Below are 115343 nucleotides of genomic sequence, written 5' to 3'. Positions count from 1 at the left end.
GATAATGTCGCAGAATTCGCACTGGAAGGGACACCCACGAGAAAACTGCACCGACATCATATCGTAGGCATCTAATTCCAGTAAATCAAAGCGGGGGATGGGTGTACTGGTGACATCTGGTTTTTCTGCGGTGCGGAAAGTCCCAGAGGTTTCACCCCGTTGCACGGCTTCCACAAACATGGGTAAAGTGATTTCCCCTTCATCCAAGATGAGAAAATCTGCACCCACATTCTGCACATCGCTGGGTGTAGAAGTGGGGTATGGGCCACCCACGGCGACTAACTTACCACGCCGTTTTGCTTCCTGGATTTGCTCTAGTAAATCTTGCTTTTGGACAATCATTGCTGAGAAGATAACGATATCAGCCCAAGCCCATTCTGCTTCTGTGACTGGACGAATATTGCGATCCACCAGCTTATATTCCCATTCTTGGGGTAGAATCGCCGCTACTGTTGCTAAGCCCAACGGTGGTAACAACACCTTGCGATCGACTAAAGCCAGAATTTTCTCGTATGACCAAAAGGTTTTTGGAAATACTGGATACACTAGTAGAATACGCATCTCGTATCAATCCTCACGCTGCGATTGTAATCCCACGCTAACAAAAATAATTACTTATTGACTTTTTGTTAAATTGGCTTTAGTTTACCGTTAATTTGATTTTCTTGGCAATTATTCAGACAATACACTACGTATTTGTTTTGATCTCATTGTTCCATAAATAAGTAAAAATTCAAGTAGAAAGTACTTGATTAAAGTCTGTTTATGTGCATTAAGAATAATAGTAATCAGCTACACTGGGTAGTGAGGCTATCAATCACTCATATCCTCAAGCACTATTTTTTATTATTTTTGTTGGCGTAGCCTGCGCTCATCCAGACAAAACTGAGTAAAAATTAAAGCTCTAAGCTTTCTTGGGCTGAATGCCAAAACCTAGCAATACTAATTTGTTTTTTATCTTCTTCTACTCGATAAATAATGCGATAGGGCTTAAGAATAAGCTGACGAATATTAGAATCATCAAATTCAGATACTTTTTGTCCTTTGAAGGGAAATTAACTTAATTCCTGAGATTTTTGGATAAGTTTTTTTCATAGTGTTCTTGCGGCTTCAGGATTAGTTAAAGCTATGTACCTAACGATAGTTTCTAAATCTCCTACAGCTTTGAGAGAAAGAATTATTTGGTAGTCCATGCTTCAATCATCTGCTCTATAGATTCAATTGAAACTCCTTTTCCCTGATCAATTTCAGATAAACCCTCTTTCACAGCAGCAATAAACTCAATTTCCCGAAGAATCTCGCGTAGACTTAAATTAGAGGGTAATCGCTTCACCAGTTCAATAACTGTGTCTCTGTCGCTCATAGCAATTATGGCTTAATCGGGGCAAATATAATTTTAACTCACTTGCCGAGAAACTCCGTAAAAGTGACAACACGATTCCCCTGTGAGAAATTCGGGAAATCATAATTGCGAATTACGAATTGTGAATTAATATTACTTCTTATTTTTTCAGAACTTGGTTTTATTACTCTCCACATCGCTAATTTGTAAAACATCGCTCACGGTTGCACAGTAATTTGGTAAGCCAAAACTATCAGGATTAACTACAGTATCGTATGTGAAATGTCGGTAGTTCATGCAGAATCTATCCCAAGCAGCCATTTGAATGCGAAATACGGCAATAATTAAATTTGCTAAGGATAAAGATAGGGGAATGCGGAAGTAAATTTTTTTGCCTAAATAACTACAAACTTCTTCTATAGCTTCGTCAGCAGTTAACTGCTTTTGTCCTAAAACTAATCTGCGGGGTGCGCCTGGTTGAGGAGGGTTAGCGATTAAATGTGTGACTACGCTAGCAATATCTTGTCCATGGATGAAGTGAAAACTACCATCGGCGCTCAAAAAGCGGATTAGGTTAACATACTTGGTAATCTCTGGAATCCCAGATGTGGCATGAGAGTATGGTTTTTTCGCATCACCACCTAAAACTAAAGTAGGGAAAACGGTAGTAATTTTGGGGGCAATACTTAATTCTGATATCTTTTGTAAGCATTCATATTTAGAACGGATATAATCTGTACCAATTTCCCCTGCTGCTTTGAGTTGTTGATTGTGTCTATCTAATACGCTAGCTGTGGAAAAATAAATGACTTGTTGACAACGCTGTGGATCTAATTTGTTTAGTAATTCAATAGTTTTAGATACATTAATCTCAAAGGTTTGCTCACCACCCCAAGCCGTTGCTGTGAGTACAGCTATATCAATTGTGGGTAGTAAATCAGCTAGTTGATGAATATATTGCATATCACCCTGCAATACATTGATACCAGGACGAGCTTGAGTATCAACTTGTAATTTGCTGGGATTTCTTACCAATAAATATAGTTCGTGATTAGTGTCTTTAATTAAGGCTTCGCTGATATAGTGACCGATACAGCCACTTGCACCTGTTACTAAAATGCGTTTTGGAGTCATGAGTAATGGACTAACGACAAAAATTTTGCTCTCTGTGTCTCCGTGTCTTTGTGGTAAAAATAATTTATTTAACCACAGAGGCACAAAGAACACAGAGTTAAGAAGTTAAATACCATTGCCTAAACAACTGCATGAAGTTGCTTGGCTGTTTCAAAGAAGAAAGCGACGTTTTCTTCTGGGGTGTCTGGTAATACACCATGTCCCAGGTTGAGGATATGACCCCAGTTGCCTGCTTTGCGGACTGTATCAATGATGCGATCGCTGATAAACTGTTTAGAACCAAACAGTACGCCTGGATCAAGATTCCCTTGTACCTTCATCTGTTTACCCAGTCTTTCCCGCGCTTCAGCCATATCTACTGTCCAATCGACAGTGACGATATCCGCGCCCGATTTACCCATGCGTTCTAATACGCCTGCGCTACCACTGACGAGCAGAATTAGCGGTGTGTCAGGGTGAGTTTGTTTGATTTGCTCAAACACTCGTCGCTGATAGGGTAGAGCAAAGGTGTCATAATCTTGGGGACTGAGTTGTCCTGCCCAAGAGTCAAACATTTGTACTACTTGCGCGCCGGAGTCGATTTGGTAACGGGCATAGACAGCGATCGCATCTGCTAATTTAGTTAGCAGTTGATGGAGCATTGTCGCGTCGGAGAATGCCATATTTTTAATGATGGAGTAGGTTTTGGAACCTTTACCTTCCACCGCATAAGCTGCGAGAGTCCAGGGCGCACCAACAAAGCCTAATACCGTTGAATTGTTACCTACTTCTTGGCGTAATGCCTGCAATATGGTTTTAATAAACGGTAAAGCTGCTTCTGGTTCTAAGGGATGTAGCTCGTCAACTTGTGCTTGAGTGCGAATGGGAGCATGAATGATGGGGCCTTTACCTTCCGCAATGTCCATGTCAATTCCCAAGCCTGGCAAGGGGGTGACAATATCGGAGAATAAAATTACTCCATCTGGCTGGAAAGCTTTCCAAGGTTGGAGAGAAACCTCAATCGCCACTTCGGGAATTTCCGAGCGATCGCGGAATGAGGGATACTTGTCCCTTAAATCTCGATATGCTTTCATATATCGTCCCGCTTGTCGCATCATCCACACAGGGGGACGATCGACAATTTCACCACGAGCCGCCCGCAAAAGGTGAGGAACCGTTGAGGAGACACCCATTTAACACTTCTTCCTAAGTCACTTTTTTATGTCAATGTTTAGCTTATCATTCTGGGATTACGCTTTATCAACAAGAGGCTAGAGGCTAGAGGCTAGCAGCTAGTATTTTTTACTATTAGGAATCTGGTTGGATGTGGGAAAAAATGACTTATTCTGAAAACTTAATTATCACGTGGACATTTTCCCCAATCTCCTGACTAGAGGCTACTATTTTTGACTATGTATTGTTTCTAGACAGCGACTCACGAGAAAAATCTCCTAAAAAAACCAGGAAAACTCTTTTCTCTAGCCTCCTTTATTTGCTTTACTCAACTTTATATGTCAATGAATCCCAGTAGCTCATCTCCTGTTACATCCGCTAATAGTCATCTCCAGTTAAACAAGTTATTGATACCCCGTTCTCAGCGTCGCCTCTTCTTTCTCCAGTTTACTTTTATGACTGTCTTGGGTTGGGTGGTAGGTGGCATAGCCAGCATTGCTTTAGAGAAGATTATCTGGGAAAGCCTACCACCTACTTTTATTGAAGAGCCACAAATCTGGGTTTTTTGGGCGAGATTGCTGAGTAATATTGTGTTTGCCGTAGTTTTTGCGGCTGATCAAGCTTTAGTCGTCCGGCGCTATTTTTCTGGTTGGTTATGGCTATTTGCCACTAGCTTTGGTTGGTTAATTGCCAATGGTGTAGCTACTGCTTGGATTAACTATATTTCATCTATTGCAACTTCTCTTAATGAAAGTTTAACTTCTGAAATCACTCTGACTTTGGGATTTTTGTCAACACTTTCATACATTTTTTCCGGAATTTGGCTGGGTTTGTTTCAATGGTTAGTATTGCGACGCTACACAACCAAATCTTGGTGGTGGAATTTTTCCCCCTCTATTTCTTTCTTATTGATCAGTTTATTTGTGTGGTTACTGTCCTTAGGACAAAATTTACTACCACAAATGTATCGCACTCCAGTATTGTATTGGAGTCAACAAGTATTTACCGCTATGATACTCGGAGTGATTCCGGCAATTGGTTTATGTACGTTAAAAAGAAACTTCCGCCGTAAAACTGAAACTTCCAGTTAGAAACCAGAGGGTGAAAATGTCTTTTCCTAATATCTTTACACCAGCTTTCAAGATAAGTTGTTGCCGAAAAAACCACCATCAAAGATAAACATCTTTAGTGTCTAGACTCTATTTAACTATTTACTAGTTATTAAAATACATAGTTGTACATATAGAACTCCTATTTGATTTTTGTTAGCGTAGCCTGCACTTACGCATACTAAACTCAGTACACATTCATTTTCTAAAACCCTATTACCTATTACCTGTCACCTGTCACCTGTCACCTGTCACCTATTACCTATTACCTATTACCTGTCACCTGTCACCTGTCACCTATTACCTATTACCTGTTACCTATTACCCATATATTATGAATAAAAACAAGATTTCTATCAAAACAATCAAGCCTCCTATCGCTGAACAACAGCCACAAGTGTTAGAATTGCACGGCGATCGCCGGATAGATAATTACTTTTGGCTACGGGATCTAGAAAACCCAAAAGTCGTTGAATATCTAGAAGCAGAAAATAGATATACCACAGAGATGATGCAGCATACAGAAGCGCTGCAAATCAAGCTCTACGATGAGATGTTAGCTCGGATTCAAGAAACTGACTTATCAGTACCCTATCGCAAAGATCATTATTATTATTATTCTCGGACTGAAGCCGGAAAAGCTTATCGAATTTATTGCCGTAAATATGGCAGTTTAGATGCACCAGAAGAAGTGCTACTAGATGAAAATGAATTAGCAGATGGGGAAGATTTTTTTGATTTAGGGATACTTGCTATCAGTCCTAATCATCAAATACTAGCTTATTCCTATGATACCAGTGGCTCTGAACAATATACACTTTTTTTTCTAGATTTAAATACACATCAGTTATATCCAGAAAGTATTAGTGATACCTATTTTTCTTGTTGTTGGGCTAATGATAATCAAACATTATTTTATACAAAAATTGACGCAGCTAATCGTCCTTACCAACTCTTTAGACATACATTAGGAACATCACCAACAAAAGATGTTTTAATCTACCATGAACCTGATAATGCCTATGCCTTATATGTGGACAAAACCCGCAGTCAAGAATATATACTGATGACCTTAAGCAGTAGTATTACGACAGAAGTTCACTACTTAAATGCCAATCATCCCGATGATAAATTTCAGGTAATTTATCCCCGGCAATCAGGCATAGAATATGATGTTGAACATCATAGCGATTACTTTTATTTAGTCACCAATGAAGCAGCCACCAATTTTAAATTAGTCAAAACTCCAGTAGCTGCGCCATCTAAAGACAATTGGCAAACTATTATTCCCCATCGTGAAGATGTTTTGTTATCGGGAATCAGCTTATTCATCAATCATTTAGTAATTTATGAAAGAAAGAATGGGTTGCCAACCGCAACAGTGCAAAATTTATTGACTGGAGATAAAAACGATATCATTTTTCCTGAACCTACTTACCAATTTTCCGAGGGTAGTAACCCAGAATTTAATACTAGTATTTTACGATTTAACTATACTTCTTTAGTGACTCCACCGTCCGTTTTTGATTATGATATGGAGACTCACAAGCAAGAGTTACAAAAAGAGACACTAGTACTTGGCAACTACGACAAAAACCAATATGCAAGTGAATGGTTGCTGGTGACATCAGCCGATGGGGTACAAATTCCTATATCGATTGTTTACAAACAAGGTATAGAAAAAAATGGCAAAAATCCCTTATTACTCACAGGCTATGGTGCGTATAGTATGTCATACCCGGCATCTTTTTCATCATCACGACTAGCATTATTAGATCGGGGGATAGTTTTTGCGATCGCTCACATTCGCGGTGGTGAAGAAATGGGGCGAAAATGGTATGAAAATGGCAAATTTTTGCAGAAGAAAAATACCTTTACAGATTTTATCACCTGTGCTGAATATTTAATTAATCAAGGTTGGACAGCAAGCGATCGCCTCGCCATTACAGGCGGTAGTGCAGGTGGTTTGTTAATGGGAGCAGTCATTAATATGCGTCCCGATTTATTCCAAGTTGTAGTGGCTAATGTGCCATTTGTCGATGTCGTGACAACAATTTTAGACACCTCTCTACCTCTTTCAGAAATGGAATGGGAGGAATGGGGAAATCCCAATGATCAAGTCTATTACGACTACATGAAATCTTACTCACCCTATGATAATGTGACAGCAAAAGATTATCCCCACTTACTCATTACGGCTGGTTTAAATGATTCTCGTGTCAAATACTGGGAACCAGCTAAATGGACAGCCAAACTGCGAGAGTTGAAAACAGATGACAATATCCTTCTCTTGAAAACTAACATGGATGCTGGACATAGTGGTGCATCAGGACGTTACGAAAGCTTAAGAGAACTGGCTTTTGAATATGCTTTTATTTTAGATAGATTGTGTTTATAGTTGATGGGAATTGGGAATTTTAAAAAACACACTCTCAGACCAGACTTAATCCTCAATGCCAACAGAAAAACTACCAATCATTATTGCCCATAGAGGAGCTAGTGGTTATCGTCCAGAGCATACTTTAGCAGCTTATGAACTAGCCATTCAATTAGGGGCTGATTATATTGAACCAGATTTAGTATCTACCAAAGATTGTGTACTCATTGCCCGCCACGAAAACGAAATTTCAGGAACAACTGATGTAGCTGAACGAATAGAATTTGCCAATCGTCAAACAACTAAAATTATTGATGGTGAATCTATCACAGGTTGGTTTACAGAAGACTTTACTTTAGCTGAGGTAAAAACTCTCCGCGCTAAGGAAAGAATTCCGGTTATTCGTCCAGGAAACACACCTTATGATAGACTTTGGGAAATTCCGACTTTACAAGAAATAATTGATTTAGCTCAGGCAAAAAGCTCTTTGTTAGGACGGACTATAGGCATTTATCCCGAAACTAAACACCCTACATATTTTGAGGCGATCGCTTTGTCATTAACCGAACCTTTAGTAGCTATTTTAAATGCTAATGGGTACACTGATGAAACTGCGCCAGTTTTTATTCAATCTTTTGAGGTTAGTAATTTACAAAAGCTGAATAAATTAACCGATGTTTCTCTAGTACAGCTTATTAATAATTATGGTCAACCATATGATTTGACAACGAGTGCAGATTCTCGCACTTATGCTGATTTAATTACCACTGTAGGTTTATCACAAGTTGCTACTTATGCCAATGGTATTGGGGTACATAAAAATCTGATTATCCCCAGGGATAGTAACGGCAATTTGTTATCTCCCACCACGCTTGTTAATAATGCTCATAGTGCTGGTTTATTCGTTCATAGTTGGACATTTCGCAACGAAAATGTTTTTTTACCAGCGAACTTACAAGACAACCCAAAAGCAGAATATAAGAGATTTTATCAAACGGGTATTGATGGGGTATTTAGCGATAACTCTGATACAGCTTTTCAGGTACGCTGTAATTTTTAAAAATCGATATTACCACAGAGTCACGAAGTAGTAGGTTGGGTGGAGGCTTTGCGTAACCCAACATCATCTGAGGAACCCAATGTATATCTTAGTGTTGTGTGACGCTACCGCTACTCAACCTACAATTTTTTGGCAACATTTTATCTGTGCTGCACCAGTAAAAGTGGTAGTCTGGCAGTTGTCAAAATAATTGAGATAGCGCTTGAACTCACAGCTAATTATTGCTGCAATAGCCAGCCACTTTACACCATTTTATACAAAAAAGTACGGGCAAGCATACTTAGGTGACTGCTTGGAAATTATCAAACTGATCACAGATGATAGTATTAATTTAATCATTACCTCGCCTCCATTTGCTTTAACGCGCAAAAAAGAATACGGTAATGAAAGCGCAGAAAAATATATTGACTGGTTTTTACCCTTCGCGCATCAATTCAAAAGAGTTCTGGCTGAAGATGGCTCATTTGTTTTAGATTTAGGTGGTGCATATCTTCCTGGTCATCCTGTACGCAGCATCTACCAATACGAACTATTAGTCAGATTATGTAAGGAAGTTGGTTTTTTTCTAGCACAAGAATTTTATCACTACAATCCAGCGCGATTGCCCACACCGGCAGAATGGGTAACAATCAGACGCATACGGGTAAAAGATACAGTAAATGTGGTTTGGTGGTTATCAAAAACCCCAAACCCGAAAGCAGATAACCGAAAAGTATTAAAGCCATATAGCCAGAGTATGAAAAAGTTACTCAAAAATGGCTACAAGGCTAATATTCGTCCCAGTGGGCATGATATCTCGAATAAATTCCAAAAGGATAATCAGGGGGCTATTCCGCCAAATTTGTTAGAAATTGCCAATACTGAATCCAATAGCGCTTATTTACAGCGTTGCAAAGCAGCAAGAGTTAAACCCCATCCAGCCAGATTTCCCCAAGGATTTGCTGATTTTTTCATCAGATTTTTGACTGATGAGGGAGATATAGTATTAGATCCATTTGCAGGTTCTAATACTACTGGGTTTGTTGCGGAAACGTTGCAACGCCGATGGATATCTTGCGAAATCAAAGAGGATTATGTTTTGGGAAGTGAGTATAGATTTGGTGAATAGTCAATAGCCTACAGTGCATATATTTTATTTATTGGGTGTAGACTTTTGACGATGAATTCTATCAAACCAATTTATATGGGACTTACGCAGTCAACCAATAAACCCTTCTGAAGGTGGTCAATAGTCCATGGTCAATGGTCAAAATCAAGTTTTTTTGGACTATTGACTATTGACTATTGACAAAAAAGCCAGAAGATTTAGTGAGCTGCGTAAGTCCATTTATATTTCACCATTTACTTGCATTTGATGAACTTGATCTGCCAACTCTTGACGACTTTGATCATCAAGTTTATCTATTGCTAACATTCCCATTAAAATCACCTCTTTGAGTGTTAAACGTGTAGAATGTGCCTGTTTTTGCACAATCTCTTTAATTATTGGACTGACACCGATCGCTGTACTAGCTCTAGCCACAAAATTACAGGGAAACATCAATAACTTCGCATAAATTTTAGCATTTTCTACGAGATTCTTCTATATAAATAGAACTTAATTTATATGGGTAAAAATAAATAAATACAAGTTTAAATATAGAGTAATATATATAGTTAAGTAATAAATAACACATTGTTGCCCAGAAAATAGTACTAACTAGTAATAACCTTATTTATGTTCATTGCTACTCATTTAAGCGTTATCATCAACCCGAATATTCACTAACGGAACAAGATAAGCTTTAAAGAATTGGTGAATTATCGAACATAATCTCGTTAACCCGCTTTACAGAACTATATATTCTCAATAAGAATGATATTTTAACCACAGTAAATTTCCTGAATACAAGCAACCAGCACTGTCATAGGGAAAAGCAGTCATTAGAGGAGAGATGAAGCGATGAGGGAACCGTATCTGTTGGCAGCAGGTTTGTTAACAGGATTGGCACTACCAGCATCAGCGCTTCCACAGATGTCGATGATTCTGCCAGAAGAGTCTGAAGTTCAGTGGGATGCAAAACAAGGCTCACAGACAGTAACAGATGTCAAAAACATCAGTAGTACTGATATATCTTTACCAGAATTTAGCAATCAGCTATTCCATCATGGAGAGATTTTGCCAACAGTCAGCGAAAACAATGACCCTAGATTTTTTAATCTTTCCTTACCCGAATTCAGTAGCCAAACTTTGCCACCCTTGGAAGCATCCCAACCTAAAGCAGGAGAGAAAAATCTTACCAATCCCGAAGTTACACTACCACAATTTAACGAGCAAGAATTAACAACACCAATAGACTCTTTTTTGCCTCTCAATAGCCAACCTGGGAATTTGCCGTTAGTTTCTGGTAGTCAGCTTTACTATCAAAGATTAGCAGCACTGAAAACAGGACAAATTTATACTCGTACAGAAACCGAAAGCGCTCAATCATTGCCAGATTCAAGGAAAAAGCAGCAATTAACCTATGAAGACTGGAAAAGTTTGTTAGCGATGGAAGCAAAAGCGATCGCACAAGGGCAAGGTAAGAACCGTCTAAGTATCTTGGTTGGCGATTCCTTGAGTATGTGGTTTCCCAGAGGAAAACTGCCATCTGGTAAACTATGGCTCAATCAAGGCATATCTGGAGATACCACTAGTGGAGTTGCTAACAGATTAGCAGCATTTTCCCAAACTAGACCAGATGCAGTATACGTTATGGCGGGGATTAATGACTTGCGTAAGGGAGCCAGCGATGAAGTAATCTTACGCAATCACCGCCGCATCATCCGCAGCTTACGGCAGCATCACCCCAAAGCACAAATATTCCTTCAATCTATCTTACCCACAGATTTATCAACCATTCCTAATAGTCGTATTCGTCATCTCAATGTCAAGCTGGCTGAGATCGCTAAACAAGAAAAAGCCAATTACTTAGATATTTATACTTGGTTTACCGATGCTGATGGCAAACTACGTTCTGACTTAACCACAGATGGCTTACATTTGTCGGCTGATGGTTACGATGTGTGGCGATTTGCACTCCAGCAAGTAGAGTTCAAGCTAAATAGTCAATAGTCAATAGTCAATAGTCATTGGTCACTATTTTACTAATCTCTCACTCATAACTCAGCACGGGCTAAACGCCCCGCTTCCGCTAACAGCACTCAGCACTCCTTCACTCACTCCGCACTTTGTCATATATGGAAGTTACAGATCAAGATTTTACTGCTATCAGGTCTGTCATTGAACATCAATTGGCAGCCTTTCAACAAGATGATGCCCAAAGTGCTTTTACTTTAGCTAGTCCGGCAATTCAAGAACAATTCCAAAACCCAGAGAATTTCTTACGGATGGTGAGTATTAGCTATCCGGCTGTTTACCGTCCTCGCTCTGTATTTTTTGAGAAAATCACCACTATTCAAGATAACATTACTCAGCCAGTTTTACTCCTCGCTCCCGATGGTATTCCATTGAGGGCTTTATATTTTATGGAGAAACAAGCAGATGATACTTGGCGGATTAATGGTTGTATTCTTGTGTCTGTGGAAGCTGAGAGTTTTGGGAATTAGTAATTTGTGATTTCGCTACGCAGAATAATTAAACGGGAAGTGGGGAATTTGCTTGATTGAGGACTTGATTGAGTTTGCCACTGCGATAACCTTCTAAGTCGAGGGTGACGTAAATGAAGCCCAGTTCTTGAAATTTGCTCACTAGAGACTCTAAATCTGTTGTGAGGGCAAAATCTTTGATTTTTTCTGGTGGTAGTTCTATGCGGGCTGTATCGCCTTCAGAACGGACGCGCAAATTTTGCCAACCTAGTTTGCGGAGATAAATCTCGGCTCGGCCTACACGTTGTAATTTTGTAATGGTAATCTCTTCACCATAGGGAAAACGCGAACTTAAACAAGGTTGAGCTGGTTTTTCCCACCAGGGTAAGCCTAGCTGTTGAGAAAGTTGTCTGACTTCCAACTTAATTAAACCAACTTCTGCCAGAGGCGATCGCGCTCCTCTTTCTTTGGCGGCTTGAATCCCTGGGCGATAGTCATGCAAATCATCAGCATTCACCCCATCGACTACATAGGGATAGCCTAACTCTACAGCCAAGGGTTTGAGGGTGTCGTGTAATTCGCTTTTGCAAAAATAACAACGGTTGACGGGGTTTGAGGTGTAATTAGGATTGTCCATTTCGTGAGTGTGGACAATTTGATGAGGAATACCAATTGTGGCGGCTTGAATTTTTGCGTCTTCTAGTTCTTCTGGTAATAGGGAAGGGGAAACAGCTGTCACAGCCAAAGCGCGATCGCCTAATACATCATAGGCAATTTTCGCTACCAAGGTACTATCAACACCTCCAGAGTAGGCAATTAAAGCCTGTCCCATTTCCGTAAATATACTTTGTATTTGCTCAAGTTTTTTTACTAAAGTCATTTCCTCAATCCTGCCACTACCTGATAGGACTATTTTAGTCAATGGTCAATGGTCAATGGTCATTAGTCATTAGTCAATGGTCAATGGTCAATGGTCATTAGTCATTAGTCATTAGCAATTAATATTCTATTCTTGTCACCTTGTCACCTTGTCACCTTATCCCCTTGTCTCTTGTCCCCTTCCTTCTAGCCTCTAGTCCCTAACTTGACTGACTATACTTAGCTACCAAACTAGCTAACAGTGGTAAGTCGATTGGTTTAGAAATATATTCATTGACTCCAGCATTGAGACAGAGTTCGCGATCGCCTTTCATGGCCATTGCAGTTTGAGCAATAATGGGAATTTGCTGATATTGGGGTTGTTGTCGCAATTGCTGGACTAAATCTAAACCATTACCATCTGGGAGACAGACATCCATTAAGATGACGGCTGGCTGTTGTTGACTGAGGCTTGTCCACATTTCACTAGCTTTCTTTACCCAAGTTACTTGATACCCCAGCTTACCCAGATGAATTTGCATCATCTCACCATTAGCTAAGTCATCTTCGACTAATAAAACTAACCGTGAATCGCTGGGAGTAATCACCCCAGGAGATTTTGCTGCTTCATCTGCTTGTGCTTGTTCAATGATAAGTTCTTGATGGGATTTTATCGGCAAGATGATTGTAAATTGGGAACCTTGATCCACTTCTGATTTTACTTCTATGAAACCACCGTGAATTTCTGCTAGTCTGTCAGTTACCAATAACCCCAAACCAGTACCTTCATTTTGAGGGACTAAGGAGTTGGGTATTTGAAAATAGGGTTGAAAAAGTCGCGCTTGATGTTCTGGAGAAATCCCACTGCCAGTATCCCAGACTGTAAAGTGAATGAAGAGGTCTTGGTGTTTTACTTTTAAGCCTACAGTACCTGTGTTGGTAAATTTAAGAGCATTAAATAGCAAATTTAAGAGCATTTGCTTAAGTCGTAAAGGATCAGCTACCAAAGTGTTGACATGAGGATCTATTTCCAGCGATAGCTTTAAACCTTTATTGGCAGCTTTTTCTTTGACTAGTGTTAAAACATTGCGACATAATTCTGGAACATTCACTTTTTCCCACTGTACTTCTAATTGATTGGCTTCAATTTTTGAGAGATCCAAAATATCGTTGATCAGCGCCAGTAAGTGTTTACCACTAGATTGAATGATATTTAGATACTCGTGATGGCGTTCTCTGGTGGGATCGTAACCTTGCGCCAATAGCAGGTGAGTAAACCCAATAATTGAACTCAGTGGTGTACGGATTTCGTGACTAGTATTAGCGAGAAACTGATTTTTCAGTTGATTGGTACGCTCTAGTTCTTGGTTAGAGTTACTTAAATTTTGGGATTGTTGTTGTAAAGACTGGATATGTTTGAGTTGTGCTAAAGCTTTAACACACTCTTGAGCTGATCTGGCTATTAATTGACTGATGAGTTGAGTGTGTGATGGCGTAAGCTTCTCTTGATCAGGCTGGGGATGAGTTGCCAGCAGTAACCAGCCAATGAGATTGCTAGAATCATCTGTTAATCGCCAAGCTTGGGGCGGTTGTTGGGTTTCTAGTCGTTGTAAGTCTTTAATTTTGATGGGTTGTTGCAATTCCAAACGTAGCTTCTTGCCAATTTTAGGTGTCACTTCCAAAAGTGGAGGTTGAGAAGTTGGAGATAGAGGACGAGAAATATAGTAGACTTTAGCAGCTGCCGTTTGGGCTTGAAATAGAGCGATACCTACGGCACACTGCGTCAACCCTATCCTGCTATTGTCTAAAACCAGATCCAGTTCGTTAACTACAGTTTGGAAAATTTCTGCTTCTGGGTTACTTACCTGGGGAACATTACTAAAAGCTGTTAGTAGACAATCATTGAGGCGATCGTGTATCTGGTTCAAGCTGCGTTCTAGCCATAACTCAGCCCGGAGTTGCTGAAGTGTCGCCAAAAGAGTTGGCGTTGCATCTACCTGTGAGTTGTGTTCTGGTAAGCTTGAATACTGCTGCATGGTCAACTAGACCGATTAAAAAATTTGATTTTGCAAAAAATGCAACCAAGATTCTATGTATATTAGCTCACAATTCTTTTTTGTCGATGAATCATAACTTATAGTGTCGGTTGTCACTATTAAACCAGAAATTTTTATCATAAATCATGATTTTGCGGTGAATAGAGGAAAATTTTTGCACTGAAACTATGGATACACAAACAATTCAACTCATTGTGAACGGGATTGCTGTAGGGAGCATTATTGCTCTAGCAGCAGTGGGATTGACACTGACCTATGGGATTTTACGGTTATCTAATTTTGCCCACGGTGACTTTTTGACGTTAGGAGCTTACTTGACTTTATTGGTAAATTCATTTGGGGTAAATATTTGGCTATCAATGATTTTGGCGGTAGTGGGGACAGTAGCAGCGATGCTGCTCTCAGAAAAGTTGTTATGGTCGAGAATGCGCTCGATTCGCGCAAATTCCACCACATTAATTATTATCTCTATTGGACTGGCTTTATTTCTACGTAACGGAATTATTTTAATTTGGGGGGGCAAAAATCAAAACTACGATTTACCTGTGATTTCAGCTTTGGATATTTTTGGTGTCAAAGTCCCACAAAATCAATTGCTAGTTTTGGCTTTAGCTGTGTTGGCAATTGTAGCGTTACACTACCTTTTGCAAAACACCAAAGTTGGTAAGGCTATGCGAGCCGTAGCTGATGATTTAGATTTAGCCAAGGTTTCTGGTATTGATGTGGAGCGAGTTATTTTCTGGACTTGGCTAATTGCTGGCACACTCACTTCCTTAGGGGGCAGTATGTATGGGTTAATTACAGCTGTGCGTCCAAACATGGGTTGGTTTTTGATTTTGCCCCTATTCGCTTCTGTAATTTTAGGCGGAATTGGTAACCCTTATGGAGCGATCGCCGCAGCTTTTATCATTGGTATTGCTCAAGAAGTTAGTACACCCTTCTTAGGTTCCCAGTACAAACAAGGCGTAGCTCTATTAATCATGATTTTGGTGTTGCTCATTCGCCCTAAAGGTTTATTCAAAGGCACGATGTAAGCAACACCATTCCACTAGAGAGTGGGGAGTAATGAGTGCTGTAAAGCCCTTCTCTACGAGAGGCTACGCCAACGGGCAATGGCTGCGCTTAGAGCGCTAGCGGGGCGTTCAGCCCGTGCTGAGTTGTGAGTAAAGAGTTTTCTCTCTCCCAGATTCCCTATACCCCGCATCTCTCCCCACTCCCCTTTTTTGATGATTAGTCAATAATGTGGAAATAATAAGCCGCTACGAGGAAGTTAACGGCTAGTAGTAAAACTGCCCAACCTGTACGAAAAGTATAGGGTGGTTTAGCGCCAGTGTTAGCTACGGGTGGAATTTGCGCTTTAGCCATCAGTCGATCTCCTAATGTCATGACTTTTTCAGAAATACCAAATAGCGGACTCAATTACCCAAATTCTTTAAAAATATTTGTGAGAAGTGAGAATTAGGGGGACAAATCAATTCAAAACTCAAAACTTGTACTAAGTAAGCATAAAGGACTTACGCAGTATCACTAAATTTTCTGGCTTTTTGTCAATAGTCCATAGTGAGATAGTTGGCTCCCTTTGACTATGGACTATTCCCGCACTTCTCCCGAAATTTATAAAACCGAATTCCAGAGGCTGTAGGGGCGGGTTAACGAGATATTCGTGAATGATTCAAGCTTCCTTTGTGAACCCGCCCCTACCGTTTTGTGAGAAATGCAGGTATTGACCACCTTCTTTTATGGTTTATTGGTTGAGTGCGGAAGTCCCATAACATTTCAGCTTTTTCTGCTCGTGACCATGAGCAACTACACTCCCAAACACTTTAAAATGATCAAGTATATTGAAATATGTAACAAATATTTATGCCTCCTCGTTGGCCTCGCAGACCTGATCGCCGTGATCCTGAATTTCGCAAGTTAGATGACAGAATGAATTTTGCTGTCCATGTAGCTGTTGCAGCCACTATTAACTCCGGTTTATGGTTTTTCCACAACATCACACTAGCTAGTTGGGCGTGGCTACCATTGTTAACTGCCGGCTGGGTAATAGGATTGCTAGTACATCTGATTTATATTACAGCGATCGCTAATTACTCACCAACACCACCTAAATCCACCTGAAGATGGACGGCTTCAGCTAGGGCAATTGTAACCTGCGGTTATACATTCGCTCGGTTAATTAGGCGATAATGTTAATTAGCCAGAGAGCTTTCTCTCTTATTTTATATAAGGTGATTTTATGGCTAAGACTAACACTACAGAATTACTCGAAGCCCTAGCAGCCGAAATTGGCGAAAATGTGTATATAGATATTGCCAAATGGCATTTATATTTATCTAATGCCAAGCTGCATACTGTAGTTGCTGAACAGTTATATCCTCTAATTACTTCTAAATCAGTCAATGAAGAGGCAGTCATTAAAGTCCTAGAATCTATCCCCGTCAAAATTGGTGGTGGTAGAAGAGAACTACCTTTAATTGACTTACTTCCATTGCAATGTCAGGTAAATCTGGTTGATATTTTAGAGAAATACCAACGCGAAATCTAATTTTTGTCTTGACACTAGTCGCCTAATTTACCCTGGTTACACCTCTATTTTTAGGAGGTGAGATAAACGAATGCCTGTGAATTCTGCAAATGAATCCACTCTATATTTACGTAAGGATAATTATATGTTTTTACAAATCAAAAATAGTAGAGATTTAGTTAAAATTCTTGATATTCAAGAATTAATCGACCCTAACAATGATATTGTTCATGGACAAGACCAAGAAGGTCAAGAAGAACAAGAAACAGAGTCTTTTCAAAAAGAAAATCTAGAATTTCCTTCTGGCGAAAGTTTACCTCGTTGTTGGTTAGATGCTAATTACAGAAAAGTCAGTATGGCTCATTGACCTATCCCAGAGAATAGAAAACTAGCTTAACAGTTAATTGGTGTTGGTGCTTTGTAGAAATATTTGATGTCATCTTCACCTCAAAAATTGTCTCTTTAGCCTAACACCAATTCTTAGACAACAGGTATAATTAAACCCTCACAGGCTAGTGAAGTATTGGCAAAAATAGATTGAACCTTACTCTCAACCTGATCAAGAAAATCATCATGATCATCTGGGTGATGATGAGAGATAACTAACTTTTGAACATTGGCTTTCTCCGCCATTTCTACAGCCACTTGCCAAAGCAACTCAGCTGATTCATGGGCGTGGGATGTTGGGGGAATATAAGTTGCATTGGCAATCAGCAAGTCAACATCTTGAATCATCTGCAAAATTTGCTCTCTTTCCCCAGGTTCAGCATTCATATTTAAATCGGTGACATAGGCCACATTATAGTTTTGCCATGTCACCCTGTAGCCAATAGAGCGCTGTGTCTGATTAATCAGTGCTGTGGTAATTTTGACCTCATCTAGCCCCACTTCACTATTAGGTGTTAAATTACAAAATTGCAATTCCGATTGCATCACCTGTAGAGGGTAAGGAAAATGTGGTTGGAGCATCTGATCATAGAGACATTGTTTAATCGAAGCTCCATTAGAAGCTGCACCACCGTAAATATGAAAGCTGTTTTCAGCGATGAACGCTGGTGCAAAAAAGGGAAAACCTTGAATGCGATTCGATTGGGAATTGGTAAAAAATAAATGGGCTTCTAGGGGCTGTTGTAAATTTTGCCAAGCTTTACCCAAGATTCTTAAACCAGTACCACCATCAAAAATTAGGCGTTTACCAGCTACATACATCTCTACACAAGCTGTGTTGCCACCGTAGCGGCTAGTATGATTACTGGGAGTGGGAATTAAACCCCTAACTCCCCAAAATTGCACGAGAAAATCACCAGGAAGACTACTTAGGCTACTAGTAGACTTGTCGATTGGGTAGCTTTGAGAACTTGACAGCTCAAGATTTGTCATTTTCTTTGAATTTAGACTTTATTGAGCAGGTCATCGTAGCGCCGTACTTCTAAAAGTTGGTTTTTTTCGTTGACGATGACTACCGTCGGAGTGTAACTTTTTAACTCCTCTGGAGTAAACTGCCCGTAAGTCATTATAATCAAGCGATCGCCCATAATGCCTAGACGGGCGGCAGCCCCATTTAATTCAATAATGCCCGAATTCGCCGGAGCTGGAATCGCATAAGTAATGAAACGCTCCCCATTGGCATTATTCACTACTTGCACTTGCTCGTAAGGCAAGATACCAGCTTTATCCAACAGAATTTCATCGATGCTGATACTACCCACATAATTGATGTTTGCCCCCGTGAGGGTGCAATTATGAATTTTTGCCAATAGGAGGGTGCGTTGCATTTTAGTTAGAATCTCTCAGCAATGTTTGCAGTCGGCAACCAGCGAAATTTGGATGTTCTGTACTCATGACTTTTGTGGCAGGGAAGCACAGAAGAATAATGACTACTCAGCACTCCCCAACCAACTTTTACTTTTTCACTTTAGTACTAGCCATCACAAATTGCCCACTGTTATCGGTAAGCTTGAATGGATTTGTCTACTAAGGCTTTTACCTGATCAACATCTTGCCAACCGAGGATTTCCGTAACCTTTTTTTCTAAATTTTTGTAACTACGGAAAAATTCGGCTATTTCATCCAAGCGGTGTGGTGCTATGTCGTTCAGAGATTTTACATGAGCATAGCGTGGATCTTTAGCGGGTACTGCCAGAATTTTTTCATCGCGATCGCCACCGTCAATCATTTCTAAAAACCCAATTGGTCTAGCAGCTATCACACATCCAGGAAAGGTAGGCTCATCAATAATCACCATACCATCTAAAGGATCGCCGTCATCAGCCAGAGTGTTAGGTACAAAACCGTAATCGTAAGGATATTTGACGGAAGAATATAATACTCGATCTAAAGCAAAAGCTTCCAAGTCTTTGTCAAATTCGTATTTGTTTTGACTACCACCAGCAATTTCAATCAGAATGTTAATAACACCGGGCTTGGGTTGTGCTGGAATACGAGATAAGTCCACAAAAAACTCCTATCTTAGCAAAAGTGCATTGGGGACATACTCCCCGTGTAGAATTTTATGGCCAAGATGGACTTCTTCCCAAAGTATTTATTTGAATTAGTCAGTCGTCAGTATACATCTACGCAAAAGAACATACATACATAGGGCTTGCTGAAAAAGTCCTCTCGTGGGGGTAGGTAACAGGTAACAGGTAACAGTTTTTTCCCGATATTGGCATAAATTTTGCCGAGATGTCTAATGTCTAATAGGCGGTAATTAAAAAGCGTTGCGAGAAAATATCGCAACGCTGGTGAATAGTGTGTAAAAAATTGATTTTTCCCGAAGGGATTCACTCTCGCCTTAGTCTGGGTGACTAAAATATCCGGCAAAAACGCCTATGTAGGTTTTATTCACTGACTTACCCACAAATGCTAGATCAAAATCTACTCTCTCCATTTTTGCGGTTTTTGCTTGTCAAGTCTCATCCTCAACTATTGTCTAATCTTCACCTCGCGGTAGTTCGTAGGTCATGGGTTGCTGGTTATTTTGGACATTGGTTGAATAATGGGCAATAACAATCACTGGTAGCGTTAGAGTTACTAAGGCAATCAATGTTCCCACAATATCTGCCAAACGATGGGAGTACGTGTCGGAAGAACTGGCAGACTGGCTATCTGAATTCATACAAAGTTAAAGTCAATCACATCACTTGTAAATTTGCTCTCTAGTTGAGAGTCTCTGTTCTATTTTAGCTATGTTTCACTGCTAAGTGTGTAGCGCGAAAAAACATCAGCCAGTTTGGCATGGTTCATAATTGTAGTCTTATACCTGCTAGTCTTGATATAAAGTTGGTGAAAAACATTGCCAATTTGCTTAAGTGACTAATTTGTTACGATTCCTGGACATAATCTGTCATTATCGCGTTAAATTTTGGTTAAAAGACTAACATTGAAAATACCTTATTTTATCTTCCCAAATATTAATTACCAACTTTATGAATAGAATTTGGTTAAATTGTAACATCTCGAAATACTTTATGCAATAAGCTTCTAGCGATTTTAGATGTTAGAAAGACATAAAAAAATACGAAATTTCACTGAAGCAGATATGATGTCTTAATCCATTACTAAATAATGACCATACTGAATATGTAAGGAACTTTAACTAAATTTAGTTCACAAAAATTTTGGTCAACAGAGTTTCATCCCGAAAAATACAGATAAATCCACAAAATTTGTCAGTGAATATTCAGAGATGCACTAAAATTCAATTTTTTTCAACTATTGCTTGATGTCATATTCAATTTAGATAGTGTGTTTATAATTATGTCAATCTATATATAGGTATATTTAAAATAGATAGTTCAAAAACCGAATACTAATACCAATTCTCTAAAATCCCACAACAGATAAAGCCTGAAGTATATATAGCGGTTCTCGTTCATGTGAGGTACATCTGTAGGGGCAATACCCTGCGAAAGGCTTTCGGCTACATGAATTGCCTCTACACCTTGCGATATAATTTTGTACCGCATCTGAGTGAGAACCGCTATGACCAACTCTGAAAAATAAGCAATTGCTATTGTAGTAACTAAAAATGCTGTTACAACGACGTTAACTTAAAACGTCGTTGTTTTTTCGTTGTATATTGATATTGTAGTCGGCAAACTGATCACGACTTTCAATGAACAAAGTATTAGATGAAACCCTTTCTCTCAAAATAGCAGAAAGCATCAAAAGCAAAGCTCATAAACCTTTTGATAATGCTTACAAAGCTGCCTTAGCAACAAAAGGAGCAGTTTATGTCCAAGGATTTCTAGTTTCTACAGGTAAGCCATACAAACCTCAAGAACATGGTTGGATTGAAATTAGCGATGTCGCTGAGAACAATGCAGTTATCAGTATTGTAGACCCCACACTACCTCACTTACACAAAAAACCAGACCAATTGTGGTATTTTGCCGCACAATATTTGACTCTGAAGCAGCTAAAAGCAGTTATAGAAGAATCCCAAGAAGATTATCCAGAAGATGATCCATTACCTATCTATGGTGAAGCACCTTATGAGTATTACGGTGATGTCATGTTGGGAGGTAAAGAATATTTAGCAGCCTATCAAGCAGCAGAAATAAAATGTCAAGAAATTAAAGCTTTCACCGCCCAAAATAATTAAGGGACTTCCAACTAAAAAAATATACAATTACTTTGATGAGCAAGGGAGGCAGGGGTGTAAACAGTGAAAAGTGAAAAGTGAACAGTGAAAGTTTATTAACTGGTAACTGATAACTGTTAACTGGTAACTGATTTGGCAGGGGTGGAAAAATTCAATGATCATATTTGCTCTTATACCAATTTCCTTTAAATGCGAACAGTAGAGACGTTGCAATGCAACGTCTCTACATAATTTATGTGTATTATGATTAACGTGAAATGGTATTACCTATTGAATATTTTATTTTCTGGAAGTCCCTAAACCTTAATGCTGGTAGCAGAATGACGAATGAAGAATTAGTAAGATTTTCCATCACTACCAAAATATTCTCTATAGCCACAAATTTTATCGTCACGCACATCAAAAGAAACGGCTACCCGATTTTTATAAGGTTGTCCCAATAAAAATCCTTCATCTCGAAACTCAAAAACTACGGTTGTTTCATTGCTAGTAATTCGGTCTAAGGAAGCTAACTTCAGTCCCGGATTAAAAGATGCAGATACATATTGAAAAAACTCTCTAGCTCGTTCTTTGCCTGTATTTAAACCGTGGAATTTTCCCATAGGAAACCAAAAAGTAAAATCTTCTGTCAGCATATCGAGAAATGCTTGCCATTCTCCCGTAGCTAACCCGTGTGTAAAATATGTAAATGCTTGATTAGCAACTTTTAAAGTATTTTCTGAATTTTGTGTCATCCTTATTTATAGATGTTGTTTCTTTTATTATATTAACTTAGATCAAGGTGTTGGGTTAGGTTGCGCTCCATCCAAACTACATTTTTTGCTACTATATTTGTCCTTGCCAATATCTCAATATTTACCATATAAAAATTAAGTTGCTGGGAAATTCCAAGCAACTTAATAAAGAATATTTTAAATGCTAATTAAACTATCCCACCATTAACGCGAATGTTTTGTCCAGTGATCCAGCGTGCTTCGTCGCTAGCAAGAAACCCCACGACATCAGCAATTTCTTGGACATCACCTAGTTTACCAAAGGCAGCCAGTTGGGCTAGATGATTGATTTGGGCTTCGGTTTTGCCTTCTCGAAAAAGTTCTGTATCAGTGGGGCCAGGAGAAACTACATTTACTGCAATACCTTTTGCTCCCAATTCTTTGGCTAATACCCGTGATATTTGTTCTACCGCGCCTTTTGTCGCCACATAGGCACTATAGGTTGGTAACATCATGCCTGTAGTCGATGAGGAGAAGTTAATGATTCTGCCTCCTGCGGTCATGTGCTTTGCTGCTTGTTGACAAGCAAAAAAAGTGCCTTTGACGTTGATGGCATAAATTTTATCAAAATCCTCTTCGGTGATTTCGGCAATGGGTTTGTAAATAATTGTGCCGGCATTATTTACCAAGATATCAACTTTACCAAAGTGAGTAATTGTTTGCTGAAACAGTTGCTCAATATCAGCTAGTTTACTGATATCAGCTTGGATAGCGATGGCTTTTACTCCTAGTTTCTCGATTTCTGTCACCACTTCTGCGGCTTTATCTGCTCTCCCGGCATAGTTAACAACCACAGATGCACCTTTACTCGCTAATGTCAAGGCGATCGCTCGACCTATTCCCCGTGATGCCCCGGTAACAATTGCCACTTTTCCTGCCAAAGTTGCCATAATTTGACCTCATCTGAAATTTTGTATTGTTTACCGATGACTGGTGTGAGGAACTTTGCCATCCTGGCTATGATCTAGTATTGGTTGGGGTGGATGGGGTCGGAAGCGATCGCGGATTTTGCCAATGACGATGTATAGAATTGGCACAATAAATAGACTCAGGAATGTAGAAACAATCATCCCCCCAGCAACGGCTGTACCCAGAGATTTTCTACTGGCTGCACCTGCGCCTACAGGATTAATCAACGGCCAAACACCCAAAATAAAAGACAGGGAAGTCATGAGAATGGGACGCAACCTCTCTTCTGATGCCTGCACGGCTGCTTTCACAATTGGCAGACCTTGCTCTCGTAATTGGTTGGCAAATTCTACGATCAAAATGGCATTTTTACTCGCCAGACCAATCAACATTACCAAACCTACCTGGCAAAACACATCATTAGCTAAACCCCGCATCCATTCTGCTGATAGCGCTCCTAAGATAGCTAGGGGAACGGACAGCATAATAATCAATGGGTCTACATAATTTTCATACTGCGCCGCCAACACCAGGAAGACAAATACTAGTCCTAGTCCAAAAATTACCGGACCTAGACCTCCAGATTCTTTTTCTTCCGCCGTGATCCCTGACCATTCGTAACCCATACTGGCGGGTAAAATCTCTTGTGCCAATTTCTCCATAGCTGTTGTGGCTTGACCAGAACTGTAACCAGGAGCTGCCGCACCGTTAATTTCAATGGCGCGGAACAGGTTGTAGTGATTGATGGTTTGTGCGCCAGTTGCTGATGTTATGTTCACCAAATTACTCAGGGAAATCATTTGATTGCTGGCAGATCGCACGTATAATTTGCCAATATCTTCTGGGTTGGAACGATACTGAGCATCAGCTTGCACATAAACTCGGTAAGTTCGTTGTTGGAAATTAAAGTCATTGACATAGCGCGAACCCAAATAAGCCTGAAGAGTATTAAATACATCATCGACATCTACCTCTAAAGCTTTGGCTTTGTTGCGGTCTACATCGATGAACATTTGGGGTGTATTGGCACTAAAGGTACTAAATACAGCCTGTAACCCTGGAGTTTGATTACCCCGCGCCATGAACTGTCCCATGACTTGTAGTAGGTTATCCAAGCCACTGTTCCCAGCTCGATCTTGCAGTTCAAATTGGAAACCACCAAAATTGCCTAAACCGTCGATGGGTGGTGGACTCACAGGAAAAATTCTAGCTTCGGTGATGTTGGAGAATACGCCTGCCAACTTACCAATAATTTCTTGGGCTGACTGTCCCGCTTGATGACGCTCATCCCAAGGCTTAAGGGTGGTAAAAATTACGCCACTGTTAGCACTGTTGCCACTAAAACTAAAACCGCCGATCGCAAAAGTACCCGTGACTTCCGGCAATTTGAGAATTTCTTGTTCCACCTGAGACATGACGTTGCTGGTGTAGTTGAGAGAAACCCCCTCTGGCCCTTGAATAATGGTGATGAAATAGCCTTGGTCTTCTTCGGGAATAAATGCAGTGGGGACGACGAGATAAAGCCAGCCTGTCACGCCAATGGAAGCAATAAATAAGAGGATGACGATCGCTCTAATTCTCGTGAGATAATTTAGCGATCGCTCATATCTTTGCCTTGTCCAATCCAAAAACCTGTTAACCTGATTAAAAATTTTCCCCAGCCAACCACGGGGTTTCTGTCCCCGACGCAGCAATAAGGCGGAGAGAGAAGGGGTTAAGGTAATGGCTAAGAAGGTGGAAATGGCCATGGAAAAGGCGATCGTCAGCGCAAACTGTTTGTAAATCTGTCCTGTAGTTCCGGGGAAGAACGCCACAGGCACAAACACAGCCATCAAGACTAAAGATGTAGCAATTACTGCCCCAAACAGTTCTCGCATCGACTCAGAAGCCGCTTGACGCGGTGACATCCCCTCTTCTTCAATCAAACGGGAGACGTTTTCTACAACAATAATCGCATCGTCAACCACCAACCCAGTTGCTAGGGTCAGACCGAATAAGGTCAAAGTATTAATGGAAAAGCCAAAAACTTTAATAAAGGCGAAAGTGCCGATTAATGTTAGGGGAATGGTAATTACGGGAATGAGTGTCGTACGCCAATCCTGCAAGAAGATAAAAATTACCAAGACGACAAGAACTAGCGCTTCTATTAGTGTTTTGACTACTTCGGCTAGAGACTCTTCCACAAACAATGTGGTATCAAACGCCACTTGATACTTCATCCCTGGCGGGAAGTTGGGCGCTAGTCGCTCCATTTCGGCTTTGACTGCCTTGGCAACTGATAAAGCATTACTACCTGGGGTGGGGAATATACCGATACCCACACCCTCATTACCTCTAAACCGCAGAAACGAGTTATAGTTTTCTGCACCTAATTCGGCTCGACCGATATCTCTAAGCTTTACTAGTGTGCCATCAGCCCCGGTTTTAATCACCATATCGGCAAATTCTGTCGCTTCCGTCAGTCTGCCGCGAGCCTGGAGGTCGATTTGATACATTTGACCGGGTAAGGAAGGCTGCTGACCGATTTGCCCCACACCTACTTGGATGTTTTGCTCATCGATCGCATCAATCACATCTTGAGCCGTGAGGTTGCGACTCGCTAGGCGATTTGGGTCTAGCCACAGACGCATGGCATAGCGGCGTTCTCCAAAAATCCGCGCCTCACCCACACCGTTAAGTCGTTTCAGGGAATCTACTAAATATTGGTCGGCGTAGTTACTTAAAAATACATTATCAAATGCTTGTTTCTCACTGTACAACCCGATCGCTAACAAGATATTGTTAGACTGTTTGCTGACAGTCACACCAGTCCGTTGCACCGCTTCCGGTAGCTGGGGTTGGGCAATAGACACCCGGTTTTGAACATCAACTGCGGCAATATCTTTGTCCCGTGAGGGGTCAAAAGTGATGGTAATTGTACTCGTGCCATCATTACTACTGCTAGAAGTCATGTACTTCATGCCCTGAACCCCGTTAATTTGGCGTTCTAAGACACTCGTCACAGTATTTTCCACAACTTCTGCACTAGCGCCAACGTAATTAGCATTGACAATAATTTGTGTCGGGCTAATTTCGGGATAGCGATCCGTAGGCAGCGTGGGAATGCTGATTGCTCCTACCAGCAGAATGATAATAGCGCAGACACTTGTAAATACAGGTCGCCTGATAAAGAAATCAACAAACATTGGGGATTGGGGATTGGGGATTGGGGATTAGGGATTGGGGATTAGGGATTAGGGATTGGGGATTAGGGATTGGAGATTGGGGATTGGAGATTGATTTTATAGATTACCCAGTACCCAGTACCCATTACCCAGTATCCAGTACCTAACTATTCAGGCACAATCGGTACGCCATCGCGGAGATTTAACAATCCTGATGTGACAATTGTTTCCTTGGGCTGCAAACCGCTAATGATTTGGTAATTGTTACCTCTGATATCACCTAATTGCACCCGCTTTTGTCGGGCAACTATTTGAGAGTTTCCTTGGGGTGATTTTGCTGTTTCTGTAACATAGACAAAAGTTTCCCCGGCGATGCGATTTACGGCTGTAGTTGGGATTAACACACCTGTGCGTTGATTCCAGATAACTCGCGCCCGGACTAATTGATCTGCTCTGAGTTGACCATTGGTATTGTTGTATAAGGCTTTAATCAGAATTGACTGTGTCCCATTGCTGGCATTAGGAGCAATGAAAAATACACGACTATTACCGATAATTTCTCCTTGGGGATTGAGAATCTCTACAGGCATTCCCTTACGTAATTGGGGGCCACGCTCTAGTGGTACAGAAATATTGACTTCTAACGGTCGATTTTGAGTAATGGTGACTAGTTGTGTAGCCGTATTGACGAAATCACCAATTTTCACGGGGATATCACCCACAGTGCCGTCAAAAGGGGCAGTAATTCTGTAGTATTGGAGTTGGACTTGTTGTTCTTCAGTGTTAGCCTGTGCTTGCTGTAAGGATTTTTGGGCTTGGATCACACTAGCCTTTTGGGCTAGAATTCTCGACTCTATGGCTTTGAGACTAGCTTTAGCCGTTGCCAGTCTGTTGGCATACTGATCTTTCGTTTGGCGAGATACAGCTCCTTGGTCAGCTAAACTACCATAACGTTCATAGTCCTGCTGATTCAATTGCACATCAGCAAGATTCGATAAGCGTTCTGCTTCTAAGGATTTGAGTGTGGCGTAAGAGTTTTCTAACTGTGCATTAGCAACCTGGCTAGCTGCATTATTACTAGTTACTGTTGCCTGTTGTTGTCTAGAATCGATTTGAATAACTGCAGCTCCAGCCGCAATCGGATCTCCCGATCGCACATATATTTGCGTTACCTGTCCTTGGATTCTCGGCTGGAGCCTCACAGAACGACGAGATTCTAAGTTAGCTACGAATACATCACTTTCTTCAATTGTGCCAACCTGGACTGGTGATGTTTTGACTCGTACCCCAGGCGGTTGAGCATTAGCTGTGGAAGGTGGTTGATTGCTTGGACTTAGCAATCGCCAAAGAATAGCTGTTCCACCCCCTAGTATGAGGATGATTGCTAATAACCTAAGCCACCGCCGTTGTCTTGGAGGTGGCTCTTTGTCAGGTGTTTGGGAAAGGTTTTCCCCAAAATCAGTTTGAGGCTCAGGGGATGACATAGCTTACAGCAGAACGAAAAACAACGGAAAATCTATGTTAACGTGGTGGGGCTTTGAGCCAGTAATAATTTTACTGAATTTGATTAACTAGACCGAAATCAACATTAATAATTTTGCAGTAAAAATTACTGATTTAGCATGATGCTTTAAGGTCACAAATGTGTTAACTCATCCAAAATATACTGTTTGATCAATTTTTGCCAATCTATCTAAGGGTTAATGATGAAAACTAGTTTACAAATCAATGGTTGTCAATGTCTTTTCATTTGTTGCGGAAAGTATTCTGTTTTTGCTAACGGATAATAATTTTTTGGGTAATGGGGGATAGGGGATTGGGAATAGGGGATTGGGGATTGGGAATAGGGGATTGGGTAAGAGAGAAGAAGTCTATTTATGTTATGTTAAATTGTTGTCAAAATCAAATAGATAAATGTTTTAATACCTAAGAATATCACGGTGCAATCAAAAAGCCTTCGCCATGACAATTATTGTGGCTTTTTTATTAAAAAAACGATTTTAGAGAAAAACAAATTTTAAAATCACAGTTTCTTATAAGCAAGTCAGCACAATAAAATCAACCTATCTAAATAACCATACACCAAACTTAAACCAATCCCCAATCCCCAATCCCCAATCCCCTATCCCTTAACCAACATCTGCTCAAAAGCTTTGGCAAGTCCAGTTTGAAAGCGTTGGCGATGTTTGAGTTTATAAAATGGTCGCACAATTTCGGCGATCGCTGGCGCACCATTGCGGTGATCAATCACACGAATTGCACGTAAAGTTCCCAGTTGAATCTCTTTTTTCACCATCAACTCAGAAATACCGATCGCACTCACATCAGTTTCGATCGCCGCTTTAGTCATTTCTCCACTGGTGAAGACTAAATTGACATTTAATTCGCTCAAGTTAATGCCCCAATTTTGCAGCGCTTCCTCAAATCTTTGCTGGGTTCCCGAACCTGGTTCTCTCATCACCCAAGAAGTTTGGGTTAGTTCAGAGATTTCTATTTCTTCTTTGTCAAACCAAGGATGATTTTTGCCAACAACGATTTGTAAGCGATCGCTTCCCACAATTTCGTATTCCAAGTTATTCTGCAATTCTGGCTTCACATCTCCTTCCACCAAACCTAAATCAAACTGTCCCATTGCTGTACCGACAGAAATTGTTTCTGCATTAGCTAAAGAACAATTCACAGTAATTCCCGGATATTGGCTTTTGAAGTCACTAATTTTACTCGGTAGCCAATAATTCCCAATTGTCAGACTAGACCCTAATTTCAATTCCCCCCGTTGTAAATTGTTTAATTCTCGTAATCCTCGTTCAGTCAAGGTAACTTGATCAAGAATTTTCCGTGCTTCTACTTGCAGTAACTTTCCCGCCTCCGCCATCTCAATATGGCGACCAATTCGATGAAACAGTTTGACTCCGTATTCTTGCTCTAAATTATGAACTGCGGCACTGACAGCAGGTTGAGTAATATAAAGCTCCTCTGCTGCACGGGTAAAGTGTAAGTGTTCTGCTACGGCTAGAAAGATTTTTAGTTGCTCAAGGGTCATCCCTGCCATTGGAAGTATCTCTGTAACTTGGTGTCAATTTTCATCACTTGTATTTATCATTTTGACAAAAAAAAGCATTTGATTCTATTGGTTAGATTGCCTAAAGTATAAATTGTTCCACTTTTTGACATCACAATCCCAATCACAGCAGGAAAATCAACACATTTGACTCAAATAGGAGTATTGAGTGCCAAAAAATACATAGATTCTACAATTTGTTACTGAGATTTGCTCTGTATCTAAATAGCAAATCGTTGATTATTCTACATTTAAAAATGTCCTGTTCAACAGACAGAAAAGCATCATATAGTCCATAGCTCATAGTTGCGTTTTTTAGAGAACCAATTAATTAGGACTGACCCTGGATTTCTCATAAAACGGTAGGGGCGGGTTCACGAGATATTCGTGAATGATTGAAGCCTATTTGTAAACCCGCCCCTACAGCCTCTTGACTTCGGTTTTATAAATTTCGTGAGAAATTCGGGAGACCCAGTGTTACTAAATTGTCTGGCTTTTTTGTCAATAGTGAGATAGTGCGTTCCTGAGACACCCCCGTGGGCGGGTTTCCCGACTTGAGGGAGTGGCGTGTCGCCTTGCGTCGGAAAGCAACTATCGTTAGCGACGTTCGCGTAGCGTCTCCCCTTGGGAGAAGGAGCGTCACCCGTAAGGGTCAACAATCCAAAAAAACTTGATTTTGACTATGGACTATGGACTATTGACAACCCTCAGAAGGGCTAATTGGTTGAGTGCGTAAGTCCTATTAATAATTAGTTATGTCTGTGGATGGATTTTAGACATGAATCATCATTCAGCGACTAAAGGACTAGAATTTAGAGATTAAAATACTCTAGGCATTATAAATACACTTCTTGTTTATGTGCCTACTCAAGAGTCTGTCATTATCCAGCGCTAACCAAGAAATGCTGTATTTAGGTTGTGTTATTTTCATATCTGCATTAAAATATATTTTGAAAAATGAACAAACAAATCGGACATTTTACAAAAGCACAGCGTTGGCACTGGTGGCAAACTCTCTGGAAAGAAGTTTGTTACTACTTAAGGATTTTTTGGAGAGGCTCCTCCTTGGGAATCAGGACACTACTAATGCAATTAAAGTCACAAGATACTGAACAACTGGCAGAGAAGAAAAAGTTAACAAAACTCAATCCTTCACGAGTACGAGATCACCTAGCAAACGAACGCACTTATCTAGCTTGGATGCGGACTGGCATAGCTTTGTTAGGTTTTGGTGTTGTCATTGTGCGTTTAAGAGCCTTTCAAGTTCCCTTAGTCCCTCGTCCTGGTACTGGCTGGAAGTTGGGTTTAGTATTTTCCCTTGTCGGATTAATCACAGTCTGGCTGTCCACAGGACATTATTTTGCTGTACGCCGTGACATTGAAGAAGATACTTACGAACCCGCAGATCGTTGGGTAATTTTGTTTAGTCTAGCTGTGATGATTTTGGGCGCTGGGGTGATTTATTTTGTCTTTACAACCACTTTAGATCCCACCAGTCCAGTGATTCCTGAGTGAGATTGAGGGAATAGGTAATGGGTAATGGGTAATGGGTAAGAAGTCTATCGACTTGTAGAGTTTTTTGTGTAAGCACAGGCTACGCCAACAATAATCAAGTACTAGTTCTATAGCGCCAAAGATAACGAAAATGCCAAATATAAATGACCTTAAACAATAAGAAAGAAAATAATCAGAGCAATACTTAAAGCAAAAGCGAAAATCAAAGCATATTCAAATCTACGACTCAAGAAGCCGACAGCAGCAATTAGACTAATAAACAAAATAGAGATGCCGATATACTGTTCACGTTGCCAACCTTTAGAAATTAGCGGATCTTGGGGAGTTGTATCAGGGGCAGGAACTTGTTGAACTATTATCGATGTTTGTTTTAGTGAAGATTTTTCCGTGATGAAAGCCATAATTATTTGAGATAAGTTACTCACCTGCACTCTATCTTACTAGGACTTATCCCGCATTTCTCACAAAACGGTAGGGGCGGGTTCACAAATATGCTTGCATCATCCACGAATATCTCGTAAACCCGCCCCTACAACCTCTGGACTTCGGTTTGATTAATTTCGTGAGAAATTCGGGTTATGCAGTGTCACTAAATTTTCTGGCTTTTTTGTCAATAGTCAACAGTCCAAAAAAACTTGATTTTGACTATGAACCATTGACCATTGACTATTGACCATGGACTAATAAAAAAAAGCCCGCGTAAGCGGACTAGGGTAGAAGGGTCAAATGATCGAAATTGACTATGAGATTTTTAAATCCCTTCTTTATTTTTAGTAATTAAGTTTTTAAAAGCAAGTCTTGCAACAGATATTTTTAGACATAAAAGCTGGAATTATGTCTAATTAAGAGTTTTACTTATTGTCAATTATCAAAAGTAGTATTTATGAGAATTTTCAGATGAGATTTTTGTAGTAATTTAACATCAAGCTTAATTGAACGTGAGTTCGATGCAGAGGATTGTGACCTTACGGCCAGCTTAGTCTGTTGACTTTGATGGAATTTAGCAGTTTTTGGTTCATGGTATCTTTGCTCTCTGGTTTGTTATTGCGACGTAAGCTCACATCTTGCACCTAGCCCCAGCGATTAGAAATCGCGGCTATACAAACAAAGTCCGCCTACGCGGACTAACGCAACATCAAGTGTTTGAAACCCGCGCAGGCGGGTTTTGCCTGTGTAGCCGCGACTTCCAGTCGCTTGGTGCAAGATATGAGTAAGGAAGCGATCGCCAAGTTTCTGGGATTGCTTTGCTACCCTTAAGGAACGCTTACTCTTCGAGAACGGCTTCGCCGAACAACGAACGATCGCCATGACATTAACCAAACTGTATTGAGGGAGATTGAGAGGGTGGGGTCTGTTGAAATATCCTCTTAGTCAAAGATAGACATTTGCTCAGAAAAATTCTGATTTTTCTAGAAATTTCTCTTAAAAGTTAGAGAATTTGTGATTTATTTGCGAGATGATGCGCGGGGTATCAATTAACTCTAACTAAGCCAAGATTAGCTTGATGAAGCTGATTTAATTTTGTCTGGGAAAGAGATTCAGTAAACAGTTTACAGGTGATTTAAGAGAGTTTTTTTATCAAAACTATTGACTATATTCTGGTTACAAGCTAATGTATTTGAGAAATATAAATCAGTCTGCCTAATCTTTTGTCTACCCAAACATCAGGGTAACCAAGGAACGGAGGAACCAAACTTGGGGCTTATTTTGGATTATCCAAAAAGGACATCTCTCAGTTCTAGCCCGTCAGCTAACTTCGTCGGCATTGAGAGGAGATTGACCGAGCAGCATTTTTACAAACAATGTCTGTCGTCAGTGTCCTTGGCTGGTAGCTTTACGCTTCGTTTTACCTACCCTTGACCAGAGGTAAGATTTGCTATGTCTAAATTCTGGTGTTTGAGGTGGGAGTAGTTGATTTGAGGTGAAGCTCACTATGTTCCCAAGTAAAAAGTATCGCATTGCATTGATTTCTGTTGATGGCGACCCAGCTGTAGAAATCGGTCAAGAAGAAGCTGGTGGTCAGAATGTTTATGTCCGGCAAGTAGGCTATGCTTTAGCCGAGCAAGGTTGGCAAGTTGATATGTTTACTCGTCGTAGTAGTCCTGAACAAGCAGCGATCGCTCAACATAGTCCCAATTGTCGTACCATCAGATTAAAAGCAGGGCCATGTGAATTTATCGGGCGAGATCAATTATTTGGTCACTTACCAGAGTTTATGGCTGAGTTCCAAAAATTCCAGCAGCTTCATGGATACTCTTACCCGTTAATTCACACTAATTACTGGCTGTCGTCTTGGGTAGGGATGCAACTGAAAAAGCAGCAACCCATGATTCAGGTGCATACATATCACTCATTAGGAGCGATTAAATATAGCACAATTGCAGATATTCCACCCATAGCCACTCAGCGACTAGCCATAGAAAAAGCTTGTTTAGAAACGGTAGACCAAGTAGTAGCCACCAGTCCTCAAGAACAGCAACATCTGCGTACCTTGGTTTCCAGAAAAGGGCGAATTGAGATGATTCCTTGTGGTACTGATATTGATAATTTTGGCAATATTGAACGGTTACAGGCCAGGGAAAAACTAGGAATTGCCCCTGATGCCAAAATGGTATTTTATGTTGGTCGGTTTGACCGCCGTAAAGGCATTGAAACCTTAGTCAGAGCCGTGGGAGAATCTAGTTTGAGAGGTAAAGCTAACCTACAACTAGTAATTGGTGGTGGTAGCCGTCCTGGAAAAAGTGATGGTATTGAGCGCGATCGCATTGCTAATATTGTTGGGGAATTAGAACTAACAGATTGCACAAACTTTGCTGGTCGTCTAGATCATGAAATCCTGCCATTCTACTACGCTGCTGCCGATGTTTGCGTTGTCCCTAGCCACTATGAACCCTTCGGTTTAGTAGCAATCGAAGCTATGGCTAGTAAAACTCCTGTAGTAGCAAGTGCTGTAGGTGGATTACAGTTTACAGTCATACCCGAAGTCACAGGTTTACTCGCTCCTCCTCAAGATAAATTAGCCTTCGCTGCTGCTATAGACCGGATTTTAACTAACCCAGATTGGCGAGATCAATTAGGTGCAGCCGGTCGCCAGCGTGTAGAAATTGCCTTTAGTTGGTACAGTGTCGCATCTCGACTAACTCAGCTATACACGCATCTATTAGCCCAACCCACAGCAGTCACTCAGAAAAAAGCGATGATGGCTGCCTAAAAACAGAAACAGTAGAGACGTTGCATTGCAACGTCTCTACATAATTTATCTGTATCATGATTAACGTGAAATGGTATGTTCGGTAAACCAGAGTCGAAATTTGGTGCATAAAACCCAAAGTCAATCTATCTCCAGGAAAATTTGCAATCCTGGCTATTTACGGTAAGCTCTAGTATGAAAGTTATAAACCAACAATTAAAATCATAATTAGAAAACAATTAAGGAGCCACCAGGATGCAAGCAACATATGATTCCGACAAGCGCAAATTGCTATCATCTCTGTGTCATGGGGCAATTTTTTTTAGTACGACATTAATTTCAGTCGGAGTTCCCATTGTTATTAACCTCATCTCTGATGATCCAGTAGTTAAAAGTAACGCCAAAGAATCAATTAATTTTCACTTCAATGTCTGGTTTTGGGCAACTGTCATCGGCGTACCCTTGGGAATTCTGTCTTGGCTGACATTTGGCATTGGGGGAATTATCTTTTTCCCTGTAGTTGCTTTAGGCTTTGCAATACATTGGGGACTAACAATCTGGGCAATTTTACATTGTCTTAGTCAGTCTGATGTGCCTTTCCGTTATCCATTCATCTTCCGAGTTTTTTAACTACAAAGTTTGTCGAAACATAGACAATTTGTAGAGACGTAGCAATGCTACGTCTCTTGTTGATGTTAATATCCAATCAAGTGCAAGACATCACGCAGGACACTAAAGCCTGCTAAATCCCACAGCAAATAAGCGAGAAAACCAATCATTGCTAAACGACCATTCCAGATTTCTGCTTGGGGAGTCCAGCCAAACAAAAAGCTATTACGATCTATTCCGTTGTAAGCTTTAGCAACTGTAGGTAAATCAGTGGAGGAGCGAGTTTCCATTTTTGTGTACCAAGAGCGATTTGTTACTTAACTTAACCTTAGCGATTCATTGATAAATTGCTTTCCGTCCATAGGTACAAAAGGTACAAACTACACACACTTCTTGGGGACGATTGCGAGAAAAGTTTTATTTCTATCAAATATGCCTGTAGAGAGGGATAAAAAGCTTAATTGTAAATAAACGTAAATTAGCAATATTTTTTTTGTAGTTAAAGACTAATTTAAATAAGATAAATATCTCATAAAAAGCAATTAATAATAAGCAGGTATTAGCGGAAAAATAGCAACTGTTATTAACAGATAAATTGTTAAAGTTAGGGATATTTTCTAAAGCTAAATAGCTAAATTTCTATCTATCGTAGGAGATAGGCTTACCACCTGGGATGGATGCTTTGAAGTAGTAAATTCCTAGATTCTAAAAGTAAGAAGATTTGGTATTGCCATAGGCACAAAAACTAAAGTTGTTGCTGACGAAATTCTGAAGCCATCCAAATTTAAATTGCTTAGGAAAAGGAAATACAATGTTTCAAAGTACGGAAATTATGCTGGAATTCTACAAGCCCCTCTTATGGATGGCACAGATTCCAGGGGAAACTACAGGCGTGACACCAGCACAAGCATCGGTTCTGACTTCCGGGCCACGCTTTTTTGTGGCTTTACTTTCTGGTGTGATCTTGGCTTTCGCTTTTCAACTAGTATTAACTAATCTCTCTGTTGCTGCGGGGATTTCTTATCTGGGACGTGCATCAGACTCAGGTGCAGACAGCGAAGTAGGGGGAAGCTTTGGTGGCACAATTCGCAAAATCGGTACGGCAGTGGGACTGTGGACATTAATCACTGTAACGATCGCCCTACTCGTGGCCTCTTTTTTGGCGGTTAAACTCAGCTTAGTCATTTTAGATCCTAGACTGGGAGCAATTCTGGGTTTAGTGATTTGGGGTGCTTACTTTTTACTGTTGGTGTGGGTGAGTTCCACCACAGTTGGTTCCCTAATTGGTTCAGTCGTGAATACGGCTACCTCTGGCTTTCAGGCAATTATGGGAACAGCCACAGCCGCACTGGGCGCAAAAGCTGTGAATCAGCAAGTGGTAGCCACCGCAGAAGCCGCAGCCGCAGCCGTGAGACGAGAATTAGGCAGTGCGATCGACCCCATCAGTATTCGGGAAAACATAGAAGATTATATTGAAAAACTGCGTCCACCAGAATTGGATATAACGAATATTCGCAGTGAATTTGAAAGATTACTGAATGATCCCCAATTAAAAGCTGTTGCGGGTAGTCCAGACTTACGCAAGATTGATCGCCAAAAGTTTATCGATCTAGTTAGCAGTCGGACTGACTTATCGAAACGGGATGTCAAGCGGATTGCTGATACTCTGTATAACGTTTGGCAACAGGTGGTAATTCAGCATGAACCCACCCCAGACCGCTTGGGTGAATTGGTAGATTATCTCAAATCATTGCCACCAGGACAAACTCAGACCGATGAACTTAACGCCAAGCTGGAGAGATTAATTGCCGAAACCAAATCTACCAAAGAAGCAGAACAAAAACCTGGATTAATGCAGCAAGGACTCTCTGCCCTGACTGGTGTTGTGTTGGGTAGAACGGACTTATCAGAGTTAGATGTGGAAAAAATCTTACAATCATTAACCACAGCTAAAGATAAAGCCACAGCACAAGCCGATAAATTAGGCTTACCCACAGCCTCACAACCCTACAGTCCCATTCGGGCAGATGTGGAAAACTATCTGCTCAACACCTATGCTTGGCAATTGAGTGAGCAAAGAATCGCTGAAGAATTTCATCATGTGATCTACGACCAAGCAGCCGACCCTGGTACAGTCCGCCGGGAACTTGAGCGCTTGTCTCGCAACGACTTTGCCAAGATTTTACAACAACGGGGACTACTGACCCAAGACCAAATTCAGCATATTGCCGACCGATTAGAAGCGGTGCGTCAGTCGGTATTGGTGACAGTCACAGCTGAAGAAGAGAGAGAAATTACTCAAGACTTGCAACGCCGCATTGAAAGTTATCTGCTAGTCACAAGTAAGGCAGATTTGAGTTCCGAAGGTATTGAGCGAGATTTCAAACCTATACTAGAAGATGCAGACGCAGATTACGAAACTCTGTCACGACGACTAGCAATAGTCGATCGCTACCAAATGCAGCAGATATTGCTAGAACGCAATGATATGCAACCGGGAGAACCTGACAGAATTATTGATGATTTGCTCAAACAACGCGATCGCGCTTTGTTAGAATCCAAAAATCTAGCAGATCAAGCCAGATATCAAGCGGAAACTCTGTGGTTAAATGTTGAGTCATATCTGCGTAATACAGGTAAAGCCGAGTTAAACCCTGATGCGATTCGGGCTGACCTGAAAACCCTATTGGCAGACCCCCAAACGGGAATAGCAGCTATTCGGGCGCGATTGTCTCGCTTTGACCGGGATACTTTGGTACAGTTACTCAGTCAACGCCAAGATATTACAGAAGACCAAGCCCATCAAATCATCAATGCTGTAGAGGAGTCTTGGCACAGTGTCCGCCACGCCCCTCAAGCGGTAGCCGACAAAGCCAAAGCCCAATATGATTCTGTAACTACTACCATTGCCGATTACCTGCGGAAGACTGGTAAATCAGAACTCAACCCTGAAGGTATCCAACGGGATTTAAATCAACTGTTTGCCAATCCCAAAGAAGGAGCAGTGGCACTACGTCGTCGCTTGTCACAAGTAGATAGAGATACAGTAGTAAAATTACTGAGTCAACGTCAGGATTTGAGCGAACAGCAAGTCAATGAAACCATTGATGCTGTACAGAATTCCCTGCGGAATATTGTCCGTACTCCCCGTCGCCTAGCTACTCGTACCCAACAGAGAGCAGAAACATTTCAAGCTTATTTAGAGGAGTACTTGCGGCAAACAGGGAAAGAAGAATTGAATCCTGAAGGTATCAAACGCGACTTACAATTATTACTCCATGATCCACGAGTAGGAGTAGAAAGTTTTAGCGATCGCCTAGCCCATTTTGACCGTTCTACCATTATTGCCTTGTTGAAGATTCGGGAAGATATCACCGATGAAGAAGCAGCCAAAATTGCCGACAATATAGTTTCCGTCCGGGATCAATTTGTCGAACAAGTGCGGGGTATCCAACGCCGAATTCAAGACGTGATTGACGGAGTTTTTGCTCGCATCCGCAACTACCTCAACGCCTTAGAACGTCCCGAACTCAATTATGATGGGATTAAACGCGATGTCCGTACCTTGTTTGACGACCCACAAGCAGGATTCGACGCATTACGCGATCGCCTCTCTTCATTCAACCGCGACACCCTAGTCGCCCTGATCAGTTCCCGTGAAGATATCTCCGAGGAAGATGCCAACCGGGTTATTGACCAAATCGAACGCGCCCGCAACACCGTATTACAACGCGCCGAACGCTTACAACAAGAAGCCCAACGCCGCCTAGAAGAAGTCAAACACCAAGCCCAACACCAAGCCGAAGAAACCCGCAAAGCCGCCGCTACAGCCGCTTGGTGGTTATTTGCTACCGCCGTAGTTTCTGCCATCTTCTCTGCACTAGGAGGTGCGATCGCAGTTAGTCCGGTAGCTTAACAAGTTTGTCTCCGCTAAATTTTCAGCCTCCCACCAGGGAGGCTTTTTTATATCTTGCACCAGGCGACTAGAAGTCGCGGCTAGGGGAGATCCATGACAAACTACGAATTACGAATTATTTAGATAAACTGGAGAAAATCAGTCTAATTGAGCTTTTGTTGAGTTTATGTCATTAACTGCTGCGGCGATCGCTATTTTAGTCCTGACTAAAGCTTTTGAAAGAACTGGGGAAATCTTGGGCGAAAAGGTTTTAGAGAAAAGTGGTAAATTATTCTCGCTACTGAAACGCAAAGAACCTAGCACAGCCTTAGCAATCGAACAGGCGCAAACACAACCTTTAGATTACGGTGATGCTGATCTCGTGGGACAGGTAGAAGCAGCAGCAAAAAAAGACCCAGAAATTGCTCAAGCTATTGCAGCTTTGGCGGATGCTGTAAAATCTCAACCCGCGCTTATCCAGAATTTTACCAACACAGTTGATAAAAATTACGGTGGTAATGTCGGGAACGTTACTAATGACAACCGCACCCAAAACTTTAATTTCTGACTACAGTCGCCTGAATGGGAACAGGTAAAGTCAAATCCCCCTACTGCAATACCGCACAATTTACCCTGGAGTGGGGTAGAGAAATTTGTCGGACGTGAAACTGAACTGCAACAACTCCACCAACTTTTGCAGCAAAATCCTCAAGTAGCGATCGCTGCTATTGCGGGGATGGGTGGTGTCGGCAAAACAGAACTAGCACTGCAATATGCCTTGGAAAAATACGAGACTTATCAAGGGGGAATTTGCTGGTTACTGCCCAAAACCGGAGATATAGGCATTCAAATTGTCCAGTTTGCCAGAACACACCTGGATTTAAAGCCACCAGAAGATTTTGATATCATCGCCCAAGTACAATACTGCTGGCGGCGTTGGCGAGAGGGTGATGTGTTGCTAGTGCTGGATGATGTCAGCGACTACGAACAAGTCAAGCCTTACTTACAATCTCTATCTTCCCGGTTTAAAGTGTTGATGACTACGCGCCAGAACTTAGGACGCATCCCACAGTTATCATTAGATGTGCTGCAACCAGAAGCGGCGCGGGAGTTATTGCAATCAATTATTGGTAAAGAACGTATTGATAATGATGTAGAGACGTTGCACGCAACGTCTCTGTGTGCATGGTTAGGATATTTACCCTTGGGTGTGGAATTAGTCGGACGGTATCTAGCACGGAAACAGGATTTATCCTTAACAGAAATGTTGCAACGCTTGGAAAACAAGCGACTAGATGAGCGTTCCCTGTCTAAATCTAAGTCAGAAGCCGACATGACAGCACAACGAGGTGTGTCAGCCGCCTTTGAGTTGAGTTGGCAAGAATTAGAGGACAACGCTAAACAATTGGGCTGTTTATTAAGTTTATTTGCTGCCGCACCTTTATCTTGGAACTTTGTAGAACATTGTGTAACAGAAACAGATGCAGAAGATTTAGAAGAAATTAGAGACGATAGCTTACTGAATCTGCATTTACTCCAGCGTAAAGGCGAAGGAATCTATCAACTACATCCACTGTTGAGAGAGTTTTTCCAATATAAGCTTACAGGTTTAGAGCAGGCAGAGGAATTTAAGCGATCGCTCTGCCGAGTAATTGTAGAAGTGGCTCAAGATATTCCTGACTCACCCACCCTTGAGCAAATCACCGCCGTTACTCCCGCCATTCCTCATGTAGCAGAAGTAGCGAATCATCTCATTCAATACGTCAGCGATGATGATTTACTCTGGCCTTTCATCGGCAACGCTAGATTTTATTATGGTCAAGGATTGTATAACCAAGCTGAACCTTGGTATGAGCAATGTCTAGAAATCACTAAAAAACGTTTGGGCGAAGAACATCCCTCTGTCGCCACTAGCCTCAACAACCTCGCGGGACTCTACGACTCCCAAGGCAGATACAGCAAAGCCGAACCTTTGTACATCCAAGCTTTAGCACTCTGGCGCAAGCTGCTGGGAGAAGAACATCCCTCTGTCGCCACTAGCCTCAACAACCTAGCTTTACTCTACAACTCCCAAGGCAGATACAGCGAAGCCGAAGCGTTGTACATCCAAGCTTTAGCACTCTGCCGCAAACTGCTGGGAGAAGAACACCCCCATGTCGCCACTAGCCTCAACAACCTCGCGGCTCTCTACAACTCCCAAGGCAAAGACAGCGAAGCCGAACCTTTGTACATCCAAGCTTTAGCACTCCACCGCAAACTGCTGGGAGAAGAACATCCCTCTGTCGCCACTAGCCTCAACAACCTCGCGGGACTCTACGACTCCCAAGGCAGATACAGCAAAGCCGAACCTTTGTACATCCAAGCTTTAGCACTCTGGCGCAAGCTGCTGGGAGAAGAACATCCCTCTGTCGCCACTAGCCTCAACAACCTAGCTTTACTCTACAACTCCCAAGGCAGATACAGCGAAGCCGAAGCGTTGTACATCCAAGCTTTAGCACTCTGCCGCAAACTGCTGGGAGAAGAACACCCCCATGTCGCCACTAGCCTCAACAACCTCGCGGCTCTCTACAAATCCCAAGGCAGATACAGCGAAGCCGAACCTTTGTACATCCAAGCTTTAGCACTCACGCGCAAACTGCTGGGAGAGGAACATCCCTATGTCGCCACAAGCCTCAACAACCTAGCGTATCTCTACAAATCCCAAGGCAGATACAGCGAAGCCGAACCTTTGTACATCCAAGCTTTAGCACTCTGGCGCAAACTGCTGGGAGAAGAACATCCCCATGTCGCCACAAGCCTCAACAACCTCGCGTCTCTCTACAACTCCCAAGGCAAAGACAGCGAAGCCGAACCTTTGTACATCCAAGCTTTAGCACTCCACCGCAAACTGCTGGGAGAAGAACATCCCGATGTCGCCATGAGCCTCAACAACCTAGCGTTACTCTACAACTCCCAAGGCAAAGACAGCGAAGCCGAACCTTTGTACATCCAAGCTTTAGATATTTTAGAGCAACGGTTAGGGGTAGAGCATCCCAATACTGTGACTTGTCGTGCTAATTTAGCATCTTTGCGCGATTCTTTCACCTCAGAACAGTAACAACCATCTTTAAAACCCAAACTTTCATGTTCCCATCTCGAAGCTTCCTGTTCTGCACTCGAAGTTTCATGTTCCAAGCAAAAACATTCCTGTTCTGAACTCAAAGTTTCGTGTTCCAAGCAAAAACATTCCTGTTCTGCACTCAAAGTTCCGTGTTCCAAACGAAAACATTCCTGTTCTGCACTCAAAGTTTCGTGTTCTGAGGTTAAATATTGATACCGTTGGGTTACTCTCCCTTGAAGGCTTACCCTGGATTTCTCAAAAAACGGTAGGGGCGGGTTCACAAATATGCTTCAATCATTCACGAATATCTCATGAACCCGCCCCTACAGCCTCTGGGCTTCGATGTTATAAATTTAGTGAGAAATTCGGGTTACGCCTACATTCTTCAACCCAACCTACACCTGAGTTTCCCACATCCTGCGTATTCCTGTGATCATTAGACTAGAGAGTTAAAACTAATTTTGCTCTCAGGCTATAAAGTATGTGTAGATGAGATAAATAATATATTGAGAGAAAAATCTGTATGGCTAACTACCAAGAAACTCCAACTCGTGATGAACTCCTGGATGAACTGCTGGTTGAGACAAGCGGTATAAATCATGTGGAAGTGATCGAAAATGTCATCGACTCCCTAGAACAAGATGATAGTGCGATGGTAAGCCACACCCCAGAGGGCGGTTATCTGTGGAAGTTTAAGTACGGTAGTGTGGAAGTATTTGTGCAACTCACAGGGAAAACCGATGAAGATACAATTACAGTCTGGTCTGTGGTACTCAAATTACCTGCTAAAAATGAACCCAAGTTGCTACGTCATCTATTGGAATTGAACTGTTCTAGCACCTTTGAAGCTCGTTTTGGAATTATTGAAAATCAAGTAGTGGTGATTTCTACACGCACTTTAGCAGAATTATCTCCGGGGGAAGTCTCACGCCTAATTACGATTGTGGCAACGATCGCCGACAACAACGATGAAGCCTTACAATCAGAATTCGGTGCAGCATAAGTAGTTGGAATTTTTGCATGAAACAGCAGGTTTGGCGACTAATTCCTTTACTAGCAGCTGCTGGTGGTGTGCAGATGGCAATTGACCGTTGGTTGTTAGCACAACATCAATCGGGTAAACTGCCTTCAGTTTTGCGATTTTACACTTGGTCGCCACCTGCAATTTCCCTTGGTTATCATCAACATAAATATCCTCAGCATTGGCAAAATCTGACTTGGCAAGGTCAAAAATTAGATTTAGTCCGTCGTCCTACTGGTGGTAGAGCAGTTTTACATCAAGGTGATTTAACTTACGCTGTGATCACATCTGGATTATCAGGTAGTCGGATTGAGGCGTATCAAACAATTTGTCAGTTTTTGATTCAAGGATGGAGAGCGATCGGTCTGAAATTAGACTATGGTACAGCAGGACGTGGCTACATTCACAACCCCGACTGCTTTGGCACGGCTACAGGTGCAGATTTAATCTTGCCAGATGGCACAAAGTTTATCGGTAGCGCTCAATTACGGCGTGGCGGAGTCATTCTACAACATGGTTCTATGCGTTTACAGCCAGATGCAGAATTGTTTACTCAAGTATTTAGAGCCGAATCTTTGACACCTGTGCAATTACCCCCAAGTTTGAGCTGCAATGTCGAGACAATCATGACAGCGTTGACTAGTGCAGCTAGTGAGTATTTTGATACAGAAATTACACTGCAACCCCTGTCTGAATCTGAGTGGGACGAGATTCATATGTATCATGATTAACGTGAAATGGTATCAGTCTCTTTTGCATGAGTACTCCATACCCTGAGTTCGGTCAATGGTTAAAGGGAATCGAATCGGTGTCCCAAATATCTCGCTGTTCAAGCTAAATGTTTACATTGCGAGACTCAGGATTATTTAGTAAATCTAGAAACGAATTGGCAATAATAGCAGCTTGAGTGCGATCGCGTAAGTTCAGTCGCGCCAAAATATTGGTAATATGATTTCTGACAGTCCCCTCAGAAAGGTAAAGCTCCTGGGCAATTTCTCGATTACTTAAGCCAGTTGCAATCAAATACAAAACTCCTCGCTCTCTGGATGTGAGTTCTGCAAGTTCAGGTGGGGGATTTTTTGGTGTTTCTATCCCAGATATGGGTACAACACTCAGCATTTTTTCTAAAATTCCGGGACTAAAGTGAGTATAGCCTTTGTGAATAGAACGAATTGCTGCTGCTAGTTCTTGGGCTGGTGTATCTTTGAGTAAGTAGCCCTTAGCTCCAAAGCGTAATGCTTCAGAAATGTATTGCGTATCGTCGAATGTTGTCAGGATGAGAATTTTTGTGTCGGGAAACATCTGACATAGCTGCTGGGTAGTTACAACCCCATCCATGACAGGCATACGGATGTCCATTAATGTCACATCGGGTTCAGTATTTCCTCCATAGAGGCTTTCCATCAAATAAATTGCTTGTTGACCGTTTTCTGCTTCGCCTACTACTTGTAAATCTGGTTGAATCTCTAATAAGGTCTTCAAGCCACGACGGACAATTTCTTGGTCTTCGACAAGCAACACCCGAATCATAAATTACATGATTAATGAGGATAAATATTTATTTTTGTAGACCTAGATAATATCATTTACGAGAACAATCGTAAAATTACTTAAATATATTTTTATAATTTTGCCAAAGATTTAGACAAAAAAATCAAGCAGTAAATTACTTTGATTGTGGGAAGGTGGCAATAATCTTACAGCCTGTATTTAGCTCACTGATAATTTTTAAGTCACTTCCTAAAGCAGCGACCCGTTCTTGCATTCCCCTCAGCCCAAATCCCTTAGTGTTTTCGTTGACTTGAAAGCCTTTACCATTATCTTGAAGTACAAGTACTGTCTTTGAATCAGTACTCTGAATTTGAATAGTGACTGCTGTTGCCTGAGCATACTTGCAAATATTAGTCAGACCTTCTTGTAAAATTCGATAAATCGTGGTGTTGATTGTATGAGGTAAGTTGGGTGATATGTCAATGCTACATTCTGGTAAGATGCCAGTGAGTCGATGAAATTCTGCTGTCAAATTAGCGATCGCACTTTCTAATAGCTGACCTTGTAGTGCCTCAGACCTGATTAATCCTACAGATTCACGTGTGGCTTTCAACGCTGCTGACCCTAGTTGTTTTGCCTCTAGCAAACAAGCGTAAGCCTTGTCTGAATTATCCTGCCACAACGCCAAAGCCGCTTCTAGTTGAATATTTAAGGCTACTAATGAATGACCTAATGAGTCATGAATATCACGGGCTATCCGATGGCGTTCTTCTACTGTCGCCATTTCCTGAATCCGCAGATTGAGTTCCCGTTCTTGCTCTAATGCTTTGAGTAGTTCTGCTTCAGCTTGTTGTAAGCGATAATTTTGCGCTTGAAGTTGTGCTTGTAATCGGCGATTAGTTAATTGGGTTTCAATTCTGACAAACACTTCCTCTAGTTGAAAGGGCTTGCTAATATAATCTACACCTCCAACTGCAAATGCCTTGACCTTATCAAAGGCTTCATTTAAAGCACTGATAAAAATCACGGGGATTTCCTTGGTTTGCGAATTTGCTTTTAAATGCTGGCAAACTTCATAGCCATTCATGCCCGGCATAGTGATATCTAATAAAATTAAATCCGGGGGTTGAGCTTTAATACCCATCAATGCTATGACACCGTTCGTGGCACATCGCAACTCATACCCTTGTTCCGCGAGCATTTTCGACAAGAGGCGCAGGTTATCAATGGTGTCATCAACAATCAGGATATCTCCCTTGTGTGAGTGACTGCTATCCATAAATTGAGTTTAAATAAAGATTTAAAAATTAGCCTTTGTCATATCAAATATTACAAAGAATATACATAGAAAAAATCTAACATTTTCGGCATAACTTAATTGATTATGGCTGTTCATTAAGTAAATGTAGTAAGATAATTAACTTTTATTGTATCTTGATAAAGATAGACAATTTTAATTATTTTTTACCAATGTCACCCAAAATAGCATAATCTTTGTAATGAAAACTATCAATGAAATCAAGTCACAGACTCAGCTACCCGTTATTATCACCGATCAACAAGGGTTTATTACATATATAAATGCAGCGTTTAAAACTGCTTATGGCTGGAGTTATGAAGAACTATTTGGCTTACCATTAGAAGTTATTATCCCCCAGAATCTCCATGATTCCCATCGACTAAGTTTTTCCCGCTTTGTGATGACTGAAAAAGCGAAAATTCTCAATCATCCTCTTTTGTTAAAAACTGTGACAAAAGATGGTGTTGAAGTAGAAAGTGTGCATTTCATTACAGCCGAAAAACAGGGGGAGAATTGGTTTTTTGCAGCGACGATCTCTCCTTCATAAAACATAATAATTATCGTAAAATCAAGGGTTTAAGACCCCTACGTCTACACGTAGTATCAGTTGAGTTGGGGTTTAAATCCCCAACTCAACTGTCTTTAATTTTGAATTTTGTAGGCTTGCCTTCCCGTAGGGTATTTTGAATTTTGAATTTTGAATTGTTAATGCTCAATCCGGTGAGATTTATGGAGAATGATCCTACCCTTCAGTTAAACCGACTGCGTTCAACTTTAGGGAAAATGGAGGTAGCACTGGGGGCTATTGATGATGCGATCGCCTGGACAGATGAAGATACTAAGGTGCAATGGTGCAACACAGTCTTCGATAATTTAGTTGATAGACCGCATATTACAATTCTGGGAACGCCACTAATTCAGCTACTACCACTAACACAGCAAGGACAAGTAATTACAGAAAAAACACATCCAGTAGTCATTGCCTTGCAAGGTCAATTAACAGCTACTGAATATGAGTTTCAAACATCTCATCAAGCGGTAACTTTGGAAATTTCCGGTAGCTGTATCGAATTTATTGCTGGAGAAAAATGTGCTGTTTTAGCGATTCGTGATATCACAGCGCGGAAACAAACAGAAGCAGCACTCCAGCAAGCTAAAGAAGCAGCAGATGTGGCAAATGTTGCCAAAAGTCAGTTTTTAGCAAATATGAGCCATGAACTGCGAACACCTCTAAATATTATTTTAGGTTTTACCCAATTGCTAACTAGATATGGTTCTGTTGATCAGCAACAGCAAGAATATTTAGAAACCATTGCTCGCAGTGGTGAACATCTGTTGAATTTAATCGACGATGTCCTAGAAATGTCCAAGATTGAAGCTGGTAAAACCACATTGAATCCCACCTGCTTCGACTTACATCATCTGTTGCATACATTGCAACAAATGTTACTGTTAAAAGCCCAATCTAAAGGTTTAGAGTTAATTTTTGAACTAGCTCCCGACTTACCGCAATATATTCGTACTGATGAAAGTAAATTACGCCAAGTTTTGCTGAACTTATTGGGCAATGGGATTAAGTTTACTCAAGTAGGTAGTGTAATTCTGCGAGTTCGACGAAACATAGAGGAAATAGACACAGGAATAAACCTGTTATTTGAAGTTGAAGATACCGGACTGGGGATTGAATTAACAGAACTAGAAAGTTTATTTGAGCCTTTTGTGCAAACACAAACAGGTAAAAACTTGCAAGAGGGAACTGGATTGGGATTACCGATTAGTCAGAAATTTGTGTGGCTGATGGGAGGAGAGATTACAGCCAACAGCAAGATCGGAGTAGGGACAATTTTTCAGTTTAATATCCGTACCCAGGAGGTGAGATATGATGAAGTACAAACGCCAAAATCTAGCCAACAACTTATTGCTTTGGCAGCAGGACAACCAAAATATCGAATTTTAATTGCAGAGGATAAACCAGAAATTCGCCAAATCTTGATGAAGTTGCTACAACCAGTTGGCTTTGATGTCCGAGAAGCAACTAATGGACAAGAAGCGATCGCTTTATGTCATAGTTGGCATCCTGATTTAGTTTGGATGGATATGCGAATGCCGGTGATGGATGGGTATGAAGCCACCAAACACATTAAAACCAGCAGTGATTCACCTCCCATTATCGTTGCTTTAACTGGGAGTGTTTTTGAAGAGGATCGGATTGTTGCTTTATCTACAGGTTGCGATGATTTTGTCCGCAAGCCATTTCGCGCCGAGGTGATTTTTGAGAAGATCGCTGAATATCTGGGTGTGAGTTACATATATGCAACCGCAGAAACCAAATTACTGACACAGAAGCGAACAGTGGTTTTTTCTGCGAATGAATTAAGTCATGCCATTGCTCAAATGCCTAGAGAGTGGGTAGAAAAATTGTATCAAGCCGCAATTCGAGTCAACTCTAAACAAATTGAACAGCTGATTGAGCAAATTCCGCCGTTACAAGCTGCTTTGGCGAACACTTTGACCAATCTAGTCAATAATTTTTCCTTTGAAGAAATTATTAAATTAACTCAATCTTCTGATTGTCTAGACCAGAGTAACAATGGCGAAGAATTTGAGATTTTGGATCACCATTTAGAACAATAAACATAACACCAAGTTAAATATGTCATAAAAATTTCTTGATTTTTAACTCCTACCATGTTGAATAAAAAAGAAGACCTATTTCGCAAAAAATCTTTAGAACGGTTATCTGCGCCAGAACAGCTAGATCGGGTTGTGCGGGTCATCAAACCACATGATTGGCTACCATTGTTAATGTTAGGAATTCTGGTAAGTTTGGGTTTGCTCTGGAGTGTGTGGGGAAGGATACCCATAACAGTAACAGGTCGGGGTGTGCTGATTAATCCCCGCAGAATTCTGCAATTTCAATCTCCCATTTCTGGTCAGTTACAATCTCTGAATGTCCGCAATGGACAATGTGTCAAAAAAGATACAGTATTGGCAACCATTGATCCATCTCAAGAGCGACAACAACTTCAACAACGACAGGGAAAATTAACTCAATTGCGACAACAAAATTTAGAAACTGGTTTAATCATCAAGCAGAAAACTAGTTTAGAAAAATCAGCGATCGCCTCTCAAAGAGCTAGTTTACAGCAACAGTTACAAAATGCTCAAGCACTAACTCCTCTGTTACAAAAACAAGGGTTGGTTGCCATTAAACAACAACGTATTAACTTACAACAACAATTGCATGATGCTCAGGAAATAGCACCAGTCTTTGCCAAAAGATTGCAAAAACGAAAGCAGCTAATTCAAAGTGGGGCTATTTCTGAAGATACCTTACTGCAAGCGGAACAAGAATACCGTCAAGCCTTACAATCTATTATTAATATTCAAGCACAATTGCAACAGTTACAACTAAAAGAAGTAGAAACTCAGCAACAATATCTCAATAATCTCAATGCTATTACCAAATACCAGGCTGAATTAGAAGAATTAGCAACCAGTAATAAACGACTAGAACAAGATAATCTAGAAAATATGCAAACCAGAGAAAAAGAACTCCAAGAAGTACAAAGAGAAATTGCTCAATTAGAACAAAGGGTTGCTGATCGTAGTCAAATTAAAAGTCCACAAGCAGGTTGTATTGTCGAAATTACTGCTAATGCTGGGCAGGTTGTTGAACCAGGAACCCGCTTAGGAACGATGCAAATAGCAGGTCAAAAAAATGAGGGTTTAGAATCTAGTGTGATTTATTTTGCAGTTGAAGATGGTAAGCAAATTCAACAGGGAATGAAGATTTTAGTCACACCAGATACGCTCAAACGGGAAAGATTTGGCAGTATTATTGGTGAAGTTGTCGCTATTTCTCCATTACCCATTACACGAGAAGGAGCAACTTCTGTAGTTGGTAATTCCGAAGTAGTTAATAAATTAATTGGCTCAGAAGGGGGCAAAATAGAAGTCATGGCTAAGTTGAATCTTAACCCTTTAACTATTAGTGGTTATCAGTGGTCATCTTCTAAAGGCCCGAATACTAAATTAACATTAGGGACAACAGTTACAGCTAAAGTAACGGTAGAAGAAACAGCACCAATTACCTTTTTGCTACCAATTTTAAAAGAGTGGACTGGAATTAATTGAAGCCGTGTTCAACACTGAGAACTCACATTCGGCATTGCTCAAGGATTTTAGAAGAATGCGTGTCAGAACTCCTACTGTCTTACAAATGGAAGCGGTCGAATGCGGTGCAGCTTCCCTAGCGATTATTCTTGCCTACTACGATCGCATTGTCCCCTTAGCTGAACTGCGGATTGAATGCGGGGTTTCCCGTGATGGGAGCAAAGCCTCTAATGTCATTCTGGCAGCTAGACGCTATGGAATGGAAGCAGCAGGTTTCAAAATTGAACAATTAGAACAACTGCAAGAATTATCTCCCCCCTACATCGTTTTTTGGAGTTTCAATCACTTCCTAGTCGTAGAAGGATTGAGTAAACATTGGGTATTCCTCAACGACCCCGCTACCGGCCCCCGTAAGGTTGATTGGGAAGAGTTTGATCAGGAGTTTACTGGGGTTGTCCTAGTGATGGAACCGGGAGCAGACTTCCGCAAAGGGGGACGTAAACCTAGTATGATTCTTTCCTTGAGCGATCGCTTACAAGGTTCAATAGGAGCAATTTTATACTCTATTTTGGCAGGATTATTACTAGTATTACCTGGTTTAGCAATTCCCGTCTTTAGTCAGGTATTTGTAGATCAGATACTAGTAGAAAATCGCACCGAATGGTTGCGTCCCCTGATTTTAGGAATGTTTCTCACCAGCTTATTTCAAGGACTGCTGACTCTGCTGCGACTGCGATATTTAAGAAAACTGAGGATTAAGCTAGCTGTAGGAATGTCCACCCGCTTTTTGTGGCATATTCTGAGATTACCCGTCAAATTTTATGCCCAAAGATATGCTGGAGAAGTCAGCAATCGTGCCAGTCTAAATGATAAAGTAGCTCAGGTGCTTTCTGGGCAATTGGCAACCACGGTAATCGATGGGGTGATGGTATTATTCTATGCCTTGGTTATGTTTGCCTATGACGGGGTACTGACCTTAATTGGCATCTGTTTTGCCGCTATCAATGGATTAGCGTTGCAGTGGGTAGCACGACATCGGGCGGATGCAAATATACGCTTGGTGCAAGATTGGGGAAAAGCCGATGGGGTGAGTATTGCTGCGCTTCAGAGTATGGAAACCTTGAAAGCATCAGCCTTGGAGTCGGATTTTTTTAGCCGATGGTCTGGATATTATGCCAAAGCAGTTAGCGCCCAGCAAGAGTTAGAAGTTTCCAACCAGATATTAGGGGTTTTGCCAATATTACTCACTTCCTTAACCTCCATGTTAATTTTAGTGGTTGGGGGTTGGCGAGTGATGGATGGAAACCTCAGCATAGGGATGTTAGTGGCATTTCAAAGTTTGATGCTGAGTTTTCAGCAGCCTGTGAATACTTTGGTAGACTTTGGTACTACCCTCCAGGAATTAGCAGGGGATTTGAATCGTTTAGATGATGTGTTAGGTAATTCTCTAGATCCTGAAGTAGAGACAAGGAAACAAGCAGAAATCCTCAATTTAAAAGGTTGTATTGATTTACGTAACATCACTTTTGGCTATTCCCACGTTGATCCGCCATTGATTGAGAATTTCAGTTTATCTTTGCAACCAGGACAAAGAGTAGCGTTAGTCGGTGCGAGTGGTTCGGGGAAATCTACCTTAGCTAAACTAATCTGTGGACTTTATCAACCTTGGGAGGGGGAAATTCTTTTAGATGGGACTCCCAGAAGCGAGATTGCACGAGAAGTTTTAGCGAGTTCCCTGTCGCTAGTGGAACAAGACATCTTTTTGTTTGGGGGTACAGTCCGAGAGAATTTGACTTTATGGGATGATACAGTTTCAGATGAGCAATTAGTCAAAGCTTGTCGAGATGCAGCTATTCATGAAACTGTAATGACAATTCCAGGGGGATATGACGGGGAATTGCGGGAAGGGGGTGTTAATTTAAGTGGAGGACAGCGCCAACGTTTAGAAATTGCCCGCGCTTTAGTGAAAAATCCGGCAATTTTGGTGATGGACGAAGCAACTTCTGCTTTAGATGCCCAGACAGAACAAATTATTGTAGAAAATCTGCGTCAACGCAACTGTAGTTGTATTTTGGTTGCTCACCGCTTGAGTACCATTCGAGATTGTGATGAAATTATTGTTTTAGAACAGGGAAAGGTAGTGCAGCGTGGAACTCATGAGGAATTATGGCAGGAAGGGGGAGTTTATGAGACGTTGATTCGTTCTGAGGGGTAATATCGGTTAGGTACTACAAGCCAAGATTAACCAAATTAGCACAATGCCCACCCTTGTAGAGATAATTTTCTTATGATAAGGAACTAATATTTTTTTTGCATAAAATTGTCTGAGGATGCTGAGAACCTACAGTCTTTTCAAAAATTCTCAAAGCTTCCTTGAGTATAGATTTAGCTTCTGGTCTTTGTTCTTGTTCCTTAAGTAAAATTGCTAGATTATTGAGGGTAACAGCAATATCAGGATGCTCATCTCCGAAGACAGTTTTTTTTATGCTTAATGCCCGTCTATAGGCTTTTTCGGCTGGCAAGAACTCTCCTTTTGCTTGAAGAGAAGCTGCTAGATTATTGAGATTAACAGCAACTTCATAAGGTTGATAGTTTGATGGGTTATCAAAAAATGTAATAGCTTTTTCAAACAATTTAACTGCTTCATCCCATTTACCTAATCCATGTAAAATAGAACCCAGTGCAGCCCCATCAGCGATAGTGTCAGGATGTTCTTTACCGCATACATTCTGGCGAATTTCGTAAGATTTACGAGCTAAAGGTTCAGCCTTTTCATAATTGAAACGTGAGTGTTCTAAACCAGCATAATTATGATAGATTGTCGCCACAAAATGGCTTTGTTCACCGTATTGCTTAATTAAAGTATTTAAGAGAGTTTGATAAATTTGTTCACCCGCATCAAATTTCCCCCAGTATTTGTAAACAACAGCTAAGTCATTTAGCATTGACAGCAAAATACTGTGTTGCTCTATTCTTTGAGATTGGGCTAAATTTATAGCTTTGAGATAATACTGTTCTGCTGAAGAATAGTTACCCAAAATGCGAGTAATTTTACCTGTATTAGCTAAAACTTGTATTTCTATATCAATCAGACTTGAAACCGGAGAAAGATTTTGTTTGGCTACTTCTAGAGATTCTAAAGCCGCTTGAGCTTTTGTTAAAGCTTCGTTATATTTAGTTTGAGACTCTAATCTATTAGCTAAACTATTCAGTTGGATTACTTTTTCAAGTAAAGAATGTTGTTCTAAATTTAATTTGTTACTTAAATTTTTACTGTGTTGTAGTTCCACGTTCTTTTCACTCTTACGAAAAGAAAGGCCAGCTAGAAAGTCTTCTTGAAGTAAGCTGACTAGATAATTGAGCAGTAGCACAACTCAAAAACGAGCAGTTACTGCTCAATTATCCTCAATATCTAGCATCCCCAACTTGGGGGTGCTAGATATTGAGGATGCAGTACAATCAGTCTACTCTGCGCTCAAAAATATTTCGTTATGGTTGTTTACATAACCACCGCCGCCGGTGGGTCGTGTCGGAGCAACGGTATCCCCCCCACCTACCATGATTGTGAGATCCTGAACACTTAGTTCAACAATATCTGGCAAACTCATGAGCAAAGAATTTAACTTAGTTCTCTGTGGCTGTTCAGGCTTATTGTTGTTAGACATAGTATTTTCTCCTACAGCTATTGATTGGAATATAGAGTTAAGCCCTAAAAAATCACTTCAGATTTCTTGGAACTTAAAGATGCAGTAAAATCAGGCTACTCTGCGCTCAAAAATATTTCGTTGTGGTTGTTTATAAAACCGCCGCCGCCGGTGGGTCGTGTCGGAGCAACGGTATCCCTCCCACCTACCATGATTGTGAGATCCTGAACACTTAGTTCAACAATATCTGGCAAACTCATGAGCAAAGAATTTAACTTAGTTCTCTGTGGCTGTTCAGGTTTATTGTTGTTAGACATGGTATTTTCTCCTACAGTTATTGATTGGAATATAGAGTTAAGCCCTAAAAAATCACTTCAGATTTATTGGAACTAATTCCAGAAATTAATTTAGGTAAATCTGAAATAGCAAACCCCAGAAACAGGGTAAAATCGTTAAAAGAATACATCTAGAAAAATAGAAACCCTAAAAGTTAGGTTTCTATTTCCTGCGCGTTTCTGGGGGAGCTTCTTTACAGGACATTAATACCTTCGTATACTCACATATTTGTATTCAACATCAGCAGCACCAGCGATTTGGGTAAGTTGTGCTTCATCAAGTTGAGGAAGGTTGATATTTCTAATTTTTTCCTGTTGTTTTAGATTGGGTTTATTCTGTTTCATTGGTTTTACTTCTCCAAAGATTACTTATTCTTAATTCTTGTAATATTCAAAAGATTTAACAAAAACCTGAAAGGCGTTGATATGACGCTATATCAAGTAAAAGTAAGTGAACTAAGAGTGAGACTTAACCAACCACCCCTCTTTTAAGAGTTACGTCCGGAACTTTATATAACTGACCACCAACTATACTATGTAGCTGTTCCAAATCGAGTAGCTGAACCTGTGGTATTTTTTGTTGTTTGCTTTTCATTTTGTTAATTCTTGAAGATATCCAAATAGAATTAAGACTTACCATTCTTCACAGTTACACACTAACTCTTATGACTATTTCTCGTATCTCAATCATCCCACCAGAGACTTGAATTAGCTGTTCCTCATCGAGTTTAGGAAGACTGATATTCAAAATTTTCTGTTGTTGGTTGGGATGGGAATTTCTCTTTATCATTGGTGTTATTCCTCCAAAGTTTACTGATTATTTATTCGTGTATTATAGCCTTTCTTAATCTGCTGAGGTACTTAGTAAATCGCTAATAAATTGGACAAATCTCTGCAAAATCCCACGCCCCTCTCCGTTGAAAAATATTTCTTCTGTACCTCATTTACCAGTGATCGCTATAATGTTTTTTATGCCTGGAAACTCTCAAATGTTCAGTTACAAATACTTGATTGTATCCTCATTGAAATAGATTAAAAGCCCAATGATAAGCATATTTAACAATGGGCTATAGTGCATTGATCTCGGACATTATGGAGATATTTATGATTAGTATTAGGCAAAATTATTTAGACATACTGTTTGCCTTTGTTACTTATCAAAATAGAGATTTAGAATAACTTAAATCCTCCATTCAGGGATTTCTTTAACCTTTAAATCTTCCGGACGATCCCTTCCTGAAAGCGCACCAGCAGATATATTGCTCAATTCATCTAATGATAGTTTTACTTTAGGTTGTTGCTTAGTTTGCAGTTGTTGATTTTTCATTGATAGAATCTCCTTTTGTTTGCCTGATATGGGAAGAATCATTCCGACATCAGGGCTGTGGTTGAGTTGATAGTATTAATCTAATCTGAGGCTATAGCCAAGCGCATCGGATCAATGTCATGACTGACCTATGACATTTGTCATGAGCAGCATAACTCGTCAATCTGGTAAAATTCAGGACATGATCAAATTGCCTGTCCTATGACAGAAAAAGCGCTACAAGAACTAGCATCAATCCTTAATCCCACTGCCAACCTTCCCCAAGGAGAAACTCCTCTACTCATTGCTGTGGGTGCAGTAGGGAAAGTGTTGGGTATAACTATTCGTCCCCCAGCTAAATCAGAAAATCTGATTGGACTCCATGAAACCCTAGAGGGAATTGCCCGTGCTTCTGGTTTCCGCACCCGTCGAGTTACCCTTACCTCTAATTGGTGGAAAACAGATTGCAGTTCCCTCCTTGCTTTTACTAAAGAAGAAAATCTTCCTGTCGCTCTCCTACCTGTCAAAGCTACAAAGTATGAAATACTAGACCCAGTAAAATTAACGCGCACTCCTGTCAACCGCTACACTGCTGCTGAAATTGCCCCCATTGCCTATACCTTTTATCGCCCTTTACCAGATAAAGAAATTACAGTCTTGGATATTCTGCAATTTTCACTTCGAGGTAGTATTGCAGACTTGTTGAAAATCATCTGGGTGGGCGTAATTGCTACTTTATTAGGAATGTTTACGCCGCAGATCATAGGTATTCTCATCGACTATGCCATACCCGACGCAAACCACAAACTATTAACTCAGATGGGTTTGGGGTTATTGGCGAGTAGCTTTGGGGTGATGATATTCCAATTGGCTCAAAGTTTTGTCATCCTGAGATTGCAAACCCAAGTTAGTGTTGATACTCAAGCTGCCGTTTGGGATCGACTGCTGAAACTCAAACCCGCCTTTTCCAGCCAGTATTCCACAGGAGATTTACACAATCGTGTCTCAGCAATTTCCCAGATTCGTAATCGACTTAGTGGTAGCATTTTGCGAACCCTGTTCACTAGTTTATTCTCCCTGCTGAATCTGGGACTATTGTTAATTTATAGTTTACCTCTAGCATTAGTGGCGATCGCAGTAGCGTTAGTAGCGGTGATGATTACTACCGTATTGGGCATGATTATCCGGGAAAAAATGCGTCCCCTGCAACAACTTTCGGGAGAAATTTTGGGACTGACGGTGCAGTTAATTGGTGGAATATCAAAATTACGAGTTGCAGCTGCTGAATCAGCAGCGTTCGCTTGCTGGGCTAAAAAATACACTCAGCAGGTAAAACTAATTTTGAGTACTCAGTTAATAGAAGATATACTCACTACTTTTAATTTTCTGCTGCCCGTTGTCAGTTCAATACTACTATTTGGCTTGAGCATATCTTTAATAGGACAGTCTGAAGGGGAAACAGGATTATCTACTGGCACATTTCTGGCATTTAATACCGCCTTTGCTACATTTATCAGCAGTGCCACCCGATTAAGCAACATTTTAATTGATATCTTAGATATCACTATTTTGTGGGAACGCGCCCAACCCATTTTGCAGACAAAGCCAGAAGTTGATGCCCAAAAATTCTATCCCGGAAAGCTTTCAGGTCAAATAAAATTAGACCAAGTTTGCTTTCGCTATCGTCCAGATAGCACTTTAGTTTTAGATAATATTACCTTAGAAGCCCAAGCTGGGGAGTTTATCGCTATTGTCGGCCCATCGGGAAGTGGCAAATCCACCATTGTCAGATTGCTGTTGGGATTTGAAACTCCAGAAGCGGGAATCATCTCTTATGACAGTAGAGATTTATCAGGGTTGAATATTGTCGCAGTGCGGCGACAGTTAGGCGTAGTGCTGCAAAATGGGAGAATTATGAGTGGTTCAGTTTGGGAAAATATTGCTGGAGGCGCAATTGTTACCCAAGATGAAGCCTGGACAGCCTTGCAGATGGCAGGATTAGCGGATGATATTCAAGCTATGCCGATGGGGATACATACTATTATTTCGGAAGGGGGCAGCAATCTTTCAGGGGGACAGCGACAAAGGATGTTTATCGCCCGTGCTTTAGTACATCAACCGCAGATTTTATTGTTTGATGAAGCGACATCTGCCTTGGATAACCGGACTCAGGAGATTGTTACTCACAGTTTAGAGCAATTAGGGGTAACTCGTGTGGTGATTGCCCATCGCTTGAGTACCATTCGTCATGCAGATAGAATTTATGTGTTGCAAGCTGGGAAGATAGTACAACAGGGGAGTTTTGCAGAGTTGGCAGAGGTGGAAGGGTTATTTGCTGATTTGATGGCGCGACAAATGACGTAAGTAGAGACGTTGCATTGCAACGTCTCTACAAGGATTTCGGGCAACGCAGAATTAATTTTTGGAGATGTCTATTGGATTTTTCCTCCCCTGCTTCCCCTGCTCACCAAAGCGATTGTATATTTTTTTAGTTGGAAGTCCCTAACTTCCCTAAAGGTTACTAGAGTGAAATAATCAAGCTTGGGGAAAGTCCAACCGTTAGGCAGCTCATTTTACACTCAAACAGATAACATTTATATATGAACGCTACACAAGAACAACTACAAGTCAAACTTGAGCAGGCTTTGGTGGACGCTTTTGGTCTTGATTACGCCGGAGTCGATCCGATTTTGGTGGCTGCGAGTAATCCTAAATTTGGCGATTATCAAGCTAACGTTGCTTTGTCCTTGAGTAAGAAATTAGGACAGCAACCGCGAGCGATCGCAGCTGCTATTGTGGAGAAATTAGATTTATCAGACATCTGTGAAACTCCCGAAATCGCCGGGCCTGGTTTTATTAACCTGAAGTTGAAAACCGCATACCTAGAAGCACAACTTAACGCCATTCATGCTGATTCCCGGCTAGGAATCCCCACCACAAAGCATCCACAACGGGAAATTGTTGATTTTTCCAGTCCGAATATTGCTAAAGAAATGCACGTCGGACATTTGCGTTCCACAATTATCGGTGATTCCATCGCCCGAATTCTGGAGTTTCGCGGACATGATGTTTTGCGATTAAATCATGTGGGTGATTGGGGTACGCAATTTGGGATGTTAATTGCTTACCTAAGAGAAGTTTACCCAGAGGCCTTGACAACTGCCAATGCTTTAGATATTGGTGATTTAGTCAGCTTTTACCGCCAAGCCAAGCAACGGTTTGATGCAGATGCAGCTTTCCAAGAAACAGCACGCCAAGAAGTTGTGAGATTACAAGCGGGTGCAGAAGATACACTCCATGCTTGGAAGTTGTTGTGCGCACAATCACGCCGAGAGTTTCAGATAATTTATGACTTGCTGGATGTCCAGTTAACCGAACGAGGTGAATCTTTTTATAACCCTTTACTACCAACAGTGGTGGAAGAGTTAGACAAGTCTGGTTTACTGGTAGAAAACCAAGGTGCAAAATGTGTTTTCTTAGATGGGTTTACCAATCGAGAGGGTGAACCTTTACCCTTGATTGTGCAAAAATCTGATGGTGGTTATAATTACGCCACAACTGATTTAGCCTCTCTACGTTACCGGATTCAGCAAGATGATGCTAAACGGATTATCTACGTCACTGATGCAGGGCAAGCTAACCATTTTGCCCAATTTTTCCAAGTAGCACGTAAAGCCGACTGGATTCCTAATGATGTGGAACTGGTTCATGTTCCCTTCGGTTTGGTGTTGGGGGAAGATGGCAAGAAATTTAAGACTCGTTCCGGTGATACTGTCAGATTACGGGATTTGTTAGATGAGGCTATTCTCAGATTCCGTGAGACATTAGAGGCAAAAATTATTGAAGAAGGTAGAGAAGAAACTGAGGAATTTAAAGCCAATGTTGCCAAGGTAGCAGGTATTAGTGCTGTTAAATATGCCGATTTAAGTCAAAATCGCACTAGTAATTATGTCTTTAGTTACGACAAAATGCTATCAGATAAAGGTAACACAGCACCTTATATGTTGTATGCTTACGCCCGGATTCAAGGAATTAGCCGTAAAGGGGGAATTGATTTTGCCGAGTTAGGAAATGATGCCAAAGTTATCTTGCAGCATGAAACAGAATTTGCCCTAGCTAAGTACTTATTACAGTTAGGTGAAGTTATTAGTACTGTAGAACAAGATTTGCTTCCTAACCGTCTATGTGAGTACTTGTATGAATTGAGTAGACGGTTTAATACTTTTTACGATCGCCATCAAGGAGTCCGGGTATTAGATGCAGAAGAACCATTGCGCACATCTCGCTTAGTTTTGTGTAATTTGACCGCCAGAAGTTTGCAGTTAGGTTTATCTTTATTGGGTATTCAGGTATTAGAGAGGATGTAAAACTAAGCTTCAGCAAATCAGCAATAGTAGAGACGTTGCATTGCAACGTCTCCGTATAATTATTGGGTGATTAAACACCACTTATCAAATATAAGAATTTGAACTATTCTGACTCCTGTATTCTGACTCCTGAATCCTTACTGATAAGTTTGCTCTTGAGAATAATTGTCTAACAATCATCTATTAATTAATTAAGTATGGATGAGAGAATTAGGTTATACCGAAAAAAAGTATTAAAGAATGCTTTTTTTTAATTAATTGTGTTTATTATAGGTCTAGTTGGAAATATAAATAAAACAGCTTGAGATATTGCTGAGGAGATGGTGGATAGGAATAAGTTCTATCAAACTGTCTAGAATAGACACTCAATTACACATTTCCGGAAATAGTCTATTTTGCCAGAACATTGTTTATATGTTTTGCAAGTACTAGAGCAGTTAATCCCAACATAAAATTTCCAGGCAAGAAAAATTTATTTGGCGGTGCATCGACATTAGGCAATATTACCAGGGTCAAAGATAGGCACAGATTTGATTAAAGTAGGTATTTTCAATCAACTGATACATTAATCAAAGATTACTGCTGGTGAGGTGATAGGCTTCACCTGATACCATTTCACTTTAATAATGATACAAATACGTGAGTCCGTCAGTCCGTCAGGGATTGTAAATCCCTGTCTCATAGCTAAAGTCCTCTCAAGAGGACTGAATATCAGAGTCCATTTTAATGGACTTAAGCTATGAGACCACCGTTTTAACGGTGGGCGGACAATACCCAACGAGTAAGCTATATGTATCAGGATTTTTGTGAATTGGTATGAGAATGTGCTGTGCATGATTTTTTTATGTCTAAATACACCAGTTAGAGAATTGCCATGTCAATAGCTGGTGTTACTGGGTGAGAAATTTATCTGAGTAACAATTGTTGCAGCATTCAATGTATGAGGATTGGTGCTTTTGATCATGATGCAACCCAGTAATTATAAGAAACATCTGGAGTTGTTTCTTAGGCAATGGCGACTGGAATTGAGTAGGACGGTGAACTAAAATGGCTAGAAACAGGTATTATTTTAACAGTGATGACTCTCATCCCATACAGCCAACATCGGCTGATATTATACTGAGACAGCAATTAGAGTATTCAATCAGCAAATACTTTTATGAAGCGTGCGATCGCACAATTCAAAATCTTCTATCTAATTGCCGATGGTATGTCACTACCCAAGCTAATGCTATGACATTGGTAATTGAATGTACAGATCCAGTAACTAACTGGCGGGTTTTGCAAAAAATTGTCCCAATGGGAAAATTGCTTAACCAAATAGTCAGCAGCGCCAAGATTCGGGTTTGTCCTCCAGACAGTCAAGGTGTACCATTTGAAATGAGGGTAGACGAACTATCTGTTTACCGAGATATGGCTTGATGGAGAGACACAGACGATGTAAGAGATGTGAGAGAAAAACTAAATCAAACTCTCACACCTCCAATCAAAACTCAAAATACCTGACGGATAACAAATTACGCATTACGAATTATTTCTGCGATTTCCTGAAAAACTAACTCAGCAGAACTTTCCACCACGGGACTTAATTCTAATCCCAAATCAAGATTTGCTGCTTCAATTAAATAAACTGTGACATCTTGCGGAAAATCATCTTCAAAGATTTTTCGTCCAGCAGCTAAGGCATGATCCCAACGAAAATCATGTAAGTTATAACTAGGTTCTGGTAAGGCTGCTAATTCTGCACCAGGAACTTGGAAAACTGCACCAGGTTCGGAACCCGTAGAACTGGCATCAATAATGACTAATTTTGTACTACCTCTAGCTTGAAACATTACCTCCATCCCTGCGGTTCCACAGTCGTACACCCGCACATTTACATGAGGATTTTCGGCTAGATATTTTTGTAGACGTTGAGCAATAATTACGCCGACAGCATCGTCACTACGATTCAGATTTCCGCAACCAATAATTGTGAGCATAAAACAACTTATAAAAGAGTGATGAAGTTGATTGATAATCTGCATAAAGCTGATTGTGCGGACATATTATGTACTTGTCGGGTTTCATCATTATCTTGAATTCAGGGATTAAGCTCAATGGCTAGCCAAAATTTCTCAATTAGCAAAATTGCCATATTCATTACTACCGCAGTTACTCTCAGTTTTTCTTATATTCCAACTCATGCTTCTTGTGCTTCTCCCCTTAACGGTGGTAACTTTGAGGGACAAACTAGCCAAAGAGTCAGTAGTCCTTGGATTGGGGAAGGTAGAGTTGGCATTGATCGCGGATTGGGATACAGTAATTCTGGTAGAAACAATGCCTGGATGCGAAATGCTTCTGGATGGAATGGCATCCGTCAGCGTGTAAGACTACAGCCTAATACCCAGTATCAACTAACAGTCTATGCCCGGACATCAGCTAATGTCACCGATGGTTATTTTGGGGTGCGAGACGCTAGACAAAAGGTGTTTTCCGAAATCAAGTTTGGCAGCTTACCTCGCTACACACCTCTAACTCTGAGTTTTAGAACAGGCAATGAAACTACTTACAATATCTTCACTGGATTTTGGGCATTAGGTCAAGATAGCTGGGTGCAAGTAGATGATTATCGTCTAACAGGTGGTTCCTGTGCAGATGTAGAATTGGTTCCAGCGAATAATTGAAGGAGTGAGGGAGTGCTGAGTGCTGAGTGAGGGAGTGTACTTCGACTGCGCTCAGTCACCGGGAGTGAGTGAGTGCTAATGACTAATGACTAATGACTATTGACTATTGACTATTCCCCAGCTAACTGCTCAATTTGCCGTGAATTTAACTGCTCAACATTGCTGAATACTATAGATGCGCCGGCGGTGATTAAAGTTTTTGTGTAAGCATGACTACGGGCTGGGGTTTCTTGGACGTGGGGTGGTAGAATACCTACGCCTATCCACGTGCGGTGTGGCTTGAGTTCCTTGGCTTTGCTGACTGTGTACATATCAGCTACGGTGTCACCGACGTATATGACTACAGCTGTTTCCTCTAAACCATTTTCTAACTGACTGACGGTAGCAAAAAGTCCGGTGGGATCTGGTTTACTTGGTGCGTCTTCCATCGAAATTAGCACTGGAGACTTTAAGCCCAGACGTTTTTCTAAAACATAGGTAGCAGAACCACGAGTCGCACCACTAAAAAAGCCCCAGGCGATATCAGCTTGTGTGAGTTCGTCTAAATAACTGGGTTTTAATAATAAAGGTTCATCACAAATATACCCTGTCCAATTATCTGGGTCTGTGCCGCGATAACGGGCTTGAAAAAAAGTCACAATCTTGTCGTAGTCTAGTTGTACTTGCTCACGAGATTGTCCTTGTGTGGCAAAGTAACGATAGATTAATTCCTGAGATGCTTCCCAGTCATTGTTCCAGATACCTTCAGATTTAAGTTGGTCAATGTCTAGGGATGTGGGACGATAAGCTGTGTTTGTAAAGTATTCTACTGTGTCAGCGATCGCTCGGCGATAGGAATTGCCAACATCACGCACAACACCATCTATATCAAATATAGCGATCGCTGTGATTTTTTTAGTCATAAGTATGGGTAATTGAGCATCGGATCTTGATGATTTTACATTACCCGAAAAAACTTGATTTTGACTATGGACTATTAACTATGGACTATGGACTATGGACTATTGACTATTGACCTACTGACAATCACGAGTATCTTTATTTATCTATGCTGTAACGGTAAGTAATATTTACTGTCACATAATAGTAAATAATCGTTAGATTTACCACTACTCAAACTAAAAAAAAATATAGAAAATAGCAAGGGTAAGCTAATGCCTAAAGAATAACTTACCTATGTTTACAGTAATTCTTAATATTTGTCGATTGACTACAAAAAAGATACAAAGTACTCATATTACATCGGCAAATATCTTCCCCCAGATAGTGTTTAATCCTCAACTGATACAAAGTGATTTACAGAAGTTGTTTTTCTCCCGCAGATCGCATCATATCCCTCAATACTTAAAGATAGCTCTAGAAAATATACATCATCAACAAATAGAAAATAAACTCAGTGTGATTTATCAGCTAGGACAATTAGCTAACGAGCATCCACAATATCACTGGCTAATTATAGAAGCTCTGGCTAGCTTTGTAAAAAATCAGGAAATAACTCATCCGCAAATGCTTGTTAGCAGTAACTCAACATTACTCATGCGGGAGGAAATTCAAGCTGCCCTAACTGTGATTATCAGTAGAAATCCGCACCAATATCCTCAAAGTGAACAATTAGATTTGAGTTATACGAATATGAGAGGGGCAGATTTACGACAAGCCAACCTAGTACAAGCTAATCTCTATCAAGTTAATTTAGCTGATGCTAATTTGACTGGCGCTAATTTATCTGATTCTATTCTCAGTGCGGCTAATTTGGCTGGTGCTAATTTGACTGGTGCTAATTTATCTGGAGCAATTCTCAGTGCAGCTAATTTAGCTGGTGCAAATCTCACAAATGCTAATTTGCAAGGGGCAAATCTTTATTTAGCTAATTTAGAGGATGTATTTTTTCATCAGACAATACTCACAGGCGCGAATCTCCGCGAAGCAAAATTAACCACAATCGAGCCGATGTAATGGGAATTAAAATTCTGATAAAATAGAAATCAATGTATAAAAACATCAAAGATGTCATAGCCATTGCGTAAATAGTGATGCTCAATTCACACAATCTTCCCTTCCTAGAATCTATTGGTTGGCAGCTAAAAAATGTATATCAATTGACAGAGCAAGAAAAGCTCCAATTGTATCAACGCTATTGGGATTACCAAACTACATTCAATAATCTTCAAGCCGAAGAAAAAGATTTTGTACATTATTTAGGCAAAAAATATAATTCTTGGATAGTATCTGATTTAGAAATGTTTAATTTTGTACAGCATCAGCAAATCCTCAAAATTATCAATGCTTTTAAACCTGAAGTTTTTCATCAAGCTAACGCTTATTTAGCTGGTGGTACACTGATAGCATTAGAATATAATGAATATAGATTGAGTAAAAATATTGATTTTCTCTTTCCCTATGGCACGGAAAGTTACAAGTACTTAAGAAATTTAATTTATGACGAAGGGATTATCGCATTATTTCAAAATACAATAGATATCCAATTAGGTGAAAGTATAGCCAATCAATATGGCATTCGCTTTCCTGTAACTGTAGATGGAACAACGATTAAAGTAGAAATTGTCGCTAATGGCAATTTTGTTTTAGATCCTCCTGTTTATCCCCAATGGACAAAAATTCCTTGTCTGAGCATCAGTGACAGATTTACCTCAAAACTTATGGCTAATGCTGATAGGTGGAATGATACAAGCACACAATCTAGAGATTTAATTGATTTAGCGATATTGCGCCAAAACAACGAAATACCAGCCAGAGCAATTACTAAAGCTGAAGAAAGCTACGAAGTCAAAAAGCCACTAGTTAAAGCTATCAATAATTTTCTGCAAAAAGCAGAATATAGAAATAATTGTTTTCAGCAGTTGAATATATCTGAAGAGAAAATTCCTATCATCATGAATGGAATAGATTTACTCTTGGTTAACTGCAAGCTGTCAGAGGGTGTTTGAAAAGTCTAATATGTTGCTCTCTTGGGTGATGAGAAATCGCGTCTACAAAGACAAAACTCACCTATGTTGGTTGGAAATCCAAATTTAAATGGTATAATGTTTTCTTAAACACATAAATATGAATTGTGTGTGGTGAGGAACAGGACTATTATGTCTGCTAATAAGACAGACAAAATCTGGCGCTGGTTAATTGCTCTAACTCTGATATTTGTATTTTCTATAGTTCTGATTTTATTGACATCTTCTCACCCGGAAGGTACGACAACTCAGCAACAAATACAGTCTAAAAATCAAGCCTTAACCACTAGTGCGATTATTTTTTTGGGATTGGCTGTAATGATTAATACATACTATACAGCCAAGCGCGTCGAAGCTCTCCAAACAAATGCTTTAGCATCGGAAAAAAATTGGGAACTTGGCATCCAGAATACTAAACTCTCTCAAGATAAGCTCATCTCTGAACGCTTAATGACAGCGATCGCCCAACTTGGTCATGAGAAAATAGAAACTCGGATAGGCGCAATTTACGTTTTAGAAAGAGTTGCAGAAGATTTTCCCCAAGAATACTGGACAGTGATAGAGGTTTTAACAGCTTTTGTGCGAGAGAATGCAGCTTTTGGGGAAGTAGAAGCACAAACAGAAGAAGATGCACCATCGACATATATAAGTAAGTATAAAAACAATGAGCCTCGGATACAGCAGTTGCCATTGCAAGTTCCAGAACAAGCAGCAGCAAAAATTCGCAGAGATATTCAAGCAGCATTAACTGTGATTGGTAGACGTAATGCTCAACACGATGAAGAAGGGAAAAAGCTGGATTTACGCAATACTAATCTACGGCGGGCTGAACTATTGGGAGCTAATTTACAACGAGCAGACTTACGTGGTTGTAATTTCCGGGGCGCTGATTTGCGTGGCTGTAATCTGAGTGGAGCTAATTTGGAAGGTGCTAAACTTGTTGGCGCGATGATGTTTGAGGCTAGTTTATTTAAAGCAAATCTGCTAGAGGCTAGTCTACAAGCAGCAAATTTAAATCGTGCTGATTTGAGTGGGGCCAATTTACGAGGAGCTAATCTGTTTGGGGTAAGTCTGCGTGGGGCGAACTTGTCAGGAGCCAATCTTTATAAAGCCAATTTACAACAAGCCATCTTGAAATTAGCTAATCTGGCTGGAGCGAAGTTATTTCTGGCTAACTTACAAGGGGCGAAACTGGGGAAAGCTAACTTGTATCATTGTGGTTTAATTGGTGCTAACTTGCAAGGCGCTAACCTGAATGGAGCTAGTTTAGTTGGTGCTAACTTAAATGCAGCTAAATTACAGCAGACAGAAGTTTTATTTGCCGACTTTACTGGGGCTAGTCTAACGCAAGCAGATTTGTCTAAGGCTAACTTGATGGGAGCAAATTTACATCGAGTTACTTTCTATGAAGCTAATCTGGCTCATGCTAATCTTGTCGGGGCTAACCTGTCTGAAGCTAACTTTTGTGATGTGAAATTAGCAGGGGCAATCCTGACAGGTGTAAAAAATTTGTACTCACAGCAGATTAGTATGGCAGTGGGCGATCGCACAACTCGATTACCTGATAATTTAGAAATACCAATACACTGGCGACAGTCTAGTTAAAACCAAGGACTTTGCTCTTCATCCCAACAGTTATTTCTACTCCAGGTTCTACCGCTATATTCGCATTGAAATTTGTTATTAATCCAAGGAACGGACGTAGGATAGCTGGATTTGGTAATAGAACTGTAGTAAAAAAATAAGCCTTTGACGATGAAGTAGCTGGAAGTCATCAATGTCGCTGAACAGGTTGTATATAATACAGCCTTCAGTATCCACTCCCAGTAAAACCTACCCTTGTTATGATGCACGCGATCGCCCATATAATCTCTCATTTTTTTCATACTTCGTAGATTACATGATGGAATTTATTATTTACTCTTCACAATTGGTTAGCGTCAACAGTAAATAAGTGTTTATAGTTTCACAGTCAATCTTTTTATTTAAAAAGCTGTACCTAAGTAATTCTATCATTGATATATGTATATGGATATTATCAATACCCAAATTTACTTTTTGCTCATACAAAAACCACTGTAGTATAAAGTTTTTGCGTAAACTTAACTGTGTTATTGATGGCATTTTTGCCAAAAGTCAATTACCAGGAATGACTATATTGCTTGATATATAAGCATTTTATCACTCCAGAAAAGTAAAATTTTTATGCTGAGTACCATTGTTTTGACTTAGTAAAATCTTTAATTTGTGAACTTTATTTTGATATGCAGTCATAGTCTAATATCTCCAGTAGACAGGAATTTTGTTTTTTGTGTAAAGAAAATATGATTTTTTGATGATTTTTCTTAAAAGAAGATTAAAATAATATGCAAATTAGGGCTAAAGGCTAGGAAAATCAAGGTTAAAAAAGAGAGTTGTTTTTTGATTTCTGAATCACTCGTAGAGGTAAGGGACTGGGGACTGGGGACTGGTGACTCTTAAGAAAGAATAAAGGTGTACTGAGTTTTGTATGCGTAAGCGCAGGCTACGCTAACAAAAATCAAATATGAGTCCTATACAAAGAAACTTTCCACCCTATCCCCTGTCTCCAATCCCCTATCCCTATTACCCCTTATCCCCAGAGGGGGCCTCGAGTTCCCCAATCCCCTACTATATATGAAGCTAGGTTTTAGCCGCCGGAAATTTTTTGTGTATGGTTCAGCTACTTTTGCTACTGGATTGTTACTGAAAGCTTGTAGTAGTAACCAAACAACGACACCAACAACGACAAGTAGCACAGATGGGTTTAAAATAGCGATCGCTCTCCCTGGAGTGATTACAGATCAAGCATGGAATCAGTCTGGTTATGAAGGAGTGAACCTAGCAAAACAAAAGCTGGGTGCAGAAATCACCTATGTAGAACAAGTCGCCCAAGCAGATCAAAGCGAAGTCTTAACAGACTTTGCACGCAAGGGTTATAATTTGGTGTTCGCCCACGGTGGACAATTTGATGCAGCCATTGAACAAGTCGCAGCCCAATTTCCCAACACATTTTTTGTTGGTGTCAATGGTAATCTCAAAGGAGAAAACATTGCTTCTTTGCGAATAGATCATCTCCAAGGAAGTTATTTGTGTGGCATGATTGGCGCAGCCATGACTAAATCGAATAAATTAGCTTATATTGCCGGACAAGAATTTTCAGCCACACAAGAAGAATTACGTGGATTTGAATTAGGTGCAAAATCAGTTAAACCCAATGTGCAGATTACTCCTACATTTACAGGTGATTGGAATGATGTTGCTAAAGCCAAAGAAGCCACACTGGCTTTGATTTCTGCTGGTAATGATGTGATTTATCAATGGTTAGATAGTGCATCACCAGCCGTATTACAAACAGCTAGTGACAAAGGCGTGTATGCTTTTGGCAATACAAAAGACCAGTTAGATATTGCCCCCAAAGCGGTGTTAACCAGTGCCGTGAAAAAATTGGATGTAGCCATAGCTTATTTAGCAGAACTAGCAAAACAAAAACAATTAACAGGACAGATATATACCATAGGTTTAGAAAGACCCGATATTTTATATTTAGGTAAATTCGCAGCAGCAGTCCCGACAGCAGTTAAACAAAATGCCTTGAAAGTGAAACAGGAAATTGTTGATAAAAAAATTACTTTTATCACTTGTCGGGAAGCTGGTAAAGATACACGTTGCGTGAAAAAAGCATAAATGGATTTACGCTTAGAAAATATTACCAAACGCTTTAACTCATTTATCGCTAATGATCATATTAGCTTGAGTGTTGAGAGTGGGAAAATTCATGGAATTTTAGGGGAAAATGGCGCGGGTAAAACCACCTTAATGAATATTGTCAGTGGTTTATCTCAACCTGATGCTGGACAAATTTATCTGCACAATCAACCAGTAAAAATTAGTTCACCACATGAAGCGATAAAACTAGGCATTGGCATGATACATCAACATTTCATGCTGGTGCCTCAGTTAACTGTCACCGAAAATATTATTTTAGGTACGGAGAATAGTTGGCGTTTAAATCTAGAGCAAAAACAACAAGCGATCGCAACTTTATCTCAAGCTTATGGCATAGAAGTTAATCCGACAGCAAAAATAGCAGATTTACCTGTAGGAATACAACAGCGTGTAGAAATTCTCAAAGTTCTTTATCGTCAGGCTAAACTGTTAATTCTGGATGAACCAACAGCAGTGTTAACACCCCCAGAAGTAAAAATATTCATAGCTATTTTACGACAATTAGCTAATGCTGGAAACACAATTATTTTTATCAGTCATAAATTAGAAGAAGTTATAAATCTCTGTGATACAGTCACAGTTTTACGCCGAGGTCAGGTAGTAGCCACAACCACAACTCAAGCCACAACACCCCAACAATTAGCCGAATTAATGGTGGGACGTGATGTGGTGTTACAAGTTGATAAATCTGTCACTGCACCGGGAGAGGTGATACTCTCAGTGCAAAATTTGCAAGTTACTGATGATAGAGGTGTGAAAGCAGTTCGTGATATATCTTTTCAACTGCGGGCTGGAGAAATTTTGGGAATTGCTGGTGTAGATGGCAATGGACAAAGAGAATTAGCAGATGCGATTACAGGTTTACGCAAGATAAATCAGGGAAAGATGGATTTTAAAAACCTAGCTTCAGCAACAAAGAAAGTAGGTTATATTCCGGAAGATAGACAGAAAATGGGCTTGGTTTTACAATTTAATATTGCCCAAAACCTAATTTTAAAAGTTTTTAAAAACCTGCCATTCTGTCGTCATTTTCTATTACAATCAGCAACCATCAAACATCATGCCCAAATGGCAATGCAAACCTTTGATATTCGGGCGACTGGGGAAGATATCAAAGTTAGTCAGTTATCTGGAGGAAATCAACAAAAAGTAGTTTTGGCACGAGAACTAGCAGGAGAACCAGATTTAATTGTCGCCATGCAACCCACACGGGGATTAGATATCGGGGCGACAGCCGCAGTTCATGGGCAATTGTTAACACAACGCGATCGCGGTGCAGGAATATTGTACATTTCTACAGAGTTAGAAGCAATCATGGCAATGAGCGATCGCATTGCCGTTATCTACAGAGGTGAGTTTGTCGCTATTCTGGACGCACAGACAGCAACCATAGAGGAAATTGGTTTATTGATGGGTGGGGGAAGTTTATTTACAGAAAATGCCTAGTCTTTACATTATCTGTTGTTTGCCCTAATCCCCACTTAAACGTCGAAGTTGATCTCGAAAATAGCAGAAGCTTGGTGATTTATTATTGTCAATGTCCATAAGGGGAGATATCGTTTCAGCCCAAGTTGCTTTCTCTTTACCAATTGCCTGATAACCACGTTTAGACAACTTTTGCAAACCTCCAGAATATAATGCGTCGGCTAACTTCTCCCATGTGCCACAAATCTTATCATTGATGTATGAATTTAGGACTGTTTGTTTGGCACTTGGATAAGCTGTCGTCACTGCGGTTAAATCACCCAAGTACCATGCTTCTCCTTCCTCAATAGCGATGCAAAATTGTGTCTTTGGTCGAGGATCACAAGAACTTACAAGTTCCAGTAGTTCTTTGCGAAAAGCACTCAGACATCGGTCATCAAGATCGCAAATGACAATGAGGACAGCATAATAATCAGAGGGATAACTAGCAAATGTATTGCCGTAACCTTGAATAAGTCTTGGAAGTTGGTCGAGCAAAATTCGTTTTTTGGGATCAGAAGTAGATTTTAAGCCTTGAGGAATATGCCCTATTCCTTTGTAAGAATGGATATTAAATGTATGCTGTTCAATGTTAATAATTTTTGGAACAAGAATATCAAGAGCCTTTTTGCCAGAAATATCCTCAATGAGTATCTCAAAGTGCATATACTCACCTTGCATCCAAATAGTCACTGTACCAAAGTCCGCCAAGGGGCAAACCTTCAGAAACAAGGTTATTGATTAGAGGATCTTCACTAGCTCGCCTAATTTTAGCAAACCCATCCTCACCCTTTTCCAAAACCCAAACCTCTTCAGGTTCAAGGGCATCTACAAAATATGGTTGATGTGTTGTCACAAATACTTGCGAACCACCCCTTTGACCTGTAGCGTGTTCTCGAAATTCTCGCGCTAAGGTTTCTAAAAGTTTATGATAAAGTCCATTTTCAGGTTCTTCGATACACAAAAATGGTGGTGGTGAGGGATCTTCTAACAAAAGTAGATAAGCGAATACTTTAAGTGTGCCATCCGACATTTGTTGAGCATAAAATGGGTCTTGAAAACCCTTGTCATTAAAACGCAAAAGGAGTCTTCCATCTGGGCTTTTTTCAGTACTAATTTTGTTGACACCTGGAATTTTACTAGCTATCTTTTCAAGTATAGATTGAAATTTTCTAGGATGCTCTCTTTCCATAAACTGAACTACATTGCCCAGATTATCCCCATGAATATTCAGATGTTTTTGTGGGCCAGCCAGAGGTAAACTTCGTGCGGCATCTGGAGTAAAATAGCTTAAATACCATCCCTCAATAAATCTACGAAATACAGAAATTCTTGGGTGTTGCTTAAGTGAGCCTAAAGTAGCAATCCCCAATTTTCGCTTATCATCAAGCTCAACTACTTCAGTTTCTTTACTCTCTTCTTCGGCTTCACCTCTTTGTATTTTTTCTATTAATTTTGATAAATCGAAATCACCTTCTTGTTCTTCAACTTGTTTACCTTCTTGTTCACCTTTCCAGGCAATTCCTCTACCTTCATTGAGAATAAGAAAAGAAAAAGGTTGTCCCTTGCCTTGTCCTTTTCTTCGTTGTCTGAGTCTCTCTCTTTTTACATAAGGTCTTCCAGATGAATCAATATCTATTGCCAACTCATAGGTAATTGGTCGAGCATTACGATCTTCTTTATAATAGATGTCAAACTCAATACTTCCTTCTTGTCCTTGGGAACGAATTCTCTCAAAGCCCCCACGACCACGAGAATCACACGCTTCTTCTACTCCATTTTTCAAGCAGTCTGCAAGAAACCCAAAAGTGTCAAAAATTGTACTTTTTCCCACACCATTCTTACCAATAACAGCTGTCATTGGCGTTAATGGTTTAGCATTTTGTGTGTTCCATAGCTTGCCCAAGGTGACATCATGAAGAACTCTATAATTTCTTACCCTAAAGCCTTCTACTTTAGACATTTAAGCCCTCTAATCAACTAAAGAATAATCTTATCATTTCCAACACTGAAAGTTTTAGTCTAAAGACTTTAAATAACTTATAAATCGATATGTAGTAAGATAACAAAACTTCCACATCATTGTTTTACTAAAAGCCGAATTATGGGTTGGCAATCATCACATCATGATCACAAAAAATGACGTAAAACTATTACCAATATTATCGCCCTTAATTGCCATCGCCTCTGCCCTCATCATTGGTGCTATCCTCATCCTTCTAGCTGGGGCAAATCCCATCATTGCTTACACAGCTTTATTTCAAGAATCCTTCTCTACCTACTTCGGATTTGGTAACACCCTCACCAAAATGACACCCTTATTATTTACCAGCTTAGGTGTCTTAGTCGCCTTACGGGCTGGGCAATTTAATATAGGTGGCGAAGGACAAATTTACTTTGGTGCATTGGGAAGCACCTTAGTCGGGTTATATGTGCAAGGCATCCCCGCTTTGATTCATATTCCCTTAGCACTGTTCGCCGGGTTTGTTTTTGGTGCAATTTGGGGTGGAATACCCGGTTATCTCAAAGCTGTGCGGGGAGTAAACGAAGTCATCACCACCTTACTATTAAATTACATTGCAGTGAACTTAGTCAGCTACTTAGTCCAAAACCCCTTGAAAGCACCAGCCGCACCTAGTCCCTATTCACCCTTAATTGCCAAATCTGCCCAGTTACCCATCATTCTCCCCCAGAGTCTAGCCCATGCAGGCATCTTACTAGCCCTAATCACAGCCAGCATATTGTGGGTATTATTAGTGCGATCGCCTCTAGGATACCAAATTGCCGCCGTTGGTTTTAACCCCACCGCCGCCCGTTATGCCAAAATCTCTGTAGAACGTACCATCATTTTAGTCATGTCCTTAGCTGGTGGTTTAGCTGGTTTAGCTGGTGCATCAGAAGTCATGGGTTTGAAATATCGCTTATTTGAACAGGTTTCCTCCGGTTATGGATTTGATGCCATAGCGATCGCCTTCTTAAGTCGCGGTAGTATTAGTGGTGTAGTTTTAGCTTCCCTATTTTTCGCCGCCTTGCGTAGTGGTGCAAATGTCATGCAACGCAGCGCTGGCGTACCCGTGACGATAGTTTATGCTATCCAAGGATTGACCGTATTATTTATTGCTATTAGCTTGGCACTGGAGAGAGTCAAAACCCAGAGGGACGCGGAAGTTTAACGCGGAGGTACGCGGAGGTTTCTCTGCGATACTCTGTCTTGAAAAGTTTCCTACGGAGGGAAACCCTCCTACAGAACTTTTCGCTGCGCTTCCCTCCTAATTCCTCTGCGTTTAAAAATCATCAATATGAATAACCTCAACTTTTTCTCTGATTACCTCATCGCCAGCGTCACTTTAGCCGTACCTCTAGCCTTTGCGGCCCTTGGCGGAATGTATTCAGAACGTTCGGGAGTCTTGAATATAGCCTTAGAAGGGATGTTGTTGACTGGTGCTTTCACTAGTGCGGCTACTACTTTTTACACTGGTAATCCTTGGCTGGGGATGCTCGCTGCTGTGCTTTTTGGGGGATCAGTCGGTTTACTCCACGCTTTTTTATGTATAACTTTATATGTTGACCAATTAGTATCAGGATTAGCGATTAATCTAGTGGCAAGTGGATTAACATCGTTTTTAGCCAGACTGATATTTAAAGGTAGTAATAGCCAAAGATTACCGGGAATTCCCCCACTATTCCAGCAAGATATTTTTGTCTACTTGCTGCTGATGTTAGTAGCTTTGAGTGTGTATACTTTATTTCATACCAGTTTTGGGCTGACTTTGCGAGCAGTCGGGGAATATCCCCAAGCGGCGGCGACGGCTGGCGTGTCAGTATCACGGGTTAGATATTGGGCTGTAGTCCTGAGTGGTTGTTTGGCTAGTTTGGGAGGGGCTTATTTAAGCTTAGTCCAGATCAAATTTTTTACAGAAGGTATCAGCGCAGGTAAAGGATTTATTGCCATCGCTGCTTTAATCTTTGGTAGGTGGCATCCCATCGGTAGTACCCTAGCTTGTTTGTTGTTTGGTGCAACAGAAGCCTTACAGTTACGCATTCAAGCCTTGGGTGTGGATATTCCCTATCAGTTTTTAATTATGCTGCCTTATGCGATCGCTTTGTTAGCATTACTAGGGCTAGCTGGTAAATCCATACCTCCACAGGGCTTGGGTGTTCCCTACTTACCAGAAAATCATCAAGACAAATAATCCGTATCTAAGTAAAAAATGTTACCTTAATAAAATTAAGGTAATCGCTTGACTAAGTTTTTATTTACCATCATGATGTTAGCTTGATACCATTACGAGCTTGTTCCTGTCTGCCCTCAACATCAGCGTAGACACTCAACCTTGTCATGTACATTCGAGCCAGTTCGCTTCAAGCCGCATTCTGCCGCGTGAAGGCAGCCTCGTTTATCTATCGAAACAATTACCTAGAGAATATGACCTCACTTAATGTGGGGTCGTTCTTCATCATCTCAGCACTTTTCATCACCAACAATTGACAGATCACACGCTTCTATCCACATCAGTTTTGGGCATCTAGCCTTTGATTAGTAACTACTCTTATGAATCGACAACCCTTAATTTTAATTGTAGAGCAGAATCTACATGAACTAGAATTACTAGATTCCTTTTTAAAAAGTCTAAAATATAACTGCATTTGTACCAAACAAGGAATCCGGGCAGCAATTTTAGCACAAAATCATCAACCAGACCTCATCATGCTAAACATGATGCTATTAGATTTAAGTGGAAGTCAGGTGATTAACTACCTTAAACAAGATTCAAAAACAGCAAAAATCCCCATCATTGCTGTTGTCCCTTTCGTTTTGGCGCAAAATCAAGACAAACTATTTATCACAGGAGCAAGTGATTATATTACTAAGCCTTATAATTTTGGCAAATTAGAGACTTTGCTAAAGCACTATCTCAATCAACTACATTTCTCCAATTTGATTTGGGAATAGATTCCGGATTCCGGACTTCAGGTAACTGTCCCAAAACCACAATTATCCCTGTACGCCCAGTTACCAAATTAGTGTTACTCATTAAATCCAGAATGGGTTTACCAATCACTTCTTCAATGATATTTTTTAAATATGGCTTAATGATTCTATCTAAAAAAATTCGTACTTGTTCGGCTAATCTTTCATGTCCTCCATCTAGCAAGGTTCGTTCAGGTTGAGTTACAGAGTTTTCTAGAGAAATCACTAATTCTGAATCAAAAAAATGACAAATAATTTGACTCGGCCTCTGTCCTAGCTTCTCGTTATACAAAGAACTAACACGCTGCGAAATCTCTCTTTCGAGTTGTCCTATAGTTGGGTATCCCATTAGTATGTAAATGCAGTTACAACTTATTTATTGATTTATTTTGAGGAATATTTCTAATTTAGATGAGTTGATCAGCAGGAAATTTTACTCTTACACAACAATTTATGTTTATGTAATGTAACAACGCGATTTCGTCGAGCTACCATTATAACTCATTCATTATAAATTTACTATGTAACCTATATACATATTTGATGAACCAAAATTCATCAAGAATGCTTTCATATTTTATTCATATTTTGTATGCCTATCCAGGAAATAGCAAATAGTTAACAATAAAGACAAGAGTCAATCAACCTTTACTGATTTTTTCAATAATCAAATATTAGAACTCATATTTGATTTTTTTTTGCGTAGCCTGCGCTTACACATACAAAACTCAATACACTTTTATTCTTTCTTCTCAGTTCCCAGTCCCCAGTCCCTAGTTCCTTAACTCTACGAGCGATTCAGAAATCAAATTGGATGACTATATTTTTATTACCTTTATTTTTATTTTTTAGTCAAAAATTACAAAAGAGGCTTGGGTGTTAGCCAAGCCCTTACATACCAAGAGTTTACCATATGCTCAATTTAGCTTTGCTATTACTTTAGTTCATCTATCCATAGATGGTATACAAATGTCTTGACTGCATTCTGAATATTTCATCAGCCGAAAAATCACAAAATATTCGATATATAGGATATATCAGCCGACTAAAATTCGGAAATGCTGAGATGATAAAAAAGACTTGGTTTGTTACCAAGCCTCGGTTAGAAGTAGAATCTATCAAAATAATCTAATTATAGAAGTAGATAGTTACATCATTCCTGAGAGAGAATTTCCATATAATTAAACGTGCGCCTCCGTTGCAGACTCACGTTAATTAGATGTAATAATATATACAGACAAATTTGGCATAAAAAAGGTTTAGCAAGTGCTAAACCCTCATAGAAAGCAGTTATTCGACACACCTGAAACAATGTAGAACTACTTTTGATCAAGAGCATCTGCCTCAAGAGTGTATACAAATTACTATCCAACAAAAAAATCCCCCAGAAATTCTGAGGGAAATTAGAGAAGGAGCGTTTTTTCGTCAGAAAACTATGCAGGTTGAGTCTGGTTTTGCAATAGCTGGATAATCGCGGCTTTTTCCAGAATTCCTACCAATACACCATTGTCACGAATGACAGTTAAAGCAGAGAGTTTTTGTTTTTCCAGCAGTTCCACAACTTCTAATAACGGTTTATCGGAGTTGATAGTGGTGGACTGAGAGATTGGGCGCATGATTTGCTGGATTTGAGTTTCTACCCATGATGCTGTCGGGATTTTTCGTAGATCATCAAGGGCGATCGCACCTACCAATTGTCCTACATCATTGGTAACTAAAAACCGTCGCCAGTTTTGTCCTTGGACGATTTGCTCATCTGCAAACTCTCTCAAGCTGAGATTGGCAGATACAATTGGACTGTCAGTTGTTACCGCATCGGCGGCTGTTAAGCCTGTGAGTTTTTCTTGGACTCTAGCAAATTGGGCGGCGTTACCCGCATTTTGTAATAGGAAGAAGCCGACTAGTAAGTTCCAAACGTTAGCCAGACTACCAAAAAAGATTAGTGGAAGTACACCAGAAGCGATCGCTACCCAACCAAAAACCTGTCCAACTCGGCTAGCAAAGGTGACACCTTTATAGGGATTACCTGTAACTTTCCAGACAATAGCTTTTAAAATGTTACCACCATCTAAAGGTAAGCCAGGAATTAAGTTGAACAAAGCTAATGCCAAGTTGACAGAAGCTAAAACACTGAGAATTGCTGCTGATACTCCTGATGCTGCGGTGGTGATACCAATGACTGTGACGATACCACATAATATTAGACTGACTAAAGGGCCAGCGATCGCTACCCAAAAAGCTTCACCTGGGGTTTTCGATTCTTTTTCTAAACTCGCCAAGCCACCAAATATAAATAATGTGATGGATTTAACATCAATTCCTTGGCGAAGGGCGACAAAACTATGTCCTAATTCATGGGCGACGACAGAAGCAAACAACAACAGCGCTGTCCCCAACCCCAGTAAAAACGCTAACCCCCCAGGTAGTTGGGGAAATTGCGCCATTAATCCACCGCCATAACTCCAGGTAACTAAACCCAGAACTAAAAACCACGACGGATGGATATAAAAAGGAATACCGAAGAGATTACCCACGCGAATTGTGCCATTCATGTCCGTTCACCTAGAATTGCAACGGCGAGTCTTGTATGCTTTTTCGTCTCGCTGCTGTTATTGTAACGAAGTGTTAAGGGATTTTAATCTTTGTTGCGGTAGTGGTGTCCGTATGTAAAAGTGTGGTTAGCACGAGTCAAGAATCGGATTACTGTATTTGACATAGCATTGACATGAATTTGTCAAAACTTTTAACGCCAGAGTCAGTCTAAATGATCTAAATACAGCAATTCACAACTGAGTAGAGTAAAAAACTGAAAGTTCAAAGTTAGGTATTCAAGCTTTTTACTTCTGACTCCCAGATTTGGCTGTAAGTTCACCTGCTAAATTTCACATATAATTATGATGACTCTGAGAATTAATTCAGTTAGTTTATTGCTTGGGTTAATCACAATCTCGCTGATTCCCAAAATTGCTCTTGCAGATACTCCAGGCAAACATCCATTTTATCTGCACGCGCGTAGTGACCTGCGTCAGGCTGAATTGTTACTTCAACAAGCCGATGAACCTAATGTTACCCGACAAGAGAAATCAGCATCTAACTATGTTCATCAGGCAATTGTAGAAATAGATAGGGCATCTATCTTAGATCGTAAAGATGTCAATAACTCTCCTACAATCGATACTTCTTTACAACATCTAAATAAGTTTCGTAGTATATACAAACTCATCCGCAATGCGGAGAGAGACATACATCAAGAAGAAGATAACCATTCTGTTGTCTGGTTACGTAATAGCATTCAAGCTAATATTGACCAAGCTAAACGCTATGTGGAAAGTGCTGCGAGTGAAGATGTAATTGATGATTTACGTCAAAATAATTACTAGCAGCATTATCCCAAATTAATTTGCCATCAGAGGTGATTTTTGAAGAAGAATTCAGAAGCCAGAATACCCTACGGGAAGCAAGCTACAGTAGTCAGAATCAATATACCAATTTCCTTTAAATGTGAACAGCAGAGACGCTGCATTGCAACGTCTCCACATAATTTATGTGTATCATGATTAACTGGAAATGTATGTCTATACTGGCAGATTTTGAGAGCATTGCTATTAATAATCTCTACAATTAATGGATTGAATACCATTCTCGGAAATATCAACATATACTTTATGACCTACAGGACATATTTTTATGGAGTTATTTTGTCTGATTTCAATTTCTTGTGAAAGTTGGCAACTGTGAAACTGTCCTTTTTCATCAAAAGAAATATATTTTTGCTCCTGACAGTAGAAAATAGATGTTCCTGAACCAGAGCTAGAAACTTGTACAGTTGTATTTTGACCGAGAATACAAGTTGATAATGAGCCATTAGCATAAGTACTAATTGTATTTGATTCACACACAACTGAGGCTTTAGCTGGGGCAAAAAAAGTAAAATTTACAGCACATACACTTAATGAAGATGTGAATATGATCAACAGAAATGATTTATTTTTCATATAAACTTATTTTTTTATCGGTTAGTTATCTTAATTTTATGAATCTCAAGATTTAATTTCTAACAGTTAATTTACTGAAAAAAATAAATATAAATTTAAAGTTTCTCTATTCTATTTTGTCAGAAAATAAAGTTATGAAAAATATTCGTAGTACATAAATACTAAAATGTACTATACTACCATCCAGCATCCTAAAGAGACGGTGCTATGCCGAAACGCCTATTAGTCGTGGAATCTCCAGGTAAGGTCAAAAAGCTCAGTCAAATTCTGGGGACAGAGTGGATTGTGCGTGCTTCTTGTGGTCACATTCGAGAACTCAGTGATGAAGGTGAGGATTCACTGGGTTTTAGTATGGATGGTAGTAGTGTGCGATGTAATTATATACCGCGTGACCAACGCTCGAAAGAAACGATTCAGCAGTTGAAGACAGTAGCCAAACAGGTAAGCGAAGTAGTTTTAGCGACTGATCCCGACAGAGAAGGAGAAACGATCGCTTGGCATCTCAAAGAAGTACTAGGATTAAGAGAACCGAAACGAGTAGTCTATACAGAGATTACAGCCTCGGCGGTGCGGAATGCGATCGCTAATCCTCGCAAACTTGACCAGAATTTAGTTGGGGCAGGATTATGTCGAGATTGCCTAGATAAGCTCGTTGGTTATAAAGGTAGTCCGTTGGTTTGGGCTTTAAACAATGGTGCAAAGAGTGTCGGTAGAGTCCAAAGTGCCACACTCCACTTGATTTGTCAAAGAGAGCAAGAGATTCAAACCTTTGTTCCCCAAGATTACTGGAGTGTTTGGGTTGACTACCAAGAAGGTTTTCGGGCATTTTACAAGGGGATGGTGAATGGGCGTTCAGATACCGCAGAAGCAGAAACGGAAGTGCATGACGATGCGGCTAGTAATAGTACAGCAGCACCAGAATCTACCCGCGTTCTTTCCGCAGCCGAAGCCACACGTTTAGTTGAAGAAGCACGGCGACACCCCCACAAAATCATTCAATTTGAGGGAAAAATCGCCAACCGTCAACCACCCCCACCCTTTATCACCTCTACCCTTCAGCAAGCTGCCGGTTCTCGGTTAAAGTTTGCGCCGGAAAAGACAATGCAGCTAGCACAAAAGCTGTATGAAGCAGGATTGATTACATATATGCGGACAGATTCAGTGATGTTGAGTCCGGAATTTTGTACTAGCGCCCGTCAGTGGTTAGAACAGAATGATCCTGAAAATGTCCCCCAACAAGTTGCTAGACATCGGAGTAGCAAGACAGCCCAACAAGGACATGAAGCAATTCGCCCGACAGATGTGTTTCGTCCTTCTGCTCAATTGCGAGTAGAACTATTACCAGATGAGTTTAACTTGTACGTGATGATTTGGAAACGAGCGATCGCTTCTCAATGTCGTCCAGCCCAACTGCGAAAAACTTTGGTAATCATCCAATCTGGTCAAATTCTCTGGCAAGCTAGAGGGCAAGTAGTCGAATTCCTTGGTTATGCCCGGTATTGGTCAAACTTAAGCAAAGATACCCTCTTACCTACCTTACAACAAGGGCAGATACTGAATCTAGAAAACGCCGGTCATGAGAAAAAACAAACCCAACCGCCACCACGTTACAGCGAACCAAAATTAGTTCAACTGATGGAACGCAGAGGTATCGGTCGTCCCAGTACCTATTCTCCCACCATTGCCACCTTGAAAAAACGCGGTTACATCGAGCTAACCAAAGATCATCTCCACCCCACCAGTTTGGGATTAGAAGTTGATACTTTTTTACAGAAAGCCTTGCCAGATTTACTGGAGGCAGAATTTACCGCTAAGATGGAAGATGCGTTAGATGCGATCGCCCAAGGTAAGCAACCCTGGCAACATTACCTGACAACTTGGAACCAAAGTTATTTTGCCCCTGCTTTAGCCAAAGCCAAAACTGTTGTTGTTAATTCATCTCATACAACTAAAACCTATCCCTCACGCCAATACGAAAAAAGTAGAACACGCTGTCCTGATTGCCATAACTTTCTGGTGAAAATTCCCAGCACTAAAGTTAAGAAGAAATACTTTCTCAAATGCAATAGCGGATGCGAAAATACCGTCCTCTTTTGGAATGAACTAACTAAAACTTGGCAACCACCCAAAACCAAAGATGTCAACAACCAAACACAAACATCTTTCACAAAACCATCTGCCAAGTTAACAGCATATCCTTGCCCAGTATGTAAAAAACCTTTAGAAGAATACAGTTACACCAAAGACGGACAAAGCAAAACCATGCTGCGTTGTTCCACTTCTCCACCTCGAACTGATAAAAAACATCAAGATGTGGCCTACTTCAGTACGCCAAAAGGTTGGTGGAGTCCCAAGTTTGGCGAATTGAGTCTAGAGAAGAAGCCAGGGAAATCCCAAAAATAAATTATCGCCATTGATATTACCTGAATTTTAAATTTCTGAATCTATCTGAGGACATGAGCATTTAAACTGTAATCTCTTTCATAAGAGAGGTGGTTTTAGATAAAATTTTTCTTCTAATGGCGTGATAAGTCCATCTAAATTAGTCTTGATAAAAAGCTTTTTAGATTTGTCAAATATCGACAAATTTATCGTTGGATTTATCCACTCACAAAAGATAGTGGGAAAAAGTTGTATGAAATTTAAATCAGCTTCGATAATTATTACTTTGGGTGTTATTGCTAATTTATTTACAGTTAGTTTATTACCACGTCTTAGCTTAACTTCTGCCAGAATTCCTGTTAAAGACACTAACTGTCCTATCCCTACTGAGTACGAACCTGTTGTTATTACTTTCCTTAACTCCCGATGTTATAAAGTAAAATTAGAGCGTCCCCGAACTTTTTATCGCTACTACAGTGATGAGAAGTCCAATAAAGGCAGATATATCACAACTAATAGATATCAAGTAAATATAGAAGCCATTCAGAATTTGGCACTCAATCAATCATGGACTCCACCCAATCGAGCTACTAAAAGAATAAGAGTAACTTTACCAGCAGGGACGATAGTTTATGAAGGCAAAGCTGCTCCGCAAGAACCACAAAAATGTTATCCGGGTGGTGGTCAACAGACATGGTTAGAAAATCCCACAGATCCCAATATCAAGTGGTCTGAACCAGAAGATATGATTGTACAAGATTTTAGTTGTCAGTAAAATTTATGACCAGAAATATAGAAGCCTTTATCAAGCTGATTGATCAAGCTCTAGAGATTAGCGAAAAGACTCTTCAAGACAAGCAAATACAACAATCTAATTTAGAAAATACAGAGCGCTTACACAATGTAATCAATGCTCTAAAATCTATCAGAAGTAAAGCTCTAAATGGTCAACTTGAACCATCAGGAGGAATCTCAACCCTGGGGCTAGTTCGTGAAGTAGCTGATTGGATTGAGCCGTTAGATTCGCAATTATTAAAAGCCGTAGGCGCGATAGAAAAATATTACCAAACAAACTTATAGTAATCTGTTTTAATTTTTGTATCTCTCATATATGATTAACCTATTCTTGAAAAATAAAAGTAAGCTAAATCTGAGAAAATACAAAACTAAATACTTATTTTCCCTATTATTAACTACTTTGATCGGATTGAGCATAACTACTATTGCCAATTCACAACCTAGTGATAGAGATTATCTTTGGAAAAAAGTTCAGACTTGTATTAAAAATCAACAGGATAAAAATAATCCATCCCCATGCCTTTATGTTGATCTTCAGAAAAAGTATGCTGTGGCAAATGGGAGTCATCAAGTTGAATATTTATTACTGCCAACTAATAAAGTTTCCGGCATAGACGACCCCCAAATATTGAAGCAAAATTCCCCAAATTATTGGCAATATACCTGGGAAAAAGCTAATGAATATATACCCCAAAAAGAATCTAAAGTGAAATACCGGAACCAAATAGGATTAGCTATTAATTCTCAAGAATCTCGGATGCAAGATCAATTACATATTCATATGTCTTGTATTGATAAAGATGTGAGTTTCAGACTTGATAAAGCTGAACAGAATAAACAAATTACCTCACAATGGACACAAACCCCCAACATTTCTCTTAAGGGTCATCAATATAGTGTTAAAATTTTAGAAAATGATTCACTTAAATATAATAATCCTTTCCATCTGGTAGCTAAAATAGTCACTCCATCAGAAATGGGACACCAAAGTATTGCTATAGCTGGGAGAAAGAAGCAGGGATTTTATATCATCAAAGATCAATCTCAAGGTTTACATAAAGCTGCTGCGGAAGAACTGCTTGACGAAAATTGTCAAACTCAAAAATAGCTGGCGTAACTTTAGAGGTTGTTTGAAAAGTCTAATTTATTACTGATCTTGGCGACTAAAAGTCGCGGCTACACAGACAAAACCCACCTACGTGGGTTAAGAATACTTGAGCTTTTATAGGTATAAGTCCGCGTAGGCGTAAGCTTTCTCGCAGAGTAACCTAACATTTTCGCGGATTTGTTGGGTTTCACTTCGTACCCTTCTCCTGTCGGAGACGCTACCGCGAACGGTATCTTGCTACAACCCAACTTTGTATCTTATGCAGCGTGACAAACTGTAGGCTCTGGAAGCGGATCACCTACAGCTGCGTAAGCAATAATTAGCGACTCTATCGCTTCTATTCCGTTAGCAACTGCTGATTCATAAGTATCGCCATGAGTGCGCCAACGTTGTCCAGGAAAATCAGGTAATCCCACCAAAAAACAGTTATCTTCTTCAGACCACTGAATCACCATTGAGTATTTGAGCTTACTCATCAAGTTTCTTTCTATTAAAAAATTAAAAAACTACCAAGTTGGATCGCTAAACAAGTGAATTGTTAATTCTTCGCGTCCGGCTGGTACAGATGCAATGCAAGCCCGGAGACTATCTCCATCTTCAAGTTCTACAGTGCAAGCAAAACAGGAACCCATCAAACAACCAGTGGGAATAAATACCCCAGCCCGATCGGCTACATCTAACAGAGGTTCTCCCACTTGGGCATCAACGGTGATGTCATCTGGCAAAAATCGGACGCGAATACTCATGAAATACCAGCCTTGCTAGGGCAAAAAGGGCGTTATATCCAAATGATTTTCTACTTCCGTAGCTAGACTATCTAACATTTGCTCTCGCTGTTCTCGGTAGTTAGCCACGCCTGTCGGCAAAGATTTTAAACCTCGTTGTTGACGGAGACGATTTAACCAAGCACGTCGCCAAGGGCCATTATCAAATAGTCCGTGGAGGTAACTGCCCCATACTGATTGACAGCTATCCACCAACCCTAAGTTAACATCATCAAATAGAGGTTGGAAGGCTTGGTTATCTGCTTGTTGTTCTACACGCGATCGCCCTTGATGAATTTCAAATCCGTTGACAGGCAAACCCATCTGGGGAAAATTAGAGGTAACTTGCCGTTGACGAGCAATTTTTTGCCCTGTAATCACAGTTCTAATGGGTAACAGATTTAAGCCTTGATATCTACCAGCTTGTCCTTCGATACCTTCCGGATCAGCGATGATTTGCCCTAAGATTTGGTAGCCGCCACAAATACCTAAAACTGTCCCGCCAGATGCTGCATAATTTTGGATCGCTTCTGCCATGCCGCTTTTTTGCAGTAGGATTAAGTCGGCAATTGTGGTTTTAGTTCCGGGGATAATTACGGCATCTGGGTGTCCTAAATCATGTTTGGGACTGATGTATTTAACTGAGACAGTGGGTTCTGATTCTAGAGGATCAAAGTCAGTGAAATTAGCGATTCTGGGTAGACGAATCACAGTGATGTTGAGATCCGTCTGTGCTTTTTGGGGTTTCCTCTCCATTAAATCGAGAGAATCTTCAGCTGGGAATAGTTCTTGTAAATAGGGGATAACGCCAACAACAGGGATACCAGTACGTTCTTGTAACCATTTGATTCCTGGTTCTAGAAGCGATCGCTGTCCGCGAAACTTGTTGATGACAATACCTTTAATCAGTAGACGTTCGTCTGGTTCTAGTAACTCCAGTGTACCGACTACATGAGCAAAAGCCCCGCCACGGTCAATATCAACTACTAATATAGTTGAGGCATTTAAATGTTTTGCCACCCGCATATTAGTTAAGTCGCGGTGCTTGAGGTTGATTTCTGCTGGACTACCTGCACCTTCGCAAACAATTAAATCAAATTCCGTACCTAAGTGTTGTAAAGATTCTTCAATTGCTCGCCAACCTATTTCAAAATATTGTTCGTAGTAGTCAGCAGCGTTAACTTTACCTACAGGTCTACCCCTGATAATAACTTGAGAGGTCATATCACCTTGAGGCTTGAGCAAAATTGGATTCATTTCTACCCAAGGTACAACTCCGGCGGCCCAAGCTTGCACCGCTTGAGCATAGCCAATTTCTCCCCCGTTGGCTGTAACATAGGCATTTAAAGCCATATTTTGTCCTTTAAAGGGAGCCACTCGCCAGCCACGCCGCGATAAAATACGACAAATAGCTGTAGTTAAGAGTGATTTCCCTGCGTGGGATGTAGTTCCCACTACCATAATTGATTTCATAGCCACTTTTAGTTATTCAGAATAGGGAGTGAGATATAGCAATCTGAGTTGATGTTGCAACTGATTTGCTTAGGTAGGAAATAGGGAATAGGCAATAGGCAAGAGGTAAGAATATTTTTCAATTTATCTGGAGTGGTTTACCTCATATCAATACAATTTTTTATATTAGTGTGGCTCTAAACCCACAACTAAAGTTTTTCTCAAGTAAGTTAGCACAACAAAATAGGCTAAAACCTTTATCTTTATTGCCTATTGCCTGATTCCTATGAAAATTCTTAACGCTGACTTACTTAATCTGATTTCCTTGTGCCTCCTGCTTAGTTTTGTAAAGACTTAATAAAAGGTTTGATGTTTCCCCGTATGTATTGTTCCCCAGAACTTCACAATGCTAACTCTAGGTTTGTAGATTCTAAAAGGGTAGTCTAAACCAATAGATCACTGCATTATAAAAGCGATCGCTCCATGAAGGTGTAGGTAAATTCTTTCCTTGGTATTGTTCTATGAGTTGGTGTCCCAAGGGTGTAAGGCGAAAACTATCTGTAATCCCTTGTCCATCAACTTCCCGCCGCAATACCCCAACTTGAATTAACCATCCCAACTCATGATCACAAGCTAATTCTGACAATGGGCTTTTAGTGTAGCCATGCTGGAGACCATTGTTAAGTGCGATCGCATTCAGAGAAACACTCTGCTGACGCATGGTTGCAAATAAACTGATCTCGAAGGGAGAACAAATTAGCGATCGTCTAGCCCTGTCAATTGTCTTTGCAGTGTAAGTAAAAGCCTTAGAGTTTTGAGAATCAATTTCAGTCATCAGGTTTAATTTGTAATTGGTCATTGGTCAATAGTCAATAGTCATTAGTCAATAGTCAATAGTCAATAGTCAATAGTCAATAGTCAATAGTCAATAGTCAATAGTCAATAGTCAATAGTCATTAGTCATTAGTCAATAGTCATTAGTCAATAGTCATTAGTTACCACTAGCACTCCCTACTCAGCACGGGCTAAACGCCCCGCTTCCGCTAACAGCACTCCCTCACTCCTTCACTCCCTACTCCCTTCTTTTTCAAGATTGTCATGAAAATATTGTAAATTATTGTAAAATTTCAAAGTCATCAAAAATCTGAAACAGGAAAGGTTCATTATGCCTCTAGCAGTTGGTACGGATGCACCTGCATTTACCGTCAAAGATACTAACGGCAACACCGTTTCGCTAGCTGATTTTGCTGGGAAGACAGTAGTATTGTATTTTTACCCCAAAGATGACACCCCAGGCTGCACGAAGCAAGCTTGTAGTTTCCGGGATGCCCAAGCTGATTATCAAAATAAAGATGTGGTTGTCTTGGGAGTCAGTGCCGATGATGAAGCTTCTCACCAGGCATTCACTCAAAAATATAATTTGAATTTTCCCCTGCTAGCTGACACCAACCAAAGCTTAATCAAAGCTTTTGATGTCGATGGTGGCGGCTATGCCAAGCGTGTCACTTATGTGATTGACCCCAATGGCAAAATCATTCATGTTGATGCGAGTGTCAATACAACCACTCACGCTAGCGATGTTCTATCTGTGCTAGGACTATAGCTCAAACGGTTGAGTGAAGTTTTTACTATACCCTAACTCCCTTGAAAAAGAGGGGAATTTAGATTTAAATTCCCCTTTTTTCAGAAGATAGACTGGATTAGATGGGTTTTCTGCGTTGTAGCCAGTGGTGTAGATTTAGGGTGATCTTCAATTATGAGGGTTAAGCATGGTCATATCCAAAGCGATCGCCTATTCTCTTAACTCTCTATCTGCAAAGGCAAAGTTACAGTGAAAGTGGAACCCACTCCTACTTCTGAAACCAGGCTGATTTCCCCTTGTAAGAGTTTAACTAATCGGGAAACTATTGCTAAACCCAAACCAGTGCTGTCGGGAAGGTAGGGACGCTCTTTAGAACTAACACGATAATATGGTTCAAATACCTTGGCTTGATCTTTTGGAGGAATACCAATCCCTGTATCGGCAACAGCGATCGCCCACTTGTGATCATCTACTACCTGACACACTATACTAATAGTCCCTGATTCTGTATAACGGATGGCGTTGCTCACAAGATTTGTGACAATCTGTTGCAATTGAAAGGAATCTGTGATTACTTCTGGTGGTGCGTCTGCCAAATCCACCACAATGGCTAAATTTTTCTCGGCTGCTAGGGGTTCCAACATTTCGCAGACATTGTTGATTAATTCCTGAATGTCAACTGGTGCTGGTTGAAATTGAATTTTTCCCGCCTCATACCGTGAAAGTTCTAAGACATCATTGATTAGGCGTAATAAATGTCTACCATTACGTAATACACGTTCAATGTGTTCTATGTTGACAGGTGTGTCTTTCTTGATAGCTTGCCTTTCTTGCTGTCTTAAAAATAAATCTGAGTAACCAATAATTGCTGTTAAGGGATGCTTGAGTTCGTGGGCTAATTGTGAGAGTTTATCTTGATTGGCATTAACTAAGCGTGTGAGTTCTTCGTTATGCAACGCCAGAGAAGCTTGCAGATGTTGTAATTCTCGTAGACGTTCCCCAACATAGCTATGAAAACATCTAGCGATCGCCTCGTCAATCACAGCGTCAATTAAACGCATATAACGGACAACTTCCGCAGGTGTTCCCTGTAATAAATCTTCTTCTAGAGTATCAAATACTACTTTTCTTAACAACCTGTATTCACGGGCAATTTCTGAAGGATCATATCCCTGTTCAGCCCGGAGTAACCCATGCTGCCAACTTGCTTTCACAATTGATTTAATATCCCCATCTTGAGATGGCGATAGGACTTTCACCATTGCCTTAAACACATCAGGAATATGGTTTTTAATCGCTGTGTAGGATAAGTCATCAGAACTTTCTATCTGCCTATCCTCACGAACAGCTAAAACCCATTTGGCGATGATACCGTTAGTATTTTCAGCCAGTAATTGACTAAAATCCATTATTTTAAATTCGCCTGCGAGATAAAAGAATTTAGTTCTGTATGAAATTAGTTTAACGAGGCTAGTGACCTTTAGCGCAATAAGTTATAAATTTCACCTGCCCAATGACATAAATTTTTGATAAAGGGGACAAAGGAACAAGTCGGAGGTATAGTTTTGTAACGAAGATGTAAATCCCACGCCTACATCCCCAATGAAAAGATTTGATTCATTCTATCTATAAGTATAAATTTTTAACATAGGAATCTTTTTCGGAAATGGAGATTGTTTTTACTCGGTAAATATGTTATTGTTTCTTTACTATTATCTATAAGAGTAAGTCAGCCTAATCCAACCAACTACAGTGTGTAGAGTTGGAGCGGAGGAACCATATTGTGGGGCGTATCTCAGAGAAAAGTGTTAACTAAAGAGTCAGAGTGAAAGTCAAGCAAAAAGTCTAACTCAGCACTCATAACTCATTACCGGCTAAACGCCGCGCTACCGCTAACAGCACTTTTAGTAGAGAAGGGCATCTCTCAGCCCTAGCCCGTCAGCTAACTTCGTAGGCATTGAGAGGAGACTGAAGAGACAGCATTTTTCTAAATGTTTAGTTCTCATCAGTGTCCGAGGCTGGTACTGCTCGTCTTTTTGTACCTGTACTTAGCTCTGTTGGGGTTATCAGCGTGTTTCAATTAAATTTAGCAGCGATCGCAGCTGTTGCTAGTCAAGCTGCGTGGAAAAAAGCCAAGCCTGTAATTGTCAAGGATGTAGTCTTACTACCTATTTTAGGATTTCTGGGGATTATTTTGTTGTGGTGGGTTGTTGCCCTACTCAACCGGGAACTGATGCCCACACCACCAGAAGCATTGGTAGCCAATTTAGACTACATCTTGCACCCATTCTATCAAAGAGGCCCTGGTAACTTGGGCATTGGCTGGTTGTTGATGGCTAGTTTACGCCGAGTACTACTGGGTTTTCTCCTGGGTGCTGTAGTGGCGATTCCTTTGGGATTTTTGATTGGGATGTCTAAACCTGCAATGTTAGCCCTCAATCCCATCATTCAGATTTTCAAACCAGTATCACCTTTAGCTTGGCTACCAATTGCTCTAGCTATCTTCAATTTGGCAGATCCCTCAGCTATTTTCGTCATTTTTATCACATCACTCTGGCCGACAATTATTAACACTGCCTTGGGAGTAGCCAGCGTTCCCAAAGATTATTTAGATGTCGCACGAGTACTAGAAATACCCCGTTGGCGAAGGATTACCAAAATTATTTGGCCTGCCAGTTTACCGTACATTTTTACAGGCTTGCGAATCAGTCTAGGGATTGCCTGGCTAGTCATCGTTGCCGTAGAAATGCTGACAGGTGGTGTAGGCATTGGCTTCTTTGTCTGGGATGAATGGAGTCGTTTAAACCTGAGTTCAGTTTTCCTCGCCGTCTTCGTCATTGGCGTAACCGGATTAATCCTAGATTTCGCAGTTGGCAAAATTCAAGAATTAGTAACACATCGTCCGACAACGGCTAAATAGGGAATAGTCAATAGTTATTGGTCAATAGTCAATAGTCAATAGTCATTGGTCATTGGTAAAACTATTACCCATTACCCACCACTCAGCACGAGCTGAACGCCCCGCTACCGCTAACAGCACTCAGCACTCAGCACTGCCCCCAACATTATGGAGTCACAACAATGGGTGATTATAATTGGACTCGACGAGATTTTATTAGAGGTATAGGCGCAACTACGGCTGGGATTACTTTATCTTCATGTGCAGTTTCCGCAGATAGATCAGCTAAAGGTTTGACAGAAGAAGCTTTAGCAGTAAAACCGATAGTTAAATCTGGAGATTTAGAAAAACCAGATTTGATTGTCGGATATGTGCCTGTAAATGATTGTGCGCCATTTGCGATCGCTTGGAAAAAAGGTTTTTTCCGCAAGTATGGTTTAAATGTCCAACTCAACCGTGAGGCTAGTTGGGCTAACTCCCGTGATGGTTTAATTTTTGGACGCTTAGATGCTTCCCCAGTTGTATCTGGTGCTGTCACCAACGCCCGTATTGGTGCGGAGGGCGCACGCCATGCCCCATTATGTGCAGCTATGACCATCCACCGTCACGGTAACGCCATGACGATGAACAAAGCCATGTGGGATTTTGGCTTACGTCCCTGGTACGAATACCAAGAAAAATATGGCGAAGGTGCGTTAGAAGCTTTTGGTAAGGATTTTCGCGGATACTTTGACAAGCAGTCACCAGAAAACAAAGTCTGGGCTGTGGTGTTGAGTTCGGCAATTTACGAATACTTTGTGCGTTATATATCGGCGGCGGCTGGTGTCGATCCTCTAAAAGAGTTCCGCGTCATTATTGTCTCACCACCCCAGATGGTAACTAACGTACGCATTGGCGCAATGCAAGCATACATGGTAGCCGAACCGTGGAATACTAGAGCTATTACAGGTAACGAAAATATTGGTTTTACCTTCGCTCAAGGTAAAGAAGTTTGGCTAGGACATCCAGATAGATTGTTGGGTGTTATGGAATCCTTCATAGAAAAATATCCCAAAACCTATCGTTCCTTGGTGAAAGCCATGATCGAAGCCTGTCAGTATTGTAGCAAACCCGAAAATCGCCAAGAAGTTGCTGAATTACTCACCGACCGTTCATTTACAGGTGCAAAACCCAAAAAACTAGGCGCACCCCTCACCAAGTTGACAGCCCCAGGAATTATTGGTGCATACAACTACGGAGGATTTGATGGCAAAGATCGCACCATCACGGCAGCAGATACGACAATTTTCTATGATATTCCCGACACCTTACCTAAACAACCAGCCGAACACTCAACATTTTTATGGAGATCCAGGAGTCTGTGGTTAATGACTCAAGCCGCCCGTTGGGGACAGATTAAGGAATTCCCTAAAAATGCCAATCAACTAGCCGAAAAAGGCTGGAGAACAGATTTATATCGAGAGATAGCCTCAGAAATGGGCATTGAGTGTCCCAAGGATGATTACAAAGTTGAGCCTGCCGAAGTATTTATAGATAATAAAGGTTTTGATCCTAGTGATCCCGTTGGTTATCTCAATAGTTTCGCCATTAGGGCTAATGCTCCTACTCGTTTTTTCTTGTCTTGAAAATAGGGTTTAGAGGCTATAAGCTAGTATTTTTCCTCAAAAATCATCTTGCTTCTACACCTCTAAATCCTTTAGTTAATAGTGCTAATTTTTTAGGAGCATTTGATATGGAATATACACCGTTAGTAGTAGATACTCAACAAAAAGTCATGTCCCGCCATAACTTTTTAGAAATTGAAAATTTAGTCAAGTCTTATCCCACACCAGATAAAAGTAACTTCGTGGTTTTAGATGGTGTGAATTTAACAATTGGTGAAGACGAGTTTATTTCTGTGATTGGGCATTCTGGCTGCGGTAAATCAACTTTGTTAAAAATTGTAGCGGGTTTAGAAAAAGCTACCTCCGGCTCAGTAAAGTTAGATGGGAAAGAAATCCGTCAACCAGGAGCTGAAAGGATGATGGTATTTCAAAACTATTCCCTATTACCTTGGTTAACTGTCAGAGAAAATATCCGTCTCGCTGTAGATGAAGTGTTAAAAAATGCTAAACGTTCCGAAAAAATTAGCATTGTGAACGAACACTTGGCGATGGTAAACTTGACGGCGGCAGCAGATAAATATCCTGATGAAATTTCTGGAGGTATGAAACAAAGAGTAGGCATTGCTAGAGCCTTAGCAATTCGTCCAAAAATGCTGCTGATGGATGAACCTTTTGGCGCATTGGATGCTTTAACAAGAGGTAAATTGCAAAGGCAAGTATTAGATATTTGGGAAAATCATCGCCAAGCAGTAATGATGATTACCCACGATGTCGATGAAGCGATTTATATGAGCGATCGCATCGTTTTAATGACTAATGGGCCAGCTGCTAATATTGGAGAAATATTAGAAGTACCATTTCCTCATCCACGTGATAGATCGGCAATGCGAAACACCAAAGAATATTTTGAACTTCGCAACCACGCCCTCAATTTCCTCGACAAATATTTTACCCAAGAAGAGTAAAATAGACTATGATTTCTTTTAGTGGGTAGCCTAATTCAAATTCAATTTTGATGAGTTTGAAACGGAGGAACCAAATTATGGGGCGCATCTTGCTGAGAGTAGAGATTTAAGTTTCACTCATTACTCAAAACTCATCACCGGCTAAACGCCGCGCTACCGCTAACAGCACTCAACAAGAGAGACACCTTCCAGTCTTAGCCCGTCAGCTAACTCCGTCGGCAATGGAAGGAACCCCCAAGACTTTGGCTTGCATACCAGTTGTTATTGGGGTTTCCTTGCGGATATGATTGTCCGTCTCTACCCTGCTTCTCATTGATTGTTCGTTAAGCTTAGGAGAAGTTAAAGCTGTGAAAGTTAAGCCAATGTTAGCCCGCTTACAAAGCGCGATGGGACGTGATGATTTAATTGACAAAATGATATTGTTACCAGAACCAAGAAAACTGTTAACAAAAAAGGTGCAAACAACAACGTCAATTAACTTAATTGTTGGTTATGATGCTTCTCCTAACAGTCATACTGCACTTGATATCGCATTTTGGATTGCCCATCAAACAAGACTAGCTACAAATGAACAAGTGACAGTCCAAGCTGTTTATGTAGTAGAAGAAGCGTCACAGCCTGATTATTCTAACGTTTTGCATTTTACCAAACGCTTACCGACACTGGAGTGTCAAGTTAGCGAAGTCACTAAGTCTATCACATCTGTTTTAACTCCATCAAAACTAGCAAGAATAAAGTCATATCTCCAAACAGAAACAATCACACCTCTGCAAGAAGCAGATAGAATTCTTTGGCAAGCACGCAGTTTAGCTGAAGAATGGCAAGGTTCTTTCAAATCTCATTTGCGGTTTGGCTGTGTGAGTACAGAACTGAAAAAAGTGGCAGAATCGGAATCTGCTGATATCCTATTTTTAGGATGTCAATCTGTGTATCATCCTCTCATTGCAGCCTTTGGTGCTAATTTCCCTTGTGCCGTCATCGGTATTCCCAATTGCATAGATGAATAAACCACATATAGGATTTCAGAAATTATTCTTCTGAAATAAAATGTGCAAATTCAGCCACCTATACTTAGGTGGTTTTTTTCGCTATTATGCAACCAAACAAATTGTGAGAGGTTAGTGTGGAAAATTGGCAAGCGATTCTGAGTGCGATCGCATTTATCGGGGTGATCATCTTAGTCATGACAGAATGGGTACATCTCACCGTTGCTGCTTTACTGGGAGCATTATTACTAGTATTTACCAACGTCATGACTTTGCAGGAGGCTGTTGGTTACATCGGTAATAGTCACGGTACAATAGGTCTATTCTTTGGTGTAATGGTGTTAGTCAGAGCATTTGAGCCTACCAAAATATTTGATTATATCGCCACTCAAATAGTCCTACTTGCTAAAGGTGATGGTAAACGTCTACTACTGGGTATTGTCGCTCTTGTAACTCCCATTTGTGCAGTTTTACCCAACGCCACTACTGTAATGTTATTAGCACCACTAATTCCCCCAATGGCACAGGAAGTAGGAGTAAATTTTGTTCCTTTATTAATCTTAATGGTGTTTGTTGCCAATAGCGCCGGGCTATTAACATTAGTTGGTGATCCTGCTACTTTTATTGTCGGTGATGCTGTTAACATCAGTTTTATAGAGTATCTCCAAAAATTAAGTTTAGGCGGTGTTATTGCTGTGGTGACAGTCACAGCGACGCTACCATTTTTATTCCGCAAAATTTGGCATACCAAACTAGAAAATCTCGAAGAATTGCCACATCCCCAAATTAATCATCCACGAGTTTTAACGCTTGGGGCTTTTATCATCGCTTTCGTGCTGCTATTTTTTGTCATTGGTGAATCTTTGCCATTTCCCATTTCCCCAGCTGCGGTGGCTTTGTTAGGTGCAGCCTTGGCTTTATTGCTATCTCATCAAAGTAAAATTGATTCAGTCAACAATATTTTACGTGATGTAGATTGGAGTACATTGATATTTTTTATGAGTATCTTTGTGTTGATTGGCGGCTTAGAGAAAACAGGGATAATTAGTAGTCTGTCAGGAATATTATCAGTTGTTCTTGGTAAAAATATTATTTTAGGTTCTCTAGTTTTATTATTTTTTGTGGGTATACTATCTAGCGTCGTCCCCAATATTCCGTTAGTGGTGGGGATGGTTCCTTTACTGAAACAATATATCGTCACCGTAGGATTAGCACCAGCCGAAGTTTTAGCACAAGACTTTCAAGGGCAATTTCCCCCAGAGGTATTGCCATTATTTTATGCCATGATGTTTGGCGCTACCTTGGGAGGAAATGGCACACTCGTCGGTGCGTCTTCTAACATTGTGGCGGCGGGAATTTCTGAACAACATGGACGACGGATTTCTTTTAAAACTTTTCTTCATTATGGCATTCCCATCACAATCCTACAGCTAATAACCTCAGCATTATATGTGTTGATTAGGTTCTTAATCTAACAGCACATTATAGGAAATATTATTTATTTCAATAGAAAATTACATATTCTTATGATTTAAGGAGTGTATGGTTGCATACCATGCTCTAAAATGCTGATATTGGGTCAAAATATCAATATTCAGCATTCATCAGGATTGTCAATTATGAACTTACCAGAAGAATATAGTGCTAATAACACAGTAGAGATAGAAAACGGGAGTATAAACTCGGCTATAAATCTACAGCAAACTCATAACAGTATAAGTGAAATTAATAACTTAGATAAAATTCGAGATATTCTCTTTGGCAACCAAATGCGGGAGTTGGAAAAGAGGTTTACTCGTTTAGAAGAACGGATGGTAAAAGAATTCTCTCATGTACGGGATGAAGCAAAGCAACGTTTAGATGCCGTAGAAATATATGTAACAAAAGAAATTGAAGCTTTAGGAGAACTTTTGAAAAATGAACAAATAGAGCGCGAATCTGAGTTAAAAGTAATTACTGAAGAATATAAATTTATCAATACATCTCTAGAAAAGAAACTGGTACATTTTGCCGAACAAACTATTAATAATCAACGTAATTTACGTGAGCAAATCCTAAACCAATCGAAAAACTTGCAAGATGAGATTAGACAAAAGTATGAAGAAATAAATAGTTTAATTGAAAAAGAGACTCAAGAAATCCGTCATGACAAAACTGACCGTGCTAATTTAGCATCCCTCTTTACAGAACTTGCTTTTCGATTAAATAAAGAAAATAATTCTTGAACAATATTAACTAATTATATTACAAGCAACTATCTCAGTTTTTTAGGCTGAGAAAATTCACCTAACCAACCATAAAAAAACAGACTATCTCAATATAAATTGTGTATTGGGGGAGAGTATTTATGAATAATAATTCAAGAGAGCCAAGCAGTAAAATATACCCTCTAATTAATAAAAACGCTAAAGTTGATGACGAATTAGATAGACTGCGGAGTTTGTTATTAGGAATTGAGCCAGCAAAATTGCAGCAACTTTATGAGTTATTAGAGAATCCTCAAATCCGCCCAGAAGATATTAGTCGTCTACTACCAGAAGCCGTAACTTTAAGATACCAGCAAGATAAACAGTTAATTACAGCAATGGTTTCTACAGTGGAGGAAGCAATTCAAGCTTCTGTTCAGCAAGACGAAAATATCCTTTCAGAGGCATTTTATCCAGTTATTGTGCCTGCGTCTCGCAAAGCGATCGCTAGACTTCTAGATGAAATGATGCAATCATTAAATCAAACTCTAGAATACAGCTTTTCTCCAGCAAGCTGGCAATGGCGATTAGAAGCTAAACGTACAGGCAAATCATTTGCAGAAATCGTCTTGCTGAGGACATTAGTCTATCGAGTAGAACAAGTATTCTTAATACATAAGCATACAGGATTGTTGTTACAACATCTGACAGCTAGTCAGGTAACTAGTCAAAATCCCGACTTAGTTGCTGCTATGTTAACAGCCATTCAAGATTTTATTAGAGACTCTTTCAGTGTACCACCAGCAGATCAATTGCAGAGTTTACGCTTGGGAGAATTGAGAATCTGGATTGCACAAGGGCCTCAAGCATTATTAGCCGTTACTATTAGTGGAAATCCCCCTCAAGATTTAAGATTAATCCTGCAAACAACAATTGAAAAAATTCATCTCAAGTTTAGTAGAGAAATTAAAGACTTTGACGGTGATGCAGAAATAGTTACGGGATGTCAGCCTTATTTAGAATCTTGTTTGGTAAGTCAATATAAATCTGCATCACAGAAGAGTTATAAATATGCTTGGACTTTTTTAAGTATAGTAGCGATCGCCTGTGGTATTTGGAGTTTTTTTACTATTAGAGAACAACTCCGTTGGGGTAATTATATACAACAACTCAATTCCCAACCAGGTATTGTTGTCACGGAGACTAAACAACACTTTGGTAAATACTTCATTTCTGGACTACGCGATCCCTTAGCAGTAGATCCTCATACTATCTTGCAACAAACTAAACTTAATCGCCAAGCCATTGTTAGTGATTGGCAACCATACTTATCTTTAGAACCACAATTGATAATTAAACGAGCTAATCAATTACTCCAGCCTCCACCAACTGTATCACTCAAAATTGATCATCAAGGAATTCTGACTGCTAATGGTTCTGCACCTCGTCAATGGATTTTAGCCACACGTAAATTGTGGAGCTTTATCCCAGGAATCACACAGTTTAAAGACAAAAATCTTGTAGAAACCGAACTAGCAGATTTTGCTTCCTATAAACAGCAAATCGAGCAGCAAGTCATATTATTTTCTGAAGGATCTCCCCAATTTTTTCCTAGTGAATTGCAGAAATTAAGTAAAATAACCCCACTTATCAAAAAACTTTTAGTTACTGCTAAATATCTAGACAAAGATGTCAGCATTCAAATTATTGGACATACGAATACAACAGGTACAGAATCTAGAAATTCTCAACTGAGTCAAGCACGAGCTAATCAGATTTTTACTTATCTGTCTACTCAAGGTATCAACAAAAGCCAATTACAAGTATTAGGTGTCAGTTCTCACCAACCTTTACAACCAGAATTAACAATAGAAGCTGAAAAAATTAACCGTAGAGTTTCTTTCAAGATAATTACTAAATCCAATCAATAAAATTAACTAATTATTGAAAGTCATGATTCAAAAAAAAATTTGTATGGTAGGTGCATTTGCCACAGGTAAAACTAGTTTAATTGCCAGATTTGTCTATAGTATTTTTTCTGAGAAATACCAAACTACTGTAGGAGTCAAAATTGATAAAAAAATTGTCAATGTTCAAGAAAATCAAATTAACCTCATAATTTGGGATATCTACGGCGAAGACGAATTACAAAAATTACAAATGTCATACCTGCGCGGTTCATCTGGCTATTTATTAGTGGTTGATGGAACTCGCAAGAATACGCTAGAAAAAGCATTTAATTTACAAAATACAGTAGAATCTGCACTTGGTCAAATTCCGTTTATTTTAGTGCTGAATAAATGGGATATAACTGACGAATGGGAAATAGAATCACCAGAAATCAACGCTTTAGTCCAAAAAGGTTGGAATGTAATTAAAACTAGTGCTAAAACCGGATTAGGTGTGGAAGAAGTTTTTCAGACTTTGGCTAACAAAATCATGGAGCAGTAAATGGTAAATATCCCCAATCCAGTGATTAATTATCTATTGAATTTTATCTTCCAAGAACATTCACTTGCTTATTTATTAGTCAAAAAAGATGGCAGTTTGTCTGTATGGGGAGGCAACTTAGCTAAATATGGAGTTACAAATCTCCGTCAAGGTGAAAATATTAGTCAGCAAGTATTTTTTTTAGAAGGATTATTACCACTAGATGATATTCCTGTATATTTACCACATATTAAAACTAATTATGGAATTTCCACAGACATTCATATCTTTCCTTCAGAAGAAGGAGATTGGGTATTATTTTTGGGTAGTACCTGGGATGAAAAATATATTTCCCAAATTCAACAAAAAGTCAACGATTGTAGCCTATTAAAAGAAAGACTATAGGAATCCTATTTGATTTTTGAAAAAATCACAGTAAGTGTAATGGTGTGGCAAGGCTAAAATGTTGCCAAAAAATTGTAGGTTGGGGAGACAATGCGTTGTTGATCGCGAGTTAGAGTATAGCAACTGGAGCGATGTACAAAAAGCGAGTCGTTTTATTTATTTGAATAAAATCTGTTACCAGGGCAAATACCAGAAGTGATTGTGACTCACTACTAAATCAAACCTGAGATATTCTCAACACAGGCTGCATAAACCCAAAATTACCTACCTATTGATTGAGTGAAGGGAAGCAAACCCAACACCAACAACTCACATCAACAGAGAACCAAATCATGAAAACCTCAACATTACTCAGCGTTGCTTGTTCTCTTTCGTTTCTTAGTTCGTTCACCTTACCAGCAATTGCTCAACCAGTTCCTACTCAACCTCAACCCCAAATTGCTCCTCAAAGCATCAGCATTCCTCAAGACACAGCGATTGTTGTTTCATTTCCTGCACCCATCACTATTGATGTTGGGCAAAAAAAGGAATATCCTCTGACAGTTCCTCTAGCTAGTGCCATTAAAGATACCCGTGGTAATACCATAGCTGCTGAAAATACCCCTGTCACGATTGTGCTGAAACCCACTGATGGTGGTGCAAAAATTGTTGCCCAGTCTTTAGTCATTAATGGACGCATCGTTGCAATTAAAGCATCTAGTCAAACAATCCCTGGTACTACCATTACTCACAAACGAGCTAATGATAAAGCTGTAGAAAATGGTTCAATCTGGGGTAGGATTGGTGGTAGTACCTTGGGTTTTTTAAGTAACGGTGATCCAGACCAATTTGATAGAGGCGCAATGTTAGGTAGTGCTGTAGGTTTACTTACAGGTTTACGTTCCCCAGAAAACACTCGTGTTGTGCAGATTCCCCAAAGTAGTGTTTACGTTCTATCGCTAGAGGCTGCTATTACATTGTCTTCACTTTAGTCAATAGTCATTGGTCATTGGTCATTGGTCATTGGTCAGAGGCAAAAGTCATTATTTCTTCATTTTGAATTTTGTTAGCGCAGCGTAAAGCCTTCTCTTTCAGAGACGCTAACGCGAACGACATAGCTTCTCTACGAGACGCTACGCGAACGCTTAGAGCGAGTCCGCGATAGCGCAGCGTTAGCGACGCAGGAGCGTCGCGTCATTTTGAATTTTGAATTGGTATCAGCACTCAGCACTTCTAAAGAGGCTGGAGTATGGTTAAATGGAAGTCATGCTTGTTTTGCGCCTGTAAATACTTTTCTTGTAGTGGTTGCCATTCTTGCCACCACTGGCGACGATTCGCTGCTAATAAATTAGCAAGTGTGGGTAGTTGAGTGTGAATCTCTGACTTAAAAACATCTACAAGCCACTCACCCATAACTACACTGTCTTGAATGTTACCCAAAATATCTTGAATGCTTTTTACTTCTGCTATGTAAGTTGTGTAAGCTTCACCATACAAGTCAGCAAATAACTCCATTTGGTAACGCACACGCTTGGCTTGTTTCCGCAAACTATGAACAGTTTCGCCTTTAGTTGTCAGTTGTTGTTCTATCTTTTCAGCTTGCCAATCAGTGCGAATTTTCACTTCCGAATCTACAATATGAGTTCCTATTAGCCATCCAGGATGCAGCAAAAAACTGCTTATTTCTGGCAATAGTAAATCTGGTAGTACTTGCTCAATAGGTAGCGATGCTAAAGGTTGATAACTGGGTTTTTCTAACCACTCTTCTAGAGTTTGTTTTAAAGACTTATAAGATTCATCCTTCAAGGTTTCTATCGTTTTTTCTAAAGCATCTTCTCGTTGTTTCGCTAACGCATCGAAAGCTTTTTGTAGAGTTTTTTGTTCCTTGTCAGGTAAATTTGACTGATAAATGTTTTCTAAAGTTTGTTTGAGTACATCTAAATCCCGAAGATTACCCAGACGACGAGCTATTTTACCAATATTTTTATCACTGGCTGATTTAGATAAATTAATGGCTAGGTCAAATCGACTAATTGCTGTACGTAGACGACGCATTCCCACTCGCATTTGGTGTAATGCTTCTGGATCTTCATCTTTCTTCACAGCTTTTTCCCACTTCAAGCTTTTCTTCAAGTGTTTTTGAATGGCTTCGTAAGCATAGTTCCCTAGAGTTTTTACTGTGGGTTCCGTAGCTAATTTCATCATTGATAGTAATTACTTACTTGCTTAAACAGATTATTGAATAATAGCAAATCATAGCATTAGTGAAAAATCTATATCTATCCTTTGATATCTATTTTTAAAATAATTCTTTCTTAGTAGGTATTATTATGTGTGTTGATTGAGGCAGTCAACAGTCCACAGTCTAAATGATATGTGAACGCCAGCCTGTATACTGCGTGATCTGGCTAGAAGTCGAAAAACTGCCCACCCGACGGACTTCCATTGACTGTGATGTTAACCCCGAATTTCTCACGAAATTTATCAAACCGAAATCCAGAGGCTGTAGGGGCGAATTAACGAGATATTCGTGAATGATTGAAGCTTCCTTTGTGAACCCGCCCCTACCGTTTTGTGAGAAGTGCAGGTAACAACCCTAACTTTAATTTAGTTTGTCAATTGCCCAAGTTATAGACAGGTAAAAGATTTAAGTCTTTTTGTTGCTGAGTATTAAATCACACAGTAAAATATCAAAATTAACCGTTTTTAACCTTAGAAAATAAATAAAATGGTGAACGCAAATTTGATACAGCAAGTGACTTTAATATTTGCTGATAGTTTTCAAACACATAGAGAAGACCTATCAGCAGTACTAATAACTCCCGAAAAGCATTTGTGGTTGGGTTCAGATGAAACTTCTACAATCGAGCGTTTGTCTGTAGTTGATGGTGATAAATTTAACGAACATCAACAATTTCGCGTAGCTGAATTTATTGATTTACCAGCACCAGAAACAGAAGAAATTGATATTGAAGGATTAACTTATAGTGATTATTACTTATGGTTAATTGGTTCGCATAGTTACAAGCGCAAAAATACCCAGCCAGACAATACAGATAAAAAAAATATTTCTCGATTAGCTAAAGTTGAATCAGAAGCCAACCGCTACATTTTAGGTAGGATTCCTCTAGTTGATGGGCAATTATTTAAGTCTTGTCCCCATCCCCAAAACTCAAGTAAGCAGTTAACTGCTGCTAAGTTAGAGCTAACCAAGCAAGGTAATCTGCTTATGTCGGCTTTAGCTGATGATGCTCATTTAGGCTTTTTTGTGAAAGCAGCAATTCCGGGAAAAGATAACGGTTTTGATATTGAAGGGTTAGCTATTGATAAAAACCGGATTTTTATTGGTTTGCGTGGCCCTGTGTTGCGCGGTTGGGCAATTATTTTAGAAATTGAGTTAGAGAATTCCCAGCCAGGGTTTCTAAAACTACGCAAAATCACTGAAGACAAAAAAAGCTATAAAAAGCATTTTATTTGGTTGAATGGGCTGGGAATTCGAGATTTATGTTTGACTGGTGAAGATTTATTAATTTTAGCTGGGCCAACAATGGATTTAGATGGGCCGGTACAAGTTTATCGGTTGAAAAATGCTGTGAATTTAAGAGAAAATACTCTCAATTATCCAGATTTACTTGAGTCTCTGCCTTATGGCGATCGCTGTGATCATGCAGAAGGCATGACATTCTTTCAAAATGTATCTGGAGTACCATCGGTATTGATAGTATATGACTCTCCTGCCCAGCATCGCCTCATCGGTGATGGTGGCGTGTTAGCAGATGTCTTCCAGTTGAGTTAAAGATTGGTGGAAATTGCTTGTACCGGACAGGTAGGAATACACTGTTCACAAACAATGCAGCGCGATCGCGTAAACGTAAGTTTATATGTCTCTGGGTTGAGAGTCAAGGCTTCTGTAGGACAAACCCCAGTACACAAACCACAATGAACGCACACATCCTCATCAATGGCAATTTCTCCTAATGTCAAAGAGACATTAATATGACGCGATCGCATCCACTCAATAGCTGCATCTAACTGATCAATATCTCCCGATAGTTCCACTACCAGTTTGCCGATTTGATTCGGAGCAACCTGAGCGCGGATAATATTAGCAGCCACATTAAACTCCTTTGCCAGCACATACGTCACCGGCATTTGAATAGCACGTTTAGGAAAGGTCAGGGTAACTCGTTTTTTCACAGATTTAGCAGAGTGTTTTCTTTGTTTTAGCGTAATACCATTTCACTTTAATAATGATACAAATACGTGAGTCCGTCAGTCCGTCAGGGATTGTAAATCCCTGTCTCATAGCTAAAGTCCTCTCAAGAGGACTGAATATCAGAGTCCATTTTAATGGACTTAAGCTATGAGACCACCGTTTTAACGGTGGGCGGACAATACCCAACGAGTAAGCTATATGTATTAGGATTTTTGTGAATTGGTATAAAGCATTAGTCAATAGTCAATAGTCAATAGTCAATAGTCATTAGTCATTAGTCATTAGTCAGTTGTTACACTCCCTCACTCATTACTCAGCACGGGCTAAACGCCCCGCTACCGCTAACAGCACTCAGCACTCCCTCACTCCCTCACTCTTTAACTCATCACTCAGCACTCATAATCAAGTTAAACTAAATATGAGATTACTTAATAAGTTTTAATAAAGTTTGTTATGACGACAAATTCACCTATCAAGCCAGAAACTAGTTTTGGGACGCGGTTGCGGAACTTGTTAATCGTGCTAGTGGCGATCGCTCTTAGCGTTGCTTTATTCTTAGGGCTACGGAGTGAGACAGCATCTGTTTCTTTAGATGAGTTAAATCAAACTTCTACACCTCTAGACGTGGCTGTGAGTAATGGTAAGCCGTCAATTGTTGAGTTTTATGCCAACTGGTGTACTGTTTGCCAAAAAATGGCTCCAGATATTGCGGAACTAGAAAAAGAGTATTCACAAAATGTGAATTTTGTCATGCTAAACGTGGATAATACTAAATGGTTGCCGGAAATGCTGAAATATCGGGTAGATGGTATTCCTCATTTTGTATTTTTAAATCAAAAAGGAGAAGCATTAGCTCAGGCGATCGGTGATCAACCTCATACAGTTATGGCTAGTAATTTACAGGCTTTGATGACTGGTTCCGCATTACCTTATGCTCAAGCTAGTGGGCAAGTTTCTAAATTTTCTGCTCCAGTTACATCTACTAGCATTCAAGATGATCCTCGTAGTCATGGTAGTCAAGTTGTGAATTAGTACCTTGGCGGCTAGAAGTCGCAGCTACACAAACAAAACCCACCTAATACCAATTCAAAATTCAAAATTCGTCTTGGAAAGTTTGCCGGGCGGGGGAAACCCCCCGAACTTTGCTCAACGGGGGAAACCCCCGCACGCAAGTTCTCTCCGCACGCAAGTTCTCTCCGCACGCAACTTTCCGCAAAATTAAGAATCCAGACAGGACAATGTTTTGGGGATGTGTATCTGTCGCATTCTTTATTCAAATTGGTATCAGTTACCAGTTAACAGTTATCAGTTACCAGTTAATAAACGTTCACTGTTTACTATGCCACCCTCAGAAGGGTTTATTGGTTGAGTGCGTAAGCCCTAAAGTTAAAATCGGGTTTGATATTCAATAACTGCCCGACTGTCATCGTCTAAATTGGTGGAAGCGCGGACACGGAATTTATCATTGATCCGATAATTAATCCCCCATTGGAAGGGGTCATTAGCTGTGAGAATTTTGATACTAGAAACAGATAGTTTAGTCGAAATATCAACACCAGCTTCAGCCGCTAATTCTATACTAGAACTACCTCTACTACTACCAGCTTCAGGATTATCAGAAATCACTGTGGGAAATATTCTAAATTCACTCAAACCAAAAGCATTACCAATTTGGTTAAATGCAGATTGAAAGTTATTAAATACAGCTGAACCGGCGATGTTAATTAAACCTAATGTACTATCACCACGTCCTTGGGTATCGACAAAGCCACCACCAAGTAAAGCAACTATTTCTGTCTCGCTACGTGCTGGACTGCTACGTAATTCCAAACTTTCATTAAGTCTACTAGCAGGGCCTTTGACATTAGCTTCCACACGCACAGTTTCTAATGCACCTAATCCTGTAGAATTGATCCGACTTAAATCACTACTTTGTACTATCTCTACAACTTTAGCAAATAGTTGAATATCTAAATCAGGATCACGGGGTTGATTAGCTCTAAAGGTAGCAGTATGTTCATAACCACGAGCTAGGTTAAACTGAGTTGTAAATAAATTCACACCACCCTTTCTTAAACGGATAGTTCCCACAGGTATGGGGTCGGCAAAAGTTCCACTGACTGTGAGATTACCAGTAGCCAGAAAACTGAGAATAGGTGGACGAGTAACTTGTACGTTTTTACCTAGTTCCAGTTCTAGATTATTAAATTTAGCATTATTATTACCAGCATCTTGTTTATTTTGTTTGCTAGCTTTTGTGAGTGATAGCCCTGCATTATTATTAAGATTTTGCTCAGTGTTGGGAGATTCTGCTAGTAATACCTGACCATCATACAAATTGATTTTCCCCCCAATATTGGGATTTAGGGCAGAACCAGTAATTTGAATATTTCCACTCACGCCACCTTGATACAATCCCTTGAAATTCAATGCTAGTTGATCGAGGTTCACAGCTAGAGGATTGTTAATGCTGATGTTATCGTTGTTGAAGATGGGAATTTCTCCTGATGCTTGCACTTGTCCGCGACTAAATTTTCCTTGCAAACTTTCTACTAAGATCCGGTCAAAATCGAACTGGATTCTACCTGTGACACTGTTAATTTTTTCTGGTAAAGCTTGGGCAGAAAAAGTAGCATTTTGGACGGTAGCAATGCCATTGACTCTGGGTTGTTGTCTGGTTCCCCGGACGGTTAGGTCTACTTCACCTGTACCACTTTCAAAGGCAACTTGGTTAGTGAATAAGTTCAGTAATGCTAATCCTTCATTCTGCACCTTCACATCCAGACTAATTTGCTCACTGTCGGGAGCTGTCGAAGCAAAAGGCAACTTGTAAGGAATACTCCCAGCAATACTTACAGGTTGCGGCCCAGTAACGGCGACAGTACTACCGAAGTTTAAGCGACCATTACCATAACTGAAACTGGCTATGGCTGATTGAATGGGCTTTTGGTTGAGTGTACCATCAGTGATTTGCAATTCTCCTTTGGCTTGGGGATTGGCAATACTACCTGCCAAAGCTGCTGTACCACTGAGGTTTCCTGTAACTCCGATGGGAAGGTTGACAAAATTATTCAGTACTTGGATGGGAAAATTATTGACTCTTAACTGACCAGATTGATCATCACCTCCAACATTACCAGTAAAAGCTAGAAGACTATTTTGCGACTCAATCCGCACAGGTCGCAATTGTAAAACCCCATCCTCAAAACTGCCTTCAGCAATAATTTTATCGGCTCGATAGAAACGATTAGGTTCTGATTCTTTACCCCAGACAAAGTTTTGCCCATTTAAATTGAACTGTACTGATAAACCCTTGGCAGTGGCAGTGTCTAAAGCCACTTCGCCGTTAAAAGTACCTTGTAAATCGGCTAGGTTAGGGACAGGAGAAGAATTACGCTGTTGTTGTTGTTCAGCTACAAGGGTATCAATTTCGTAAAAGCGTTTGATTTGGTCGAGTAAAGACTGATTTGGTAATCCTTGGGCATAGGTATTGAGATCGGCCGCACTGCCATTTGGTGCTGAGGTATCGCGTTGAAAATCTTGTAAGTCGAAAATTTGCGCTAAGGCTAGTACGTCCTGGATATTACCTTGGCTGACGTTGAGTTTCCCTTGAATTTTTGGCCCTTGGGGCGTTAAGCCAAAAGTCCCAGCTAGGGCGTAACGACTTTGACCTTTGACAAATTCGCTACTGGTGAGGGTGGCTGTACCGTTGTTGTAACGAAACTGGGCTGTCAGATTATCGCCTTTAATTCGGCCGATCGCAGGCGTAGCGATCGCTAAATTTCCATTTGTCGCCAAGGTACGCTGGTTAAACTGGACATTGCCACTGAGTAACCCAGCTACCGGGCCACTACCCAAACGCAAGCTGGGTGGTGGGGATAAGTTGAAAATTTTTAAAGGGAAGTTGGCAACGTTCACAGCCCAATCATCTCCTCTCACTTGTCCTGATGCTAAGGCTTCTTGCCACTGTACCAGGAAGGAGCGAGGGCGATTATTCCCATCTAAGTTCAAGGCAATTCTATCTCTATTACCTGCCAGATTGAGATTTAATCCCTGTCCTGTAGCTGATTGAATATTACCTGTTAATAATGGCTCAAATGCAATGTCTTGGACAACCAAATCTTTTAAGCTAATTTGCCCATTGACATTGGGTAAGGGTAATCTACCAGTCACCTTGCCATTAAAATCTACCCTACCTGCTACAGCCACCTGATTGGGCAGATTCACTGGTAACTGTTGCAGGTTGAAATCTTGGGCTTGGATGTTGAGATTTAAAGCTGTAATTTCTGGGATACCAGGTCTGTTGGCATTGGCTAAGATGTCACCATTGATACTTAAACCAGGGGCTGTGGCTTGCTGAATCGTCAACCTTTCACCATTCCAGGCGATCGCTGCATTTAAGGGACGCTCTATACCAGGAATCCCCTGTGATAATTGTACCTGACCTGTCCCCTGTACATCTGCTAATCTAGCTGAACCCAAGTTACCTGCTACTTGTAACTGTCCAGCAAATTGCCCCCGCAATCGCTGATTAAATCGGTTTAACTCCACACCCGCAGCCGTCACCACCGTCTGATAGCGACCATTTGCTACTCGCAGATTGGCGGCGGTAATTGCACCCCCTCCCGGCAAATTTAACCGCCCTTGGCCATTGGCTTGGATGGTTTGGGGACTAAAGGAATTCAGAGAACCAGCAACGTTTAATTGACCAGTCAAAGCCCCTTGTAATTGGGGTGGGACAGATGCTAGGCGTTGCACAGGCACATTATTTGCTTGCACTTGCGCTTGATAGCGACCGTTAGCCACTTGAATATTGGCAGCAGTAATTACACCATTACCCACATTTAACCGTCCTTGACCGTTGGCTTGGACAGTTTGCAGACTAAAAGAATTTTCTACTGCGCCAGCAACATTTAATTGACCAGTCAAAGCTCCTTGTAATTGGGGTGGGACAGACGCTAGGCGTTGCACGGGTACATTATTCGCTTGCACTTGTGCCTGATAGCGACCATTAGCTAATTGAATATTCGCAGCAGTAATTACACCATTACCCACATTCAACCGTGCTTGACCACTCGCTTGGATAGTTTGAGGACGGAAAGATTCAGCCGAACCAGCAACGTTAAACTGACCAGTCAAGTTACCTTGGAATCGGGGTGGGACAGACGCTAGGCGTTGTACAGGTACATTATTCGCTTGTACTTGGGCTTTGTAAACACCATTAGCCAATTGAATATTCGAGACACTCACCGTACCCCCACCCACACTCAGACGGGCATCACCAGTTCCCTGGAGAGTCTTGATACTAAAGTTTTCTTTGTTACCTGCTATTTGGAATGTTCCCGCCAAAGGATTAGCTAAAGCTGGAGGTGCATTGTTGAGAATACGTGCCAATCGGACATTACTTGCTACCAATCGGGCAGCAAAGGTTTGGTCTTGGAGTTGAATATTTGAGACAGCAACTGTACCACCACCAATATTTACCCCTGCACCTTCTGAGCGAATGGTGGCAATTTTAAAAGGTGCAGCAGTACCAGTGACAATTAACCGACCGTTAAATTCTGCTTCTTTGAGAGAGACATTTTGCAATTGATTTTTGTTGACAAATGGCTCAACATTTACCCCATTTGCCACAGCCACAGCTTGCCAACTTCGATTAGCAAAACTACCGTATGCCTGTACAGTACCACCAGCAACTCTGGCAACTATATTACGGAACGTCAGGTTACGATTAGCACTGATGATAACGTCACCAGTTGTGGGATAGATTGCTCCTGGAGCCTGAAATCTCACCAAAGTGCGTACATTTGTTGGTGCGCCAGTCACTTGAGCAGTAGCAGCAACATTACCAATAGGGAAAGTATTATTTGTATTGTAGAGTTGAGCGATCGCATCCCCAGGAACATTGTTAGCAGCAAAGTTTAAATTCAGTTGGGGATTTTTCCCCAGTAAAATCGTTCCACCGCCTTGAATCTCTCCACCTAATGTAGTTTTACCTTGAGTATCGATGAGAGTAACTAAAGCATCGCTCAGAGAATAGGTAAACTGGCTACTAACACTTTGAAAGTCAATTTTGTCAACCCTGGTAGTTTTAACTGTCGTAATTGTCCCTGCCAGAATTGGCTTAGTAGTGGCCCCAACTACTTGTAAGTTACCTTTGATTTGCCCCACTACAGGCACAGGTAATTTTAACTTCAGTGTTTTTTGAGCATTGGCAACACTTACGCCATTAATCCGCGCTGTCAACTTATAGCCTGTTTGGGTGTCAATAATTCCTTGAGCGACTAGGGGAATTAAACCGTAACTAGTCACAACATTTTCTAACTTCACTTCCGTCCCCTGGAAGTAAACATTACCTTGGGTATTTCTAAAGGTTTGTGGTGCGCGCGGAATCTGAATCGTTACCTTGTCTAAATCAGCATTACCATACAAAAGCGGCTTCTGCTCTGGTGCTAACTGGACTCGCAAATCACCATTAACTCTACCTGCCTGTAAAATTAGCGGTAACTTGACTATCCGAGTCACATCAGCCCCCAGTAATTCCTTGGCCTTTAATTGCAAATTAGCAGCCAGGGTGACGTTACCAGCCTGAGTTTGCGGACGCACATCTCCCTGAATCGCAATATCGCCACCACTATCGGCTTTACCACCCACTGACAACTTAATCAGTTTATTGTTTTCTAAAAGTTGTGCAGAGCCGTTGAGTTGCGAAAATGATATCGGTGGTAGGGTAGGTTTACTAGCAGGGCGTTGATTATCTCCCTCTACTACCTCATTTCTCATCTGGGGTAGCAATGCCAACTTGCCACTACGGAAGTGAATCTTGTCCAAATCCGTTTTAATCGCGCCAGCTTTACCGGGTGGTGCTATTGTCGTCGTAATCCAACGACCTTGGTTATCCTGTTCGATGTAGATGTCAGGATTTACTAACGTTACATCCAGCTTTAATTGGCGATTAAAAATTAATAGAAATGGGTTAAACCCTACTTCTACACTATCAACTGCTGCCTGATCTGGGTCTGTTGCTGTTGCCGGAATAGATGATGCAGCAAACTGCACTCCCGTCAACGAAAAATTTGTCACCTTTCCCAGTTTTACCGGACGGTTGAGTGTTGTGGTCAGACTTTTCTCGGCTAGGGGTGTTAACTCTTTCTCTACAAACGTCTGTAACCGCCAAATACCGACAATCACACCCACAAGCAAAAGACCGCCTAAAGCCATACCACCACGACTCAAAATCAGAAACCACAGATGCCTGCGGGAGTTTTGGGGGCGATGATTTCGATTGGGGGAATTAATCATTTGACTTTCTTTTATTTGCTGGATGTGGTGGGAACACTACTAGCACTGTCTGGCATCTGTACTTATAACAAGGTAACAGGCAACAGAGGACAGGGGACTGTTGATCAAACTGGTGTAACAGGCTGGAAAGTCTTTTAGTCTCTCTGTTTGATGATTGGGTTTTGTCCTTATCTACCTGGTAACTGCTATACCATGCCAATACCAGGATACAAATCAATTGGTTATTTTGCTATGCGAATTATTTCGAGATTGGGCATTAGTCAAACGTGAAAATTGCTGTAAAGCCCTTCTCCTCAAGGAGACGCTACGCGAACGGGCATGGCTGCGCTTAGAGCCGTAGCGTGGCGATCACCTGTATACTGAGTGCCGACTATCTAAAGTGATGAATAATCATTCTCCTTCGATTTCTCCAGACTTACATCTTAAAATCAAAGTTTTATGACCAAAATGTCCAATACCTCCTTTTACTTAAGACACTGATATTGTCAGGCAAATCTGAATTAAAGTGAAGTCAATAACACTTTGAAGTTGTATGAGCAAAGTTTATTTAATCACCGGGACATCAACTGGATTTGGTCGCGCTCTAGCAGAAGCGGTTTTAGAGCGTGGTGACAAGGTGGTGCTAACAGCACGGAAACCCGAACAAGTCGCAGAATTGGTACAAGCAAATCAGGAAAACGCTATTGCTGTACGGCTAGATGTCACAAATGCCGAGGAGCGAACTGCGGCTGTCAAAACCGCTATTGAACGCTTCGGACGCATTGATGTTCTAGTCAACAATGCTGGACAAGGTTCTCTAGGTTCTGTGGAAGGATTTTCATCTGAGCAAATCAGAAAACAGTTTGAAGTTAACTGCTTCGGCGTTATGGAAATGACGCGAGAAGTTTTGCCCATCATGCGCCAACAAAAATCAGGTCACATTTTGAATGTAACCTCAATTGGTGGCTTGGTTTCTATGGGTGGATTCGCACTTTATTGTGCTACGAAATTTGCCGTTGAGGGTTTTGCTGAGGGTTTGCAACATGAAGTCAAACCACTGGGCATTAATGTAACGATTGTCGAGCCAGGCGCTTTTCGCACAAACTTTGCCGGAGATGCCAATATGCAATCAGACACGGAAATTGATGATTACAAACCAGTGATTGAACCGATTAAAGAATATCTCTACGGCAATAACTGGAAACAGCCAGGTGACCCGAAAAAAGCTGCACTGGTAATCATTCAAGCAGTTGAATCGGAAAACCCGCCTCTGCGTTTGATGCTCGGTGCAGATGCTTATGCCCTATGGGAGCAAAAGCGGGCGGCAGAACGCCAGGAATTTGAACACTGGCGAGAAATTGGGATTAATACTGCCTTTGCAGATGTGGTAGTGACACCAATTGGCGGGTAAAAATCTCTATCGCTTTGTGAGTGAGATTTTGTTAGCAATGGTCAATAGTTTTTTGAGCTTGGATTATTGACCATTGACAAAAGAATAAGAACAATATAAGAATCCGATTTGATTACTGAACAGACTTGTTTAGGTAGGTAACAGGCAACAGGTAACAGGTGACAGAAAAAAAGGAAATTAGAGGTGTACTGACTTTTTTCAAAAATCAAATATGATTCCTAGATGCCCTCATCTATCTGGCAACTGCCATAATCGGCATATACATTCTTGAATGATTAATCAATATTAAAGTAAATTGGTTTCTTTGACTTCCCAACGTAACAATCTTGGTAGTTGTGATAAATCTAGAGCATAGTTACCAGCCCATAAAATAATCTCTAAAATCAACAAATGACGTATCCAGCTTAAATCACTAGTTGAATCTAAAATTGTCAACCCCTCATACAATTGCCAAAGGCGATAAGGTACATAAAGGTAAGGAACCATCACCCACACTACATGATGAAACCATCTCAGAGTTAAACTCTCGGAGAGGATTTGCAATGCCAAGATCACAAAGTACCAAATAAAAACAGTCAAGACAGAAGTGTGACCCCAAATTACACCCCACAAAAGCATGACCAACAATGGCACTAATCCACCCAATAATTGCACTGTACCAAACCAGATTTTAAACCATCCAGGTAGAGGTTCTGGCAAACTATAAGGTTTAGCATTTCTCCACACCCAACCAGTAGCGCCAAAAAAAGCTGTAGCTATTAAGAAAAATAAGAGATTTTCGCCAAATAAGTAAAGGTTAGTGTTCATGATGATTAAAGCGTGAGTAATCAGCGAACCAACACTAAAAAAGGAACACAGTAATTTTGTGTCCCTGTTTATCTGAGTATCTATACCAATAGCTTAAACATCCAACTTAAGCAGCAACAGGTTTCAATAACTCGATATGAGAAAAAACAAATTCCTGAATAGAAGTTTGTCCTGCTAGCTCCGTACGAATCTCCCGACGATTGAGAATGAAATAGTTGCCAACCTTTTCATACTCATCTACAAAGTTACTGACTCCACCCTTCTGTTCCCCTGTTTTCGGGTCATGATAAACAGAGTCATAAGTATGAGACAGATAACCTTCTCCAGTTTCGTGAACACCAAAAGTATTAATGGTCACGACAACGCCATGAATATGACGGTGGACGAGAGTAACTATATTATTGTGGACTTTATAGCGATCGCCTTCAGCCTTCCCACCCATCAAAATTTCCACAGCCCCATTCTCGTCAGTTGCTCCATAACGAAAAGTGTTTGCACCGTGGGTTTCTTCAAAGGTGCGACGCACTCGATGAATAGCTATTTCCCATGCTTGTCCATGAATTGCCTTCTTCGCTGATTCATCCTCTACACCCAAAACTTCCGCCTTTAGTTCAGCATTGACGATAACTTTACCAGTAATAACCTGATCGTCCTGCTTAAAAGTAATATCTGCTGAGTACCCAGGAAAATTCTTGTCCCAGGTATAACGGTTGTCATAAGCAGCCCGGAAAAGTTCCTGAGCAGAGAGTTGTGTAACTGTCATGTGCTTCTCCTAGCGCAATTTAGTGATAGTCGCTTTTTAGTTTTGCTGGTATTAGCATAGAAGTAAATGTTGAGTCTCGCATAGACCCCAACTGGGTACACTTATGCCTACTTCCCTCCATGATGTCCTTCAGGCGATCGCCAGCATCCGTAATGAGCAAGACTTACAACCAAAGCTCATGGATGAAATTGGTGCATATTTTGGTGTCCAACGTTGGGGCATCTATTTAATAGATAGCCAATTACAGACTAATCAAAATACTCAAAGCATTCCCGCCGTATGTTTAGAGAGTAACCCTGTTGGACGCTATGTAGTTGAACGCCACGCTCCCACCCACGAACAATTAATCTTAACCCCAGAAGACTGGCAAGACTTTTGCCCACGCCATGACCACGGACACGTCATGACTGGGCCAATTATTTGTGATGGTCGTTTAATCGGCACACTCAACTTTGCCCGCGATCAAGGTAATCCACCGTTCAACACCAACGACCTAGCTGATCTCAGCGCCGTGTGCATTCATCTATCAGCCAAACTTGCCACCCTCAAAAGCAACCCCCAGCCATCTCAACCTCCATTATCTAATCCCTTAACACCACGCGAACTACAAATCGCCGAACTCGTAGCCAAAGGATTAACCAACACGGAAATTGCCGAAAAACTTTGGATCACACAAAACTCCGTCAAGCAAGCCCTCAAAAGAATGTTTCGCAAACTGGGAGTTTCAGCAAGAACTGAGATGGTAGCAAGACTACAAGACTTGCTACTTCACAGATGAAAATAGCCATTTCTGGAGAAGCTACAACCTTTACCTAATAATCTTTATCGCCTTTTTATCTCTCAATTAAATTGTCCAACTCAAAAAGTCAATAATTTAACCCTTGACAGACCTAAAAATACTCGATATACTAGATAAAGTGTCAAGGCAAGAGCCAAAGACAACCGAACCGAGAAAAAAGAATACTTTGAAAGCTAAGAAGTGACCAATCCTCGTCAAACAGATTTAGTTTTGGGGTTTCCCAAAAACTTAAAAAATTATAGCAAGGAATCTGGAAACAAGTTTTTCAGATAACAAACTCAAAACACAACAAAACGGAGAGTTTGATCCTGGCTCAGGATGAACGCTGGCGGTATGCTTAACACATGCAAGTCGAACGGAATCTTAGGATTTAGTGGCGGACGGGTGAGTAACGCGTGAGAATCTGCATTCAGGTCTGGGACAACCACTGGAAACGGTGGCTAATACCGGATGTGCCGAAAGGTGAAAGGCTTGCTGCCTGAAAATGAGCTCGCGTCTGATTAGCTAGTTGGTGTGGTAAGAGCGCACCAAGGCGACGATCAGTAGCTGGTCTGAGAGGATGACCAGCCACACTGGGACTGAGACACGGCCCAGACTCCTACGGGAGGCAGCAGTGGGGAATTTTCCGCAATGGGCGAAAGCCTGACGGAGCAATACCGCGTGAGGGAGGAAGGCTCTTGGGTCGTAAACCTCTTTTCTCAAGGAATAAGAAAGTGAAGGTACTTGAGGAATAAGCATCGGCTAACTCCGTGCCAGCAGCCGCGGTAATACGGAGGATGCAAGCGTTATCCGGAATGATTGGGCGTAAAGGGTCCGCAGGTGGCATTGTGTGTCTGCTGTTAAAGAGTCTAGCTTAACTAGATAAAAGCAGTGGAAACTACAAAGCTAGAGTGCGTTCGGGGCAGAAGGAATTCCTGGTGTAGCGGTGAAATGCGTAGAGATCAGGAAGAACACCGGTGGCGAAAGCGTTCTGCTAGGCCTGCACTGACACTGAGGGACGAAAGCTAGGGGAGCGAATGGGATTAGATACCCCAGTAGTCCTAGCCGTAAACGATGGATACTAGGCGTGGCTTGTATCGACCCGAGCCGTGCCGGAGCTAACGCGTTAAGTATCCCGCCTGGGGAGTACGC

The 115343-nt window shown here is 40.6% G+C and carries 103 protein-coding genes, 1 rRNA gene and 3 riboswitches (2 of these 107 cut by a window edge); of the genes, 57 read left to right on the top strand and 47 right to left on the bottom strand.

Annotated features, from left to right (window positions below; all coding sequences use genetic code 11):
* The 5 genes from FD725_RS03475 to hemE form a co-directional block, all read right to left on the bottom strand.
* A protein-coding gene (locus FD725_RS03475) for a B12-binding domain-containing radical SAM protein (RefSeq protein ID WP_179046835.1) crosses the window boundary here: on the bottom strand, window positions 1-561 show its beginning. It extends 1026 nt beyond the left edge of the window; only the first 561 of its 1587 coding nucleotides appear in the window; its start codon is at window positions 559-561; its stop codon lies off the left edge, out of view.
* A 335-nt stretch (window positions 562-896) separates the two neighbouring features.
* On the bottom strand, window positions 897-998 hold the full coding sequence (locus FD725_RS33055) for a type II toxin-antitoxin system RelE/ParE family toxin (RefSeq protein WP_372726719.1): 102 nt from the start codon (window positions 996-998) through the stop codon (window positions 897-899).
* 179 nt (window positions 999-1177) lie between these two features.
* Window positions 1178-1363, bottom strand: coding sequence for a hypothetical protein (locus FD725_RS03465; RefSeq protein ID WP_179046834.1), 186 nt, complete (start codon window positions 1361-1363; stop codon window positions 1178-1180).
* A gap of 147 nt (window positions 1364-1510) precedes the next feature.
* A complete protein-coding gene (locus FD725_RS03460) occupies window positions 1511-2476 on the bottom strand; it encodes an NAD(P)-dependent oxidoreductase (protein ID WP_179046833.1) in 966 nt (321 codons plus the stop codon).
* A 119-nt stretch (window positions 2477-2595) separates the two neighbouring features.
* A complete protein-coding gene (gene hemE, locus FD725_RS03455; RefSeq protein ID WP_179046832.1) occupies window positions 2596-3648 on the bottom strand; it encodes a uroporphyrinogen decarboxylase in 1053 nt (350 codons plus the stop codon).
* Between the two features lie 318 nt (window positions 3649-3966).
* On the opposite strand from hemE, the gene FD725_RS03450 reads away from it, so the two are divergent.
* From FD725_RS03450 to FD725_RS03435, 4 genes are all read left to right on the top strand, one after another.
* Window positions 3967-4719, top strand: a complete 753-nt coding sequence (locus FD725_RS03450; protein WP_179046831.1) for a hypothetical protein — start codon at window positions 3967-3969, stop codon at window positions 4717-4719.
* A 352-nt stretch (window positions 4720-5071) separates the two neighbouring features.
* Window positions 5072-7135, top strand: coding sequence for a S9 family peptidase (locus FD725_RS03445; RefSeq protein ID WP_179046830.1), 2064 nt, complete (start codon window positions 5072-5074; stop codon window positions 7133-7135).
* Window positions 7136-7190: 55 nt separating this feature from the next.
* On the top strand, window positions 7191-8174 hold the full coding sequence (locus FD725_RS03440) for a glycerophosphodiester phosphodiesterase (RefSeq protein ID WP_179046829.1): 984 nt from the start codon (window positions 7191-7193) through the stop codon (window positions 8172-8174).
* A 202-nt stretch (window positions 8175-8376) separates the two neighbouring features.
* Complete coding sequence (locus tag FD725_RS03435; protein ID WP_179046828.1) at window positions 8377-9282, top strand: site-specific DNA-methyltransferase; 906 nt, start codon at window positions 8377-8379, stop codon at window positions 9280-9282.
* A 219-nt stretch (window positions 9283-9501) separates the two neighbouring features.
* Here FD725_RS03435 and FD725_RS03430 read toward each other — a convergent pair whose 3' ends face one another.
* Window positions 9502-9714, bottom strand: a complete 213-nt coding sequence (locus FD725_RS03430; protein WP_041555376.1) for a hypothetical protein — start codon at window positions 9712-9714, stop codon at window positions 9502-9504.
* A gap of 402 nt (window positions 9715-10116) precedes the next feature.
* On the opposite strand from FD725_RS03430, the gene FD725_RS03425 reads away from it, so the two are divergent.
* Together FD725_RS03425 and FD725_RS03420 are read left to right on the top strand one after the other, a co-directional pair.
* The gene (locus FD725_RS03425) at window positions 10117-11268 is read left to right on the top strand and encodes an SGNH/GDSL hydrolase family protein (RefSeq protein WP_179046827.1); all 1152 of its coding nucleotides are present in this window, start codon (window positions 10117-10119) and stop codon (window positions 11266-11268) included.
* Between the two features lie 125 nt (window positions 11269-11393).
* Window positions 11394-11762 (top strand): DUF4864 domain-containing protein, encoded by a 369-nt coding sequence (locus tag FD725_RS03420; protein ID WP_179046826.1) that lies wholly within the window; start codon window positions 11394-11396, stop codon window positions 11760-11762.
* A 28-nt stretch (window positions 11763-11790) separates the two neighbouring features.
* Here the strand turns inward: FD725_RS03420 and larE are convergent, their stop codons facing one another.
* The gene (larE, locus tag FD725_RS03415) at window positions 11791-12621 is read right to left on the bottom strand and encodes an ATP-dependent sacrificial sulfur transferase LarE (protein WP_179051403.1); all 831 of its coding nucleotides are present in this window, start codon (window positions 12619-12621) and stop codon (window positions 11791-11793) included.
* A 199-nt stretch (window positions 12622-12820) separates the two neighbouring features.
* Window positions 12821-14635, bottom strand: a complete 1815-nt coding sequence (gene hrmK, locus FD725_RS03410) for a hybrid histidine kinase/response regulator HrmK (protein WP_179046825.1) — start codon at window positions 14633-14635, stop codon at window positions 12821-12823.
* A 188-nt stretch (window positions 14636-14823) separates the two neighbouring features.
* On the opposite strand from hrmK, the gene FD725_RS03405 reads away from it, so the two are divergent.
* Complete coding sequence (locus FD725_RS03405) at window positions 14824-15690, top strand: branched-chain amino acid ABC transporter permease (protein WP_179046824.1); 867 nt, start codon at window positions 14824-14826, stop codon at window positions 15688-15690.
* 196 nt (window positions 15691-15886) lie between these two features.
* On the opposite strand, the gene FD725_RS03400 is transcribed toward FD725_RS03405, so the two are convergent.
* Window positions 15887-16021 carry a photosystem I protein PsaX gene (locus FD725_RS03400; RefSeq protein ID WP_179046823.1) on the bottom strand — a complete coding sequence of 45 codons (135 nt, stop codon included), beginning with the start codon at window positions 16019-16021 and terminating at the stop codon, window positions 15887-15889.
* Window positions 16022-16519: 498 nt separating this feature from the next.
* Here FD725_RS03400 and FD725_RS03395 point away from each other — a divergent pair, with 498 nt between their 5' ends.
* From FD725_RS03395 to FD725_RS03385, 3 genes are all read left to right on the top strand, one after another.
* Complete coding sequence (locus tag FD725_RS03395) at window positions 16520-16777, top strand: 2TM domain-containing protein (RefSeq protein ID WP_179046822.1); 258 nt, start codon at window positions 16520-16522, stop codon at window positions 16775-16777.
* A gap of 118 nt (window positions 16778-16895) precedes the next feature.
* On the top strand, window positions 16896-17204 hold the full coding sequence (locus tag FD725_RS03390) for a DUF3181 family protein (protein ID WP_179046821.1): 309 nt from the start codon (window positions 16896-16898) through the stop codon (window positions 17202-17204).
* A gap of 124 nt (window positions 17205-17328) precedes the next feature.
* Window positions 17329-17550, top strand: coding sequence for an acetyltransferase (locus FD725_RS03385; RefSeq protein WP_179051402.1), 222 nt, complete (start codon window positions 17329-17331; stop codon window positions 17548-17550).
* A gap of 113 nt (window positions 17551-17663) precedes the next feature.
* Here FD725_RS03385 and FD725_RS03380 read toward each other — a convergent pair whose 3' ends face one another.
* The 5 genes from FD725_RS03380 to FD725_RS03360 form a co-directional block, all read right to left on the bottom strand.
* Window positions 17664-18563, bottom strand: a complete 900-nt coding sequence (locus FD725_RS03380) for an MBL fold metallo-hydrolase (RefSeq protein WP_179046820.1) — start codon at window positions 18561-18563, stop codon at window positions 17664-17666.
* A gap of 11 nt (window positions 18564-18574) precedes the next feature.
* Window positions 18575-18958: an aspartate 1-decarboxylase gene (gene panD / locus FD725_RS03375; protein ID WP_179046819.1), complete on the bottom strand. Its 384-nt coding sequence runs from the start codon at window positions 18956-18958 to the stop codon at window positions 18575-18577.
* A 170-nt stretch (window positions 18959-19128) separates the two neighbouring features.
* Complete coding sequence (locus FD725_RS03370) at window positions 19129-19638, bottom strand: inorganic diphosphatase (protein ID WP_179046818.1); 510 nt, start codon at window positions 19636-19638, stop codon at window positions 19129-19131.
* A gap of 477 nt (window positions 19639-20115) precedes the next feature.
* Window positions 20116-20301 carry a hypothetical protein gene (locus tag FD725_RS03365; protein WP_179046817.1) on the bottom strand — a complete coding sequence of 62 codons (186 nt, stop codon included), beginning with the start codon at window positions 20299-20301 and terminating at the stop codon, window positions 20116-20118.
* 679 nt (window positions 20302-20980) lie between these two features.
* The gene (locus FD725_RS03360; RefSeq protein ID WP_179046816.1) at window positions 20981-21151 is read right to left on the bottom strand and encodes a hypothetical protein; all 171 of its coding nucleotides are present in this window, start codon (window positions 21149-21151) and stop codon (window positions 20981-20983) included.
* A 149-nt stretch (window positions 21152-21300) separates the two neighbouring features.
* Here FD725_RS03360 and FD725_RS03355 point away from each other — a divergent pair, with 149 nt between their 5' ends.
* Window positions 21301-21789, top strand: a complete 489-nt coding sequence (locus FD725_RS03355) for a hypothetical protein (protein ID WP_179046815.1) — start codon at window positions 21301-21303, stop codon at window positions 21787-21789.
* A gap of 335 nt (window positions 21790-22124) precedes the next feature.
* On the opposite strand, the gene FD725_RS03350 is transcribed toward FD725_RS03355, so the two are convergent.
* From FD725_RS03350 to FD725_RS03330, 5 genes are all read right to left on the bottom strand, one after another.
* On the bottom strand, window positions 22125-22523 hold the full coding sequence (locus FD725_RS03350) for a nuclear transport factor 2 family protein (protein WP_179046814.1): 399 nt from the start codon (window positions 22521-22523) through the stop codon (window positions 22125-22127).
* Between the two features lie 188 nt (window positions 22524-22711).
* The gene (locus FD725_RS03345) at window positions 22712-23452 is read right to left on the bottom strand and encodes an SDR family oxidoreductase (protein ID WP_179046813.1); all 741 of its coding nucleotides are present in this window, start codon (window positions 23450-23452) and stop codon (window positions 22712-22714) included.
* Window positions 23453-23482: 30 nt separating this feature from the next.
* The gene (locus tag FD725_RS03340; RefSeq protein ID WP_179046812.1) at window positions 23483-26656 is read right to left on the bottom strand and encodes an efflux RND transporter permease subunit; all 3174 of its coding nucleotides are present in this window, start codon (window positions 26654-26656) and stop codon (window positions 23483-23485) included.
* Between the two features lie 146 nt (window positions 26657-26802).
* Window positions 26803-28119 (bottom strand): efflux RND transporter periplasmic adaptor subunit, encoded by a 1317-nt coding sequence (locus FD725_RS03335; protein WP_179046811.1) that lies wholly within the window; start codon window positions 28117-28119, stop codon window positions 26803-26805.
* 638 nt (window positions 28120-28757) lie between these two features.
* Complete coding sequence (locus tag FD725_RS03330; RefSeq protein WP_179046810.1) at window positions 28758-29687, bottom strand: LysR substrate-binding domain-containing protein; 930 nt, start codon at window positions 29685-29687, stop codon at window positions 28758-28760.
* Window positions 29688-30653: 966 nt separating this feature from the next.
* Between FD725_RS03330 and FD725_RS03325 the strand changes: the two genes are divergently transcribed.
* A complete protein-coding gene (locus FD725_RS03325) occupies window positions 30654-31211 on the top strand; it encodes a YidH family protein (protein ID WP_372726705.1) in 558 nt (185 codons plus the stop codon).
* Between the two features lie 149 nt (window positions 31212-31360).
* On the opposite strand, the gene FD725_RS03320 is transcribed toward FD725_RS03325, so the two are convergent.
* Window positions 31361-31612, bottom strand: a complete 252-nt coding sequence (locus FD725_RS03320; protein ID WP_179046809.1) for a hypothetical protein — start codon at window positions 31610-31612, stop codon at window positions 31361-31363.
* Between the two features lie 1227 nt (window positions 31613-32839).
* A riboswitch (cyclic di-AMP (ydaO/yuaA leader) is annotated at window positions 32840-32991 on the top strand.
* Between the two features lie 153 nt (window positions 32992-33144).
* On the opposite strand from FD725_RS03320, the gene FD725_RS03315 reads away from it, so the two are divergent.
* Window positions 33145-34422, top strand: coding sequence for a glycosyltransferase (locus FD725_RS03315; protein WP_179046808.1), 1278 nt, complete (start codon window positions 33145-33147; stop codon window positions 34420-34422).
* A 234-nt stretch (window positions 34423-34656) separates the two neighbouring features.
* Window positions 34657-35031, top strand: a complete 375-nt coding sequence (locus FD725_RS03310) for a DUF4870 domain-containing protein (protein ID WP_179046807.1) — start codon at window positions 34657-34659, stop codon at window positions 35029-35031.
* A 65-nt stretch (window positions 35032-35096) separates the two neighbouring features.
* Here the strand turns inward: FD725_RS03310 and FD725_RS03305 are convergent, their stop codons facing one another.
* Window positions 35097-35300 carry a chlorophyll a/b-binding protein gene (locus tag FD725_RS03305; RefSeq protein WP_179046806.1) on the bottom strand — a complete coding sequence of 68 codons (204 nt, stop codon included), beginning with the start codon at window positions 35298-35300 and terminating at the stop codon, window positions 35097-35099.
* 521 nt (window positions 35301-35821) lie between these two features.
* On the opposite strand from FD725_RS03305, the gene FD725_RS03300 reads away from it, so the two are divergent.
* The 5 genes from FD725_RS03300 to FD725_RS03280 all read left to right on the top strand — a co-directional run bounded on the left by FD725_RS03300 (window position 35822) and on the right by FD725_RS03280 (window position 43757).
* A complete protein-coding gene (locus FD725_RS03300; RefSeq protein ID WP_179046805.1) occupies window positions 35822-38926 on the top strand; it encodes an MFS transporter in 3105 nt (1034 codons plus the stop codon).
* A 166-nt stretch (window positions 38927-39092) separates the two neighbouring features.
* Window positions 39093-39473 carry a hypothetical protein gene (locus FD725_RS03295; RefSeq protein ID WP_179046804.1) on the top strand — a complete coding sequence of 127 codons (381 nt, stop codon included), beginning with the start codon at window positions 39093-39095 and terminating at the stop codon, window positions 39471-39473.
* Between the two features lie 126 nt (window positions 39474-39599).
* Window positions 39600-42002: a tetratricopeptide repeat protein gene (locus FD725_RS03290; RefSeq protein WP_372726704.1), complete on the top strand. Its 2403-nt coding sequence runs from the start codon at window positions 39600-39602 to the stop codon at window positions 42000-42002.
* A 526-nt stretch (window positions 42003-42528) separates the two neighbouring features.
* The gene (locus tag FD725_RS03285) at window positions 42529-43008 is read left to right on the top strand and encodes a YbjN domain-containing protein (protein WP_179046803.1); all 480 of its coding nucleotides are present in this window, start codon (window positions 42529-42531) and stop codon (window positions 43006-43008) included.
* Window positions 43009-43025: 17 nt separating this feature from the next.
* Window positions 43026-43757: a biotin/lipoate A/B protein ligase family protein gene (locus FD725_RS03280; protein WP_179046802.1), complete on the top strand. Its 732-nt coding sequence runs from the start codon at window positions 43026-43028 to the stop codon at window positions 43755-43757.
* 103 nt (window positions 43758-43860) lie between these two features.
* Here the strand turns inward: FD725_RS03280 and FD725_RS03275 are convergent, their stop codons facing one another.
* A complete protein-coding gene (locus FD725_RS03275) occupies window positions 43861-44556 on the bottom strand; it encodes a response regulator transcription factor (protein WP_179046801.1) in 696 nt (231 codons plus the stop codon).
* 136 nt (window positions 44557-44692) lie between these two features.
* Window positions 44693-45796, bottom strand: a complete 1104-nt coding sequence (locus FD725_RS03270; RefSeq protein WP_179046800.1) for a response regulator — start codon at window positions 45794-45796, stop codon at window positions 44693-44695.
* A 220-nt stretch (window positions 45797-46016) separates the two neighbouring features.
* Here FD725_RS03270 and FD725_RS03265 point away from each other — a divergent pair, with 220 nt between their 5' ends.
* From FD725_RS03265 to FD725_RS03250, 4 genes are all read left to right on the top strand, one after another.
* A complete protein-coding gene (locus FD725_RS03265; RefSeq protein ID WP_179046799.1) occupies window positions 46017-46364 on the top strand; it encodes a PAS domain S-box protein in 348 nt (115 codons plus the stop codon).
* Between the two features lie 182 nt (window positions 46365-46546).
* The gene (locus FD725_RS03260) at window positions 46547-48451 is read left to right on the top strand and encodes a response regulator (RefSeq protein ID WP_179046798.1); all 1905 of its coding nucleotides are present in this window, start codon (window positions 46547-46549) and stop codon (window positions 48449-48451) included.
* A 54-nt stretch (window positions 48452-48505) separates the two neighbouring features.
* The gene (locus tag FD725_RS03255) at window positions 48506-49954 is read left to right on the top strand and encodes an NHLP bacteriocin system secretion protein (RefSeq protein ID WP_179046797.1); all 1449 of its coding nucleotides are present in this window, start codon (window positions 48506-48508) and stop codon (window positions 49952-49954) included.
* 55 nt (window positions 49955-50009) lie between these two features.
* Window positions 50010-52148, top strand: a complete 2139-nt coding sequence (locus FD725_RS03250; RefSeq protein ID WP_179051399.1) for an NHLP family bacteriocin export ABC transporter peptidase/permease/ATPase subunit — start codon at window positions 50010-50012, stop codon at window positions 52146-52148.
* Window positions 52149-52218: 70 nt separating this feature from the next.
* Here FD725_RS03250 and FD725_RS03245 read toward each other — a convergent pair whose 3' ends face one another.
* From FD725_RS03245 to FD725_RS03220, 6 genes are all read right to left on the bottom strand, one after another.
* Entirely contained in the window at window positions 52219-53223 is a 1005-nt protein-coding gene (locus FD725_RS03245; RefSeq protein WP_179046796.1) for a tetratricopeptide repeat protein, read from the bottom strand.
* A 174-nt stretch (window positions 53224-53397) separates the two neighbouring features.
* Entirely contained in the window at window positions 53398-53598 is a 201-nt protein-coding gene (locus tag FD725_RS03240; RefSeq protein ID WP_179046795.1) for a hypothetical protein, read from the bottom strand.
* A 95-nt stretch (window positions 53599-53693) separates the two neighbouring features.
* Window positions 53694-53894 carry a hypothetical protein gene (locus tag FD725_RS03235; protein WP_179046794.1) on the bottom strand — a complete coding sequence of 67 codons (201 nt, stop codon included), beginning with the start codon at window positions 53892-53894 and terminating at the stop codon, window positions 53694-53696.
* A 222-nt stretch (window positions 53895-54116) separates the two neighbouring features.
* A complete protein-coding gene (locus FD725_RS03230; protein WP_179046793.1) occupies window positions 54117-54257 on the bottom strand; it encodes a hypothetical protein in 141 nt (46 codons plus the stop codon).
* A 304-nt stretch (window positions 54258-54561) separates the two neighbouring features.
* Complete coding sequence (locus FD725_RS03225) at window positions 54562-54702, bottom strand: hypothetical protein (RefSeq protein WP_179046792.1); 141 nt, start codon at window positions 54700-54702, stop codon at window positions 54562-54564.
* A 390-nt stretch (window positions 54703-55092) separates the two neighbouring features.
* Complete coding sequence (locus tag FD725_RS03220; RefSeq protein ID WP_179046791.1) at window positions 55093-55239, bottom strand: hypothetical protein; 147 nt, start codon at window positions 55237-55239, stop codon at window positions 55093-55095.
* A 201-nt stretch (window positions 55240-55440) separates the two neighbouring features.
* Here FD725_RS03220 and FD725_RS03215 point away from each other — a divergent pair, with 201 nt between their 5' ends.
* The 3 genes from FD725_RS03215 to FD725_RS03205 all read left to right on the top strand — a co-directional run bounded on the left by FD725_RS03215 (window position 55441) and on the right by FD725_RS03205 (window position 61007).
* A complete protein-coding gene (locus FD725_RS03215) occupies window positions 55441-57582 on the top strand; it encodes an NHLP bacteriocin export ABC transporter permease/ATPase subunit (RefSeq protein ID WP_179046790.1) in 2142 nt (713 codons plus the stop codon).
* Between the two features lie 236 nt (window positions 57583-57818).
* On the top strand, window positions 57819-59585 hold the full coding sequence (gene argS / locus FD725_RS03210) for an arginine--tRNA ligase (RefSeq protein WP_179046789.1): 1767 nt from the start codon (window positions 57819-57821) through the stop codon (window positions 59583-59585).
* A gap of 1047 nt (window positions 59586-60632) precedes the next feature.
* On the top strand, window positions 60633-61007 hold the full coding sequence (locus FD725_RS03205; protein ID WP_179046788.1) for a hypothetical protein: 375 nt from the start codon (window positions 60633-60635) through the stop codon (window positions 61005-61007).
* A 95-nt stretch (window positions 61008-61102) separates the two neighbouring features.
* Here FD725_RS03205 and FD725_RS03200 read toward each other — a convergent pair whose 3' ends face one another.
* Window positions 61103-61567, bottom strand: coding sequence for a hydrogenase maturation protease (locus FD725_RS03200; RefSeq protein ID WP_179046787.1), 465 nt, complete (start codon window positions 61565-61567; stop codon window positions 61103-61105).
* A 117-nt stretch (window positions 61568-61684) separates the two neighbouring features.
* Between FD725_RS03200 and FD725_RS03195 the strand changes: the two genes are divergently transcribed.
* Window positions 61685-62251, top strand: a complete 567-nt coding sequence (locus FD725_RS03195; protein ID WP_179046786.1) for a hypothetical protein — start codon at window positions 61685-61687, stop codon at window positions 62249-62251.
* 110 nt (window positions 62252-62361) lie between these two features.
* On the opposite strand, the gene FD725_RS03190 is transcribed toward FD725_RS03195, so the two are convergent.
* A complete protein-coding gene (locus FD725_RS03190; protein WP_179046785.1) occupies window positions 62362-63153 on the bottom strand; it encodes a TIGR01548 family HAD-type hydrolase in 792 nt (263 codons plus the stop codon).
* A 274-nt stretch (window positions 63154-63427) separates the two neighbouring features.
* Here FD725_RS03190 and FD725_RS03185 point away from each other — a divergent pair, with 274 nt between their 5' ends.
* From FD725_RS03185 to FD725_RS03175, 3 genes are all read left to right on the top strand, one after another.
* Window positions 63428-64207, top strand: coding sequence for a pentapeptide repeat-containing protein (locus FD725_RS03185; RefSeq protein ID WP_179046784.1), 780 nt, complete (start codon window positions 63428-63430; stop codon window positions 64205-64207).
* Between the two features lie 77 nt (window positions 64208-64284).
* The gene (locus FD725_RS03180) at window positions 64285-65199 is read left to right on the top strand and encodes a nucleotidyl transferase AbiEii/AbiGii toxin family protein (protein ID WP_179046783.1); all 915 of its coding nucleotides are present in this window, start codon (window positions 64285-64287) and stop codon (window positions 65197-65199) included.
* Between the two features lie 150 nt (window positions 65200-65349).
* A complete protein-coding gene (locus FD725_RS03175; protein ID WP_179046782.1) occupies window positions 65350-66822 on the top strand; it encodes a pentapeptide repeat-containing protein in 1473 nt (490 codons plus the stop codon).
* Here the strand turns inward: FD725_RS03175 and FD725_RS03170 are convergent.
* Window positions 66819-67094, bottom strand: a complete 276-nt coding sequence (locus tag FD725_RS03170; protein ID WP_179046781.1) for a hypothetical protein — start codon at window positions 67092-67094, stop codon at window positions 66819-66821. The genes FD725_RS03175 and FD725_RS03170 overlap by 4 nt on opposite strands.
* A 778-nt stretch (window positions 67095-67872) precedes the next feature.
* On the opposite strand from FD725_RS03170, the gene FD725_RS03165 reads away from it, so the two are divergent.
* Window positions 67873-68922: a BMP family protein gene (locus tag FD725_RS03165; protein ID WP_179046780.1), complete on the top strand. Its 1050-nt coding sequence runs from the start codon at window positions 67873-67875 to the stop codon at window positions 68920-68922.
* Window positions 68923-70410 carry an ABC transporter ATP-binding protein gene (locus tag FD725_RS03160; RefSeq protein ID WP_179046779.1) on the top strand — a complete coding sequence of 496 codons (1488 nt, stop codon included), beginning with the start codon at window positions 68923-68925 and terminating at the stop codon, window positions 70408-70410.
* A gap of 24 nt (window positions 70411-70434) precedes the next feature.
* Here the strand turns inward: FD725_RS03160 and FD725_RS03155 are convergent, their stop codons facing one another.
* Both FD725_RS03155 and FD725_RS03150 read right to left on the bottom strand, forming a co-directional pair.
* Window positions 70435-71121: a DUF4276 family protein gene (locus FD725_RS03155; RefSeq protein ID WP_256871836.1), complete on the bottom strand. Its 687-nt coding sequence runs from the start codon at window positions 71119-71121 to the stop codon at window positions 70435-70437.
* Window positions 71099-72391, bottom strand: a complete 1293-nt coding sequence (locus FD725_RS03150) for an AAA family ATPase (protein WP_179046778.1) — start codon at window positions 72389-72391, stop codon at window positions 71099-71101. Before FD725_RS03150 ends, FD725_RS03155 begins: the two co-directional genes overlap by 23 nt.
* A 163-nt stretch (window positions 72392-72554) precedes the next feature.
* Between FD725_RS03150 and FD725_RS03145 the strand changes: the two genes are divergently transcribed.
* The 3 genes from FD725_RS03145 (at window position 72555) to FD725_RS03135 (ending at window position 75382) form a co-directional block, all read left to right on the top strand.
* The gene (locus FD725_RS03145; protein ID WP_179046777.1) at window positions 72555-73601 is read left to right on the top strand and encodes an ABC transporter permease; all 1047 of its coding nucleotides are present in this window, start codon (window positions 72555-72557) and stop codon (window positions 73599-73601) included.
* A 126-nt stretch (window positions 73602-73727) separates the two neighbouring features.
* The gene (locus FD725_RS03140; protein ID WP_179046776.1) at window positions 73728-74621 is read left to right on the top strand and encodes an ABC transporter permease; all 894 of its coding nucleotides are present in this window, start codon (window positions 73728-73730) and stop codon (window positions 74619-74621) included.
* Between the two features lie 359 nt (window positions 74622-74980).
* Window positions 74981-75382, top strand: coding sequence for a PleD family two-component system response regulator (locus tag FD725_RS03135; protein WP_179046775.1), 402 nt, complete (start codon window positions 74981-74983; stop codon window positions 75380-75382).
* On the opposite strand, the gene FD725_RS03130 is transcribed toward FD725_RS03135, so the two are convergent.
* Window positions 75345-75749 (bottom strand): DUF2294 domain-containing protein, encoded by a 405-nt coding sequence (locus FD725_RS03130; RefSeq protein ID WP_179046774.1) that lies wholly within the window; start codon window positions 75747-75749, stop codon window positions 75345-75347. The genes FD725_RS03135 and FD725_RS03130 overlap by 38 nt on opposite strands.
* Window positions 75750-76833: 1084 nt before the next feature.
* The gene (locus tag FD725_RS03125) at window positions 76834-77952 is read right to left on the bottom strand and encodes a site-2 protease family protein (protein ID WP_179046773.1); all 1119 of its coding nucleotides are present in this window, start codon (window positions 77950-77952) and stop codon (window positions 76834-76836) included.
* A gap of 342 nt (window positions 77953-78294) precedes the next feature.
* Between FD725_RS03125 and FD725_RS03120 the strand changes: the two genes are divergently transcribed.
* Entirely contained in the window at window positions 78295-78780 is a 486-nt protein-coding gene (locus FD725_RS03120) for a hypothetical protein (RefSeq protein WP_179046772.1), read from the top strand.
* Between the two features lie 225 nt (window positions 78781-79005).
* On the opposite strand, the gene FD725_RS03115 is transcribed toward FD725_RS03120, so the two are convergent.
* Window positions 79006-79395, bottom strand: coding sequence for a hypothetical protein (locus tag FD725_RS03115; protein ID WP_179046771.1), 390 nt, complete (start codon window positions 79393-79395; stop codon window positions 79006-79008).
* A 207-nt stretch (window positions 79396-79602) separates the two neighbouring features.
* Here FD725_RS03115 and topA point away from each other — a divergent pair, with 207 nt between their 5' ends.
* The 4 genes from topA (at window position 79603) to FD725_RS03095 (ending at window position 83683) form a co-directional block, all read left to right on the top strand.
* Entirely contained in the window at window positions 79603-81798 is a 2196-nt protein-coding gene (topA, locus tag FD725_RS03110) for a type I DNA topoisomerase (protein ID WP_179046770.1), read from the top strand.
* A 232-nt stretch (window positions 81799-82030) separates the two neighbouring features.
* Window positions 82031-82552: a hypothetical protein gene (locus tag FD725_RS03105; RefSeq protein ID WP_179046769.1), complete on the top strand. Its 522-nt coding sequence runs from the start codon at window positions 82031-82033 to the stop codon at window positions 82550-82552.
* 5 nt (window positions 82553-82557) lie between these two features.
* Window positions 82558-82857 (top strand): hypothetical protein, encoded by a 300-nt coding sequence (locus tag FD725_RS03100; protein ID WP_179046768.1) that lies wholly within the window; start codon window positions 82558-82560, stop codon window positions 82855-82857.
* A 127-nt stretch (window positions 82858-82984) separates the two neighbouring features.
* Window positions 82985-83683 (top strand): CDP-diacylglycerol diphosphatase, encoded by a 699-nt coding sequence (locus FD725_RS03095; RefSeq protein WP_179046767.1) that lies wholly within the window; start codon window positions 82985-82987, stop codon window positions 83681-83683.
* Between the two features lie 257 nt (window positions 83684-83940).
* Here FD725_RS03095 and FD725_RS03090 read toward each other — a convergent pair whose 3' ends face one another.
* The 4 genes from FD725_RS03090 to FD725_RS03075 form a co-directional block, all read right to left on the bottom strand.
* A complete protein-coding gene (locus FD725_RS03090; RefSeq protein ID WP_179046766.1) occupies window positions 83941-84159 on the bottom strand; it encodes a type II toxin-antitoxin system HicB family antitoxin in 219 nt (72 codons plus the stop codon).
* Window positions 84160-84189: 30 nt separating this feature from the next.
* Window positions 84190-84429 (bottom strand): 2Fe-2S iron-sulfur cluster binding domain-containing protein, encoded by a 240-nt coding sequence (locus tag FD725_RS03085; protein ID WP_179046765.1) that lies wholly within the window; start codon window positions 84427-84429, stop codon window positions 84190-84192.
* Between the two features lie 15 nt (window positions 84430-84444).
* Window positions 84445-85920 (bottom strand): cobyric acid synthase CobQ, encoded by a 1476-nt coding sequence (gene cobQ / locus FD725_RS03080; protein WP_179046764.1) that lies wholly within the window; start codon window positions 85918-85920, stop codon window positions 84445-84447.
* 409 nt (window positions 85921-86329) lie between these two features.
* Entirely contained in the window at window positions 86330-86734 is a 405-nt protein-coding gene (locus FD725_RS03075) for an Npun_F0494 family protein (protein WP_179051397.1), read from the bottom strand.
* 330 nt (window positions 86735-87064) lie between these two features.
* On the opposite strand from FD725_RS03075, the gene FD725_RS03070 reads away from it, so the two are divergent.
* A complete protein-coding gene (locus FD725_RS03070) occupies window positions 87065-87502 on the top strand; it encodes a peroxiredoxin (protein WP_179046763.1) in 438 nt (145 codons plus the stop codon).
* A gap of 197 nt (window positions 87503-87699) precedes the next feature.
* Here FD725_RS03070 and FD725_RS03065 read toward each other — a convergent pair whose 3' ends face one another.
* Complete coding sequence (locus tag FD725_RS03065) at window positions 87700-88890, bottom strand: sensor histidine kinase (RefSeq protein WP_179046762.1); 1191 nt, start codon at window positions 88888-88890, stop codon at window positions 87700-87702.
* A 312-nt stretch (window positions 88891-89202) separates the two neighbouring features.
* Window positions 89203-89453: riboswitch (cyclic di-AMP (ydaO/yuaA leader) on the top strand.
* Window positions 89454-89552: 99 nt separating this feature from the next.
* Between FD725_RS03065 and ntrB the strand changes: the two genes are divergently transcribed.
* The 10 genes from ntrB to FD725_RS03015 all read left to right on the top strand — a co-directional run bounded on the left by ntrB (window position 89553) and on the right by FD725_RS03015 (window position 99927).
* The gene (gene ntrB, locus FD725_RS03060) at window positions 89553-90401 is read left to right on the top strand and encodes a nitrate ABC transporter permease (RefSeq protein ID WP_179046761.1); all 849 of its coding nucleotides are present in this window, start codon (window positions 89553-89555) and stop codon (window positions 90399-90401) included.
* Window positions 90402-90562: 161 nt separating this feature from the next.
* The gene (locus FD725_RS03055) at window positions 90563-92005 is read left to right on the top strand and encodes an ABC transporter substrate-binding protein (protein ID WP_179046760.1); all 1443 of its coding nucleotides are present in this window, start codon (window positions 90563-90565) and stop codon (window positions 92003-92005) included.
* A gap of 107 nt (window positions 92006-92112) precedes the next feature.
* A complete protein-coding gene (locus tag FD725_RS03050) occupies window positions 92113-92949 on the top strand; it encodes an ABC transporter ATP-binding protein (RefSeq protein ID WP_179046759.1) in 837 nt (278 codons plus the stop codon).
* 17 nt (window positions 92950-92966) lie between these two features.
* Window positions 92967-93182: riboswitch (cyclic di-AMP (ydaO/yuaA leader) on the top strand.
* Between the two features lie 129 nt (window positions 93183-93311).
* Window positions 93312-93956 carry a universal stress protein gene (locus FD725_RS03045; RefSeq protein WP_179051396.1) on the top strand — a complete coding sequence of 215 codons (645 nt, stop codon included), beginning with the start codon at window positions 93312-93314 and terminating at the stop codon, window positions 93954-93956.
* A 116-nt stretch (window positions 93957-94072) separates the two neighbouring features.
* Entirely contained in the window at window positions 94073-95410 is a 1338-nt protein-coding gene (locus FD725_RS03040) for an SLC13 family permease (protein WP_179046758.1), read from the top strand.
* A gap of 144 nt (window positions 95411-95554) precedes the next feature.
* Window positions 95555-96160 carry a hypothetical protein gene (locus tag FD725_RS03035; RefSeq protein ID WP_179046757.1) on the top strand — a complete coding sequence of 202 codons (606 nt, stop codon included), beginning with the start codon at window positions 95555-95557 and terminating at the stop codon, window positions 96158-96160.
* Window positions 96161-96282: 122 nt separating this feature from the next.
* Entirely contained in the window at window positions 96283-98052 is a 1770-nt protein-coding gene (locus tag FD725_RS03030) for an OmpA family protein (RefSeq protein ID WP_179046756.1), read from the top strand.
* 22 nt (window positions 98053-98074) lie between these two features.
* Window positions 98075-98572, top strand: a complete 498-nt coding sequence (locus FD725_RS03025; protein WP_179046755.1) for a Rab family GTPase — start codon at window positions 98075-98077, stop codon at window positions 98570-98572.
* Entirely contained in the window at window positions 98573-98956 is a 384-nt protein-coding gene (locus tag FD725_RS03020) for a hypothetical protein (protein ID WP_179046754.1), read from the top strand.
* 332 nt (window positions 98957-99288) lie between these two features.
* Window positions 99289-99927, top strand: a complete 639-nt coding sequence (locus tag FD725_RS03015; RefSeq protein ID WP_179046753.1) for a hypothetical protein — start codon at window positions 99289-99291, stop codon at window positions 99925-99927.
* A gap of 241 nt (window positions 99928-100168) precedes the next feature.
* On the opposite strand, the gene FD725_RS03010 is transcribed toward FD725_RS03015, so the two are convergent.
* Window positions 100169-101137 carry a CHAD domain-containing protein gene (locus FD725_RS03010; RefSeq protein WP_179051395.1) on the bottom strand — a complete coding sequence of 323 codons (969 nt, stop codon included), beginning with the start codon at window positions 101135-101137 and terminating at the stop codon, window positions 100169-100171.
* Window positions 101138-101663: 526 nt separating this feature from the next.
* On the opposite strand from FD725_RS03010, the gene FD725_RS03005 reads away from it, so the two are divergent.
* On the top strand, window positions 101664-102731 hold the full coding sequence (locus tag FD725_RS03005) for a DUF3616 domain-containing protein (protein ID WP_179046752.1): 1068 nt from the start codon (window positions 101664-101666) through the stop codon (window positions 102729-102731).
* On the opposite strand, the gene FD725_RS03000 is transcribed toward FD725_RS03005, so the two are convergent.
* A complete protein-coding gene (locus FD725_RS03000) occupies window positions 102728-103132 on the bottom strand; it encodes an NIL domain-containing protein (RefSeq protein ID WP_179046751.1) in 405 nt (134 codons plus the stop codon). The genes FD725_RS03005 and FD725_RS03000 overlap by 4 nt on opposite strands.
* A gap of 472 nt (window positions 103133-103604) precedes the next feature.
* Between FD725_RS03000 and FD725_RS02995 the strand changes: the two genes are divergently transcribed.
* The gene (locus FD725_RS02995) at window positions 103605-104183 is read left to right on the top strand and encodes a thioredoxin family protein (RefSeq protein WP_179046750.1); all 579 of its coding nucleotides are present in this window, start codon (window positions 103605-103607) and stop codon (window positions 104181-104183) included.
* Window positions 104184-104537: 354 nt separating this feature from the next.
* Here FD725_RS02995 and FD725_RS02990 read toward each other — a convergent pair whose 3' ends face one another.
* Window positions 104538-110453, bottom strand: a complete 5916-nt coding sequence (locus FD725_RS02990; protein WP_179046749.1) for a translocation/assembly module TamB — start codon at window positions 110451-110453, stop codon at window positions 104538-104540.
* Between FD725_RS02990 and FD725_RS02985 the strand changes: the two genes are divergently transcribed.
* Window positions 110403-110591 carry a hypothetical protein gene (locus FD725_RS02985; protein ID WP_179046220.1) on the top strand — a complete coding sequence of 63 codons (189 nt, stop codon included), beginning with the start codon at window positions 110403-110405 and terminating at the stop codon, window positions 110589-110591. The genes FD725_RS02990 and FD725_RS02985 overlap by 51 nt on opposite strands.
* Before the next feature lie 394 nt (window positions 110592-110985).
* Window positions 110986-111843 carry an oxidoreductase gene (locus tag FD725_RS02980; protein WP_179046748.1) on the top strand — a complete coding sequence of 286 codons (858 nt, stop codon included), beginning with the start codon at window positions 110986-110988 and terminating at the stop codon, window positions 111841-111843.
* A 285-nt stretch (window positions 111844-112128) separates the two neighbouring features.
* On the opposite strand, the gene FD725_RS02975 is transcribed toward FD725_RS02980, so the two are convergent.
* Window positions 112129-112650 carry a hypothetical protein gene (locus FD725_RS02975; RefSeq protein WP_179046747.1) on the bottom strand — a complete coding sequence of 174 codons (522 nt, stop codon included), beginning with the start codon at window positions 112648-112650 and terminating at the stop codon, window positions 112129-112131.
* Window positions 112651-112756: 106 nt separating this feature from the next.
* The gene (locus FD725_RS02970) at window positions 112757-113413 is read right to left on the bottom strand and encodes a DUF3386 domain-containing protein (protein ID WP_179046746.1); all 657 of its coding nucleotides are present in this window, start codon (window positions 113411-113413) and stop codon (window positions 112757-112759) included.
* Window positions 113414-113516: 103 nt separating this feature from the next.
* Here FD725_RS02970 and FD725_RS02965 point away from each other — a divergent pair, with 103 nt between their 5' ends.
* Together FD725_RS02965 and FD725_RS02960 are read left to right on the top strand one after the other, a co-directional pair.
* Complete coding sequence (locus FD725_RS02965) at window positions 113517-114191, top strand: LuxR C-terminal-related transcriptional regulator (protein ID WP_179046745.1); 675 nt, start codon at window positions 113517-113519, stop codon at window positions 114189-114191.
* A gap of 311 nt (window positions 114192-114502) precedes the next feature.
* A 16S ribosomal RNA gene (locus FD725_RS02960) occupies window positions 114503-115343 on the top strand (it continues 648 nt past the right edge of the window).

The organism is Nostoc sp. TCL26-01, assembly GCF_013393945.1.
Lineage (GTDB): Bacteria > Cyanobacteriota > Cyanobacteriia > Cyanobacteriales > Nostocaceae > Trichormus.
The sequence above is the reverse complement of the archived record's forward strand: the minus strand, read 5'-3'. Positions and strand labels throughout refer to the sequence as shown.

Coding starts and splice junctions, on each gene's coding strand:
- FD725_RS03295 (WP_179046804.1), top strand. CDS start 39,093: ATGTCATTAACTGCTGCGGCGATCGCTATTTTAGTCCTGACTAAAGCT.
- hrmK (WP_179046825.1), bottom strand. CDS start 14,635: ATGCAGCAGTATTCAAGCTTACCAGAACACAACTCACAGGTAGATGCA.
- FD725_RS03165 (WP_179046780.1), top strand. CDS start 67,873: ATGAAGCTAGGTTTTAGCCGCCGGAAATTTTTTGTGTATGGTTCAGCT.
- FD725_RS03460 (WP_179046833.1), bottom strand. CDS start 2,476: ATGACTCCAAAACGCATTTTAGTAACAGGTGCAAGTGGCTGTATCGGT.
- FD725_RS03300 (WP_179046805.1), top strand. CDS start 35,822: ATGTTTCAAAGTACGGAAATTATGCTGGAATTCTACAAGCCCCTCTTA.
- FD725_RS03445 (WP_179046830.1), top strand. CDS start 5,072: ATGAATAAAAACAAGATTTCTATCAAAACAATCAAGCCTCCTATCGCT.
- FD725_RS03120 (WP_179046772.1), top strand. CDS start 78,295: ATGATGACTCTGAGAATTAATTCAGTTAGTTTATTGCTTGGGTTAATC.
- FD725_RS03185 (WP_179046784.1), top strand. CDS start 63,428: ATGTTTACAGTAATTCTTAATATTTGTCGATTGACTACAAAAAAGATA.
- FD725_RS03055 (WP_179046760.1), top strand. CDS start 90,563: ATGGGTGATTATAATTGGACTCGACGAGATTTTATTAGAGGTATAGGC.
- FD725_RS03005 (WP_179046752.1), top strand. CDS start 101,664: ATGGTGAACGCAAATTTGATACAGCAAGTGACTTTAATATTTGCTGAT.
- FD725_RS03340 (WP_179046812.1), bottom strand. CDS start 26,656: ATGTTTGTTGATTTCTTTATCAGGCGACCTGTATTTACAAGTGTCTGC.
- FD725_RS03285 (WP_179046803.1), top strand. CDS start 42,529: ATGGCTAACTACCAAGAAACTCCAACTCGTGATGAACTCCTGGATGAA.
- FD725_RS03215 (WP_179046790.1), top strand. CDS start 55,441: ATGACAGAAAAAGCGCTACAAGAACTAGCATCAATCCTTAATCCCACT.
- FD725_RS03205 (WP_179046788.1), top strand. CDS start 60,633: ATGGCTAGAAACAGGTATTATTTTAACAGTGATGACTCTCATCCCATA.
- FD725_RS03280 (WP_179046802.1), top strand. CDS start 43,026: ATGAAACAGCAGGTTTGGCGACTAATTCCTTTACTAGCAGCTGCTGGT.
- cobQ (WP_179046764.1), bottom strand. CDS start 85,920: ATGAAATCAATTATGGTAGTGGGAACTACATCCCACGCAGGGAAATCA.
- FD725_RS03085 (WP_179046765.1), bottom strand. CDS start 84,429: ATGAGTATTCGCGTCCGATTTTTGCCAGATGACATCACCGTTGATGCC.
- FD725_RS03255 (WP_179046797.1), top strand. CDS start 48,506: ATGTTGAATAAAAAAGAAGACCTATTTCGCAAAAAATCTTTAGAACGG.
- FD725_RS03230 (WP_179046793.1), bottom strand. CDS start 54,257: ATGAAACAGAATAAACCCAATCTAAAACAACAGGAAAAAATTAGAAAT.
- FD725_RS03430 (WP_041555376.1), bottom strand. CDS start 9,714: ATGTTTCCCTGTAATTTTGTGGCTAGAGCTAGTACAGCGATCGGTGTC.
- FD725_RS03360 (WP_179046816.1), bottom strand. CDS start 21,151: ATGCGGTACAAAATTATATCGCAAGGTGTAGAGGCAATTCATGTAGCC.
- FD725_RS03175 (WP_179046782.1), top strand. CDS start 65,350: ATGTCTGCTAATAAGACAGACAAAATCTGGCGCTGGTTAATTGCTCTA.
- FD725_RS03035 (WP_179046757.1), top strand. CDS start 95,555: ATGAACTTACCAGAAGAATATAGTGCTAATAACACAGTAGAGATAGAA.
- FD725_RS03335 (WP_179046811.1), bottom strand. CDS start 28,119: ATGTCATCCCCTGAGCCTCAAACTGATTTTGGGGAAAACCTTTCCCAA.
- FD725_RS03200 (WP_179046787.1), bottom strand. CDS start 61,567: ATGCTCACAATTATTGGTTGCGGAAATCTGAATCGTAGTGACGATGCT.
- topA (WP_179046770.1), top strand. CDS start 79,603: ATGCCGAAACGCCTATTAGTCGTGGAATCTCCAGGTAAGGTCAAAAAG.
- FD725_RS03235 (WP_179046794.1), bottom strand. CDS start 53,894: ATGTCTAACAACAATAAACCTGAACAGCCACAGAGAACTAAGTTAAAT.
- FD725_RS03075 (WP_179051397.1), bottom strand. CDS start 86,734: ATGACTGAAATTGATTCTCAAAACTCTAAGGCTTTTACTTACACTGCA.
- FD725_RS03320 (WP_179046809.1), bottom strand. CDS start 31,612: ATGGCTTTCATCACGGAAAAATCTTCACTAAAACAAACATCGATAATA.
- FD725_RS03160 (WP_179046779.1), top strand. CDS start 68,923: ATGGATTTACGCTTAGAAAATATTACCAAACGCTTTAACTCATTTATC.
- FD725_RS03010 (WP_179051395.1), bottom strand. CDS start 101,137: ATGAAATTAGCTACGGAACCCACAGTAAAAACTCTAGGGAACTATGCT.
- larE (WP_179051403.1), bottom strand. CDS start 12,621: ATGACTTTAGTAAAAAAACTTGAGCAAATACAAAGTATATTTACGGAA.
- FD725_RS03240 (WP_179046795.1), bottom strand. CDS start 53,598: ATGTCTAACAACAATAAGCCTGAACAGCCACAGAGAACTAAGTTAAAT.
- FD725_RS03365 (WP_179046817.1), bottom strand. CDS start 20,301: ATGAATTCAGATAGCCAGTCTGCCAGTTCTTCCGACACGTACTCCCAT.
- FD725_RS03090 (WP_179046766.1), bottom strand. CDS start 84,159: ATGAGTAAGCTCAAATACTCAATGGTGATTCAGTGGTCTGAAGAAGAT.
- FD725_RS03115 (WP_179046771.1), bottom strand. CDS start 79,395: ATGAAAAATAAATCATTTCTGTTGATCATATTCACATCTTCATTAAGT.
- FD725_RS03130 (WP_179046774.1), bottom strand. CDS start 75,749: ATGGGATACCCAACTATAGGACAACTCGAAAGAGAGATTTCGCAGCGT.
- FD725_RS03050 (WP_179046759.1), top strand. CDS start 92,113: ATGGAATATACACCGTTAGTAGTAGATACTCAACAAAAAGTCATGTCC.
- FD725_RS02980 (WP_179046748.1), top strand. CDS start 110,986: ATGAGCAAAGTTTATTTAATCACCGGGACATCAACTGGATTTGGTCGC.
- FD725_RS03070 (WP_179046763.1), top strand. CDS start 87,065: ATGCCTCTAGCAGTTGGTACGGATGCACCTGCATTTACCGTCAAAGAT.
- FD725_RS03020 (WP_179046754.1), top strand. CDS start 98,573: ATGGTAAATATCCCCAATCCAGTGATTAATTATCTATTGAATTTTATC.
- FD725_RS03190 (WP_179046785.1), bottom strand. CDS start 63,153: ATGACTAAAAAAATCACAGCGATCGCTATATTTGATATAGATGGTGTT.
- FD725_RS03325 (WP_372726705.1), top strand. CDS start 30,654: ATGAACAAACAAATCGGACATTTTACAAAAGCACAGCGTTGGCACTGG.
- FD725_RS03225 (WP_179046792.1), bottom strand. CDS start 54,702: ATGATAAAGAGAAATTCCCATCCCAACCAACAACAGAAAATTTTGAAT.
- FD725_RS03330 (WP_179046810.1), bottom strand. CDS start 29,687: ATGGCAGGGATGACCCTTGAGCAACTAAAAATCTTTCTAGCCGTAGCA.
- FD725_RS02995 (WP_179046750.1), top strand. CDS start 103,605: ATGACGACAAATTCACCTATCAAGCCAGAAACTAGTTTTGGGACGCGG.
- FD725_RS03395 (WP_179046822.1), top strand. CDS start 16,520: ATGCCTCCTCGTTGGCCTCGCAGACCTGATCGCCGTGATCCTGAATTT.
- FD725_RS03065 (WP_179046762.1), bottom strand. CDS start 88,890: ATGGATTTTAGTCAATTACTGGCTGAAAATACTAACGGTATCATCGCC.
- FD725_RS03025 (WP_179046755.1), top strand. CDS start 98,075: ATGATTCAAAAAAAAATTTGTATGGTAGGTGCATTTGCCACAGGTAAA.
- FD725_RS03385 (WP_179051402.1), top strand. CDS start 17,329: ATGTTTTTACAAATCAAAAATAGTAGAGATTTAGTTAAAATTCTTGAT.
- FD725_RS03170 (WP_179046781.1), bottom strand. CDS start 67,094: ATGAGAGATTATATGGGCGATCGCGTGCATCATAACAAGGGTAGGTTT.
- FD725_RS03465 (WP_179046834.1), bottom strand. CDS start 1,363: ATGAGCGACAGAGACACAGTTATTGAACTGGTGAAGCGATTACCCTCT.
- FD725_RS03250 (WP_179051399.1), top strand. CDS start 50,010: ATGCGTGTCAGAACTCCTACTGTCTTACAAATGGAAGCGGTCGAATGC.
- FD725_RS03030 (WP_179046756.1), top strand. CDS start 96,283: ATGAATAATAATTCAAGAGAGCCAAGCAGTAAAATATACCCTCTAATT.
- FD725_RS03315 (WP_179046808.1), top strand. CDS start 33,145: ATGTTCCCAAGTAAAAAGTATCGCATTGCATTGATTTCTGTTGATGGC.
- FD725_RS03105 (WP_179046769.1), top strand. CDS start 82,031: ATGAAATTTAAATCAGCTTCGATAATTATTACTTTGGGTGTTATTGCT.
- FD725_RS03350 (WP_179046814.1), bottom strand. CDS start 22,523: ATGACACAAAATTCAGAAAATACTTTAAAAGTTGCTAATCAAGCATTT.
- FD725_RS03270 (WP_179046800.1), bottom strand. CDS start 45,796: ATGGATAGCAGTCACTCACACAAGGGAGATATCCTGATTGTTGATGAC.
- FD725_RS03450 (WP_179046831.1), top strand. CDS start 3,967: ATGTCAATGAATCCCAGTAGCTCATCTCCTGTTACATCCGCTAATAGT.
- FD725_RS03260 (WP_179046798.1), top strand. CDS start 46,547: ATGGAGAATGATCCTACCCTTCAGTTAAACCGACTGCGTTCAACTTTA.
- FD725_RS03150 (WP_179046778.1), bottom strand. CDS start 72,391: ATGTCTAAAGTAGAAGGCTTTAGGGTAAGAAATTATAGAGTTCTTCAT.
- FD725_RS02975 (WP_179046747.1), bottom strand. CDS start 112,650: ATGAACACTAACCTTTACTTATTTGGCGAAAATCTCTTATTTTTCTTA.
- FD725_RS03145 (WP_179046777.1), top strand. CDS start 72,555: ATGATCACAAAAAATGACGTAAAACTATTACCAATATTATCGCCCTTA.
- FD725_RS03355 (WP_179046815.1), top strand. CDS start 21,301: ATGAACAAAGTATTAGATGAAACCCTTTCTCTCAAAATAGCAGAAAGC.
- FD725_RS03045 (WP_179051396.1), top strand. CDS start 93,312: ATGTTAGCCCGCTTACAAAGCGCGATGGGACGTGATGATTTAATTGAC.
- FD725_RS03015 (WP_179046753.1), top strand. CDS start 99,289: ATGAAAACCTCAACATTACTCAGCGTTGCTTGTTCTCTTTCGTTTCTT.
- FD725_RS03380 (WP_179046820.1), bottom strand. CDS start 18,563: ATGACAAATCTTGAGCTGTCAAGTTCTCAAAGCTACCCAATCGACAAG.
- FD725_RS03425 (WP_179046827.1), top strand. CDS start 10,117: ATGAGGGAACCGTATCTGTTGGCAGCAGGTTTGTTAACAGGATTGGCA.
- FD725_RS03265 (WP_179046799.1), top strand. CDS start 46,017: ATGAAAACTATCAATGAAATCAAGTCACAGACTCAGCTACCCGTTATT.
- FD725_RS02970 (WP_179046746.1), bottom strand. CDS start 113,413: ATGACAGTTACACAACTCTCTGCTCAGGAACTTTTCCGGGCTGCTTAT.
- FD725_RS03405 (WP_179046824.1), top strand. CDS start 14,824: ATGGATACACAAACAATTCAACTCATTGTGAACGGGATTGCTGTAGGG.
- argS (WP_179046789.1), top strand. CDS start 57,819: ATGAACGCTACACAAGAACAACTACAAGTCAAACTTGAGCAGGCTTTG.
- FD725_RS02965 (WP_179046745.1), top strand. CDS start 113,517: ATGCCTACTTCCCTCCATGATGTCCTTCAGGCGATCGCCAGCATCCGT.
- FD725_RS02990 (WP_179046749.1), bottom strand. CDS start 110,453: ATGATTAATTCCCCCAATCGAAATCATCGCCCCCAAAACTCCCGCAGG.
- FD725_RS03305 (WP_179046806.1), bottom strand. CDS start 35,300: ATGGAAACTCGCTCCTCCACTGATTTACCTACAGTTGCTAAAGCTTAC.
- panD (WP_179046819.1), bottom strand. CDS start 18,958: ATGCAACGCACCCTCCTATTGGCAAAAATTCATAATTGCACCCTCACG.
- FD725_RS03125 (WP_179046773.1), bottom strand. CDS start 77,952: ATGAATGGCACAATTCGCGTGGGTAATCTCTTCGGTATTCCTTTTTAT.
- FD725_RS03220 (WP_179046791.1), bottom strand. CDS start 55,239: ATGAAAAATCAACAACTGCAAACTAAGCAACAACCTAAAGTAAAACTA.
- FD725_RS03310 (WP_179046807.1), top strand. CDS start 34,657: ATGCAAGCAACATATGATTCCGACAAGCGCAAATTGCTATCATCTCTG.
- FD725_RS02985 (WP_179046220.1), top strand. CDS start 110,403: ATGCCTGCGGGAGTTTTGGGGGCGATGATTTCGATTGGGGGAATTAAT.
- FD725_RS03390 (WP_179046821.1), top strand. CDS start 16,896: ATGGCTAAGACTAACACTACAGAATTACTCGAAGCCCTAGCAGCCGAA.
- hemE (WP_179046832.1), bottom strand. CDS start 3,648: ATGGGTGTCTCCTCAACGGTTCCTCACCTTTTGCGGGCGGCTCGTGGT.
- FD725_RS03180 (WP_179046783.1), top strand. CDS start 64,285: ATGCTCAATTCACACAATCTTCCCTTCCTAGAATCTATTGGTTGGCAG.
- FD725_RS03440 (WP_179046829.1), top strand. CDS start 7,191: ATGCCAACAGAAAAACTACCAATCATTATTGCCCATAGAGGAGCTAGT.
- FD725_RS03135 (WP_179046775.1), top strand. CDS start 74,981: ATGAATCGACAACCCTTAATTTTAATTGTAGAGCAGAATCTACATGAA.
- FD725_RS03195 (WP_179046786.1), top strand. CDS start 61,685: ATGGCTAGCCAAAATTTCTCAATTAGCAAAATTGCCATATTCATTACT.
- FD725_RS03400 (WP_179046823.1), bottom strand. CDS start 16,021: ATGGCTAAAGCGCAAATTCCACCCGTAGCTAACACTGGCGCTAAACCA.
- FD725_RS03100 (WP_179046768.1), top strand. CDS start 82,558: ATGACCAGAAATATAGAAGCCTTTATCAAGCTGATTGATCAAGCTCTA.
- FD725_RS03275 (WP_179046801.1), bottom strand. CDS start 44,556: ATGATTCGGGTGTTGCTTGTCGAAGACCAAGAAATTGTCCGTCGTGGC.
- FD725_RS03140 (WP_179046776.1), top strand. CDS start 73,728: ATGAATAACCTCAACTTTTTCTCTGATTACCTCATCGCCAGCGTCACT.
- FD725_RS03345 (WP_179046813.1), bottom strand. CDS start 23,452: ATGGCAACTTTGGCAGGAAAAGTGGCAATTGTTACCGGGGCATCACGG.
- FD725_RS03420 (WP_179046826.1), top strand. CDS start 11,394: ATGGAAGTTACAGATCAAGATTTTACTGCTATCAGGTCTGTCATTGAA.